This window comes from Propioniciclava sp. MC1683, assembly GCF_014164675.1.
Taxonomy (GTDB): domain Bacteria; phylum Actinomycetota; class Actinomycetes; order Propionibacteriales; family Propionibacteriaceae; genus Propioniciclava.
The window spans coordinates 225,267-338,745 of record NZ_JACJFX010000001.1 but is presented as its reverse complement, the minus strand read 5'-3'; the positions used below and the strand labels follow the sequence as shown (position 1 = coordinate 338,745).

The following is a 113,479-nucleotide window of genomic DNA, read 5'->3' as shown; positions in this document are numbered from 1 at the left end:
CACCCGACCCGGACGGGGCGCGACCACCACGGTCGCGCCCCGTTCGTCGTCTCCGGGATCTCGTCCCCGCCGGCCGCTCACAATCGGGCGCACGCGCGGGCCTTCTGGGTAGCAGTTCCCCCCAGGAGGCCCCATGTCCCGTCCCGTCACCCCGGTCGACCCGTCGCTGTGGGTCGACGCCGCACCCTTCGCCGCCCACCTGCTCCACCTGTCCGCGTCGAGCGGCGTGCCCTGGGCGATGGTCGCCGCGCACGCCCACGTGCCGCTGCGCGCGGCCGAGCGCCTGGTGGGCGTGCCCGGCACGCGGCGCCTGCGCAAGCTGCCGCGGGCGCTGGCCCAGCGCCTGCTGGCGATCGACCCCGTCGAGCTGTCCCGGCTCCGCAGCGTGTGGGTGGCCGCGGGCCCGGCCAGCAACCGCGTGGCCGAACTCGTGGCCCGCGGGGTTCCCGTCACCCGGGTCGCGCGGGTGCTGGCCTGCTCGCCCGACCTGGTCGCCCGGCTGGCCGACGGCACGCCCGCGAGCGTGCCCGCCGACATCGCCCTGCGCGCCCGCGTCGCCGCCGAGACCGCCGACCGGGCGTTCCTGCGGCGAGCGACGCGCGCCGCCTAGGCTGGCCCGGTGCTCTGGCCCACCCCCGCCACGGCGCTCGCCGGCGCCCTGCTCACGGTCGTCCTGACCGTCCCGGTCCTGCGCGCCCTGCCCGAGCCGCGGGCCGAGGACGCGGACGGCAAGCCCCCGTACGCCGACCTGGCGACCCCCGCCTTCGTCCTCACGGTGGGGGCGGTGGCGCTGGCCGCCGGCCTGCTGGCGACGGCGGTCCTGCCGTGGCCGCACTGGCTCGCCTGGGCGTCCCTGTGCACCGTGGGAGTGGTCGCCGTCGGGATCGACGCCCGCACCACCTGGCTGCCCCTGCCGCTCGCCCGCGCGGGCTGGGCCGTGGCGGCGATGGGCGCCGGGGTGGTGGCCGTCTCCGCCGACGCGTGGACGCCCCTGCTCGCCTCGGCTGTCGGCGCCGCCTGCCTGGGCGGGCTGTTCCACCTGCTGTGGAGGTTGACCGGCGCGTTCGGCTACGGGGACGTCCGGCTGGCCGCGAACATCGGCGCGGTGACGGCCCTCCACTCGGTGGAGCTGGTGGTCACCTCGCTCGTGCTCGGCACCGCCGCGAGCGCGCTGGTCGGCGTCGTGCACCGTCTGGCGGGCGGCCGCGGGGCCTTCCCCTACGGGCCGGGCCTGCTGGCCGGACCGTTCCTGGCCCTGGCCCTCCGCGCCGTCGCCGGGTGACCCCGGCGGGGTCAGGCGGCCAGGTCGCGGGTCAGGGCGACCCAGCGCTCGAGCACCGCGGTCGCGGCACCGCTGTCCACAGCGGCGGCGGCCCGCTCCAGGGGCCCGACCAGCTGGCCGGCGAGGTCGGCGTCCGGGTCGGGGCCCTCGAAGGCGAGGATCGCGGCGGCGGCGTTGAGCAGCACGATGTCGCGGACAGGGCCGGGCTGCCCGGCGAAGGTGTCGCGGACGACCTGCGCGTTGTGGGGCGGCCCCCCGCCGACGAGCGAGTCCTTGGTGGTGCGCGGGATGCCGAGGTCGAGCGGGTCGAGCGTGGTCCTGACCACGCGACCACCGCCGACCACCCACACGTCGCTCGTGGTGGTGGTCGTCAGCTCGTCCAGCCCGTCGCCGCCGTGGAACACCAGCCCGCGGTTGCCGCGGTCGGCGAGCACCGAGGCGACGAGCTCGGCCATCTGCAGGTCGGCGACCCCGATGGCCTGGGCCAGGGGGCGGGCCGGGTTGGCCAGCGGGCCGAGGAAGTTGAAGGTCGTCCGGATCCCCAGCTCGCGCCGGGGGACGGCGGCGTGCCGCAGGGACGGGTGGTAGTGGGAGGCGAAGAGGAACACGATGCCGGCCTCGTCGAACACGCGCCCCTGGACCGCGGGGTCGAGGTCGAGGACGACGCCCAGTTCCTCGAGGCAGTCGGCGGTGCCGCAGGCCGACGAGGCGGCGCGGTTGCCGTGCTTGACGACCTTCGCCCCGGCGGCGGTGGCGACCAGCGCGGCCATGGTCGAGACGTTGACGGTGTTGGCGCGGTCGCCGCCGGTGCCGACGATGTCGACGGCCTCACGGCTCGGGAGGCTGATCGGCCGGGCGTTGGCGAGCATGGCCGACACCAGTCCGTTGAGTTCGTCGGGGGTCGCGCCCTTCGCCTGGAGGGCGACCATGAACCCGGCGACCTGCACCGGCGTCGCGGCACCGGACAGGATCTCGCCCATGGCCCACGACGTGCCGTCGCGATCGAGGTCCTGACCGGTGACGAGGGAGGTGAGCAGGTCGGGCCAGGTCCGGGTCACCGGGCGTTCGCCTCGCTGGCCAGACGGGTGCGCAGGACGTCGGCGACCGAGGTGGGCAGGCGCACGGGGTCGATCGGGTACGGGACCACGGCCTCCGCCCTCGACCATGTGGCGAGCCACGCGTCGGCGACGCGGGCGACCAGCAGCACGACGGGCGGGCAGTTGGCGACCTCGTCCTTCACCTGGCGGCACAGGCCGATGCCGCCGGCCGGGACGGCCTCGCCGTCCATGATGACCAGGTCGATGCCACCGGCGGCCAGCGTCCGGCTGACGGCCTGGTGGGTCGCGCACTCGACGACCTCGATCTCGGGCAGGTCGGCCGCGACACGGCGGCCCAACGCCACGCGCACCTGGCCGCGCGTGCTCCTGTCGTCGGAGTAGACCAGGATGGTCGCCTTGCCGGCGGGTGCGACTTCGCTCATCGGGTCCTCACTTGTAGAAGGTCGGTCCCGTCATCGTAGCCCCGGTGCGGGACACGCGCACGGCAGCCCATCCCGACGCGAAACGGTCACGGGCAGGTAACGAACGGACACCTTTTGTGCACCGGGGCTCGGGCCGACGTGACCCGGAGAAGGTTCCCCGGTAATAATGACGCCCGTGGCGAATACATCGAAGTCGAGCGCGGTCCCGGTCATCCCTCACGGTGCCATCCACCCGATTGCCCCTGCACGCCTCCACGGCGTCAAGGGCAAGCCGGACATGCTGGCCGTCGGCACGGTGATCTGGCTTGCCAGCGAACTCATGTTCTTCGCAGCGTTGTTCGCGGCGTACTTCAACCTCCGCAACCACACCACCGCCATGGCGGTGGCCGGTGAGCCGACGATGTGGGAGTGGGGCACGTCCCACTTCATGCAGGACTGGTTCGGCATCAACCTGCCGTGGTTCTCGCTGATCAACACGACGATCCTGGTGCTGAGCTCCATCACCTGCCAGATCGGCGTGTTCCGTGCGGAGAAGGGCTACGTCTCCCGCACCGGCAGCATCCTCAACCCGGCGTCGTGGGGCATGCGCGAGTGGTACATCCTCACCTTCATCATGGGAGCCTTCTTCATCGGCGGCCAGGCCTACGAGTACTTCCTCCTGACCTCCGAGGGCTTCGTGCTCCAGACCAACGCCTACACCTCGGCGTTCTACCTCGCCACCGGCTTCCACGGCCTGCACGTGCTCGGTGGCCTCATCGCCTTCCTGCTCATGATCGGGCGCACCTACCTGGCACGCACGTTCACCCATGAGCAGCGGGTCCACGCGATCGTGACGTCGTACTACTGGCACTTCGTCGACATCGTGTGGATCATCCTCTTCGCGGTGATCTACCTCATCCGCTGACCTGTCCCCGACTTCGAAAGGCGCATCGATGCGACTCGGATCCTCCAGAAGGCGGCACAGGGCGGCACGTCCCCTCTCGCTGGTGCTCGCGCTCTTCCTCATGGGAGCGCTGTACGCCGCCCTCTCCCCCGCCACCCAAGTGGCCGCCGACACGGGCATGTCCGCCCAGGTCGCCGAGGGCAAGGCACTGTTCCAGGTGACGTGCTCCTCGTGCCACGGCCTCAACGGTGAAGGCACCACCCAGGGTCCGTCCCTGGTCGGCGTCGGCGCCGCCGCGGTCGAGTTCCAAATGGCGACGAACCGCATGCCGATGGCGAAGCCCGGTGCGCAGGCTCCCCGCAAGGTGGTGCAGTACACCGCCGAGGAGATCAACAACATCGCCCGCTACGTGCACACCCTCGGCCCCGGCCCCGACATCCCCAACAGCTCGGCGTACGACTACAGCGCGCTGACCGATGAGGACATCGCCAGGGGCGGCGAGCTCTTCCGCACCAACTGCTCGGCCTGCCACCAAGCCGCGGCCAACGGCGGCGCCCTGCCCAACGGCAAGTACGCCCCCGCACTGCACGGCGTCGAGCCGCTTCACATCTACGAGGCCATGCGCACCGGCCCCCAGCAGATGCCGGTCTTCTCCGCCGGGGCCATCCCCGACGAGGACGTCGCCGCCATCATCGGCTACCTCAAGGGCATCGAGGAGCAGCCGTCCTCCGGCTTCTCGCTCGGCGGCCTCGGCCCGGTGACCGAGGGCTTCGCCGGCTGGGTCATCGGCATCGGCGGCCTCTGCCTGATCGCCACCTGGATCGCTTCGACGGGAGCACGCGCGAAATGACGCCTGAACACTCCACTTCCCTCGCCACGACCGAGGACGACGCCCTGCTGCACCCGATCCCCAACCCGGGCATCGAGCACCACGCCGAGCGTTACACCGACGTCGACGCGAAGGCCGCCGACCGCGCCTACAAGCAGGTCGTGGGCATCTTCGGGCTGGTCCCGCTGCTGGCGATCGCCTTCGTGGTGATCTACTTCGCGGTCCCGCGCCACGCGACGGCCAACCTCCTGGGCGTCAACTGGCACGTGCACACCTTGCTGCTCGGCCTCACGGGCGGCCTCGCCGTCCTGCTCATCGGTGTCGGCGCCATCCACTGGTCGCGCCAGTTGATGAACGACACCGAGATCGCGGAGGAACGGCACGCCGCCGCGTCCACCGACGAAGAGAAGGACGCGTTCGTCGAGAAGCTCAACGCGGGCATCGCCGACGCGGGCGTCCATCGCCGTGGCCTGCTGGTCACCTCGCTCGGCGGCGCGCTCGGCATCCTCGCCGTGCCGGCGCTGGTGACGCTGGCCGACCTCGGTCCCTGGCCGACCGCGGCCGTCCGCCGCGAGACCATCGAGAAGACCGTCTGGGCCGACGGCGTCCGCGTCGTCAACGACGCCAACCGCCTGCCCCTGAAGGCCTCCGACATCGAGATCGGCCAGCTGGTCAACGCCGAGCCCGAGAACCTCTGGGACCTGCACGGCAAGGACTACATGAACATGAAGTCCAAGACGCCGCTGGTCGTGGTCCGCATGGACCCGAACACGATCAAGATCCCCGAGTCCCGCAAGGACTGGCACGTCGGCGGCATCCTGGCCTACAGCAAGATCTGCACCCACGTCGGTTGCCCGATCTCGCTGTGGGAGCAGCAGACGCACCACCTGCTGTGCCCCTGCCACCAGTCGACGTTCGACCTGGGCAACTCCGGCGTCGTGGTCTTCGGCCCCGCCGCCCGCGCGTTGCCCCAGCTGCCGCTGAAGGTGGACGCCGAGGGTTACCTCGTCGCCCAGAGCGACTTCACGGTGCCGGTCGGCCCCAGCTACTTCGAGCGCGACTCGCGCAACGACTACAAGGACGGTGACGAGTGATGGCCAAGCCCACTGGCATCGCAGCGGAGGGCGAGGTCCTCCAGACCCGTACCCCCGACCAGGGTGGCGCCCTCAAGACCATGCCCGCCCCGGCCACGTGGCTCGACGAGCGCATCGGCCTGGCCAAGCTCGGCAAGGCCGCGCTGCGCAAGGTCTTCCCCGACCACTGGTCGTTCCTGCTGGGCGAGATCGCCCTGTACAGCTTCATCGTCCTGCTGCTCACGGGCATCTTCCTGACGATCTGGTTCCGTCCGTCGATGGCCGAGATCGAGTACCAGGGCAGCTACGAGCTCATGCGCGGCCTGCACATGAGCCAGGCGTTCGAGTCGACGCTGCAGATCAGCTTCGACGTCCGCGGTGGCATGCTGGTCCGCCAGATCCACCACTGGGGCGCCATCCTCTTCATGGCCGCCATGACCGCGCACATGCTCCGCGTGTTCTTCACCGGTGCGTTCCGCAAGCCGCGTGAGCTCAACTGGCTCATCGGTGTCGTCCTGCTCAGCCTCGGCATGATCGCCGGCATGACCGGTTACTCCCTGCCCGACGACCTGCTGTCCGGCACCGGCCTCCGGTTCACCGACGGCGCGATCCGCTCCATCCCGCTGGTGGGCACCTGGATCGAGTTCTTCGTCTTCGGTGGCGAGTACCCCGGCGACATGATCATCGCCCGCTTCTACATGGCGCACATCCTGCTGCTGCCGGCGATCCTCCTCGGCCTGATCTCGGCGCACATGGCGCTGGTCGTGTACCACAAGCACACCCAGTTCCCCGGCCCCGGCCGCACCGAGAACAACGTGGTCGGCTACCCGCTGTTCCCCGTCTACATGGCCAAGGCCGGCGGCTTCTTCTTCATCGTGTTCGGCGTGCTGGTCCTCATGGGCGCCACGATGTCGATCAACCAGGTCTGGCTCTACGGCCCGTACAACCCCGCCCAGGTCACCGCCGGCTCGCAGCCCGACTGGTACATGGGCTGGGTCGAGGGCGCGGTCCGCATCATGCCGGGCTGGGAGTCGCACTGGGGGGGCACCACGTGGTCCTGGAACATCTTCCTGCCGTTCGCCGTCCTGATGGGCATCTTCTACACCGCCCTCGCGGTGTGGCCCTTCGTCGAGGCGTGGCTGACCGGCGACAAGCGCCCGCACCACATCCTCGACCGCCCGCGCAACGCGCCCACGCGCACCGCGCTCGGCGTGGCCGGCATGACCTTCTACGGCCTCATGTGGGCTGGCGGTGGCAACGACATCATCGCGACGCAGTTCAACGTCTCGCTGAATGCCGTGACCTACTTCCTCCGCGTTGCGGTCTTCGTCGGCCCCGTGATCGCGTTCATCATCACCAAGCGCCTGTGCCTGTCGCTGCAGCGCGCCGACCGTGAGCGCGTCCTCCACGGGTCCGAGTCCGGCATCATCGTCCGGAGCCCGGCCGGCGGCTACTCCGAGCCGCACGTGCCGATCTCCGACGACGAGGCGTTCACGCTCACCCAGCACCGGCAGTACCCGCCGCTGGAGGAGACCCCGTCCCACGACGAGCACGGCGTCAAGACCAGCGACCCGAACAAGGTCAGCGGCCTCCGCGCCCGCCTGTCCGCCTGGTACACCGGTGACGACATCGTCAAGCCCACGCGTGACGAGATCGCCGCCTCCCACCACCACGAGGACGAGCCCAAGCAGATCCACTGAGTGGCCTGACCACGAAGGGCCCCCTCCCACGGGAGGGGGCCCTTCGCCGTTCCGGGCCCACTAGCCTGACCCCCGTGGGACAGGACGCCGCCACCCTCTTGGGTGCCTACGACGAGCACCTGCGCGGGCCGGTCGAGCTCGCCGGGGCAACGGACGTCGCCACCGACGGCCCCCTCTACCGCGGGCGCTTCAGCGACACCGGCTTCGTCACCCATCGGCCCCTGGCGCCAGGGGCCGACCTGCCTGCCCTGGTGGCCCGCACGATCGCCCACTTCGCGGCCACCGACGTGGTCGAGTTCGAGTGGAAGACCAGGGGCCACGACCTGCCCGGGCTCGCTCCCCTGCTGCGCGCGCACGGCCTGGTGCCCGGCCCGGAGGAGACCCTCATGGTCGGGCCCGTCGACCTCGCCCTCGGCGAGTCCGCGGGGCCGGTCACGGTCCGGCGCGCGGGTGCCGACGGGGACACCACGCTGTGGCTGGCCGAGGCCGACGGCGTCCTCGTCGGGACCGGACGGCTGGAGGTCGTGCCCGGGACCCCCTTCGCCGGGCTCTGGGGAGGGGCCGTGGACCCCGCGTGGCGGCATCGGGGCGTCTACCGGGCACTCACGGCCGCCCGCGCGCGGTATGCCCGGGCCCACGGCGTCCGGCTGCTGCACAGCGACTGCCTGCCGACCTCCCGGCCGATCCTGGAGCGGGCGGGCCTCGTCGCGGTGGGCACCACCACGCCGTGGGTGTGGCGTCGGTAGCATGGCGCGGTGCGTTTCACCACTGGCAAGCCCGAGTTCGACCTGACCTACGACGACGTCTTCATGTCGCCGACGCGTTCGTCGGTCCGCTCCCGCATGGACGTCGACCTCACCTCCACCGACGGCCTGTCCCTGCCCACCCCGCTGGTGGTGGCGAACATGACCGCGATCTCCGGCCGCCGCATGGCCGAGACGGTCGCGCGCCGCGGGGCGATCGCGATCATCCCCCAGGACCTGTCCCGCGCCGCGGCCTCCACGGCCATCGCGCGCGTGAAGGGCGGCCACCCGGTCTTCGACACCCCGATCACGATCACACCCGACACGATCGTGGCCGACGCGCTGCCCCTCGTGGCCAAGCGCGCCCACGGCGTCGCGGTGGTGCTCGAGGGTCGGCGTCCGGTCGGCCTGGTGTCGGTCTCGGAGGCGTCGGGCGTCGACCGGTTCGTGCCGGTGCACGAGGTGATGACGACCGACCTCACGCTGGTGCCGGCGACGGCCACCCCGGGCGAGGTGTTCGACACGCTCACCGAGACCCGCCGCAAGATCGCCATCGCCGTCGACGAGGCGGGCGACCTGGTCGGCGTGCTCACCACCAAGGGCGCCATGCGGTCGGCGATCTACTCCCCCGCCACCGACGCCCAGGGCCGGCTCGCCATCGGCGCGGCGGTCGGCATCTCCCGCGAGGCGGCGGACCGGGCGCGGCTCCTGCTCGAGCAGGGCGCCGACGTGCTGGTCATGGACACCGCGCACGGCCACCAGGACCGCATGCTCGAGACCATCGTGGCGGTCCGGGAGATCCGGGACGCGCACCAGGCGGCCACCGGCGTCCGGGTGCCGCTGGTCGGCGGCAACGTCGTCACGGGCGAGGGGACGCTGGACCTGATCGAGGCCGGCGCCGACATCGTGAAGGTCGGGGTCGGGCCCGGCGCCATGTGCACCACCCGCATGCAGACCGGCGTGGGGCGTCCGCAGTTCTCGGCCGTCATGGACTGTGCCGAGGCGGCCGCCGACGTGGGCAAGGCCATCTGGGCCGACGGCGGCGTCCGCCACCCCCGCGACGTCGCGCTCGCCCTCGCGGCCGGGGCCGGGGCGGTCATGATCGGCTCCTGGTTCGCCGGCACGCACGAGTCCACCGGCCCCCTGCTGCACGACCCCAACGGCCGGGCCTACAAGGAGTCGTTCGGCATGGCGTCCGCGCGCGCCGTGCGCGCCCGCACGCAGCAGCAGTCGTTCTTCGAGCGCGCCCGCGCGGGCCTGTTCGAGGAGGGCATCTCCAGCTCGCGCATGTACCTCGACCCGGCCCGCCCCGGCGTGGAGGACCTGATCGACTTCATCACCTCGGGCGTGCGCTCCTCGTGCACCTACGCCGGGGCCCGCACGCTGCCGGACTTCCACGCCCGGGCCACGATCGGCGTCCAGAGCCGCTCTGGCTACGAGGAGGGGCGCCCGCTGCACAGCAGTTGGTGACCCCCGCCCGACCCGACCCGTCTCGACACTCACCCTCCTGACACGCCAGAGGCCAGATTCGGCCCCTCAGGCGTCGGGAGGGTGAGTGTCGACCTTCCGGCCCGGTTCCACACAGAAACGCCTCAGGCGGCCCCTGAGGGCCGCCTGAGGCGTCTTGCGAGCCGGGTGGCTCAGTGCTTGTAGTCGCCGACGTAGAACTCGTACGCCCAGCCGCAGACGACCCAGATGCCGATGCCGATGCCCAGCAGGGTCAGCCACCAGCCGAACACCGGGCCCAGCAGGATGACCATGATGGCCACGGTCGACCAGAAGGGGACGATCGAGGTGGGCGGGAAGAAGCCCAGCGCACCGGCGCCCTCGATGATCTCGCTGTCGGCGCGGTCCTCGGGGCGGGGCCCCGTGGAGCGGCCGGTCAGGAAGAGCAGGCCCCAGACCATCGCCGAGAACAGGAGCGTCAGGATCAGGACCGTCGTGCCGATCGGCTCGGGGTGACCGGCCACCGAGTCCCACGTCATGAAGGCGTACACCGGTGCCACGATCGCGAAGAAGATGACCAGGAACAGGAAGAGCTTCGCTTCGGTCTTCATCGGGCGTTCTCCTCGTTGGCCTCGGACTCCTCGGCGACGATGGCCTCCTGCAGCGGGTTGACCGGGTGCGGGCCCATGCCGGAGATCTCAGGGTGGTGCAGGTCGAAGGCGGGAGCCTCGCTGCGGATGCGCGGCAGCTTGGTGAAGTTGTGCCGCGGCGGCGGGCAGGAGGTCGCCCACTCCAGCGAGCGTCCCCAGCCCCACGGGTCGTCCACCGTCACGCGCGGGGCGTTCTTGTGGCTCTTGTAGACGTTCCACAGGAACGGCAGCATCGAGATGCCCAGCAGGAACGAACCGACGGTCGAGACCTGGTTGAGGAAGGTGAAGTCCTCACCCGGGAGGTAGTCGGCGATACGACGCTGCATGCCCTCGATGCCCAGCCAGTGCTGCACGAGGAAGGTCAGGTGGAAGCCGGCGAACACGAGCCAGAAGTGCAGCTTGGCGAGCTTCTCGTCCAGCATGTAGCCGTACCACTTCGGCCACCAGAAGTAGAAGCCGGCGAACATCGAGAACACGACGGTGCCGAACAGCACGTAGTGGAAGTGCGCGACCACGAAGTAGGTGTCGGACACCTGGAAGTCCAGCGGCGGGGAGGCGAGGATGACGCCCGTCAGGCCACCGAAGAGGAACGTGGTCAGGAAGCCGACGGCCCACAGCATCGGGCTGTCGAGCCTGACCGAGCCGTTCCACATCGTGCCGATCCAGTTGAAGAACTTCACGCCCGTCGGGACGGCGATCATGAAGGTCATGAACGAGAAGAACGGCAGGTTGACCGCGCCGGTCACGTACATGTGGTGCGCCCACACCGAGATGGACAGGGCACCGATGGCCAGCGTGGCGCCGACCAGGCCGATGTAGCCGAAGATCGGCTTGCGGCTGAACACGGGGATGATCTCGGTGATGATGCCGAAGAACGGCAGCGCGAGGACGTAGACCTCGGGGTGGCCGAAGAACCAGAACAGGTGCTGCCACAGCATGGCGCCACCGGTGGCGGCGTCGAGGATGTGGGTGCCGAGCACGCGGTCGGACAGCAGCACCAGCAGGCCGGCGGCCAGCACCGGGAAGACGACCAGGATCAGGATGGACGTGACGAGGATGTTCCAGGTGAACATCGACATGCGGAACATCGTCATGCCGGGGGCGCGCATCGTCACGATGGTCGTGATGAAGTTCACGGCACCCAGGATCGAGGACAGGCCCAGCAGGTAGAGGCCGACCAGCCACAGGTCGCCACCGACACCCGGGGAGTGCACGGCGTCCGACAGCGGGACGTACGCGAACCACCCGAAGGAGGCGGCGCCGTCGGGGCTGAGGAAGCCGGCGCAGGCGAGCACCGAGCCGCCGACGTACAGCCAGTAGCTGAACATGTTCAGGCGCGGGAACGACACGTCGGGGGCGCCGATGTGCAGCGGCATGAGTGCGTTGGCGAACGCGGCGAACATCGGCGTCGCGAACATCAGCAGCATGATCGTGCCGTGCATGGTGAAGAACTGGTTGAAGGTCTCGTAGTACAGGTACTGCAGACCCGGGAACGCCAGCTCGGCACGGATGGCCAGCGCGAGCAGGCCACCGAAGGCGAAGAAGAACAGCGCCGTCCAGATGTACAGCTTGGCGATGACCTTGTGGTCGGTCGTGGTCATCCACGACCAGAAGATCGCGCCCAGGTTCTCCTTGCGGGCCGGGCGGACGGCGGTCGCGTCAACGCGTGCAGTGGTGGTCATGGGATCAGCCCTCCGTCTTCGGCCCGGTCTGGGGGAACTGCGGAATGATCGGCGCGGTGTCCTGACCGGTCTCGGCCAGCTCCTTGATCCGCGCGTTGTACTCCTCGACGGGCACGACCTCGACGTAGAACACCATGGCCGCGTGGTAGGTGCCGCAGAGCTCGGCGCACTTGCCGAGGAACGTGCCCTCCTTGGTCGCGGTGACGTCGAACGAGTTGGTGCGACCCGGGATCACGTCGAGCTTGAAGTAGAAGTCGGGGATCCAGAACGAGTGGATGACGTCAGCGGAGTCGAGCTTGAAGCGCACCGGCTCGTTGAGCGGCATGACCAGCGTCGGGATCTCCTCCAGGGTGCCGACGGTGTGCGCGTCGACGCCGACGGCGGGGTTGTCCGCCTCCTTGTAGCTGAAGCTCCACGACCACTTCTGGCCGATGACGTCGACCTTGTGGACCGCGTCGTCGCTCTCCTTGGCCAGGACGCCGTTCTGGGCCTGGACGGTGAAGAAGAACAGCACGCCGATGATCAGGAACGGCACCAGCGTGTACATGATCTCCATCGGGAGGTTGTACTTGATCTGGCGGGGCACCTCGTCATCGCTGCGGCGGCGGTAGCGGAAGACCGCCCACCCGATGAGGGCCCACACGATGACGCCGATCACCATCGAGGCGATCCACGCACCGTTCCAGAGGTTCCCGATGAAGGGGGCGCGGTCACTGGCCGCCTCTGGCAGGCCCCACCTGCCCCACTGCTCCATGGTTGCCTGGGTACAACCACTGAGTGCCACGGCGCCCACGATGGCGGCGGTGGCACCAGCGATGCGTCGTGCGGCCCTGGACGTTCGGTACGAAGCCACGTCACACCCTTCCGATGCTTGTCCGACCGGGCGCCACGTGAGGGCAGCACCCGGTCGAGCTGTCGATGCTCGGCGTCAGACTAACCCAAACAAGCATCCCGTCGCCTCTTGCGAAGCGACGGGATGTCGAAGCGTGGGACGAACGTGTCCCAACCGTGACCTGAGGGTCACGGCACCGATCAGTGGAAGCTGTCCCCACAGGCGCAGGAGCCACCGGCGTTCGGGTTGTCGATGGTGAAGCCCTGCTGCTGGATGGTGTCCACGAAGTCGATCGTGGCGCCGGCCAGGTAGGGGGCGCTCATGCGGTCGGTGACGACCTTGACGCCGTACCACTCCTTCTCGACGTCGCCGTCGAGCTCGCGGTCGTCGAGGGCCAGCTGGTAGCGCAGGCCCGAGCAGCCGCCGGGGGCCACGGAGATGCGCAGGGCCAGGCCCTCCTCGCCCTCGCTGGCCGCGAGGTCGGAGACCTTCTTGGCCGCGCCCTCGGTCAGGATGATGCCGTCGGCCAGGGCCTCGGTCTGGGTGTCAACGCTCATGGGAGTTCCTCCGGGTGAAGTCTTGTGTGCCGGTTCAACGCCCGGCGGGGCGCCCCGTATTCCGGCGGCGGACCCGACCAGTCTAGGTCACGTGGCAAGCTCACCAGGTCCAGCTCGCGGCGACCCCGGCCACGCGCCGCGTGAGCTCGGGCCCATCGAGGTCCTCGGGGCCACCCACGGGGTAGGCCACCTCCACGCCGAAGGTGCGCAGTTCGCGCCCCGAGATGTCGACCTCGCGGGCGACCACCACCACGGGGCGCATGGTCCGCTCCCCCAGCGCCGCGACCTCGGGCACGACGTCCCCGCCACGCGAGGCGAAGTCCACGTGGTCGGCCCCGGTGACCAGCACGTCGGCGAGGGACGCCGTGCGCTCCAGCCCGGCGACCGCCGAGCAGAGCGACGGACCGGACATCACGGTGGCGCCGAGCGCCGTCAGGGCGAGGACGGCACCACCGGCGGCGCCCAGGCCCGGGGCGTCCGGTTGGCCGAGCGCGCCCGCGAGGGTGCCGAGGGCGGCGTCGGTGGCCAGCATGAGGGCCGGGTCCGTCCCGGCGGCGCGACCGCGGCGGGAGGTGAGCCCGCGCAGGCCGAGCAGCATGTCCTGCAGCTCGGACGGGTCGACGACCGCGACGAGCTCCGTCCCTCCCACGCGCGCGCGGGCGGGCGCGAGGTCGAGGGTGGTGAGGCCGCCCAAGGCACCCGCCCCGGCGTCCAGCGGCACGTCGGCCGCCGCGCCCAGCGCGGCGAGGATGCCGGCCCCGCCGTCGTGGGTGACCAGCCCGGTCAGGTCGACCACCACCCGCTCCGGCCCGGACGCCAGCGCCTCGGCCAGCGCGCGCCCCACCCCCACCGAGGTGGAGTGCGGGTCGACGCCGGTCGGCTCCTCGTCGCCGTGGACGTGGTCGTGGTGGACGTGGCCGTGGGCGGCGCCGGGGTCGCGCACGACGGGCGACGCGTCGCCCAGCGCGGCCAGCGCGAGCGCCAGGTCGGGCCCGCCGGACGCGATCGGCACGACGGCCACCTGCGTGCCCGGACGGGCGGCGACGAAGGCACGACCGAGCGCGGCCCCCGCGTCGGCTGACGCGAGGGCCCCGATGCGGTCGGTGCAGACGACGACCCTCACTCCGGGATCAGCCCCGAGTGCTCGTCGCTGCGGCCGATCCACTCCCGCACCTGCTCCACGCCGGCGTCGGCGTCGGGCAGGATCAGGTCGGAGTCGATCAGGAGGTCGTCGTCGAGGACGACGCCCTGGCTGCGGACCTCGGCCAGCAGGCGCTCGAGGGCCCGCTTGAGCCACTCCTCGTCGCCGGCGACCGCCGCGGCCTCGACGTCGTCGTCCAGCGCGTTGAGGATGTCGAGCTCGGCGTCCTCGAGCCGGTACTGGCCCTCACCGAGGATGCGGACGATCACGTCACACCCCCTGGGCCGGCTTGCCCTGCTCGGGCGCGTGGCCCTCGGGGGCCTCCGCGGTGGGTGCGACCTCGTCGACCTCCGCGTCCACCGGCTCGGCCGGGGCCGACGGCAGCTGCGGGGTGGCCTGCGGGGCGGCACCGGTGGTCAGCTGGCCCATGGACGCCTTCAGCGCGGCCAGCTCGTTCTCGACCTGGGAGGAGGACGCCAGCGAGTCGAGCTCACGGGTGATGTCGTCCTTGAAGCTGCCGCTGGGGTCCTCCAGCGCGCCGGAGGCGAGCAGCTCGTCGATGGCACCGGCGCGGGCCTGCATCTGGGCCGTCTTGTCCTCGGCCCGCTGGATCGCCAGGCCGACGTCGCCCATCTCCTCGGAGATGCCGGTGAAGGCCTCGTTGATGCGGGTCTGTGCCTCGGCGGCGGAGTAGGTGGCCTTGATGGTCTCCTTGCGGGTGCGGAACGCGTCGACCTTGGCCTGCAGGCGGGTGGACGCCCGGACGAGCTTCTCCTCCTCGCCCTGCAGGGTCGCGTGCTGGGCCATCAGGTCGTCGAGCTGGCCCTGGAGGCCGGACTTGCGGGTGAGCGCCTCGCGGGCCAGGTCCTCGCGGTTGACCTCGAGGGCGCGGGACGCCGACAGCGTCAGCTTCTTCATCTCGGCGTCCAGCTGGTTGGCCTGGAGCTCCACCCGCTTGCGGCTGGTGGCCACGTCGGCGACGCCGCGACGCACCTTCTGCAGCAGCTCGAGCTGGCGCTGGTAGGAGTAGTCGAGGGTCTCGCGGGGATCCTCCAACTTGTCCAGCGCCTTGTCGGCCTTGGCGTTGAAGACAAGCTTGAGGCGTTCGAACAAACCGGCCATGGTGGTCGTGGGTCCTTCCGTGGGAACGGGGGTAACGCCCATCAGCCTAGCCGCGCTCCCCGGCACGCGGCAGGGCGCAGCCGCGGGTGGTGACCCGGAACGAACCCTGAGCCGTGGAATAGACTGGTCGGCGATCCGCACCCGTTGAGTCGAAGCAGAGGAACCGTGTCCCTGTTCAAGAAGTCCGCCGAGCCCGAGCCGACGCCCGAGCCCGAGGCGTCCGTGCACGCCCCCGGCGGCAAGAAGTCGGCGCCCACGCCCACCCGTCGCGAGGCCGAGGCGGCCCGCCGGGCGCGACTCAACCCCCAGCTCTCCCCCAAGGAGGCCCGCCGCCGCGAGCGCCAGGCCCAGTACGCGGTGCGCGACAAGCAGTTCGCCGCCGTCGAGGCCTCCCCGGCCCGCACGCTGATGCGCGACCACGTCGACGCCCGCTTCAACCCGGCCGAGTTCGCGATGCCGATCCTGCTCGGCATCATGGCGGCCACCCTGATCCCGGCGCTGCTCCCCCACATCCAGTGGTTCCTGTACGCCTCCTGGGCCTACATCGCGGTGATGGTCGCCGACGTGGTGCTGATGTGGCGCAGCTACAAGCGGCTGCTCGCCGAGCGCCACCCCGGCACGCCGCTGCGCGGCCTGCTGATGTACGGCTTCAACCGCCAGATGACGTTCCGCCGCTGGCGCCGTCCCGCGCCGCGGATCAAGCGGGGGGAGGCGTACTGATGCCGTTCACCTGGGCCGCCGACAACGCCCCCGACGCCGCGGCCGCCACCGAGGCGGGCCTCGGCCGGGAGTTCGCCACGCAGGCCGACGCCGAGGCGTGGCTGACCGAGTCCTTCGAGGACCTCGTGGACGCCGGCGTCGACGCCGTCACCCTCCTGGAGGAGGGCCGGGTCGTCTACGGCCCGATGAGCCTGCACGCCTGATTCAGGCGGTGCGCCTCCGGTCGGCGACCGCGAGCGCGGCGCCGAAGCCGGCCACGACCACCCCCGTGCCGACCATGACCGGCGTGGACAGCCGCAGCGCGTCCAGCCGGTCGTCGTAGGTCTGCACCTTCGTGCCCTCGGCGTTGTGGCACACGTCGCCGGGGCCCATCCGGACGCCCCGGCACTCGATCGTCGGGTTGAACCAGGTCAGGAGCGCCCACACGACCACGGCCACGCCGACCACGGCGAGGGCGACGTGGGCCCAGAAGCGGTGGCTCAAGCGGATCGCACCTGCGTCTGCACGAACGGGGGCTTCACGACCTCGAACTGCTCGACGTTGCGGCGCACCTGGACGCCGACCTGCGTCCCAGGCGTGTACTCGGGCGCCAGCAGCGCCAGGCCGATGCCGACCTGCAGCGTCGGGGAGAAGGTCCCGGACGTGACCGTCCCGACGACGTTGCCGTCGGCGTCCACGCACTCCATGCCGGGGCGCGGGATCGCGCGTCCGGACGATTTGATGGCGCGCGAGCGGCGGGCCGGGCCGGTCTCCTTGGCCGCGCGGAGGGCGTCCGCACCCCAGAAGGTGGGCTTGGACCACCCGACGGCCCAGCCGGCGCCGGCCTCGACCGGGTTGATCTCGAGCGACAGCTCGTGGCCGTGCAGCGGGTAGCCCATCTCGGTGCGCAGGGTGTCGCGGGCGCCGAGGCCGCACGGCAGCATGCCGAACTCCTCGCCGGCGGCGACCACGGCGTCCCAGACGGTCAGGGCGTCCTCGGTGCGGCAGACCAGCTCGTAGCCGCGCTCGCCGGTGTAGCCGGTGCGGCACACGGTCAGCGGGACGCCGTCGAAGGTGGCCTCGCGGAACTGCATGTAGTCGAAGTCGGCCACGACGCCGAGCTTCTCGAGCAGCTCGTCGGAGTGCGGGCCCTGGACGGCGATGATCGCGTAGTCGTCGTGCTCATTGGTGACGGTGATGCCCTCGGGGGCGGCCTCTTCGAGGCGGCGGACGACCTCGGTGGTGTTCGCCGCGTTCGGGATCAGGATGACCTCGTCGTCGGAGACCAGGTACTGGATGAGGTCGTCGACCACGCCGCCGTCCTCGGCGCAGCACAGCGTGTACTGGGCCTGCCCCGGGCCGATCTTGCCCAGGTCGTTGGTGAAGCAGGCGTTGACGAAGTCACGGGCGCCGGGGCCGGTGACCCGCGCGTTGCCCAGGTGGCTCACGTCGAAGATGCCCACGGCGTCGCGCACGGCCTTGTGCTCGGCGACGATCGAGGAGTACTGCAGCGGCATCGACCAGCCGCCGAACTCGGCGAACTTGGCCCCGAGCGCGACGTGGCGCTCGTGCAGGGGTGACGTCTTCAGATCAGCCATGATCGAGAACCTACCGCAGGTGGGTAGGGTGAGTGACCGGACCCCACTCGACGTACCCGCTGAAGGAGAAGGACCCCGTGCCCAACGCCGCGCTCCCCTCGATCACCGCTGCCGCGTCCCTGCCGAAGGAGGCCGACCTCCTCGTCGTCGGCCTGGCGGACGCCTCGGACGGCCCCGTCCTCGTCGGGGTTCCCGACGAGCTCGACAAGGCGTGGGCCAAGCGCCACGGGACGTCTCTGCTGGAGTCGGCGCAGTCGATGGGCGCCGCGGCCAAGCCCGGCACCACCGTGGTCCTCCCCGGCCAGCCCGGCCTGGTCGTCACGGGCATCGGCGGGGTCGACGTCACCCCCGAGCAGGTCCGCCGGGCCGCGGGCAACGCGGTGCGCGCCGCAGCCAAGGTGGCCGGCGACCGCACGCTGGCCGTCGCGCTCAGCTTCGAGGCCATCGAGCCCGAGGTGCTGCGCGGCGTCGCCGAGGGCGCGCTGCTCGGCGCGTACGGCTACGCCAAGGAGACCCGCCAGGAGGCCAAGCGGCCCCTCGGCTCGCTCGTGGTCGTCTCCCCCGCCAAGGACGCCAAGGCCCACGTCGACGAGGCGACCGTCGTCGCCACCGCCGTGTGCCGCGCCCGCGACTGGGTGAACACCCCGCCGAACGCCCTCTACCCCGAGACCTTCGCCGACGCCGCCCGTGCGCTGGCGCGCGACGCGCGCCTCGACGTCGAGGTGCTCGACGAGAAGGCGCTGGCCCGCGGCGGCTACGGCGGCATCCTCGGCGTCGGCGGCGGCTCGTCCCGCCCGCCGCGCCTGGTCCGCATCGAGTACAACCCCCGCGGCGCGAAGACCCACCTTGCCCTCGTCGGCAAGGGCATCACCTTCGACACCGGGGGCCTCAACCTCAAGCCCGCCGACGGCATGATCACCATGAAGTGCGACATGGCCGGCGCCGCCGCGGTGATCGCCGCCGTGCGCGCGATCGCCGACCTCAAGCTCAAGGTGCGCGTCACCGCCTACGCGGCCATGGCCGAGAACATGCCCTCGGGTACGGCCTACCGCCCCTCCGACGTGCTGACCATGTACGGCGGCAAGACGGTCGAGAACGCGAACTCGGACGCCGAGGGTCGCCTCGTCATGGCTGACGCGCTGGTCCGTGCCGGGGAGGACAACCCCGACCTGGTCGTCGACGTCGCCACCCTCACGGGCGCCTGCGTGGTCGCCCTGGGCGAGCGCGTGGCCGGGCTGATGGCGTCCGACGACGAGACCGCCGACGACCTGCTGGACGCCGCCGAGGCCTCCGGCGAGGCGTTCTGGCAGTTGCCGATCCCGGAGGAGATCCGCGACAACCTCAAGTCGGAGGTGGCCGACCTGGCCAGCTCGGGCAAGTCCCGCTACGGCGGTGCCCTCACGGCGGCGGCGTTCCTGCAGTCGTTCGTGCCCGAGGGGAACCGTTGGGCGCACCTCGACATCGCCGGCCCCGCGTGGAACGGCGGCGGCCCCTACGACTACGTGCCCACCGGTGGCACGGGGTCCGGGGTCCGCACCCTCATCTCCCTCGCCCGGCAGCTCGCCGGGTGAAATCCACCGTCCGCCAACCGGCGGATCCGGTGTGTGCAGTCCCCCGGCAGGGGGCTAGTCTGGGTCAGGAAACGGCCAGTCATCGAAGAAGGAGCCTGTGAGCATGCCGACCAATGTCCCCCTTCCCGCACTGGGTGAAAGCGTCACGGAAGGCACCATCTCCCGCTGGCTGAAGCAGGTCGGCGACACCGTCGAGGTCGACGAGGCGCTGGTGGAGGTGTCGACCGACAAGGTCGACACCGAGATCCCGTCGCCGGCGGCCGGCACGGTGCTCGAGATCCTCTTCCAGGAGGACGACACCGCCGAGGTCGGCGCCGTCCTGGCCGTGATCGGCGAGCCCGGCGAGGCCTCCGGCGGCGGCGACGCCCCCGCGGCCGCCCCGGCCGAGGAGGTCCAGGAGGTGGCCGACACCCCCGCCGAGGAGCAGGCCGCCCCGGTCGACCCGAGCGCGGCCGAGCAGCAGGCCGCCGCGGCCCCCTCCGGTGGTGCCGCGCAGGGCACCGAGGTGACCCTGCCCGCGCTGGGTGAGTCCGTCACCGAGGGCACCATCTCCCGCTGGCTCAAGGCCGTCGGCGACACCGTCGAGGCCGACGAGGCCCTGGTCGAGGTCTCCACCGACAAGGTCGACACCGAGATCCCCTCCCCCGCCGCCGGCACCCTCCTCGAGATCCGCGTCCAGGAGGACGAGACCGCCGAGGTCGGCGCCGTCCTGGCCATCATCGGCGACCCCACCGCCGCCGGCTCCGCCCCCGCCGAGGCCCCCGCGGCCCCCGCCCAGGAGGAGCCCAAGCAGCAGGAGGCCCCGAAGGAGGAGCCGAAGCAGGAGGCTCCCCAGGAGCCCAAGCAGGAGGCCCCGAAGCAGGAGGCTCCCAAGGAGGAGGCCGCGCCGCGCCGGGCCGCCGAGGCGCCCGACACCAGCTACGTGACCCCGCTGGTCCGCAAGCTCGCCGCCCAGCACGGCATCGACCTGAACTCGGTGCAGGGCTCCGGCGTCGGTGGCCGCATCCGCAAGCAGGACGTCCTGGCCGCCGCCGAGGCCGCCAAGGCCCCGAAGCAGGAGGCCCCCGCCGCCGCTCCGGCTGCTGCTCCCGCCGCCGCTGCACCGGCCGCCCCGGCCGCACCCGCGGCGTCCGCCCCGCAGGGTGACCCGGCCGCCGAGGCCAAGCGCGGCACGACCGAGAAGATGTCGCGCCTGCGCAAGATCATCGCCTCGCGCATGGTCGAGTCCCTGCAGGTCTCGGCGCAGCTCACGGCGACGGTCGAGGTCGACCTGACCAACATCAGCAAGATCCGCGCGAAGGCCAAGGACGCCTTCAAGGCCCGCGAGGGTGCCTCGCTGTCGTACCTGCCGTTCATCACGAAGGCGGCGGTCGAGGGCCTGAAGAACTTCCCGAAGCTCAACGCGCAGATCGACACCGAGGCCGGCGAGATCCACTACCGCGACTCCGAGCACGTCGGCATCGCCGTGGACACCGAGCGTGGCCTGCTGGTCCCGGTCGTCAAGGACGCGGGTGACCTCAACGTCACCGGCCTGGCCAAGAAGATCGCCGACATCGCGGCGCGGACCCGCACCAACAAGGTGGGCCCCGACGAGCTGTCCGGCGGCACCTTCACCATCACGAACTACGGGTCGGCGGGCACGCTGTTCGACACCCCGATCGTGAACCAGCCCGAGGTCGCCATCCTCGGCACCGGCGCGCTCGTGAAGCGCCCGGTCGTCGTGAACGACCCCGAGCTGGGTGAGGTCATCGCGATCCGCGACATGATGTACCTGTCGCTGTCCTACGACCACCGCCTGGTCGACGGTGCCGACGCCGCGCGCTTCCTCTCCTTCGTGAAGGCGCGCCTGGAGGAGGGCGACTTCGGGGCCGAGTTCGGCGCCTGATGCACACCGCAGCACACCGACGGGCCCGCTCCCAGCATGGGGGCGGCCCGTCGGCGTCCCGGGATGCGCGTACAGTGCCCGGCGTGCAGCATCCCTCCACCCGTGACGGGTTCACGTTCGAGTACCTGGGCTTCGACGGCACCGACCTGGCCCCCAGCGACTACCGCGCGACCTGGGACTACCAGCGCGCCGTCCACGCCCGGGTGGTCGCCGGAGAGGTCGGCCCGCAGGTGCTCTACGTGCAGCACCCGCCCGTCTACACCGCCGGACGCCGCACCCTCGACACCGAGCGCCCCTTCGACGGCACCCCGGTGATCGACGTCGACCGCGGCGGCAAGATCACCTACCACGGCCCCGGCCAGCTGGTCGGCTACCCGATCGTGACGCTGTCGCGCCAGATCGGACCCCTCGAGTACGTGCGCCGCCTCGAGCAGGCGGTGATCGACGTGCTGGCCCCGCTCGGCATCCGTGGTGGGCGGGTCGACGGGCGCACCGGCGTCTGGCTGCCCGCCGACGACGGACGCCCCGAGCGCAAGATCTGCGCCATCGGCATCCGGGTGTCACGGATGACGACCATGCACGGGTTCGCCCTCAACGTGTCCGCCGACTCGGTCGGCCCGTTCGGCAACATCGTGCCGTGCGGCATCGACGACGCCGGCGTGACCAGCATCGCCGACGAGGTCGGCTCGGCCGCCGCGCTGGTCGACGTCGCCCGGGACCTGGAGCCCCTGCTGGCCCGTGAGCTCGCCTTCGCCCTCGAGACAGGTGCGGCCGGTCGCGCCGCGCGACTCCCCGTGGAGGCCGCGGGGGCCTAGGGTTGGGTCCATGGCAGTGCGCATCGGTGTCCTGACCTCGGGCGGGGACGCCCCCGGCATGAACGCGGCCGTGCGGGCCGTGGTCCGCGCCGGCATCGGCGCCGGCGCCGAGGTCTACGGGATCCTCGAGGGTTGGAAGGGCGCCGTCGACGGGGGCGACCAGATCCGCCCGCTGTCGTGGGACGACGTGTCCGGCATCACCGCCGACGGCGGCACCGTGATCGGCACCGCCCGGTGCGCCGAGTTCCGCACCGAGGAGGGCCGGCGCCGGGCCGCGGCGAACCTCATCGGCCACGGCATCGACCGCATCATCGTGATCGGCGGCGACGGCTCCCTCACCGGCACCGACATGCTGCGCGCCGAGTGGCCCGACCACGTGGCCGCCCTGCGGGACGCCGGCGAGATCACCCCCGAGCAGGCCGAGCGCCACGGGCACCTGGTCATCGCCGGCCTCGTCGGGACGATCGACAACGACATGGTCGGCACCGACATGACGATCGGCACCGACTCCGCCCTCCACCGCATCACCGAGGCGATCGACGCCATCGCCAGCACCGCGGCGTCCCACCAGCGCATCTTCGTCGTCGAGGTGATGGGCCGCCACTGCGGCTACCTCGCCCTGATGAGCGCGATCGCGGGCGGTGCCGACTACGCGCTGGTGCCCGAGTTCCCGCCCGAGGCGGGCTGGCAGTCGCACCTGGCGTCGGTGCTGAAGCGATCCCGCGACGCAGGGCGGCGCAGCTCGATCGTCGTGGTGGCCGAGGGCGCCGCCGACCGGCAGGGGCGTCCCATCACGGCCGACGACGTGCGCAGCGCGCTGGCCGACGAGATGGGCGAGGACCCCCGCGTCACGATCCTGGGCCACGTCCAGCGCGGTGGCATCCCCTCGGCCTACGACCGGTGGATGGCGTCCCTGGTCGGGCACGCGGCCGTCGACGAGGTGCTGCGGGGCGATCGCGAGCCGCAGGTCATCGGCGTCCGGGCCAACCGCCCGCACCCCATGCCGCTGGCGGACGCCGTGGCCGCCACCCGCGCCGTGGCCACGTTCGTCGAGGAGGGGCGCTACGAGGAGGCCATGGCCGCCCGCGGCAGCTCCTTCGTCCAGATGCACAAGACCTTCCGCCGGCTGTCGGAGGCCCGCACCCGCGGTCCCGAGCACGCCACCGGCAAGCGCATCGCCGTCATGCACGCGGGCGGGCTCGCGCCGGGCATGAACCCCGCCGCGAAGGCCCTGGTCCGGCTGGGCGTCGACCGCGGGCACACGATGGTGGGGGTCGAGGGCGGCTTCCCGGGCCTGATCGCGGGCGACCTGCACGAGCTCGGGTGGGCCGACGTCGAGGGCTGGTCGTCGGCGGGCGGGGCCAACCTGGGCACCCAACGGTGGATCCCCGGCGAGGAGGACCTCTACGCCCTTGCGCGCTCGATCGAGACCCAGGCCCTGGACGGCATCGTCGTCATCGGCGGGTTCCAGGCCTACCGGGCGCTCACCCTGTTCCACGCCGAGCGCAAGCGGTTCCCCGCCCTGGGGATCCCGATGGTGGTCGTGCCGGCGTCCATCGACAACAACCTTCCCAGCCTGCAGATGGCCATCGGTGCCGACACCGCCCTCAACGTGGCGGTCGAGTCGGTGGACCGGATCAAGCGGTCCGCGTCGGCCACGCAGCGGGCGTTCGTGGTCGAGGTGATGGGACGCCGGTGCGGCTTCCTCGCCCTGACCACCGGTGTCGCCGCCGGCGCCGAGCGCGTCTACCTGCAGGAGGACGGGCTCACCATCGCCGACCTCAAGGAGGACGTGGACGCGATGATCGAGGCCTTCGCGTCCGGGCAGGACCGGTGGCTGGCGATCCGCAACGAGGAGGCGTCCGCGTTCTACACCACCGACCTGCTGACCCGGATGTTCGAGGCCGAGGGTCGGGGCGCGTTCAGCGTCCGCGGCGTGGTGCTCGGCCACGTCCAGCAGGGCGGCATCCCGACCCCCTTCGACCGCATCAACGGCGTCCGGCTGGCCGCGCAGGTGACCGACTGGATGACCGAGGCGCTGGCGTCCGGCGAGGCCGTGCACGGGTTCACCACACCGGAGGGCGTCCGGTCGGTGCGCGACCTGGACGACCTCGTGGACTGGGACGTGCGGCGTCCGAAGGAGCAGTGGTGGATGGTGCTGAAGCCGGTGCTGTCCGCCCTCGGGAGCCGCCCGACGGCATGACCCGTACCCGAGCCTAGGATGGTCGGGTGACCGACACCCAGCCACGTCGACTGCTGCGCATCGAGGCGCGCAACGCAGAGACCCCGATCGAACGCAAGCCGGCCTGGATCAAGACCAAGGCGGTGATGGGCCCGGAGTACCGGGACATGCAGTCACGGGTGAAGGGCGGCGGCCTGCACACGGTGTGCCAGGAGGCCGGGTGCCCCAACATCTTCGAGTGCTGGGAGGACCGCGAGGCCACCTTCCTCATCGGCGGCGACCAGTGCACGCGCCGCTGCGACTTCTGCCAGATCGCGACGGGGCGTCCGTCGGGCTACGACAAGGACGAGCCGCGCCGCGTCGCCGAGTCGGTGCGCGAGATGGGCCTGCGCTACGCGACCGTGACCGGCGTGGCCCGCGACGACCTGCCCGACGGCGCGTCGTGGCTGTACGCCGAGACCTGCCGCCAGATCAAGGAGCTCAACCCCGGTTGCGGCGTCGAGCTGCTGGTCGACGACTTCAAGGGCTCGCGCTCTGCGCTGGAGACGGTGTTCGAGGCGGCCCCCGAGGTGTTCGCGCACAACGTCGAGACCGTGCCACGGATCTTCAGGCGCATCCGTCCGGCGTTCGACTACGACCGCTCGCTGTCGGTGCTGGCCCAGGCCCGCGAGGCGGGGCTGGTGACCAAGTCGAACCTGATCCTGGGCATGGGCGAGACGCGCGAGGAGATCACTCAGGCCCTGGTCGACCTGCGCTCGGCGGGCACCGAGCTGGTCACGATCACGCAGTACCTGCGCCCGTCAGCCAAGCACCACCCGATCGACCGCTGGGTGACGCCCGAGGAGTTCGGTGAGCTTGAGACCGAGGCGAAGGCCCTAGGATATGCAGGAGTGCTCTCGGGGCCGCTCGTCCGCTCGTCCTACCGTGCGGGCCGGCTCTACCGCCAGGCGATCGATGCCCGGCGCAAGGCACCCGTGACGACCAGCGTGGAGTGAGAATGGCCAGCGAAAAGGCGAAGGAACTCGCCGCCAAGCAGAAGGCCGCCATCAAGGCGGAGAAGCTGCGGCGCAAGAACAGCGACGACCCGCGGGACTGGGGTCGTTGGCGCCAGTTCGTCGAGGCGTACAAGCGCACCGCCGAGGTCGACCCGTCGGTGACGTGGTGGATGCTCGGCGTCGGCCTGGGCCTCGTCGCCCTGATCGCCGTGCTGGGCATCGTGTCGAACATGGCCTGGTGGGCTTGGCTGCCCCTGGCGCTGGTCTCGGGCGTGCTCGGCGCCATGATCATGCTCACCCGGCGGGTGAAGTACGCGATGGTGAAGCGCTACGAGGGCCAGCCCGGTTCGGCCGAGGTCGCCCTGCAGCTGCTGAACAACAAGAAGTACACCTACGACATGGGCATCGCCGCGACCCGCCAGCTCGACCTGGTGCACCGCGTCGTCGGCCCCAGCGGCATCGTGCTCATCGGCGAGGGCACCGTGGGCCGCGTGCGTCCGCTGATCCAGGGCGAGGCCCGCAAGCACGAGCAGGTCTCGTACGGGACGCCCGTGACCCAGGTCCTGCTCGGCAAGGGCGACGGCCAGGTCAAGCTGGGCGACCTCGAGAAGCACATCAAGGCCCTGCCCAAGGCGCTGCAGCCCCACCAGGTGACCGAGGTGCGCCAGCGCCTGCGCGCCCTGGACGCCGTGCGCCCCAAGGCGCCGATGCCCAAGGGCCCAATGCCGACGCCCAAGGGCATCAACCGGGCGATGCGCGGGCGCTGAGCCTGGTTCGGGCCGCGGTCTGGTGCATGCGGCCCCTTGACTCGAACCCAACAGTGGATCGGGGTCGGACTACCGGCCCCGATCCACTGTTGTGTCAGGGTCAGTACAGCGAGCTCAGCCTTCGAGGGCTTCCGAGAGTTCCAGCCACTGGAGCTCGAGCTCCTCGACCTCGGACTCCATCGCGCCGATGGCGGCCATCTTCGTGGCGAGCCCTGCGTAGTCGGTGTGGTCGTGTTCGGCGAGGGCGACCTTGGCGGCGTCCACCTGGGCGGTGAGCTTGGCGATACGCCGCTCGACGGCGGCGACCTCCTTCTGGGCGGCGCGCAGTTCGGCGCCACTCAGCCCATTCCCGGACGCCGCAGGCGCAACTCCCCGCGCGGGGGCGGCAGCCCGCCCCGACCCGGACGCCGCAGGCGCAGCCTGGGCGCGCCGCAGGCGGAGGTACTCGTCGACGCCGCCGGGGAGGTGGCGCAGGTGCCCACCCATCACGGCGTACTGCTGGTCGGTGACGCGCTCGAGGAAGTACCGGTCGTGGGACACCACGATCAGGGTGCCCGGCCACGAGTCGAGGAGGTCCTCGACGGCGGCGAGCATGTCGGTGTCGAGGTCGTTGGTGGGCTCGTCGAGGATCAGCACGTTCGGCTGGGCGAGCAGGATCAGCAGCAGCTGCAGGCGACGCTGCTGGCCACCGGAGAGGTCCTTGATCGGGGTGCTCAGCTGGGCGTTGGTGAACCCGAGGCGCTCGAGCAGCTGGCTGGGCGTCATCTCCTGCGCCTTGGAACCCGACCCGAAGGTGTAGCTGGTGCGCAGGCGTCCGATCATCACCCGCACGGGCTCGTCGAGGTGCTCCTCCAGCCCGCCCAACTGCTGGCTGAGGGTGGCCACCTGCACGGTCTTGCCGCGCTTCACCCGGCCCGAAGACGGCTTAAGCGAGCCGTCGATGAGCTTCAGCAGCGTCGACTTGCCGGCGCCGTTGACGCCGAGGATGCCGGTGCGCTCGCCGGGAGCGAGGCGCCACTCGATGCCGCGCAGCACCTCGTTGTCGCCGTAGGAGACGCCGGCGTCGTGCAGGTCGATGACGTCCTTGCCGAGGCGGGCGACGGCCAGCGACTGCAGGCCGACGGTGTCGCGCAGCGGCGGCACGTCGGCGATGAGCGCGTTGGCGGCGTCGATACGGAACTTCGGCTTGGACGTACGCGCGGGCGCGCCGCGGCGGAGCCACGCGAGCTCCTTGCGGGCGAGGTTCTGGCGGCGCTGCTCGATGGCCGCGGCCTGCCGGTCGCGCTCGACGCGCTGGAGGATGTAGGCGGCGTACCCGCCCTCGAAGGGCTCGACGATGCGGTCGTGCACCTCCCAGGTCGCGGTGCACACCTCGTCGAGGAACCACCGGTCGTGGGTGACGACCATCAGCCCGCCGGCGTTGGCCGCCCAGCGCTGCTTGAGGTGGCCGGCGAGCCACGTGATCCCCTCGACGTCGAGGTGGTTGGTGGGCTCGTCCAGGGCGAGGACGTCCCACTCCCCCGCCAGCAGCGCAGCCAGCGACACGCGGCGGCGCTGGCCGCCCGAGAGGTCACCGACGACGCCGTTCCACGGCACGTCGGCGAGCAGCCCGGCGATGACGTCGCGCACCTTCGGGTCGCCGGCCCACTCGTGCTCGGGGGCGTCCCCGACGACGGCCTCCGCCACCGTCAGCGACTCGTCCAGCGTGTCGGCCTGGTCGAGCACGCCGATGCGCAGGTCGCGCCGGGTCGTGACCTTGCCGGCCATCGGCTCGAGGCGTCCGGCCAGCATGGCCAACAGCGACGACTTGCCGTCGCCGTTGCGCCCGACGATGCCGATGCGGTCGCCCTCGTTGACCCCGAGCGTGACGGAGTCGAAGACGACCTTGGTGGGGAATTCGAGGTGGAGCCCTTCGGCCCCGAGCAGGTGTGCCATGTCGGGGGCCAGACTAGCTGGACGAGGAGGGGCCGGTCCCGCCGGGACTGCGCTGAAACGGGCCCGAACATGGGTCAAGCCCGACACCACCGCTTTGTGGTGTCAGGCTTGGATTGTCGTTTCGCATCCCCTGGGCCGGGGAGCGGGGGGTTCAGGAACCCCGGGGTGTCCTCAGAGCTGGTGGGCCTGGGCCATCTCCTCGGAGACCTCGTTCCACATCTCGACGATGTCGCTGAGCTTCATGCTGCACCTCCTCGCTTTCCTTCTTCACGTCCTCCCCTCGAGGACACCTCCAATTTATAGTCACTCCGACTAATAGGCAAGCGAGGGGCCTCGCGGGGCGTGCAAACGATGACAACAGGCCATCCACAAGCCCGGATGCACCGGGCGAACCGGGGCGCGGACACAGACGCACCCCCAAAGTGAATCCGCACCCACTGGAGCAGGTGCGGATTCACTCGGGAGGTGCGTCTGCCGGGGCCGGCCAAGGCCCCCGGCGGTCAGCTGGGCTTCGGGGCGCCCGGGCGGGCGTAACGCCACCAGGTGAGCGCGACGCACAGGACGGCCCACACGACGCCGATCCAGTAGAACGGGACGACGCCGAGCGTGGTGAGGCCGATGCCGAACAGGAACGGGCCGAAGGCCGCGATGGCGGCGGTCCAACCGATGACGCCACCGGCCTGGCGCGGCTCGAAGATCATCGGCATCTGCTTGAACGTCGACGCGTTGCCGATCCCCGCGAACAGGAAGATCAGCAGCATGCCCCACAGGAAGCGGTTGAAGCCGGCCGAGAGCGTGGCCGCCGACGTCAGGTCGGGGGTCAGGCCGCCGATGGTCCACCAGATCGAACCGACGAGGCCGATGCCGGAGACCAGCGTCCAGATCGCGCCACCCATCTTGTCGGTGAGTGGGGCGAACAGCACGCGCGCACCGGCGCCGACGAGCGGGCCGAGGAAGACGTACTTGGCGGGGTCGGGCACGGTGTAGCCCTCGACCAGGATCTGCGCCGCGGCGCCGGTCCCCTCCACGATCGCGGCGTTGCCCGAGCCGTACAGCTGGTTCATCAGCAGGCCGAACTGGGCCGACAGGCCCGAGAACGTGCCGAACGTCATGATGTAGAGGATCGTCATCCACCAGGTGTCCTGGTTGGAGAAGATGTCGAACTGCTGGCGGATGTTGGCCTTGATCGGCACGGACTTCAAGTACTGCCAGGCCAGGTACGCACCGATGAGGATGAAGGGCAACCAGACGTAGGAGGCGGCCTGGTACCAGACCGTCTGGTCGGGCTTGCCGGGCAGCTTCATCTCCTGGCTGATGCCCATCCACCAGAACATGCCGAAGCCGATGATCCACGGGGTGAGCAGCTGCACCAGCGAGACACCGAAGTTGCCGATGCCGGCCTGCAGGCCCAGCGCGGTGCCCTGCATGCGCTTGGGGAAGAAGTAGGACGTCGAGGGCATGAAGCCCGAGAACGCGCCGCCGCCGATGCCAGCGAGGAACGCCAGTACGAGCAGTTCCCAGTAGGGCGCCGTGCCCGGCAGCATGGTGCGCACGCCCCAGCCGAGCACCGGGAAGAACAGCAGCAGCGTGGTCAGCGCCACCATCTTGCGGGTGCCCATGATCGGGGGCAGCACCATCCAGACCAGGCGCAGGAGGCCGGCCGACAGGCCCGGGGTCGCCGCGAGCCAGTACAGCTGGCCGGGCGTGAAGTTGTAGCCGATCGCGTTGAGCTTCGGGATGATCGCGCTGGGCAGGAACCAGGCGACGAAGCACATCGTGAGCGTGAAGGTCGTGATCCACAGGGTGCGCCAGGCAAGAGCCTTGTCCCAGGTGGCCTCGTCCTCGGGATTCCAGGCGGTCAACCATTCCTTGCCGGAACGGGCTTCTGTACTCATCGCAGTTCCTCCTCGGTGAGGGCGGTGGTGGAGCGGGCGGGGACGTACTCACGGGGGCTGGCCGGCGAGGACGGGACCTCGATGGCGTCGCCCAGGTGCGGGGACTCGGCGTGGAGCATGCGGTGGATGGTCCAGTGCATCCAGACCAGGGAGATGGCGGTGACGGCGAAGAGGATCGCGAACGTCGAGTTGGCCATGCCGGTGAACTGCTTGGTGTAGGCGAACATCGGCGGGAGGAAGAAGCCGCCCAGGCCGCCGAGCATCCCGACCAGGCCACCCACGGACCCGACGTTGTCGGGGAAGTACGTGGGGATGTGCTTGTAGACCGCGGCCTTGCCGACGCCCATCGCACAGCCGATCACGAAGACCAGGGCGACGAACAGCCAGAGGTTGATCGCGTAGTGCATGACCTCGTTGCGCCCACCGTCGGGCTGGTACAGCACGATGTGGCCGTTGGGCATCATCAGGACGCCGGAGGCGGCGAGCATCACGAAGAAGGTGCCGTACATGGCCCTGCGGGCGCCCCAGCGGTCGCTGAACCAGCCACCGACCGGCCGCAGCAGGGAGGCCGGGAAGATGAAGGTCGCCGTGAGCAGGCCAGCGGTCGTGAGGTCGACCCCGAAGTTGTCGACGTAGTAGGCCGGCAGGGTCGCCGACAGCGCGACGTACGCGCCGAACACGACGACGTAGTACAGCGAGAACCGCCACACCCGGATGTCCTTGAGGGGCTCCAGCATCGCCGCGACGCTCTTGGTCGCGCCGGGCATCCGGTCGGCGTGCGGGGTGACGAAGAACAGGGTGACGGCGATGGCCAGCAGCAGCACGCCGTAGATGACCGGGATGAGTCGCCAGCCGCCCACGACACCGAGGCCGTACGTGGCCCCCGCGGTGGCCGCGATGATCGCAGGGCCGATGAACTTGGTGACCGAGGCACCCACGTTGCCGGCGCCGAACAGGCCCAGGGCGAAGCCCTTGCGGCGGTCGGTGAACCACGCGTTGTTCCACGCGACACCGACGCTGAAGCTGTTGCCGACGAAGCCGACCAGGAAGGCCAGCACGAGCAGCATGGGGTAGCTGTTGGCGAACGAGACCGCGAACGACGCCACCGCCCCGGACACCAGCAGGAACAGCATGACCTTCTTGCCACCGATGCGGTCGGCCAGCATGCCGGCCGGCAGGCGCCACATCGAGCCGTTGAGGACGGCCACCGCGCTGATCCAGCTGAGCTCGACGTCGGTCAGCCCGAACTCCGCCTGGATGGGCTTGCCGAGGATGCCGAACATCAGCCACACCGCGAACATCATCGTGAACGCGATGGTGGACATCGTCAGCACCCGGCCAGAACCGGGCGCCTCGTGTCGCTGGACTTCTCCGACCATGCGGGGGCTCCTTGATATGTCGGCCGATATCCTTTTTATGAGGACCAACCGGATGAAACCACACGCCTGACAACACCGTCAACTACACGGCGTAGGTTTGCAAACACGGCCGTGAAATCAAGTTTTCAAGCGCAATCTACCGGAGTTTGCACGCCGCCGCAGGGATCTGGTTAGACTCAGGACCACCTTCCTCCAAACCCGTGCGAGGGAGCCCGCGAAACAGACGGGGGCGACGATGACCGAGGCGCAGGTCCAGCCGTTGGACGTGCTCTCGTCACCCGTGCGCCGCGAGATCATGGACGCCCTCGCCAACCTCCCCCACCTCACCAGCGCGGGCCAGCCCAACCGAAGCACCGGCCTGACCGCCGCCGACCTCGCCGAACGCCTCCACCTCCACGTGACCACGGTCCGGTTCCACCTCGACCGCCTCGAGCAGGCCGGCCTGGTGGCCTCCCACGACGAGCGCGCGCGCGTCGGACGCCCCCGCCGCCGGTTCACCGTCCAGCCCGGCCAGCTCACCGAGGTCACGGCCCCCGACGCCTACCGCCTGCTGGCGGAGGTGCTCGCCGCGTCGATGGCCTCGGGCGAGTCCCACGACGCCGCCGAGGCGGGTCGCCGCTGGGCCCTCGAGCACGCGGCCGAGCTCGTCGGCATCGACGTCGCCGAGAACAGCACCCCGGCCAGCACGCCCGGCGCCTGGCTGGCGAAGGTCGGCGCCGTCCTCGACGTCCTCGACCGCTGGGGCTACCAGCCCACCGTCTCCACCGCCGACGCCGGCCGCACCGCCCAGCTGGGCCTGCACCACTGCCCCCTGCGACAGCTGGCGGTGGACAACCCGGCCGTCGCCTGCGGCGTCCACCGCGGCGTGATCCAGGGCACCCTCGAGGCCCTCGGCGAGACCGACGCGACGGTCAGCCTCATCCCCTTCGTCCAGCCCGAGCTCTGCGTCGCCCGGCTGAGCACCGCGACCCCGTTCCCCGAACGTTCCGTCCCCGTCCTCCCGACCGAAAGGCCAGCACGATGACAGCCACGCAGCCCCGGCCCGCCTCCTCCGCCGGACTCGACGGCCCCCTCGCCGACGCCCTGATCGGCGCCGGGAAGTTCTTCAGCAAGGCCCCCGTCACCGCCGACAACCGGGCCGTGTTCAAGGAGGGTGGCCGCGGCGACTGGTTCTACCGCGACCGCTGGGCCTACGACAAGGTCGTCCGCTCGACCCACGGCGTGAACTGCACCGGGTCGTGCTCGTGGAAGGTGTACGTCAAGGACGGCATCATCACATGGGAGGCGCAGCAGACCGACTACCCCAGCGCCGGCCCCGACAAGCCCGAGTACGAGCCCCGCGGCTGCCCGCGCGGCGCCGCGTTCTCCTGGTACACCTACTCCCCCACCCGGGTGCGCTACCCCTACATCCGCGGCGTCCTGATGGACATGTACCGCCAGGCCAAGGCCGAGCACGGCGACCCGGTCGTCGCGTGGGCGTCCATCGTCCAGGACCCCGAGAAGGCCAAGCGCTACAAGAGCGCCCGCGGCAAGGGCGGCCTGGTCCGCGCCACGTGGGACGAGGCGATCGAGATGGTCGCCGCCGCGCAGGTCTACACGATCAAGCGCTGGGGCCCCGACCGCATCGCCGGCTTCTCCCCCATCCCGGCCATGTCGATGGTCTCCCACGCCTCCGGCGCCCGCTACACCAGCCTCATCGGCGGGTCGATGCTGAGCTTCTACGACTGGTACGCCGACCTCCCGGTCGCCTCCCCGCAGGTCTTCGGCGACCAGACCGACGTCCCCGAGTCCGGCGACTGGTGGGACGCGGGCTACCTGATCATGTGGGGCTCGAACGTCCCGCTCACCCGCACCCCCGACGCCCACTGGATGACCGAGGCCCGCTACCGCGGCCAGAAGGTCGTCGTCATGGCGCCCGACTACGCCGAGAACGTGAAGTTCGCCGACGAGTGGCTGCCCGTCGCGCCCGGCACCGACGCCGCGCTCGGCATGGCCATGGGCCACGTCGTGCTCAAGGAGTTCTTCGTCGACCGGCAGGTGCCCTACTTCGAGGAGTACACCCGCGCCTACACCGACCTGCCCTTCCTCGTCACGCTCGACGCGGTGGGCTCGGACGCCGCGGGCCAGGTCGTCTTCCGGCCCGGCAAGAACCTGGTCGCCGGCGACTTCGACAACCCCGAGGCCGACAGCGAGAACGCGATGTTCAAGCCGGCCCTGTGGGACGCCGCGACCAACGCGCCGGCGATCCCCAACGGCACCCTGGGCCACCGCTTCGGCGACGAGGGCCTGGGCAAGTGGAACCTCGACCTCGGCGACCTCCGCCCCGAGCTCACCCTGCTCGGGGAGGAGTCCGTCGAGGTCGAGCTCCCGCTGTTCGACTCCCCCGACGGCACGCCGACGACGGTGCGACGCGGCGTCCCGGTGCGCCGGGTGGGCGACAAGCTGGTCACCACGGTGTTCGACCTGATGCTGGCCCAGTACGGCGTCGGACGCCCCGGCCTCCCGGGCACGTGGCCCACCGGCTACGGCGACGAGACGGGCGCCTACACCCCGGCGTGGCAGGAGATGATCACCAACGTCCCGGCCGCCCAGGTGGAGCGCGTGGCGCGCGAGTTCGCGCAGAACGCCGAGGACACCAACGGCCGCTCCATGATCCTGATGGGCGCCGGCACCAACCACTGGTACCACTCCGACCTGATCTACCGCACGATGCTGATGCTGACGACCATCACCGGTTGCCAGGGCCGCAACGGTGGCGGGTGGGCGCACTACGTGGGCCAGGAGAAGGCCCGCCCGATCACCGGCTGGGCGCAGATGGCGTTCGGTCTGGACTGGAGCCGTCCGCCGCGGCAGATGATCCAGACCGGCTACTGGTACATCAACACCGACCAGTGGCGCTACGACACCTTCACCGCCGACGAGCTGGGTGCCGGCGACGCCGGCAACGGCCAGTTCAAGGGCAAGGTCACCGCCGACCTGTACGCGCAGTCGGCCCGCTCGGGCTGGATGCCGTCCTACCCGACGTTCGACCGCAACCCGCTCGTGCTGGGCGACGCCGTCAAGGCGTCCGGCCAGGAGGTCGGCCGCTACGTGGCCGACGCGCTGAAGTCGGGCGAGCTGAAGTTCGCCGTCGAGGACCCGGACGCCGAGGAGAACTGGCCGCGCGTGCTGATGCTGTGGCGCGCCAACCTCTTCGGCAACTCCGCCAAGGGCGACGAGTACTTCCTCAAGCATCTGCTCGGCACCGACCACGCGGTCAGCGCGGCCGAGAGCCCCGAGCACCTGCGCCCCAAGGACATCGTGTGGCGGCCCGAGGCGCCGCAGGGCAAGCTCGACCTGGTCCTCACGCTGGACTTCCGCATGACGAGCTCGACGCTGATGTCCGACGTGATCCTCCCCGCGGCCACGTGGTACGAGAAGCACGACATCAACACCACCGACATGCACCCGTTCGTGCACCCGTTCACCCCGGCGATCAACCCGCCGTGGCAGTCCAAGACCGACTGGGACAGCTTCCGGCTGCTGGCCAACCAGTTCTCCGAGCTGGCCCGCCGCCACCTGGGCACCCGCACCGACGTCGTGGCCGTGCCGCTCCTGCACGACTCCCCCGACGCGATGGCGACCCCGCACGGCATCGTGGCGGACTGGAAGACCGGCGAGGTCGAGCCCGTGCCGGGCGTGACGATGCCCAAGCTGGTGCTGGTCGAGCGCGACTACACGCAGATCGGCGAGAAGTACGGCGCGATCGGCCCGCTGATGGACAAGCTGGGCACGACCACCAAGGCCGTCACGGTCGACGTGAACTCGGCGATCACCTACCTCAAGGGCAAGAACGGCGTCCGCACCGGTGAGGGGGTCGACGCGGGGCGTCCGAAGCTCGACCACGGCATCCACGTCGCCGAGACGATCATGGCGCTGGCCGGCACGACCAACGGCCACCTCGCGGTGCAGGGGTTCAAGACCCTGGAGAAGCGCACCGGGCAGAAGATGCACGACCTGGCGGCCGAGCACGAGGGCAAGATCATCACCTTCAACGAGATCGTGGGCCAGCCCACCCCGGTGATCACCTCGCCCGAGTGGTCGGGTTCCGAGTCCGGCGGTCGCCGGTACTCCCCGTTCACCATCAACGTCGAGCGGCTGAAGCCCTGGCACACCCTCACCGGGCGCCAGCACTTCTACCTCGACCACGACTGGATGAACGCGCTCGGCGAGATGCTGCCGACCTACCGCGGCCCGCTCAACATGACCCAGCTGTTCGGTGAGACCCCGCTGGGCGAGACCAACGAGCTGGGCGTGTCCGTGCGCTACCTGACCCCGCACTTCAAGTGGGCGATCCACAGCCAGTACCAGGACAACTGGTTCATGCAGAACCTCTCCCGCGGCGGGCAGCAGGTGTGGATGAGCGTGCAGGACGCCGAGAAGGTGGGCATCGCCGACAACGACTGGATCGAGCTGGTCAACCGCAACGGCGTCGTCGCCGCCCGCGCGATCGTGTCGCACCGCATGCCCGAGGGCACGGTGTACATGTACCACTCCCAGGACCGCCTCATCGACGTGCCGCTGACCGAGACCAACAACCGGCGCGGCGGCATCCACAACTCGATGACCCGCATCCTGATCAAGCCGAGCCACATCATCGGCGGCTACGCGCAGCTGGCGTTCGCCTTCAACTACCTCGGCCCGACCGGCAACAACCGCGACGAGGTGACGATGCTCCGCAAGCGCACCGCCCCGCTGGCCTACTGACCCACCACCCACGAGCCAAGGAGACGAAGAACATGCGCATCATGGCCCAGATGGCGATGGTGATGAACCTCGACAAGTGCATCGGGTGCCACACGTGCTCGGTGACCTGCAAGCAGGCGTGGACCAACCGCACCGGCCTGGAGTACGTCTGGTTCAACAACGTCGAGACCCGACCCGGCCTGGGGTACCCGCGCCGGTACGAGGACCAGGAGACCTGGAAGGGCGGCTGGGAGCTCGGCCGCAACGGGCGCCTGAAGCTGAAGGGCGGCGGCCGACTGGCCAAGCTCGCCACGATCTTCAACAACCCCAAGCTGCCCGAGATCGAGGACTACTACGAGCCCTGGACCTACGACTACGAGAACCTGCTCAACGCGCCGGCCCAGAAGACGTTCCCGGTCGCCCGCCCGCACTCGCTGCTGGACGGCCGCCCGATGAACCCGCAGTGGGGCGCCAACTGGGACGACGACCTGGGCGGCACGTACAAGACCGGTCACGACGACCCGATGCTGAAGGGCATCGAGGAGAAGGTGACCTTCGAGTTCGACAAGTCGTTCATGTTCTACCTGCCGCGCATCTGTGAGCACTGCCTCAACCCGACCTGCGCGGCGTCCTGCCCCTCGGGCGCGATCTACAAGCGCGAGGAGGACGGGATCGTCCTGGTCGACCAGAACCGCTGCCGCGGCTGGCGCATGTGCATCTCGGGCTGCCCGTACAAGAAGATTTACTTCAACCACTCCACCGGCAAGGCCGAGAAGTGCACCTTCTGCTACCCGCGCGTCGAGGTGGGCATCCCGACGGTGTGTTCGGAGACCTGCGTGGGTCGCCTGCGCTACATCGGACTCATGCTGTACGACGCCGAGGCCGTCACGGCCGCGGCCTCGGTGAAGGACGACCGTGACCTTTACGAGGCGCAGCGGGGCGTCTTCCTCGACCCGCGCGACCCGGCGGTGGCCCGCGAGGCCGAGCGCCAGGGCATCCCACTGGACTGGATCGAGGCGGCGAAGAAGTCTCCGGTGCTGCGGCTGATCAACGACTACAAGGTCGCCCTGCCGCTGCACCCCGAGTACCGCACGATGCCGATGGTCTGGTACATCCCGCCGCTGTCCCCGATCGTGGACGCCGTGCGCGAAACCGGGCACGACGCCGAGGAGGCCGGCAACCTGTTCGGCGCCATCGACGCCCTGCGGATCCCGCTGGAGTACCTGGCCAACCTGTTCACCGCCGGTGACGTCGAACCGGTCCGCCAGGTGCTCGACAAGCTGGCCGCGATGCGCTCCTACATGCGCGACATCAACCTCGAGCGGGAACCGCGCGAGGAGATCGCCCAGGCCGTCGGAATGACCGGCGCCGAGGTGAAGGAGATGTTCCGCCTGCTGGCCATCGCCAAGTACGACGAGCGCTACGTCATCCCCACCGCGCACGCCGAGCAGGCGCACGCGCTGGAGGAGCTCGCCACCGACTGCCCGGTCGGCGAGGGCGGCCCGGGCGCGTTCGGCGGCGGCTCCGGCGGGCCGGTGCCCGTCGCGATCCAGACGCTGCGCGAGACCAAGGAGCGCATGCAGGCCGACGACATGAGCCAGGTCCCCGGCTCGGTCAGCTACCTGCAGTGGGACGGCCGCGGCGTGCCGGGCAAGGACTCCCCCGAGGAGGTCGAGCACCGCCACGGCATCCCCGGCGCGGGCCCCGACCTGCCGGCCGACCCGCGCGCCGAGGCGCCGCTGAAGGGCATGAGGGCGCAGGAGGACCCGCAGTGAGCCGACGACCCGCCGAGTGGCTCGGCCGCCTCGTGGGGGGCGGCCGGCCGCAGCCCGCGGCGTCCGAGATGCCGGTGCGGCGCAGGCACCCGGCCCCCACCCTGCCCGAGCCCCAGCTGCGCACCGCCTGGCAGTTGGCCTCGCTGCTGCTCAGCTACCCCGACGAGCGGGTGCTGGGCCTGCTGCCGGCCATCCGTGAGGCGGCCGGCACGCTGCCGGACGCCGTGGGCCAGCCCCTGCTGCGCCTGGCCGACCACCTGGCCGACGCCGACGCCCAAGCCGTGTGCACGGCCTACGTGGACACCTTCGACACCACCCGCAAGTGCGCCCTGCACCTGACCTATTACGCCCACGGCGACACCCGGAAGCGGGGCATCGCGCTGGTGCAGTTCAAGCAGGCGTTCCGGCGGGCGGGCCTCGAGGTGAACGACGACGAGCTGCCCGACCACCTGTCGGTGGTGCTGGAGTTCGGCGCCACGGGCTCGGTCGACGTGGCGTGGAAGCTGCTGAACGACCACCGGTCCGGGATCGAGCTGCTGCAGCTCGGCCTGGACGCCAAGGACTCGCCGTGGGCGGACGCCGTGACCGCCCTGCGCGCGACGCTCCCGCCGCTGGACGGCACGCAGGCCGAGGCCGTGGCCCGCCTGCTCGCCGAGGGTCCGCCCAACGAGGAGGTCGGCCTCGACGGCTACGCCCTCGACCCGCGGCTGAACCCCCACCCCGCCGACGACGACCTCGACCTCTCGCTCGACCTGACAGGAGCCCAACGATGAGCACCTTCCTGTTCGCTGTCTTCCCCTACCTGGCGATGGCGGTGTTCGTCGTCGGGATGATCTGGCGCTACAAGTACGACAAGTTCGGCTGGACCACGCGCAGCTCGCAGCTGTACGAGAGCAAGCTGCTGCGCATCGGCTCGCCGCTGTTCCACTACGGCATCCTGATGGCCGTCGTGGGCCACGCGATGGGCCTGGTGATCCCCAAGGGCTGGACCGACGCGATGGGCATCGACCAGCACACCTACCACCTGGTCGCGGTCATCGGCGGCGTCACCGCCGGCCTGATGGTGACGATCGGCTTCATCATCCTGGTGTTCCGCCGGCGCACGGTGAAGACGGTCTTCAACGCGACCACGGTCAACGACAAGGTGATGTACCTGGTCCTGGGCCTGAACATCTTCTTCGGCATGTGGAACACGATCAGCACCGCGCTGGGCGACGAGCACTTCTACAACTACCGCGAGGGCGTCTCGGTCTGGTTCCGGTCGATCTTCATGGCCCAGCCGAACGTCGAGGCGATCGCCATGGCCGGCACGCCGATCCAGTTCCAGGTGCACGCCGTCCTGTCGTTCCTGCTGATCATGATCTGGCCCTTCACCCGCCTGGTGCACGTGTTCTCGGCGCCGGTCCAGTACCTGGCCCGCCCGTACATCGTCTACCGCAGCAAGGGCGACACCGGCCAGCGGCCGACCCCGTCGCGCGCACCGCAGGGCACGTGGAAGAGCCCCACGGCGTCCAAGCGATAACCTAGGGCCGTGACCGACACGTTCGCTGCGGAGACGACGGCGTCCCCGGGCTTCCGCTCCGACGCCGCCCCCGACCGCTTCATGCGCCGCCTGTTCGGCGTCCGGGCGCCGGGTGGCGACACCGGCGAGGGCGCCCACCGGGCGTTCCGGGTCTCGGTGGTCGTCTCGGCGGTCCGGTGCATCGTCACCTACGTGCTGGTGCCGGTCCTGGTGCCGCTGCTGGCCCTTTCGGGCTGGGTGGCGGCCCCGATCGGCATCGCCCTGTGCGTGTTCGCCGTCGTGAACGGCGTCGTCAGCCTGAAGCGCTTCTGGGGGTCGGACCACCCCAAGCGCTGGATGTACACCTGGTTCATGGCGGCCGTCTTCGTCGTGCTGGCGTTCGCCCTCGTCTCCGACCTCAGTCGCCTGGGAGGCCTCTCATGACCACCGACAACGACCGCGCCCTCGACACCGCGGCCCCCGATGCCGACGAGGAGGCCGGCGGCCGCATGGGCACCCTGATCAACATCGGGCTGTTCGCGTTCATGATCGTGTTCGCGATCGGCTGTGGCCTGCTGGGCTGGTTCGGCTGAGGCCGGTCCCATGAGCCGTCCCCCCATCGACCAGGCGCGCTGGCAGGCGTGGATCGACCACGTCTGCGCCGCCGTGGGTGTGGACCCGGCGCTGGTCGACGCGCGGGCCGTCCACGACCTGACCGGCACCGTCGCCACCACCTACGAGCGGCCGATGGCCCCGGTGTCGGCCCACCTCTGGGGCCTGGCGATCGCCGCCGGGACGCCCCCGGCCGAGGCTGTCGACCACCTCGTCGACGCGGCCCGGGAGGCCGCCGCGTCGTGACCCCCCTGCCCCCGCTGGTCGAGCCGGGTCCCCCGCTCACCCGCGCGGAGACCCACCGCTACGCCCGCCACCTGCTTGTCCCCGCGATCGGCGAGGACGGCCAGCGCCGCCTGCGCAACGCCCACGTCGCGGTGATGGGCGCCGGCGGCCTCGGCTCCCCCGCGCTGCTGTACCTGGCCGCGGCCGGCGTCGGGAGGCTCACGATCATCGACGACGACGTGGTCGACGTCACCAACCTGCACCGGCAGGTCATCCACCCCGACGCGGCCGTGGGGACGCCCAAGGTCGACTCCGCCGCCGCCGCGGTCCGCGCGCTGAACCCGACGGTCGAGGTGGTGACCCGCGGCGTCCGGCTGGTGCCGGGGAACGCGGCCGAGCTGTTCGCCGGGGCCGACCTCGTGCTCGACGGCACCGACAACTTCGAGACCCGGTACGCGGTCAACGACGCCTGCGCCGAACTCGGCCTGCCGTACGTGTGGGCCTCGGTCTACCGCACCCAGGCGCAGGTGTCGGTGTTCTGGGCCGCCCCGCCGGCGGGGTTCGTCGGCACCGACCTGCGCGACCTGTTCCCCCACCCGCCGGCCCCCGGCACCGTCCCGAGCTGCGGGGACGCCGGCGTCCTGGGCGCGCTCACCGGCCAGGTCGGGTCGATGATGGCCGCCGAGGCGGTCAAGCTGATCTGCGGCGTCGGCGAGCCCCTGCTCGGCAGGGTCGCGTTCGTCGACCTGCTCGCCGCGACCGTGCAGCACATCCCGCTGGTCCCGGGCGACCGAACCGCCGCACCGCCTGCCCCTTCCCCCGCCGAGGAGACGACCGTGACCGAGACCCTGTCCCCCACCGAGCTGGCCGCCGAGCTGGCCGGCGACGCCCCGCCCGTGGTGCTGGACGTGCGCGAGCCCGCCGAGGTCGCGATCGCCGCCATCGACGGGTCGGTGCGCGTGCCGCTGGCCGAGGTGCTGTCTGACCCCACCGCCACGGGCATCGACCCCGACGCCGACGTGGTCGTGCACTGCAAGGTGCAGCCCCGCGCCGAGGCCGCCGCCCGCGCGCTGGAGGCCGCCGGGTACGCGCGGGTGCGCGTGCTCGAGGGCGGGATCCTGGCCTGGGTGGCCGACGTCGACCCGAGCCAGGCGTCGTACTGATGGCTTCGACGCAGCGCGTCCTGCTCTCGGTCGAGGAGTACCTCGCCGAGGTGCTGGCCCTCGTCCGCCCGCTCGCCGACACCGAGCGGGTGCCGCTGGCCGAGGCCGCCGGGCGCACGCTCGCCGAGCCGGTGCTGGCCCGCGCCGACGTGCCCACCTTCGCCAACTCGGCCATGGATGGCTACGCCGTGCGGGCCGCCGACCTCGTGCCGGGCGTGACGCTGCACGTGGCCGGCGAGGTGCTGGCCGGCTCGGCCGAGGACCCGGTGTTCGGCCGCTGCGCCTGCGTGCGGATCATGACCGGCGCCCCCCTGCCCTCGCGCGCCGACGCGGTCGTGCCGGTCGAGCAGACGACGCCCGTGGAGGGCGGGGTCCGCATCGACGAGGTCGTCGACGTCAGGCGCCACGTGCGCCGGGCGGGCGAGGACGTGCGCGCGGGCGACGTGGTCCTGGAGGCCGGCGTGCGGCTGGGGCCACGCGAGCTGTCCGCTGCCGCGGCGGCCGGGGCGGCGCGGCTGGTGTGCGTGCGGCGTCCGGTGGTCGGCGTGGTCGCGACCGGCGACGAGCTGGTGGCACCGGGCACCGAGCTGGGCCGGGGCCAGATCTACGAGTCCAACGGTACCTTCCTGTCCGCGGCGGTGGCCCGCGACGGGGGCGTCCCGGTCGTGGCGTCCGCCGTGCGCGACACCGCCGAGGCCTTCACCGCGGCGCTCGACGAGCTGGCGGGCCGGTGTGACGTCATCGTCGTCTCGGGCGGGGTGAGCGTCGGCGACGCAGACGTGACCCGGATCGTGCTCGAGGCGGGCGGGGCCAGCTTCCGGCACGTCCGGATGCAGCCCGGCAAGCCGCAGGGCTGGGCCCGCTGGGGTGACGCGGGCGTGCCCGTGGTCGCCGTGCCCGGCAACCCGCTGTCGGCCGCCGTGAGCTACGAGGTGTTCGTCGTGCCGCTGCTCGACCGGCTGCACGACCGGCCCACGCCGGGCTGGTCGGTGGCGACCGTCGTGCAGGGCTGGTCGGGGCCGGCGGGGCGCCGCCAGGTCATCCCGGTGTTCCTCGACGTCGACGAGGCCGGGCGGCAGGTCGTCCGGCCGGCGCACCGGCGCGGGTCGGCGTCCCACATGGTCACGTCGCTGGCCGCCGCCAACGCGCTGGCGGCCGTGGGCGAGGACCTGACCGCCGTCGAACCCGGCGACCTGGTCGCCGTGAGGAGGCTCCCGTGACCGACAACCCGTTCACCCACCTCGACGCCGCCGGCAGCGCGCGCATGGTGGACGTCACCGCCAAGCAGCCCACCGTGCGCGCGGCCACCGCCGCCGCGTCGGTGCGGGTCGCGCCCGAGGTCGTGGGCCTGCTGCGTTCGGGCGAGGTGCCCAAGGGCGACGTGCTCGCCGTGGCCCGCATCGCCGGCATCGCCGCGGCCAAGAAGACCCCGGAGCTGCTGCCCCTCGCCCACGTCATCGGCGTGCACGGCTGCACCGTCGACCTCGAGGTGGTCGACGACGGCGTGGAGATCCGCACCACCGTGCGCACCGCCGACCGCACCGGCGTCGAGATGGAGGCCCTCACCGCCGCGAGCGTGGCCGCGCTGGCCGTCATCGACATGGTCAAGGGGCTGGACCGTTCGGCCCACATCGAGAACGTCGTGCTGCTGGCCAAGGAGGGCGGCCGCTCGGGATCATGGACGCGGGAGGGATGATGCAGCAGTTCGACGCGGTCGTCGTGGCCGGCGGGCAGGGCTCGCGGATGGGCTACGTCTCGAAGGCCGACCTGGACGTGTCCGGCGAGCGCCTGCTCGACATCGTGCTCCGCGCGACGGCGGGCGCCGCGACCACCGTGGTGGTGGGCGACGTGGCCGTCCCGCTCGGCGTCGTCGTGACCCGCGAGGACCCGCCCGGCACCGGCCCGGCCGCCGGGCTGCTGGCCGGGCTGGACGCCGTCGCCTCCCCCGCGCCGTGGACGCTCGTGCTGGCCTGTGACCTGCCGGACGCGCCCGCCGCGGTCGGCGTCCTGCGCTCGGCCCTCGACACCGCCCCCGACGACGCGGACGGCCTGTGCCTGCGCGACGCCGGCGGCGAGCTGCAGCACCTCGCGGCCCTCTACCGGACGCCGGCACTGCGGCGCGCGTTCGCCGCTTGGGGCGATCCCGCGAACCGCTCCGTGCGCGGGGTGATGGCCTCGCTGTCGCTGCTGCCGGTCGACCCGGGCGACGCCTCGGTCGAGGACCTCGACACCCCCGAGCAGCTCGCGCGCTGGGTCGCCTCCAACCCCGCGGCCCCCGCCAACGCCGCCGAGGACGACAAGGAGGGCTGGCGCGCGTTCGTCGAGGACGCCTGCGCCCGCCTCGGCCTCGACGCCGCCCGCGTCGACGAGCACGCACTGCTGCGCCTGTCCCGCCGGGTGGCCCACGAGGGGGCCCGGCCGATGGCGCCGGTCTCCACCTTCATCCTCGGCCTGGCGCTGGGCGCCGACCCCGAGGCCGACCCCGTCGCGGTCGCGACCGCGCTGCAGGACGCCATCGCCACCGCCCCGCTCCCCGAGGAGGACTGATGCCCACCGTCCGCTTCTTCGCCGCCGCCGCCGAGGCCGCGGGCACCAACACGGTCGTGGTCGACGCCGCGACCCTGGGCGAACTGCGCGACGCCCTCGTGGAGGAACACGGCGAGGGCTTCTCGCGCGTGCTCGACCGGTGCTCGATCCTCGTCGAGGGCCACCGCACCGACGACCGCGAGACGCCGCTGTCACCCACGATGGTCGTCGACGTCCTGCCGCCCTTCGCCGGGGGCTGACGTCGATCGTCTCCCCTTGTCAGGGAGGAGTAGGCTCGCGTTCGTGGGCACCATCGGGCCGAAGGCACTCCTCGACACCATCGGGGGGACACCGCTGGTCGGCCTGACCCGGTTGCTGCCCGACTGCCCCGCGCGGCTGTTCGCCAAGCTCGAGTCCTTCAACCCCGGCGGCTCGGCCAAGGACCGCTCCGCCCAGGCGATCGTGGCCGAGGCGCTGGCGTCCGGTCGGATCGGGCGCGGGTCGACGCTGGTCGAGTCGAGCTCGGGCAACTTCGCGGTCGCGCTCGCCCGGCTGGCCCTCCTGCACGACATGAAGGCCGTGTGCGTCGTCGACCCGCGCACCAACCCGGCGACGCTGGCGATCGTGCGCGCGCTCGGCGCCGAGGTCGTCCCCGTCACCGAACCCGACCCCGACACCGGCGACTGGCTCGTGGCCCGCCTCACCCGGGTGCGCGAGCTGGTCGACGACCGGCCCGACGCGGTGTGGCTCGACCAGTACTCCAACCGCGCCGCCGTCCGGGCGCACGCCGACGGCACCATGCGCGAGGTCGACCTCGCGCTCGGCGGGGACGTCGACTGGGTGTTCGTCGCCACCTCGACCACCGGCACGATCGCCGGCTGCCTGGCCCACGTGGAGCGTGCCGGGCTGGGCACCAGGGTCGTGGCCGTGGACGCCGCGGGCTCGGTCCTGTTCGGGGGCGAGCGCGGCACCCGCCTGCTCGCCGGCTACGGGGCCGGGATCGTGCCCGCGCTGGCCGAGGGGCTGACCCCGCACGCGGTCGCGCGCATCCCCGACGACGAGGCCGTGGTCGGCACCCGCGCGCTGGCCCTGCGCGAGGGCGTCCTCGCCGGCGCCTCGGCCGGGGCCGTCGCGGCTGCGGTCGCGCGGTTGGCACCCCAGCTGTCGGGCAACGTCGTGCTGATCCTGCACGACGGCGGCCAGCCGTACGCGTCGACGGTGTTCGACGACGCGTGGGTCGAGGCCGAGGTCGGCGTGTCGCCCGACACGTTGGCCGCCCGCGTCGCCGCCTTCGGGGAGGGCGCGTGAGGGTCGCGGTGGTCGGCGCGGGGCCGAAGGGGCTCTACGCCGTCGAGGAACTGCTCGCCCGGGCACCCCGGGCGGTGGTCGACGTCTGGGACTCCCGCCCGCCCGGCACCGGCGCCGCCTACGCCACCGACCAGCCGGTCTGGCTGCGCCTCAACGTGACCTCGGCGATAATCGACGGCTTCGATGCGTGGCGCCTTGCCCGTGGTGAGGCCGCTCCCCTCGACCCGTTCCCCCCGCGCGCGCTGCTGGGGGCGTACCTGGCCGAGCGCTGGGCGTCCCTCTTCGAGCGGCACGCGGGGCTCAGCCATGTCGCGCGCGCAGCCGGCACCGTCGAGGCGTCGGGAGCTGCGTGGGCGGTCGACGGGGCGGCCTACGACGAGGTCCTGCTCGCGACCGGGCACGCGACGGACTCCCCTGACGGACTGGCGGTCGGCTGGTCCGGACCGCAAGCGCTCGTGCCGTCGGTCTACCCCGTCAGCGGTCTGGACGCCGTGCCGGCCGGAGCGGTCGTGGCCAGCCGCGGGGCCGCCCTGACCTTCATCGACCTGGCCCTCGCCCTCACCGAGGGGCGCGGCGGGCGCTTCACCGGCGAGCCGTGGGCGCCCGGGTACATGGCGAGCGGGGACGAACCCGGGTCGCTGCGCCCGGTGGCCCGGCGGGGCCGGTTCATGGCCGTCAAGCCGCAGCCGGGGTCGGCGATCGCCTCCGCGGTCCCGGGGGCGGTGCGCGAGCGGGGGCTTGCGGCGATCCGGGCGGCGGGTGACGCCTCTGTCGCCTTGGCCGTCGTGCCCGCCACGGCGCGCAACCTGCTCGCCGGGCTCGGTCAGGACCCGGCGGGGGTCGAGGACGTCTTCGAGGGTGCCCCCACCCACGCCGACGCCGTGGACGCCCTCCGCGCGTCGCTCGCCGTCGCCACCGACCGGGCCCGCCCCGACGCCGGCTGGGCGGTCGGCGCCGCCTGGCGCGAGCTGTACCCCGCGCTGGTGGAGCGCTTCTCGCTCGGGGGCGGGCTCGCCTTCGAGCCCTTCGCCGAGGCGGCATCCCGGCTGGAGGGGGTGGCCTTCGGCCCGCCGCCGGTCAACGCCGCCAAGCTGCTCGCGCTCGTCGAGGCGGGGGTCGTCGACGCCTCATCGCTGGCCACCGACACGATCGACGGTTCCGGGCACCACGGGCCGGTCGCCGTCGACGTCGTCGTGGACGCCGTGCTGCCCGGCCCCGGCGTGGTCACCGGCGCCGTGACGCTGCCCGGCCGCCTCGTCGAGGCGGGGTTGCTCGTACAGGCCCCCGGACGCCGGGGCGTCGCGCACACCGCCGACGCCACCTGCCTGTCCCCCGACGGGCACCCCCTGCCCGGGCTCGCCGTCGTCGGACGCCCCACCGAGGACGCGACGGTGGGCAACGACACCCTGTCCCGCAGCCTGCACCCAGCCCGGGACGCCTGGGCCCTCCGGGTCGCCGCCCGCTTCGAGGAGGAACGATGAACCACCACCCCGCCCGGGACCGGCTGCGCGCCGGCGTCCACGGCCGACCGCCGCTACCCGCCCGGCTCGAGCACTGGATGTTCGCCCTGCTCTCCGACCCCGACGCGTGCGAGGCCCTGCTGGCCGAGCACGGGTCGCCGGTCAACGTCATCGAACCCGGAAAGCTCCCCCGCAATGCCGCCGAACTCGTGGACGCCGGCGCCCGCCACGGCGTCGAGGTCGGCGTCTTCTTCGCGCGCAAGGCCAACAAGGCGCTCGCGCTGGTGCGCGCGGCGTCCGACGCGGGGCACGGGGTGGACGTGGCCAGCGAGTCCGAGCTGCGGCAGGTGCTGGACGCCGGCGTGCCCGGCGAGCGGGTCATCCTGAGCGCGGCCATCAAGCCCGACGCGCTGCTCGAGCTCGCGGTGCGCTCCGGCACGACGGTGTCGGTCGACGGCCCGGCCGAGCTGGAGCGGGTGGCCGCGGTCGCCAGCTCGGCGGAGGCTGTCGCCCGGGTGGCGCCGCGGGTCGCGCCCAGCCCGGCGACCGGGCTGCCGCCGACGCGCTTCGGGGTCCTCACGTCTGCGTGGGCGCAGGTCGACTGGGCCCGGGTGCCGGCGGTGCAGGTCGTGGGCGTCCACGCCCACCTGCACGGGTACGCGGCCGCCGACCGGGTGGCCGTGCTCGGCGAGTGCCTCCCGCTCGTGGACGCCCTCCGCGCGGCCGGGCACCCGGTCGGGTTCGTGGACCTGGGCGGCGGCGTCCCGATGAGCTACCTCGACGACCGCGCAGTCTGGCACGGCTTCTGGGCCGCGATGACGTCCGGGAACCGCGACGAGGCGATCACGTGGAAGGATCACCCGCTCGGCACCGTCTACCCGTACTGGCAGGAGCCGGTCCGGGGCGGCTGGCTGGACGGGCTGCTCGCGCTGCCCTTGGCGGACGGGTCGGGCACGGCGGCGTCCGGGCTGGCCTCCCGGGGCTTGCGGCTGCACCTCGAACCGGGCCGCTCGCTGCTCGATGGCTGCGGGCTGACCCTCGCGCGCGTGGCGTTCACCAAGGAGCGCAGCGACGGGGTCGGGCTGGTCGGCCTGGAGATGAACCGGACGCAGTGCCGCTCGACCTCCGACGACTTCCTCGTCGACCCGGTGCTGGTGCGCCGGGGCGCGGCCGGTGACGCCTACGACGGGTTCCTCGTCGGCGCCTACTGCATCGAGGACGAGCTGATCCTGCACCGGCGGATGTGGTTCCCCGAGGGGGTCGCTGCCGGCGACATCATCGCCCTGCCCAACACCGGCGGCTACCTGATGCACATCCTCGAGAGCGCCTCCCACCAGATCCCCTTGGCGCGCAACGTCGTCCCGGGCCCCGACGGCTGGGAGCTGGACGCCATCGACCGCCCGGCCTGAGCCTCAGCCGCCGATCGCGCTCATCGGGCGCCGGGGCTGCAGGAAGTCGGGGTCGTTGATCCCGTGCCCGGGCAGCTTGGCGGCGAGGTTCTCGTGGATCAGCGCGGTCAACTCCTCGGCCGAGGCCCCGGAGCGCAGGGGCGTGCGCAGGTCGGTCTCGCCGGTGGCGAACAGGCAGTTGCGCAGCTGGCCGTCGGCGGTCAGGCGCAGGCGGTCGCAGTTGCCGCAGAAGGGACGCGTGACCGAGGCGATGATCCCGACGGTGCCCAGCGGCTCCGCGTCGGGAGACCCCACGGGCCGCACCTCGAACCGTTCGGCGGGCGCGGCACCGCGTCCGGGCAGCGCCCTCAGGTCGAAGGCCGACGCGAGCAGCGACTGGGTCTCGTCGGCGGTGACCATGCCCTCGCGGGTCCAGGTGTGGCCGGCGTCCAGGGGCATCTGCTCGATGAAGCGCAGCTCGGCGCCGATCCCGAGGGCGTGACGCAGCAGATCCACCGCCTCGTCGGTGTTGATCCCGCGCATGAGCACGGTGTTCAGCTTCAAGGGGCCCAGCCCGGCGGCCAGCGACGCCTCGATGCCCGCCAGGGTGTCCGCGAGCCGGTCCCGGCGCGCGAGCTGGACGAACCGGTCCGGCCGCAACGTGTCCAAGGAGACATTGACCCGCGCCAGACCCGCCTCGGCCAGCGCACCGGCCAGCTTGGCCAGCCCGATGCCGTTGGTGGTCATCGAGACCTCGGGACGCCCCGCGGGGCCCGACAGCGCGGCCAGGCCCGCCACGATCTCGACGATGTCGCGGCGCAGCAGCGGCTCACCGCCGGTGAGCCGGATCTCGGAGATCCCCGCCCCCACCGCCACCTCGGCGATGGCGAGCAGCTCGGGCAGGGTCAGCAGGGTGGCCTTCGGCAGCCACGGCACGCCCTGCTCGGGCATGCAGTAGGTGCAGCGCAGGTTGCAGTGGTCGGTGAGGGAGATCCGCAGGTCGCGGTGCTCGCGCCCGTGGGAGTCGACCAGCAGCGGCAGCCGCCTCACGAACGCTCCCCCTCCGCGGACCCGGCGTCGAGCCCCAGCTGCGACCAGACCCTGCGCCCGGACGCCTCGGTCTGGTGCTTCCAGATCGGCAGTTCGGCCTTGATCACCTCGACCACCTCGGCGCAGAGGGCGAAGGCCTCCGCGCGGTGCGGCGTGGCGACGCAGCACACCAGCGCCAGGTCACCCACCCCGAGGTGACCCACCCGGTGCGACACGGCGACCGCCGCCACCCCGGAGGGGTCGCGCTCGGCCAGCAGCCGCTCCACCATCCGCGCCAACAGCGCGTCGGCGTCGGGGTGGTGGCTGTAGTCGATGCCGGTGACCTCGCCCTCGGCCTCGGGGTCGTGGTCGCGGATCATGCCGGTGAACGTCACCAGCGCCCCGGCCCGCGCGCCCGACACCAGCGCGACGTGCGCGTCGGCGTCCAGCGGCCGGTCGGTCACCGCCGAGTGGAGCAACGGCATCAGTGGTCCCCTCCATCCAGTTGGTCGAGCACGTGGTCCACCAGCGGCAGCAGCACCTCGATGCCCTCGGTGACCGCGCGCGGCGACCCGGGCAGGTTCACGACCAGCGCCCGGCCGGCCACGCCGGCCACCCCGCGCGACAGGTAGGCGTGCGGCTTCCCGGACGCCCCGCGCAGCAGTTCGGCGATGCCCGGCACCTCGCGGTCCAGGACGCGGCGCGTGCCCTCGGGCGTGCGGTCTCGGGGCCCCACCCCGGTGCCGCCCGACGTCACCACGAAGCGCGCCCCTGCGGCCACGGCCGCGCGCACGGCGTCGGCCACCGAGGCCTCGCCGTCGGGCACCAGACTGCTGGTCACCGCCCAGCCGGACGCCTCGAGCGCGGCCCGGGCGGCGGGCCCGGACGCGTCCTCGCGCAGGCCGGACGCGCACCGGTCGGAGACCGTCACGACGTGCGCTTCCCTGTCCGCAGGCATGTCGGCCAGCGTACCCCGGCTCACACCGTCAGGCGCTCGGCCGCGCTCTCCTCCGCGTAGTGGCACGCCGACTCGTGGCCGCCGTTGCCGTCGGGGCGCTCGACCAGCGCCGGCTCCTCGCGGGAGCACAGCTCGGTCGCCTTCCAGCAGCGGGTGTGGAACCGGCAGCCCGAGGGCGGGTTGGCCGGGCTGGGCACGTCGCCGGTGAGCACGATCTGCTGGCGCACCTCGCGCGCCCGCGGATCGGGCACGGGCACCGCCGAGAGCAGCGCCCGGGTGTACGGGTGCGTGGGCGTCTCGTAGATCTCGTGCTCGGTGCCGACCTCCACGATCTTGCCCAGGTACATGACCGCGACCCGGTCGGAGATATGGCGCACCACCGACAGGTCGTGGGCGATGAACACGTAGGCGAGACCGAGCTCGTCCTGCAGCTTCTCGAGCAGGTTCACGACCTGCGCCTGCACCGACACGTCCAGCGCCGAGACGGGCTCGTCGCAGATCAGCACCTTGGGGTTGAGCGCGATGCCGCGGGCGATGCCGATGCGCTGGCGCTGGCCCCCCGAGAACTGGTGCGGGTACCGGTTGATGTGCTCGGGGTTGAGGCCCACGAGGTCGAGCAGCTCCTGCACCCGGCGGCGACGGCCGCCCTTGGGCACGACGTCGGGGTGGATGTCGAAGGGCTCGGCCACGATGTCGCCGACCGTCTTGCGGGGGTTCAGCGATGTGTACGGGTCCTGGAACACGATCTGGATGTCACGGCGCATCTTGCGCATCGCGGCACCGCTCGTGGCGTGCATGTCGACGCCGTCGAGGAACACGCGACCGGCGGTCGGCTCCTCCAGGCGCATCAGCAGCCGGCCGAGGGTGGACTTCCCACAGCCGGACTCCCCCACCACGCCGAGGGTCTCCCCGCGGCGCAACTCGAGGGACACCCCGTCGACGGCGCGCACGTGGCCTGTGGTGCGCCGGATGACGCCGGTCTTGATCGGGTAGTGCTTGACGAGCTCCTCGGCCCGCAGCACGACGTCAGGCTCGGCCATCGGCGAGCACCTCCTTCGTGTGGTGGCAGGCCGCGAGCCGCCTGGGAAGCACCTCGACCAGCGCGGGCGGCTCCCCGGTCCGGCAGACGTCGGTGGCGTACACGCAGCGCGGGTTAAAGGGGCACCCCGGCGGGATGCGCATCAGGTTGGGCGGCAGGCCGCCGATCGCGTACAGGGTCTGGCCGCGCTGGTCCAGGCGCGGGATCGAGTCCAGCAGCCCCTTGGTGTACGCATGGGCCGGGCGGCTGTACAGGTCGTGGACGCCGGCGCTCTCGACGATGCGCCCCGCGTACATGACCGAGATCCGGTCGGCGACGTCGGCGACCACGCCGAGGTCGTGGGTGATCAGGATCAGGCCCATGCCCGACTCGGCCTGCAGCTCCTTGAGCAGCTGCATGATCTGCGCCTGCACGGTGACGTCCAGGGCGGTCGTCGGCTCGTCGGCGATGAGCACGGCCGGGTCGAGGGCGATCGCCATCGCGATCATGATGCGCTGGCGCATGCCGCCCGAGAACTGGTGCGGGTACGCCTTGACGCGCTCCTTGGCCGCGGGGATCTTGACCCGCTCCATCAGCCGCACGGCCTCCGCCTGCGCGTCGGAGCGGTTCATGCCCTTGTGGATGCGGAACATCTCGGCGATCTGCCAGCCCACCGGGAACACCGGGTTGAGCGAGCTCAGGGCGTCCTGGAAGATCATCGAGATCTGCGGGCCGCGGACGGCCTGGCGCCGCTTCTCGGGGAGCTTGATGAGGTCCTGCCCGCGCAGGAACACCTCGCCCCCGGTGACGTAGCCGGGCGGGGTGTCGAGGATGCCCATGATCGCCTGCGCGGTCACCGACTTGCCCGACCCCGACTCGCCAAGAATCGCGAGGGTCTCGCGCTCGTCGAGGTGGAAGGACACGCCGTTGATGGCCTTGGCCACCCCGTCGCGGGTGCGGAACTCGACGTGCAGGTCGCGGACGTCGAGGAGGTGCTCGGAAGTCATACCAGCCTCTCAGCGCAGCTTCGGGTCGAGGGCGTCGCGGACGACCTCGCCGAGCATGATGAACGACAGCACGGTCAGGGACAGGAACAGCGACGGGAACAGCAGCATGTGCGGCGTGTTCACGATGTAGCCCAGGCCCGAGGCCTGCGAGATCGCCTGGCCCCACGAGAAGGCCGGCGGCCGCAGCCCGATGCCGAGGAACGACAGCGTCGCCTCGAGCGCGATGTACTGGCCCAGGTTGATCGTGGCGACCACGATGATCGGGGCCAGCGCGTTCGGCAGGATGTGGCTCGTGATCACGCGCAGCGGGGACGCCCCGAGCGCGCGGGCCGCCTGCACGTACTCGTTCGGCTTCACCTGGAGCACCGAGGAGCGCATGATGCGGGCGAGGCTGGGCCAGCCCAGCACGGCGATGGCCATCACGACCTTGGCCACCTGGAGCAGCAACGGCTGCTTGTCGGGCATCGGCAGCGAGTACAGGATCACGATGCCGCCGAGCAGGATCGGGATGGCGAAGAAGATCTCGCCGATGCGGCTCAGCAGGGTGTCGACCCAGCCCCCGGCGTACGCCGAGATCGTGCCGATGATGATGCCCAGGGTCGTGGTCGCCAGGGTGGCGAGCAGGCCGACGAGGATCGAGGCCCGCGCGCCGTGGATGGTGCGCGCGTAGACGTCACAGCCCTGGATGTCGGTGCCGAACAGGTGCGCTGAGCTCGGCGCCTGCCGCGCGTTGGTCAGGATGCAGTACTCCGGGTCGGCCCGCGTGAACAGGGTCGGGAACGCGGCCATGACCAGGAAGACCGCGATCAGGCCCACGCAGATCCAGAACAGCGGGTTGCGGCGCATGTCGCGCCAGGCGTCGGACCACAGCGAGGCGTGGCGCTCGTCGGTCTGGACGCCCACGGCGTCCGGCTGGCCGGCGCTGGCGACCTGAGTCGTCGGTTCGTTCGCGGCGTCAGTCATGGCTGATCCTCGGGTCCAGGACGCCGTACAGCACGTCGACGATCAGGTTCATCAGCAGGTACACCATCACCAGGATCGTCACGGCCCCGACGACGTTGGCGCCGTCGCGGGCGGTGATGCTCTGGAAGATGAAGCCGCCGATCCCGTTGATGTTGAAGATGCGCTCGGTCACGATCGCGCCGCCCATCAGCGACCCGAAGTCGAAGCCCAGGTAGGTGACGACGGGGATCAGGGAGTTGCGCAGCGCGTGGATGCCGATGGTGCGCTGGCGGGTGAGGCCCTTGGCCTTGGCGGTGCGCACGTAGTCGGCGCGCAGGTTCTCGACCAGCGTCGTGCGCGTCAACCGCGCGATGTAGGCCACCGACAGCGACCCCAGCACGATGCCGGGCAGGATCAGCTGCTGCAGGGTGCCCGCGCTGGCGGTGACGGCGATGATGTCGGTCAAGCCGGTCTTGAGGATCGCGAACTGGCTCATCGCGCCGATCACGAACACGGGGATCGAGATGACCACCAGCGTGGAGACCGTGATCAGGTGGTCGATGAAGCGGCCCTTGCGCAGGGCGGCGATGATGCCGGCGGTGATGCCGATGACCGCGGTCCACGCGAGGGCGATGAGCGCCAGCTTCAGCGTGGTCGGGTAGCGGGCGATCAACTCGTCGATGACGTAGTTGCCCCGGAAGTTGCGCCCCAGGTCGCCCTGCAGGAGGCGTCCCATGTAGAGCGCGTAGCGCACGAGCAGCGGCTCGTTGAGGTTGTACTCCCGCTTGAACGCCTCGACGTAGGCGGGCGGGCACTCCCGGTCACCACACCGGCCTGCCCAGGGGTCACCGGGCAGCGCGTAGACCAGGAAGTAGAGGATGAACGTCGCCCCCAGGAACACGGGGATCATCTGGAGCAGGCGACGGATGATGTACTTGATCAAGTTTCGGGCCCTCGGTCATGACTGGGCCGGTGGGGTCACCCGCGGGTGACCCCACCGGCCGCAGCAGCGTCGGTTACTTGACGGTGATGCCGGCGACGTCAATGGCGCCGAAGGCGTTCAGCTTGACGTTGTCGACCTTGGTGGAGTAGCCGTACGGGGTGGCGGAGTACCACAGCGGCAGCGTCGGGTACGTCTCGTCGAGCATCGCCTCCGCCTCCTGGTACTTCGCGTTGGCCGCAGCAGCGTCCGTGGCCGCCGCAGCGTCCGTGAGGGCCTGCTGGAAGGCGGGGTTGTCGTACTTGCTGTCGTTGGAGGCAGCGCCCTTGCCGTAGATCGGGGTCAGGAAGTTCTCGATCGACGGGTAGTCCATCTGCCAACCACCGCGGACGATGCCCTTGAGCTCGCCGGCCTTGATCTGCGTGCGCAGGGTGGCGAAGTCGGGGGTCACGTTGACGGCGCAGTCGACACCGAGGGTGTTCTTCCAGCCGTTGCAGACCGCCTGGGCCCACAGCTCGTGGCCCGCGTCGGGGTTCACGGAGATGGTGAGCTGGCCCTGGTAGCCGCCGGACTCCTCGTAGAGGGTCTTGGCCTTGGCCTCGTCGAAGGTGCAGCCGTCGGTGCACTGGCCTTCCTTGTAGCCGTCGACGACCGGGGACACCCAACCGGTGGCCGGGGTGCGGCTGCCGTTGAAGATCTCCTTGGTGATGGTCTCGCGGTCGATGGCGGCACCGAGGGCGGCGCGCAGCTTGGCGTTGTCCTTGAACTGCTCGTCGGTCGGCATGAAGGTGATCCACTGGATGATGCCGGTCTCGGCCACCTGGGCGCGGTCGCCGAGGGCGGCCTTCCAGGCGTCACCCGCGAGCTGGTCGGGCGGGATGACGTCGACGACGTCGACGTTGTTCGCCAGCAGGTCGGCGTAGGAGGCCGAGGGGTCGGTGTACATGCGGAACGTCACCTTGTCGACGTTGCCCGCGTACTGACCGGAGTAGTCGGCGTTCTTCTCGAGGACGATCTCGGTGGCCGAGTTCGAGGCGACCTTGTAGGGGCCGGAACCGATCGGCTGCTTGCCGAAGGCGTCGGCCTCCGGGTCGGCGAAGAAGGCGTCGGGCTGCGGAGCGAAGGCCGAGTAGCCCAGACGGACCGGCAGGTTGGAGACGGCCTCGGTGGTCTCGATGGTGAAGGTGCGGTCGTCCACGACCTTCAGGCCGGACAGCGTCTCGGCCTTGGGGGCACCGTCGCCCTCACAGGGGTCGAGGTCGTTGCCCGCGGCGTCCTCGGACTCACCGGTGCACTGCAGGTCGGCGAAGCCGGCGATGGGCTCGTAGAAGTAGCCACCCTGCTGGCCGTTGGGGCCGAAGGCGGTGTAGTTCCAGGCGTCGACGAAGTTCTTGGCCAGGACGTCGGTGCCGTCGGAGAACTTGTAGCCCTCCTTGAGCTTGACCGTGAACAGCTTGTTGTCGGTCGTCTCGATGGACTCGGCGATGTCCATCTCGGGCGCCGCGGTGTCCACGTTGTAGTGGACGAGCTTGGAGGTCACGGCATCCAGGATGTTGCCGCCACACACCTCGGAGGTGTTGCCCGCGATGAGCGGGTTCTCCGGGGTGCAGCCACGGATGACGATCTCGCCGCCGGAACCGGCGGGGGCCGGGGCGGCGGTGCCGGACGGGGCGGCGGTGCCGCCGGCCGAGGTGGTCGGTGCAGGGCTCGTGCCGCAGGCCGTCGCCAGCAGCGCGAGCGTAGCGACGCCGGCGAGCCCGGCTGCACGCTTCGTGATGCGCATCTAAGAATCCTCCTGAGTGGGGAACGACGGGCGTCCTCGCCAGCCGCACGCGCGGGAGTTTATCCTCAATCGGCATGCCCATTGACGATTGGCACCGTAACGAAAGAGTGAAGGTTTCGGGGTCGGGAATGTGATAAGTGAAATCAACCAGGAAATGACGGATGGGCCGGTTCCCGAAGGAACCGGCCCACCCGGTGTGATCAGTCAACCAGTCAGGACTGGAAGCCCACGTTCACCCAGTTGGCCGAACCGAGGCCGAACGCGCCGTAGTTGGCGAGCTTGCCGTTGGTCGCGACCAGCTCAGGACGCTGGTACAGCGGCAGGGTGTGGACCGACTCCCAGATGAGCTTGGCAGCCTGCTGGCCCATCTCGTTGCGCTTGGCCACGTCGGGCTCGACCGCGATCTGCGGGATGAGCTCGTTCAGCTCCGGGTTGGAGAGGCGGGCGAAGTTCGAGCCCCAGTTGTCGGGCGAGCCACCGTAGATCTGGTCGATGCCACGCAGCGGGTACGGGGTACCGATCCAGGAGAACGCGGTGATGTCGAAGTTGCCGGGCTCGAGCAGGTTGCCACCGGTGAAGTCGGCGACCGGGGTGGCGACGATCTCGAGGTTGACGCCGATCTCCTTCAGCATGTTCTGCGCCTGGAGGGCCTCGTTCTCGGACGCCTTGACGCCGGTCAGGGCGGCGAACTTGACGTTGAGCTTGGCGCCGTCCTTCTCGCGGATGCCGTCAGCACCCTCGGTCCAGCCGGCCTCGTCGAGCAGCTTCTTGGCGCCCTCGACGTTGTAGTCGATGCCGGTCTCCTTGCCCAGGTCCACGTACTCGGGCTGGCTGGGCAGGAAGATGTTGTTGTTCAGCGGCTTCGGCTCCCAGTCGACACCGGCGAGGTCGGACTTCGCGATGACCTCACGGTCGAGGCCCATGACGATCGCCTGGCGGACCTTGACGTCCTTCAGGTTCTCGGCCTCGCTGTTGAAGGTGAAGTGGCGGAAGTTCGGGCCGGCGGCCTTGCGCATGACCGTGTTCGGCGTGGCCGAGGCGCGGGCGTAGCCGTCCGGGTCCGGGCCGACGTCGAGGAAGTCGATCTCCTGGTTCGCGAACGCCGAGGCAACGGCGTCGGCGGCGATGGCCTTGAAGGTCACCTTGTCGAGCAGCGGGGCCTCGCCCCACCACTTGTCGTTCGGGACCAGCGTGAGCAGGTCGGCGGTGAGCGACTCGACCTTGTAGGGGCCGGAGAGCCACTCGTTCTTCAGGGTGGTCCAGCCGGTGTTGAACGTGTTGGCGTCGGCCACGGCCTCGGCGCGCATCGGGCCGCCGGAGATGATGGCGGTCCAGTCGGGGTACGTCTTGGTGAACGTGAACTTCACCTCGTAGTCGTTGGCGCCCTTCTCGACCGACTTGAGGTCCTTCCAACCCTCGGTGGAGGCGGCCTCGAAGGCCGGGTCCTTGCCGTTGAGGGCGTTGACGGTGGCGATCCAGTCGTCGGCGGTGATCGGCTCACCGTCGCCCCAGACGGCCTTCTCGTTCATCTTGATCGTGATGACCTGGGATTCGCCCTCCATCTCGTCGGTGAAGTCGACGAGGAAGTTCTCGTTCTTGACCGGCTTGCCGCCCGAGTCGAAGGTGAAGTAGGTCGGGGACAGCGGCGCCTGCATGTCCGTGTTGTCCTTCTGGTTACCGTTGACGTGGGCGCCGTTCCAGTTCGTCATCATCTCGGTGACAGACAGGCGAAGCGTGCCGCCCTGGGCGAGCGACTCACGCGGCTGCTCGTTGATGTCCCAGCCCGAGCTGGTGGCGGCCGGGGTCTCGGCCGGGGTGCTGGCACCGCCGGTGGGGGCAGCGCTGCTGCCACCGGGGGCGGCGGAACCGCTCGGCGTGGCAGCGGGGCCACCGCAGGCGCTCAGGACGAGCGCCGCAGCTCCCAGCATGGCCGGAGCGAAGATCTTGATGGGCTTCACGTGTCCTCCGATCGTGAATGGTGGGGAAATTCCCCGAGGCTGTTGCCGGTACGCCCGTCCGGATGGACCCGTCGCGCGCACGTTGGGGAACAGAGTACGAAGCCAGATGGGTGTTTTCCAGCTTCGTACCCAACTCGTTACCGTCTGCGACCGTAAGCGTCATCCACATAACGATGAGTGGAAACTTAAGGGTTCCCGACGGCGTGGGACGTCACATGACCGAGACGACCTCGCTGTAGTGACACGCGTCCGCGTGGTCCTCGCCGGGCACCTTGCCGATCAGCTCCGGCGGCTCCTCGACGCACTTGCGCTGCTCGCCCTCCGACAGGAGCGGGAACTTCTGGCACCGCGTGCGGAACTTGCAGCCCGAGGGCGGGTCGGCCGGGCTGGGCAGGTCCCCGGTGAGGAGGATCCGCTTGCGCGACCGCTCGGTCTGGGGGTCGGGGATCGGGATCGCCGACAGCAGCGCCTGGGTGTACGGGTGCCGGGGGCGCTCGTACACCTCGTCCACGTCGCCGATCTCGACGATCTTGCCGAGGTACATGACCGCGACCCGGTCGGCGATGTGGCGGATGACCGCGAGGTCGTGGGCCACGAAGACGTACGAGAGGCCGAGCTGGCCCTGCAGGTCCTCGAGCAGGTTGATGACGCCGGCCTGGATCGAGACGTCGAGCGCCGAGACGGGCTCGTCGAGCACGATCAGGCGGGGCGACAGCGCGAGCGCCCGGGCGATGCCGATGCGCTGGCGCTGGCCACCGGAGAAGTGCTGCGGGTACCGGTCGGCGTGGCCCTCCTCGAGCCCGACCAGCTTGAGCAGCTCCATGACCCGCTTCTCGATCTCGTCCTTGGTGAACCCGTGGACGCCCAATGGCTCGGCGATGATGTCGAAGATCGGCATGCGGGGGTCGAGGGAGGCCATCGGGTCCTGGAACACGACCTGCAGGTCGCGCCGCATCGTGAACTTCTCCTTGCGGCCCAGCTTCGAGGTGTCCTTGCCGAACACCTCGATCGAGCCGCCGCTCGGCGCGGCGAGGTTCAGCACCTCGAGCAGCGTTGTGGACTTGCCACACCCGGACTCCCCCACCAGGCCCAGGGTCTCGCCCTCGCGGACGTCCAGGTCGATCCCGTCGACCGCGAACACCGTGCCCACGCGGCGCCGGTAGATCGCGCCCTTCATGAGCGGGTAGTGCTTCTTCATGTCGTTGAGCTCGAGGACCGTCTCACGCTCCTCGCGCGGCACCTCCGCCAGCTGCGACCGGGTGAGGTCGGGCACCGGGAAGATGTCGGCGTACGTCATGCCCTGCGAGACGACCTCGTCGACCCGCACGCACGCGGCCGCGTGGCCGCTGTCGACGCGCTCGAGGTCGGGCTCGGCGGTGCGGCAGGCCTCGATGGCCAGCGGGCAGCGCGGCGCGAACGGGCAGCCGGGCGGCAGGTTGACCACCGAGGGCGGGTTGCCCTCGAGGGTGGCCAGCGCCTCCTGGTTGCCCTGGTCGAGGCGGGGCACCGACCCCAGCAGGCCGATCGTGTACGGCATGGCCGGGCGGTAGAAGATGTCGTCCACGGTGCCCTGCTCGACCGGGCGCCCGGCGTACATGACCGTGACCCGGTCGCTCATCCCCGCCACGACGCCGAGGTCGTGGGTGATCATGATGATCGCGGCGCCGGTCTCCTGCTGCGCCTTCTTGAGCACCTCGAGCACCTGCGCCTGGATCGTCACGTCCAGAGCGGTGGTGGGCTCGTCGGCGATGATGACGTCGGGGTCGTTGGCGATCGCCATCGCGATCATCGCGCGCTGGCGCATGCCGCCCGAGAACTCGAACGGGAACGACTTGACCCGCTGCTCGGGGTTCGGGATGCCCACCAGGTCGAGCAGCTCGATGGCGCGCTGCCAGGCGGCCTCCTTCGAGGTGCCCTTGTTGTGGATCTGGATCGCCTCGACGATCTGGTCACCGATCGTGTAGACCGGCGTGAGCGCCGACAGCGGGTCCTGGAAGACCATCGACAGGGCCTGGCCACGGGTGCGGGACATCTCCTCGTCGGAGCGGCCCAGCAGCTCGTCGCCGTGCAGCTTGATGGATCCCTCGACCCGGGCGCCCTTGGCGAGCAGGCCCATGATGGCCAGCGAGGTGACCGACTTGCCGGAACCCGACTCGCCGACGATGGCCATGGTCTCGCCCGCACGCAGGTCGAAGCTGAGCCCGCGGACGGCCCGGACGGGACCCGCCTCGCTGGGGAACGTGACATGCAGGTCCTTGACCTCGAGGACGACGTCACCGGCGGCGGTGCGCCGCTTGCGCGCCGGCGCAGCGGTGGTCGCGGGGTTGGTCGAAGCGGTGCTCATGCGCGGCCTCCCGAGCCGGACGTGGGGTCGAGGGCGTCGCGCAGGCCGTCGCCGACCGCGTTGACGCTCATGACCAGGATGACGAGGACGGTGGCCGGGCCCATGAAGACCCACGGATAGGTGGTCGCCATGCGGGCGCCCTCACCGATCAGCGTGCCCAGCGAGGTGTCGGGCGCCTGGACGCCGAAGCCGAAGTACGACAGGCCGGTCTCGGCCAGGATCGCGTAGCCGACGCCCAGCGTGGCGTCGATGATCAGCAGCGAGCTGACGTTGGGGATGATGTGCCGGATGATGATCTTCCACGCCGGCAGGCCCATGAACTTCGCGGCCTGGATGTACTCGCGCTCCTTCACCGAGAGGGTGAGCGAGCGGACGACGCGGGAGCTCAGCGGCCAGCCGAAGATGGCCAGCAGCACCACGAGCAGCAGCCACGCGTTCGGGCCCTGCGGGCCGCCGGTGGTGATGACGGCGATCAGCAGGAACGACGGGATGACCAGCATGAGGTCGACGATCCAGAGGATGGCCTTCTCGGTGAAGCCGCCGACGTAGGCCGCGGTCGCACCGACCAGGGCCGCGATCGAGGTGGCGATGAGCGCGACCATGAAGCCGATGATGAGCGACTTGCTCATGCCGCGCAGCGTGAGGGCGAGCACGTCGCGCCCGGCCTGCGTGGTGCCCAGGATGTGGTTGCTGTCGGGGCCCTTGAGGAAGGCGTCGTAGTCGATGTCGTCGAACTTCCAGTAGAAGAGCTCGGGACCGATCGCGGCGATGATCGCCAGGGTGATGATCACGATGGCACCGACGACGGCGGTCTTGTTGCGCAGGAAGCGGCGGAACGTGAGCTGGCCCCGGCTGAGGCGCTTGCGCGCACCGGGCGTGGTCGGCTGCTCGACCTCGGCGGGGGCCGGTGGGGTCTCGGCCGGGCCGACGCCCTGGGGGCCTGCAGAGTGCTGGGTCATGGAAAGGTTCTCCCTCAGCTCAGCCGCACGCGCGGGTCGAGGATGGCGACGAAGATGTCGGACAGCACCGCACCCACGAGCACGCAGACGCCGGCGAACGCCGTCACGGCGACCACGCCGTTGATGTCCTGGCCCTGGATGGTGTCGATGCCGTAGGCACCCATGCCGCGGAAGCCGAAGATCTTCTCGGTGTAGGTCGCGCCCACGAACATGGTCGCGACCGTGAACGCCACGTAGGTGGCGGTCGGGATCAGGGCGGTGCGCAGGGCGTGCTTCATGACCGCCTTGTTCTCGCGCAGGCCCTTGGCCCGGGCCGTGCGGACGAAGTCAGAGCCGAGGGCGTCCAGCATCAGGTTGCGCTGGATGCGGCTCATCGACGCCAGTCCGAGCAACATCAGCACCACCGTGGGTAGCAGGAGGTGTTGCAGCCGGTCCGCCAGAACGGGCCACCACCCCTCCCCATGGATGGCACCGGTCTCCCCGATGAATTCGAAGAACTGGTAGCCCAGGCGGCGGTTGGCCTCCGTGGCCAGGATCTGCGAGACGTGGCCGATGACGAAGGCCGGGGTCGAGACGACCAGCAGGGTCAGCACCGTGATCACCCGGTCGGAGATCTTGTATTGGCGGGTGGCCGCCCACGCCCCGATGGCGACGCCCAGCACCAGGCCGAGCATGGTGCCGATGAGCAGGAGTCGGAGGCTGACCCAGATGCGGGCGCCGATCTCGTCGTTCACCACGGCGCCCATGGGAGACTGGCCCCAGTCCCACTTGGTGAGGACATTGGTCAGCCACGTCCAGTAGCGCTCCCACAGCGGGACGTTCTCGCTGAGGTTGCGGGACAGCAGCATCGACTCGATCGAGCGCGGGTCCAACGGCGGGTTGCGCATCAGGAACAGCGAGCGCGGGTTCAACTGGGTCGCGGCCAGGACATAGGTCAACGACACCGCCACGAACAGCAGGACGATGTAGTTGGCGAGTCGCCGCAGGACGTAGCCGATCATTCAGTTCCCTCGGGTCAGATTTCGGCCCACTATAGGGGCACGGTTTCCGGCGACCCACCGTACACGGGTGACGCGCCGCCGACGAGGCCTTTCATTCACACTTGTCAGGCGAACATTGAAAAAGTGATCAGCGCCGGTTGACCACGACAGTGCCCAGGAGCAGGTCGTTGATGCCACGGCGGTCCGGACCGATCACGACGGCGGGCAGCACGAGGCACACCAGGGCCGAGCGGACGATCGAGCGCCACACGTCGATGGGGGTCCCGTCCACACGGGTCACCCCGATCTTCGAGATGAGCTGCCCGAAGCTGCCGCCGACCAACGCGGTCAGCACGGCCTTCTGCACGAAGTAGACCGCGAGCACCATCCAGGCCTTCCAGCCGCTCTCGGTGAGGACGCCCCCACCGAAGGCACCCAGCGCCACGACCATGCTGGCCCCCCAGTCCAGCACCAGCGCACCCAGGCGGCTGCCCCAGCCGGCCAGCGACCCGGGCCCCTTCTTGGGCAGGCCCAGGGACTCGCCGGGGTACGGAACGGTCTCGGTCGTCACGCGGTCACCCTAACGCCCAACGTGTAACACCCCCGAAACACGGACGACACCACCCAGTGATGCGCGCGGCCTACGGTTCACTCCGTCAGACCACCAAGTGTTTCGGAGGACCCATGTTCCAAGACGCCGACGAACTCCTCGCCTTCATCGAGGAGAACGACGTCGAGACCGTCGACGTCCGCTTCTGCGACCTGCCCGGCGTGATGCAGCACTTCACCATCCCGGCGAAGTTCCTCACCCACGACGTCATCGAGGACGGCCTGTCCTTCGACGGCAGCTCGATCCGCGGCTTCCAGAAGATCCACGAGTCGGACATGGCCCTGCTCCCCGACGTGACCTCGGCCTACCTCGACCCGTTCCGCAAGAGCAAGACGTTGAACATGAACTGGTTCGTCCACGACCCGATCACCAAGGAGGCCTACAGCCGCGACCCGCGCAACATCGCGCGCAAGGCCGAGGAGTACCTGCGCTCCACCGGCATCGGCGACACCGCCTTCATGGGCCCCGAGGCCGAGTTCTACGTGTTCGACTCGGTCCGCTTCGAGACCAAGGCCAACGCGGGCTACTACTTCATCGAGTCCGAGGCCGGGGCCTGGTCGTCCGGCTCCGAGACCGATGCGAGCGGCGCCCTCAACCGCGGCTACAAGGTCAAGTACAAGGGCGGGTACTTCCCGGTGGCCCCCGTCGACCACTTCGGTGACCTGCGCGACGACATGGTCCGCCACCTGCAGTCGGTCGGCCTTACCATCGAGCGCGCCCACCACGAGGTCGGCACCGCCGGCCAGGGCGAGATCGCGACGAAGTTCGACACGCTGCTGCGCGCGGCCGACAACATCATGAAGTACAAGTACGTCATCAAGAACACGGCCTGGGAGGCGGGCAAGACCGCCACCTTCATGCCCAAGCCGATCTTCGGTGACAACGGTTCGGGCATGCACGTCCACCAGTCGGTCTGGAAGGACGGCCAGCCGCTGTTCGCCGACGAGGCCGGCTACGCGGGCCTGTCCGACCTGGCCCGCTGGTACATCGGCGGCATCCTGCACCACGCCCCGTCGCTGCTGGCGTTCACCAACCCGACCGCCAACAGCTACCACCGTCTGGTGCCGGGCTTCGAGGCGCCGGTCAACCTGGTCTACAGCCAGCGCAACCGCTCCGCCTGCATCCGTATCCCGCTGACCGGCCCCTCCCCCAAGGCCAAGCGCATGGAGTTCCGCTGCCCCGACCCCTCGGCCAACCCGTACCTCGCGTTCGCCGCGATGCTGCTGGCCGGCCTGGACGGGATCCAGAACAAGATCGAGCCGCCGGAGCCGATCGACAAGGACCTCTACGAGCTGCCCCCGGACGAGCACGCCGAGATCGCGCAGGTCCCCGGTTCGCTCGGCGAGGCGCTGGACGCCCTCGAGGCCGACCACGACTACCTCCTCGCGGGTGACGTGTTCACCTCCGACCTCATCGAGACCTGGATCGAGATGAAGCGCGAGGACATCGACGCGATCCGCCTCCGCCCGCACCCGCACGAGTTCGAGCTCTACTTCGACCTCTGACCCACCTGCCGCAGCAGCGGTGACAATCGACGCCCCCGGGACACCTCCCGGGGGCGTCGAGTGTCAGCGCTGCCGGCTCTGGACGCCCCCAGCCGACCCCTGACGGCCCGTAGTAGGTTCCCCCGTGAGTTTCACGACGAGGAGAAACCATGGACGAGCAGGTCTGGCAGATCATCTCGATGACGGTCTACCTGGTGGCGATGGTCGCGATCGGGTTCCACGCCAACAAGCGCACCCAGAACCTCGACGACTACATGCTCGGCGGCCGGGGACTCTCACCGTTCGTGTCGGCCCTGTCGGCCGGGGCGTCCGACATGTCGGGTTGGCTCCTGATGGGCCTGCCCGGCGCGCTGTACGTGAGCGGCTTGGTCGAGTCCTGGATCGCCATCGGCCTGACCGTGGGCGCCTGGCTCAACTGGAAGTTCGTCGCGCCCCGCCTGCGCGCCTACACCGAGATCTCGCAGAACGCGATCACGATCCCGTCGTTCTTCGGCAACCGGCTCAAGGACGACTCCAACATCCTGCGCATCGTGTCGGGCGCGATCATCCTGGTCTTCTTCACCCTGTACGTCAGCTCGGGCATGGTCGCCGGCGGCACCTTCTTCGAGGCCAGCTTCGGCGTCAACTACTACGTCGGCATGCTCGGCATCGCCGCGGTCACCGTGCTCTACACGCTGGTCGGCGGGTTCCTGGCCGTCTCCTGGACCGATGTGGTCCAGGGCCTGATGATGGTCGTGGCGCTGGTGCTGCTGCCCGTCGTCGGCATCATCGCGCTGGGTGGGCCGGGCGAGCTCTTCGCCCAGATCCGCGAGGTCGACCCGCTGCTGCTCACCTGGTTCGAGGGCGGGACGCCCATCGGCGTCATCTCCGCCCTCGCCTGGGGCCTGGGCTATGTCGGCATGCCGCACATCCTCGTCCGGTTCATGGCCCTGACGTCCGCCCACGAGGCCACGACCGCGCGGCGGATCGGCATCGGCTGGATGATCGTCTCGGCCCTGGGCGCGACCTTCACCGCGTTCGTGGGCATCGCGATGTTCAAGCAGGACGAGACGGCCCTGGCCAACCCCGAGGGCGTCTTCATCGCGCTGGGCCAACTGCTGTTCCACCCGCTCATCGCGGGGTTCATGCTCGCTGCGATCCTCGCCGCGATCATGTCGACGGTGTCCTCCCAGCTGCTCGTCACGAGCTCGGCGCTGGTCGAGGACATCTACCACGCGATCACGCCGCTGAAGCTGGCCGCCCGGCGCGGCGTCCTGTTCGGTCGCCTCGCCGTGCTGGTCGTCGCGGTCATCGCGGCGGCACTCGCCTGGCAGCGCAACGACACGATCCTCGGCCTGGTCGCCTTCGCCTGGGCCGGCTTCGGCGCGGGCTTCGGGCCGACCGTCCTGCTCGCCCTCTACTGGCGCAAGCTCACCACCGCGGGCGCGGCGGCGGGCATGATCGTCGGCGCGGTGACCGTGTTCGTGTGGAAGCTCGTGCTCAACCCGCTGGGAGGCATCTTCGAGCTGTACGAGATCCTGCCGGCGTTCCTGCTCAACCTGGTCGTCGCCGTCGCCGTCTCGCTGGCCACCTACCGGCCCAACCCCGTGATCGAGGAGGAGTTCGACGCGGCGGTCGCCGGCGTCAGCGTCAGCCGCTGATCCGGCCGGTGGGATCGATGGAGGGCTTGCTGCCCGGCTGCGGCCCGGTCTCGGCGGGGCGTTCGGTGTTCGACCACTGCGACCACGAGCCCGGGTAGAGGCGGCCCCGCCCCAGCCCGGCGTGCTCCATGGCGATGAGGTCGTGGCACGCCGTGACCCCCGAGCCGCAGGAGACGACCACTCCCGCGGCGTCCGTGATGCCGTGCTCGGCGTAGCGCTCGCGCAATTCCCCGGGCGATCGGAAGAAGCCGTCGGCCAGGTTCCCCGAGAACGGGATGTTGATCGCCCCGGGGATGTGCCCGGCGCGCGGGTCGAGCGGCTCCACCTCCCCGCGGTAGCGCTCGGGGGCGCGCGCGTCGGCGACCACGGGCGCGGTGGCCGCGTCGTCGATGGTGGCCAGCGCCTCCGGCGGCCAGGGGCGCGGGCTGAAGTGGGCCGCCTCGCGCGTGACCAGGCCCTCCTCGAGCGCCGATCCGCCATGAGCGAGCCCGCCGTCGAGCAGCGCGGCGTCCACGCCGAGCATGCGCAGCAGCCAGACCAAGCGTCCGGCGAAGGCCCCGCCCGCGTCGTCGTAGGCGACGACGACCGAGGCGTCCCCGATCCCGAGCGCCGACATGCCGTCGGCGAAGGCCTGCGGTTCGGGCAGCGGGTGCCGCCCGGTCTCGGGGGAGGACGGCCCGGCCAGCACGGCGTCCATGTCGACGAAGACGGCGCCGGGCAGGTGCCCGGCGGAGTACCCCTCGACGTCGGGGCCACCGGTCGGGGTGTACCGCACGTCGACCAGGACGGCGCCGGGGTGTTCGGACAGGAAAGTGGCGGGCACGACCGGTGGGATCATGCCCGCCACTGTAGCGACGGTGGGGTGCTGGATCAGCCGCGTCGCGGCAGTCCGGCGAGCCCGTCGATGCCGTGCAGCGTGGACACCGCCGGCTCGTTCTGCAGGGTCGGGTCGACGGCCAGGTAGGCCTTCGTCTCGCGGGCGATGAGACCCGAGCAGATCAGCAGGCCGATCAGGTTCGGGATGGCCATCAGGCCGTTGGCGATGTCGGAGAACGTCCACACGAGCTCGAGCTCGCTCACGCAGCCGAGGAAGACAACCGCGCTGAACAGCAGGCGGTAGGGCACGACGCCCTTGATGCCGACCAGGCGCTCCACGTTGCGCTCGCCGTAGTAGGCCCAGCCGAGGATCGTGGAGTAGGCGAAGAACACGACCGAGATGGCGACGATCACGCCGCCGCTCGTGCCGGGGAGGCCGATGGAGAAGCCCTCGGCAGTCAGCGAAGCGCCCTTCTTGTCGCTCATCCACGCCCCGGTGGAAACGATGACCAGGGCGGTCATGGAGACCACGATGATGGTGTCGATGAAGGTCTGGGTCATCGAGACCAGGCCTTGGCGGACGGGGTGCTTGGTCTTGGCCGCCGCGGCGACGATGGCCGCCGAGCCCATGCCGGACTCGTTGGAGAAGATGCCGCGCGCGATGCCGTACTGGATGGCTTGGGCCACGACCGAGCCCAGGAAGCCGCCCGCGGCGGCCGTGCCGGTGAACGCGTCGGAGAAGATCAGGGCGAACGCGCCGGGCAGGGCCTGCCAGTTGAGGCCGAGGACCACCAGCGCGCCGACGACGTAGATGATGATCATGACGGGCACGAAGCCGGCGGTGACGCGACCGATGACCCTGATGCCACCCAGCAGCACCGCCGCGGTGAGCACCGAGACGAAGATCGCGGTGACGATCGGGTCGACCGCGAACGTCTCCTGCAGCGTGTGCGCCACGGTGTTGGCCTGGGTCATGTTGCCGATGCCGAACGAGGCGATGACGGCGGCGACGGCGAAGAACAGGGCCAGGAACTTGCCGAACCCGCCGCCGATCGCCTTCTCCAAGTAGTACTGCGGGCCGCCGGAGACCTCCCCCTTGGCGTCGAGCGTGCGGAAGCGCACCCCCATGAACGCCTCGGAGTACTTGGCGGCCATGCCGAAGATGGCCGAGACCCACATCCAGAACACCGCACCGGGGCCACCGAGGGTGATGGCCGTGGCCACACCCGCGATGTTGCCGACACCGACGGTGGCGGCCAGCGCCGTGGTCAGAGCCTGGTAGTGGCTGACGTCACCGTCCTCCTCCAGTCCGTCGTGGCGGTTGATGAAGGCCAGGCGCAGGGCCGGCACGAGCTTGGTGAACTGCAGGCCGCCGAGGCGGACCGTCAGCCAGATGCCGGTTCCGAGCAGCAGGGGCAGGAGCACGAACGGCCCCCAGACGATGTTGGCGATGTCGCCGAGCACTTGCTCCAGCACGATGTTCCTCACGACGGTTGGACGGGCGCTACATGAGACCATCCCGAAAACCGTCGTGGCAAGCACCCCGGCCGACCATTCCACGCCTTGGTCGCTCCAACCGATGACGGGCAGGCCGCGTCCAGGGTGTGTATGGGCGGCCCGCCCCAGGTCTATCGCTCAGATGGGCAGGCGCCTGAAGATCGGGGCCGGGATGTGCCGCAGGACGAACATGACGGCCTCGAACGCCGGGGGCGTCCACACCACGCGCCGGCCCTTGCGGGCGGCCGTGACCACCAGCGAGGCGACCTCGTCCGGGTTGACCGTGAGCGGGACCTCCTTGACGTGCGCCGACATGCGGGTGCGCACCTGGCCCGGGCGGACGACGAGCACGTTCACCCCCGACCGCGCGAGCGCGTCGCCGAGGTTGGTGTAGAAGCCGTCCAGGCCGGCCTTGGTCGAGCCGTAGACGAAGTTCGAGCGGCGCACCTTGAGGCCGGCGGCCGAGCTCATGGCGATGACCTGGCCGAAGCCCTGGGCCTTCATCCTCTGTCCGAGCAGGACGCCGACGCTCAGCGCCCCGGTGTAGTTCACCTGCGCGGCGAGGACCGCCTTGCGCTGGTCGGTCCACAGCTCTTCGTTGTCGCCGAGGACGCCGAACGCCACGATCGCCACGTCGACATCGCCGCCGGCCCATGCGGCCTCCATGAACGCCGGGTGCGCGTCGAAGTCGGTGGCGTCGAAGTCGAGCACCTCGACCTCGCGCGCGCCAGCGTTGGTGAGGGCGGACACGGTGGCGTCCGTGCGGTCGTCCCCGGGCCGGACGCCGAGCACCACGCGGGCGGGTGCGTGGGCGAGGTACTCCCCCACGATCGCCAGGCCGATCTCGGACGTGCCGCCCAGCAGCAGGATGGTCTGGGGGTTGCCGGTGGCGTCGATCACATCAGCTCCAGTCGTCGGGCCATGTCGGAGGCGAACACGCCGGTCGGGTCGATGGCCCGCCGGGTGGCGATCCAGCCGTCGATGCCGGGGTACATGGCGTGGAAGGTCGCGGCGTCGGTGCGGGAGTCCTTGGAGGTGTACAGCCGGCCGCCGAACTCGAGGACGCGGGCGTCCAGCCCGCGCAGGAACTCCGACAGCCCGGCCCTGATCGGGAGGTCCACGCAGACGTTCCAGCCGGCCATCGGGTACGACAGCGGCGCGCGGTTGCCCTCACCGAACAGCTTGAACACGTTCAGGAACGAGTAGTGCCCCGACGCCTGGATGCTGGCGATGATCTTCTTGAACTCCCCCACCGCGGCCGGCGGCACCACGAACTGGTACTGCAGGAAGCCGTCGGATCCGTAGGCGCGGTTCCACTCCCCGAACATGTCGAGCGGGTGGTAGAAGCCGGTGAGGCTCTGGATCCTGTTCGTGTACTCCCCCGACTTGGCGTACCAGGCCTGCCCGAGCAGCCCGAAGGTCAGCTTGTTGGCCAGCCCGTTGGGGAACACGTCGGGCAGCGTCACGAACGTCTTCCCGCTGAACTCCAGCGGCCGGTCGGCGAGCTTGGGGGCGTACGCGCACAGTTGGTCCAGGGTGGCGAGGTTGCCGCGGCTGATCGCGGCCCGGCCCAGCTTCGGCGGCGCGGAGATGGCGTCGAACCAGGCGCTGGAGTAGGCGTACCGCGACTCCGACCCGTCGGAGTGCACGGCGATGGTCTCCTCCAGCGACCCGGTGACCACGCCGTCGGCGAGGAACCAGGCCGTCTCGACGCGTTCCATCGCCACGGTGGCGCGCAGCACGATGCCGGTCAGGCCGATCCCGCCCACCGTCGCCCAGAACAGCGACGCGTCGGGGTCGTCGGGGCTGCCGTCGGGCGTGAGCGTGAGCACGCGGCCGTCGGCGACGAGCAGGTCGAGGGAGCGCACGTGGTCGCCGAAGCTGCCCGCGGAGTGGTGGTTCTTGCCGTGGATGTCGTTGCCGATCGCCCCGCCGACGGTCACCTGCCGCGTCCCGGGCAGGACCGGCACCCACAGCCCGTGGGGCAGGGCCGCGCGCATCAGCGCGTCCAGGCTCACCCCGGCCTCGACGGTGACGGTCGCGGCGGCGTCGTCGATGGCGAGGATGCGGTCGAGGGCGGTCATGTCGACCACCAGCCCGCCACCGTTCTGGGCCACGTCGCCGTAGCTGCGGCCCAGCCCGCGGGCGAGCACGCCCCGGCCCTGCCCGGACGCCCTCCGCTCGGCCTCGCGCGCCACGGCGGCGACCACCACCTCGGCGTCGGGGGTCCGGAGTACCTGCGCGGTGCTGGGCGCCGTGCGCCCCCACCCCGTCAGCTTCTGGGCGGTCGTCTGGCTCACCCCACCAATCTAGTCCCGGCGTGGCTCAGGCGCCGGGGGTCAATCCCCAGAAGACCCGGTCCATGACCTCGCGGGCGAGCCGGGCGCGACGCGACCAGTCGTCGATGAACACGCCCACCTCGGCGCGGGCGTAGCCGAGCATCTGGGCCACGGCCGCCCGCTCGCGCGCGTCGGTCGGGATCGTGTCGGACGCGCGCCCCCGCAGGAGCATCGTCGCGTTGCGGATGCGGGTCGCCATCAGCCAGGCCTCGCGCAGGGCGACCGCGTCCGCCTGGGCCAGGTAGCCGCCGGCCTCCTCCGCCTCCAGCGCGGCCAAGGTACGGGGCGTCCGCAGCGAGGGCGCCTCGTGGCTGTACTCCAGCTGCAGCAGCTGCACGCACCACTCCACGTCGGACAGCCCGCCCGAGCCGAGCTTCACGTGCCGGCGCGGGTCGGTGCCGCGCGGCATGCGCTCGTTCTCCATCCGGGCCTTGAGCTTGCGGATCTCGGTGACCTGCCGGGGCGCGATGCCGCCTTCGGGGTGGCGCACCCGGTCCACCACGGCGAGCAGGGACGCCGACAGCTCGCGGTCGCCGGCGCCGTGACCGGCGCGGACCAGCGCCTGCGCCTCCCAGGTCGAGGACCACTTCTCGTAGTAGGCGGTGTAGGAGGCCAGCGTGCGCACGATGGGGCCGCCCTTGCCCTCGGGTCGCAGGTCGAGGTCGAGCTCCACGGCGGGGTCCGCGCCCGGACGCCGGAGCAGCTCCCGCAGCCGGGTCACGAGCTTGATCCCCCGGGCGACCGCCTCGGGGTCGTCGGAGTCGCCGATGACGACCATGCCGTCGGCGTCGGAGGAGTAGGACAGCTCGCGCCCGCCCCACCGGCCGAGCGCGATCACGGCGAGCGCCGGGGCGTCGGGGTGCTCCCGGCGCGCGACCTCGAGGGCGGCGTCGATCGAGGCCGACATGACGTCGCTGAGCCCGTCGCCCACCGCGACCACGTCCATCCGGCCGAGCAGGTCGGCGATGGCGATCCGCAGCAGCTCCTTGCGCCGGACCCCCCGGATCGCCTCGACCGCCGCGTTGGGGTCGTCGTGGCGCTTGGCGGAGGTGGTCATCTCGTGCAGGATCTCCTCCTGCGTGCGGGTCAGGTGGTCGGCGTCGGCCAGCAGCTGGGCGGTCTGGGGCGCGCGCAGCAGCAGGTCGACGGCGTAGCGGCTCGACGACAGCACCACCGCGAGGTTCTCGGCCATCGCGCCCTCGTCGCGCAGGGCCCGCAGGTACCAGGAGGTCGACCCCAACGCCTCCGACACCTGCCGGAAGGCCAGCAACCCGTGGTCGGGGTTCGGGCCCTCGGCGAACCAGCCGAGCATCGCCGGCAGCAACTGGCGCTGGATCTCGGCCTGCCGGGTGACCCCGGTCGTGAGGGCCTCGATGTGCCTCAGCGCGGCCCGGGTGTCGTTGAAGCCGAGCGCGCGCAGCCGGGTCTCGGCGGCGTCCGAGGTCAGGCGCACCGCCTCGGACGGGATGCGGGCCACCGCCTCGAGCAGCGGCGAGTAGAAGATGCGCTGGTGCAGCCGCAGGACCCGCCGGGTGGACGACCGCCAGGCCGAGGACAGCTCGTCGCTGGACGCGAAGCCCATCCCGCGGGCCAGCCGGCGCAGGCTCGGCTCGTCGGTCGGCATCAGGTGGGTGCGACGCAGCTGGTGGAGCTGGATCCGGTGCTCCAGCACCCGCTGCAGCCGGTACGCCTTCTCGAGCTGCTGCCCGTCGGCGCGGCCCACGTAGCCGGCCGAGACCAGCGCGTGCAGCGCGTCGAAGGTGCCCCGCAGGCGGAGCCGCTCGTCCCCGCGACCGTGCACGAGCTGCAGGAGCTGCACGCTGAACTCGGTGTCCCGCAGGCCGCCGGCGCCCAGCTTGATCTCCTGGGCGGCCTCCTTGGCCGGCAGCAGCGAGATCACGCGCTTGCGCATCGCCTGGGTCTCGCTGACGAACTGCGGGTCGTCGGCCACCGACCACACCCGGGGCGCCACGAGGTCGACGAACGCCTGCCCGAGCGCGCGGTCGCCGGCCATCGGGCGCGCCTTGAGCAGCGCCTGGAACTCCCAGTTCTTGGCCCACTTGCCGTAGTAGGTGCCCATCGAGGCCAGCGACCGGACGAGCTGGCCGGCCTTCCCCTCGGGGCGCAGGTTGGCGTCCACCTGCCAGATCGTCCCGGCTGCGGTCCGTGCCGAACAGGTCCGGGCCACGGACGCCGCGAGCTTGGTCGCGATCGCCACGGCCTCGGTCGCGTCGACGACCGGCTCCCCCGCCTCGTCGAGGGCGGGTTCCGCGACGTGGATGACGTCGACGTCGGAGACGTAGTTGAGCTCGCGGGCGCCGCACTTGCCCATGGCCAAGATGGCCAGCCGGACCCGCTCGTGCCCGGGTACCTCGGCGCGGGCCAGGGCGAGGGCCGCCTCGACCACGCCGTCGGCCAGGTCGGCGAGCTCGCGCCCGATGTCGGCGACGGTGGCCAGGGGGTCGGAGGCGGTCAGGTCGCGCGCGGCGACGCGCAGCAGTGCCTCCCGGTAGGCGAGCCGGAGGGCGTCGCCCGACCCGGTCTGGGCGACCGGTGCCTCCGCATCGGGGTCGGCCCCCACCGCGCGCAGGAGGTCGGCGCGCAGGGAGGCGGCGTCGCGGGGCCACGGTTCCTCGTCGAGCACGGCCAGCGCCTCGGGGTGCACGCCCAGGTGCTGGTTGAGGGCGACGGACGCCCCCATCACCCGGGCGACCCGGCGCGCGCGCTCGGGGTCGGCGATCACGTGGCGGAAGGCGTCCGTCTGCTCGGCGGCCATGCGCGCGAACCCGCCCATGGCGAGGTCGGGATCCGCGCTGGCGAGGAGTTCGTCCACCAGCCGGCGCACGGCGGGCTCGTCGTGGAAGACCGCGAACCAGGTCTCGATCACCGCCACCGCGTGGTGGGGGTCGGCGAAGCCCCGGCGGGCCAGTCGTCCGGCGGGGGTCGACATGCGGTCCATGGACCGGATGCTAGTCGGACCGGGTCGGGCCCGTGGCGGGCGCCGACTACTCTGGAGGGTGCCGTCCCCTGCTCGAGGAGTCCCGATGAACAAGCCCCGCGCGCGCACGCCGTGGTCGCGCCGCCGCTGGGTGCTCGTGATCGGGGCCGTCCTCCTGGCCATCGCCCTCGTCGCCGGCGTGGTCCTCTGGAACGCCTCCCGCACGCCCGCGGGCCCGACGACCGACGTGGTCCGGGCCACCCGCACCGACGAGACGACCACCGTCTCCCTGGCCGGCGTGCTCGCCCCCCAGCAGCAGGCCAACGTGTCCTTCGCCGTCCCCGGCACCGTCCGCACGATCGACGTGAAGGTCGGCGACACGGTGACGGTCGACCAGCAGCTCGCCACGGTCGGTGACCGCGACCTGCGCAACGCCCTCAGCCTCGCCGAGGCGCAGGCCACCGCGGCCCGCGCCCAGCTGCAGACCGCCCGCGACGCCGACCGCGCCACCTCGGCGCAGGTCGCGGCCGCCCGGGCGGCCGTCGAGTCGGCCGACGCCGCCGTGGCGCAGGCCCGCGACCGGCTGGCCGACGCGATCCTGACCTCCCCCCTGGCGGGCGTGGTCGCCGCGGTCAACGTCGAGGTGGGCGACCAGGTCTCCGGCGCCGGGGGCTCCGTCGGCGGGGCCTCGCTGCCCGGTCTGGGCGGCATGTCCGGCCTCTCGGGCATCCCCGGCCTGTCCGGCATGACCGGCGGCTCGACGAGCGGCAACGGCGCGACGGCGACGGGGGCCAACATCGTGGTCGTCGTGCCCGACGCCTGGAAGCTCGAGGCCGAGGTCGGCACGGCCGACCTGCCCCAGCTCCAGGCCGGCCAGGAGGCCATCGTCACCCCCACCGGCACCTCTCAGCACGTGAGCGCCGTGGTCGACACCGTCGGCATCGTCGCCAACGCAGCCTCGGGGCAGGCCGCCACCTTCCCGGTGACCCTCCGCATCACCGACCCCTCCGCCACCCTCTTCTCCGGCTCCAACGCCGACGCCGTCGTGACCACCGGCACGGTCCGCGGCGTGCTGACCCTCCCCGGCGAGGCGATCTGGATCACCAACGGCCAGCCCGCCGTGCGGCGCCAGGTCGGCGGCACGGTGACCTCGGTCGAGGTGACCACCGGGCGCCGCTTCGGCGACCGCATCGAGATCACCGCCGGCCTGGACGAGGGCGACGAGGTGCTCGCCCGCCGCAGCGTCGTGGTCACCCCGCCCCCGCGTCCGCAATTCGGCCCCGGCGGCTCGATCGTCTCCCCCGACCCGACCGCCACGCCCGAGCGATGAGCGCCCTGCTGCGGATGACCGGCGTCCGCAAGACCTACGACACCGGGGTGGTCGCCGTCGAGGCGCTGCGCGGGGTCGACCTCGAGGTCGCCGAGGGCGACTTCGTGGCGATCATGGGCCCCTCGGGCTCGGGCAAGTCGACGCTGATGCACATCCTCGGCTGCCTCGACGTGCCCTCCGCCGGCACCTACGAGCTCAGCGGCGTCGACGTGAGCCGCATGACCGAGGCCGAGCTCGCCGACGTCCGCAACCGGCGGATCGGCTTCGTCTTCCAGCAGTTCAACCTGCTCCCCTCCATGACCGCCCTGCGCAACGTCGAGCTGCCGCTGGTGTACGCCGGGGTGCCCCGCGCCGAGCGCCGCGAGCGGGCCCTGGACGCCCTCGGTCGCGTCGGCCTCGCCGAGCGCGTAGACCACCGCCCCGGGGAGCTCTCTGGCGGCCAGCAGCAGCGCGTCTCCGTCGCCCGGGCCCTCGTCACGGACCCGGCGCTGATCCTCGCCGACGAGCCGACGGGCAACCTCGACTCGGTCTCCACCCGCGACGTGCTCGGCCTGTTCCACGAGCTGCACGCCGCCGGCCGCACGATCGTGCTCATCACCCACGAGGCCGACGTGGCGCAGGAGGCCCGCCGGGTCGTCCGCATCACCGACGGCCTGTTGTCGGAGGGTGCCGGGGTGGGCGCATGAGCTGGTCCGAGACGTTCCGCACCGCGGTCGAGGCGCTGCTCGGCCGCCGGATGCGCTCGCTGCTGACCATGCTCGGCATCCTCATCGGCATCGCCGCGGTCATGCTGACCGTCGGGCTCGGCGAGGGCGCCCGCCACCAGATCACCGCCGAGATCAACAAGCTCGGCTCCAACCTGCTCATCGTGATGCCCGGATCGGCATCGGCGTCCGGCCAGCGCACGGCCGGCATCCAGTCGCTGACGCTCGAGGACGCCGAGACCATCGCCGACCCGGCCGTCGCCCCCGACGTGGCCGGCGTGGCCCCGATGATGGGCACGCGCGCCAGCGTCCAGTACGGCACCAAGGACTGGTCCTCCCAGGTCACCGGCACCACGGTCGACTGGCCGGTCGTACGGGCGCGCGGGCTCATGGACGGCCGGTTCTTCACGCAGGTGGAGCAGGCCTCGGCCGCGCAGGTGGTCGTGCTCGGCCCAACCACCGCGGGCAACCTGTTCGCCGACAGCCCCGCAGTCGGCCAGGAGGTCGTGATCAGCGGGCAGACGTTCCTGGTCGTCGGGGTCCTGGAGTCGGTCGGGGCCAGCTCGATGACCAACGACGACGACACCGTCGTCATGCCCATGACCACCGTCGCCCAGCGCCTGGTGCCGCCGGCATCGGCGCGCTCGCTGCAGGCGATCTACGTCGCCGCGCGCGACGACGCCTCAATCTCGTCGGCCCACCAGCAGATCACCCGTGCCCTGACGGTCAACCACGCCACGACCTCGGCCGACCAGGACTTCTCGATCATGACGTTCCAGGCCCTCCTGACGGCTATGAACTCCATGACCGCGGTCCTGACCACCCTGCTCGCCGGCCTGGCAGCGATCTCCCTCGTGGTCGGCGGCATCGGCGTCATGAACATCATGCTGGTGTCGGTCTCCGAGCGCGTCCGCGAGATCGGCCTGCGCAAGGCCCTCGGCGCCACCCCGGCCCTGATCCGCCGGCAGTTCCTCGTCGAGGCCGGCATCCTCGGCCTCCTCGGCGGCGCCCTCGGCGTCGCGCTCGGGGTCGCCGGTGCCGCCATCCTGACCCCGCTGCTGGACCTCCAGGTCACCGTGTCCCTGCCCGCCACCCTGCTGGCGCTGGCCGTCTCGCTCGGCATCGGGCTCATCGCGGGCACCTACCCCGCGGCCCGGGCGGCGAACCTGCCCCCGATCGACGCCCTGAGGAGCGAGTGATGAAGCGCGCCGGATGGATCGTCGCGGCCGTCGGGGCCGTCGTGCTCGGCCTGGTCGTCTGGGCCCTGCAGCCCCGCGCCGCCGAGGCCGCCTACGTGACCGCCCCCGCCGCGCGCGGGGCGATCACCCAGACCATTTCCCTTGTGGGCCCCGTCGAGCGCGACGGCCAGGCCACCCTGGAGTACCGCAGCGACGGCATGGTCACCGCCGTGCACGTGAAGGTCGGTGACCAGGTCACCGCCGGCCAGCAGATCGTGAGCATCGACCCCGCCCCGCTCCGGCTGTCCGTCCTGCAGGCGCGCGCCCAGCTCGCCCAGGCCGAGGCGCAGCTGGACGCCGACCTCGCGGCCCAGCGCTCCGGCGGTTCGAGCCTGCCCGCCGGCCTCGGCGGAGCGCTAGGCGGGCTGCCGTCGATGCCGGGTGGTTCGGGTGGCTTCGGCGGCACGGGCGGCCTGCCCACCGGCGGCTTCCCGGGTGGCCTCCCCGGCGGCGGCGCCCCCGGCGGCGGAATGCCCGGTGGCGGCCAGGCACCCGCGTACCTGACCGAGCTCAACGCCTCGCTCGCCGACCTCCAGACGGCCGTCGAGCGCCAGCAGACCCAGTGCACGCCGGTCTTCTCGGCCCTGCAGCGCCTGCGGGACCTCCGCGAGTCCCTGCCCAGCCCCCTCCCGACCGCGCTGCCCACGGCACTGCCGACCACCTCGCCCACCGCCACCCCGACGGGCTCCGCCACCCCAACGCCGAGCCCCATTCCGGAGCCGTCCGCCAGCCCCGAGCCCACAGTCGGCCCCGAGCCGAGCGCCACCCCGAGCGCGACGCCCTCCCCCGAGCCCCCGGGCTCGCCCGACCCGAACCCCGGCTCGCCGCAGCCCACGGCGTCCGACGAGCCGACGCCGCGCCCGAGCGCGACCCCGAGCCCCAGCGTGCCGGGCCTGCCGCGGCTGCCCGACGTGGACCTCGACGAGCGGCTGGACAAGCTGGTCGGGATGGCCGACCAGGTGCAGGCGTGCTCCGACGCGATGGTCGGGCTCGCGCAGGCCGAGGGCCGCGCCGGCATGGCGATCGGCGCCGCGGCCCAGGGCCTGGCCGCGCAGACGCAGGCCGCGACCGCGGCGATGGCCAAGGCGCAGGCCCAGCTGCAGGAGGCCATGGCTGCCGCCCAGCAGCAGGTCGAGGCCGCGGCCCGCGCCGCCGCCGAGGACGCGATCCGCAAGGCACAGGCCGACCTCGAGGCCCAGATGGCGGCCTCGTTCGGCGGCATGGTCACCGACGCGACGATCGCCAACGACCGGGCCCGCCTGCTGCAGGCCCGCCAGCAGCTCGAGTCCGCCGAGGCAGACCTGGCCGCGGCGACCCTGACCAGCCCGACCTCCGGGGTCGTCGGCGCGCTCGACTTCGCCGTGGGCGAGAGCTCGCGCGGTCGGTCGGCCACCGTCGTCGGCGAGGGCGCGGCCCGCGTGACCGTCGAGGTCCCCCTCGCCGTGCGCGCGCTCGTCGCCCCGGGAGTCACCGCGCGGGTCGGCCAGCTCGCCAGCCCCGCCACCCTGGACGGCCAGGTCACCAGCGTCAGCGTGCTGCCGGGTGCGAGCGGGTCGCCTCGCTACGAGACCACCGTCATCACCGACGACCCCGACCAGACCCTGCGCCCCGGCTCGTGGGCCGACGTGACGCTCACGCTGGCGCAGGCCGCCGACGTGCTCACGATCCCCTCCTCGGCGGTCACCAAGGTCACCGACACCACCGGCACCGTCGAGGTCGTCGGCGCCGCGATGGACCAGACCGCCGACACCGTCACCGTGGTGACCGGTCGCACCGGCCAGGGCAAGGTCGAGGTCATCAGCGGCCTGGCCGACGGCCAGTTGGTCGTGCTCGCCGACCGGCGCCTGCCGGTGCCCGGCGGCATCGGCCAGTACGCCCCGCCGTCGCAGGCCTCCCCCGAGCCGACCGCGCGCCGATGAGGCGCCCCGACCGGGCGGCCCTCGCGGCCGCCTCCGCGACCGCGGCCGCCGTGGCCGCCGGCGCCCAGGTCGGGCGCAGCGAGCTGGCCGCGGCCGTGCGGGCCACCCTGGGCCAGCTGGAGGTGCTCTTCCCGGGCAAGCTCGTCGAGGTGCGCGTGCCCCCGTTCGCCGCCGTGCAGGTCGGCGTCCCGGGCCAGGCCAGCGCGCACACGCGCGGCACCCCGCCCAACGTCGTCGAGACCGACCCCGCCACGTGGCTGGCGCTCGCGAGCGGGCGCCTCACCTGGCCGGACGCCGTGGCGGCCCACCGGGTCAGCGCCAGCGGGGCGCACGCCGACATCGGCGGGCACCTGGGTGCGTTGGTGGCGGACCTGGCCGGGTGAGGCTCAGCGGCGGCTGGCAAGGTCGATGACCTCGGCGTCCGGTCGTGCGTCGACGCGGCAGAGGATCCCGTCGCCGCGTCCGAACACCACCCCGGGGAGGGTGAAGTCGTCGGTCAGCTCGCGGAAGCCCAGCTCGGCGTGCAGGGCGCGGGAGGCCCGGTTGGAGCCGCTGACGGCGTAGAACGCCGGTTCCCCGCGCTCGAGGACCCACTCCACGCGCGCCTGGGTGAGTCGGCGTCCGACGCCGCGTCGGCGGAACGCCGGGGCCACGACCACGCCGGAGAGGTACCAGCCGTCGGGGGCGTTGCGGCCGCCGTCGGCGACCGGGGTCAGCCACGCCAGCCAGGCGTAGCCGATCACCTCGTCCTCGTGCTCGGCGACCAGCAGCACGCGCTTGTCGTCCTCGAACTGGCGGCCGTGGATCGCCGTCCACTCGGCCACGCCCGCGCCCTCGCGCTGGGCGGCCAGACCGGCGGTGAACGGCAGGTCGTCCCGGCAGGCCGTCCGGATGACGACGTCGGTCAGCGGGACGCCGTGGGCGTCGGGCTGGAAGGGGGCGAAGAGCGTGTTCACGATTGACACACACTGACACACCGCGGGGGCGTCCTCCGCGGCGTCCCAAACCGCGGCGTCAGAGCGACGGCAGCAGCTTGCTGAACTCCAGGGGCGTGACCTGCCGGCTGTACTCGGCCCACTCGGCCCGCTTGTTGCGCAGGACGAAGTCGAACACGTGCTCGCCGAGCGTCTCGGCCACCAGCTCGCTGGTCTCCATGGCGCGCACCGCCGCGTCGAGGCTGTTGGGCAGCGGCCTGATGCCGAGGGCGTCCCGCTGCTTGGAGGTGAGCGACCAGACATCGTCCTCGGCCGGGTCGGGCAGCTCCATCTCCTTCTCGATCCCCGACAGGCCGGCGGCCAGGATCAGGGCGTACGCGAGGTAGGGGTTGACCGAGCTGTCCAGCGAGCGGATCTCGACGCGCGCCGAGCTGGCCTTCGACGGCTTGAACATCGGGATGCGGACCATCGCCGACCGGTTGTTCTGGCCCCACGTGATGTGGGCGGGGGCCTCGCCGCCGGCGGCCAGGCGCTTGTAGGAGTTCACCCACGGGTTCAGCACGGCGCTCAGCTCGGAGGCGTGGTGGAGCAGGCCCGCGACGAACTGCCGGCCCGTCTTGCTGAGGTGGTACTCCCCCGACGCGTCGTAGAACGCGTTGGTGTCGCCCTCGAACAGGGACACGTGGCTGTGCATGCCCGAACCCGGGTGCTCGGCCAGCGGCTTGGGCATGAAGGAGGCGAACAGGTTCTGCATGACCGCCACCTCCTTCACCACCACACGGAACGTCATGATGTTGTCGGCCATCGTGAGCGCGTCGGCGTAGCGCAGGTCGATCTCCTGCTGGCCGGGGCCGCCCTCGTGGTGGCTGAACTCCACCGAGATGCCCATCTGCTCGAGCATGTCGATCGTCATCCGGCGGAAGTCGGTGCCGGCGGTGTCGGTGGTGTGGTCGAAGTAGCCGCTGGTGTCGACCGGGGTCGGCTCGACGCCGGGCACCAGGGGCCGCTTGAACAGGTAGAACTCGATCTCGGGGTGCACGTAGAAGGTGAAGCCGAGGTCGGCGGCCTTCTTCATCGCGCGCTTCAGCACGCCGCGCGGGTCGGCGTAGGAGCGCGAGCCGTCGGGCAGGCCGATGTCGCAGAACAGGCGGGCGGTGCCGCCGGCGGCGCCGCGCCAGGGCAGCATCTGGAACGTCGAGGGGTCGGGGTGCGCGACCATGTCGGACTCGTAGACGCGCGCGAAGCCCTGGATCGACGACCCGTCGAAGCCGATGCCCTCGCTGAGCGCGCCCTCGAGCTCGGCCGGGGCGATCGCCACGGACTTCAGGAACCCGAGCACGTCGGTGAACCAGAGACGCACGAACCGGACGTCCCGCTCCTCCATCGTGCGCAGGACGAAATCAGTCTGCTTGTCCATGGGGCCATCCTGCCCCACGGGGTGTTACGTGCGGGTTACGGGTCCTCAGGGCTTGAAGGTGTCGAACGCCGAGGTGCCCCAGTCGTCCTCACCGTCGCCGTCGGCGTCCTCGTCGTCCTCGTCGGCGTAGCGCGGGTCGTTCTCCCACGCCTCGTTGCGCTCCTCCGCGCGGGCGAGGGCCTGCTCGGCCTCCTGCCGCGTGGCGTAGGGACCGAGGCGGTCGACGGCCTTGCCGCCCTCGTACTGCTCCACCTGGCCGGTGACCAGGTTGTAGTACCACTCGGTGTCGTGGGTCATCGTTGCCGCCTCCCGATCTGCGCCGTGCAGCCCCACACTATGATCGGCGCGTGACTCCCATCAAGCCTCATGCCGTCTCCGCGCGCCGTCCGGTGCCGGCCTCGATCATCCGTCCCCACTACGTCGATCGACCCGCCCCGGACCGCTACACCGGGTCGCACGTGCAGACGCCGGAGACGATCGAGCTGATGCGCGAGGCGTCCCGGATCGCGTCGGGGGCCATGTACACCGCCGCCGCGGCGATCGCGCCGGGCGTCACCACCGACGAGCTGGACGCCGTGGCCCACGAGTACATGCTCGACCACGGCGCCTACCCGAGCGCGCTCGGCTACCGGGGCTTCCCCAAGGCGATCTGCACCTCGGTCAACGAGGTGATCTGCCACGGCATCCCCGACGCCCGCCCGCTCGAGGACGGCGACCTGGTCAAGATCGACGTCACCGCCTTCAAGAACGGCGTGCACGGCGACAACTGCGGCACCTTCTACTGCGGCGACGTGGACGAGGAGTCCCGCCTGCTGAGCGAGCGCACCCATGAGGCGATGATGCGCGGCATCCGCGCCGTGAAGCCCGGGCGCGAGACCAACGTGATCGGCCGCGTGATCGAGATGTACGCCAAGCGCTTCGGCTACGGCGTCGTGCGTGAGTACACCGGCCACGGCGTGCACAGCGCGTTCCACTCGGGGCTGGTGATCCTGCACTACGACAACGAGGTCTACCGCGACGTGATGGAGCCGGGCATGACCTTCACCATCGAGCCGATGCTCGCCCTGGGCGACCCCAGCTCGCACGTGTGGGACGACGACTGGACGGTCGTGACCAACGACCTCTCCCGCGTCGCCCAGTGGGAGCACACCGTCGCCGTGACCGAGGACGGCGTCGAGATCCTCACCCTCCCCCCGGAGGAGTTCGCGGCATGACCCAGCTCGTGGCGGTGCTCGGCGTCGGGGTCGTGGCCCCGGACACCGCCGTGGTCGGCGCCGACGACCTCGGCATCAACCGCGGCGACGGGGTCTTCGACGCCGCGCGCGTGGTCGTCGACGCCACAGGCGCCCGCGTCGAGTTCCTCGACGAGCACCTCGCCCGCTTCGAGCGCTCGCACGCGCTCATGGGCATGGCCGCCCCCGACCTGGCCGCCTGGCGCGGCCTCATCGCGGACGCCGTGGCGGCCTGGGACGCCCCGGGCGAGGCCGGGGTCAAGCTCATCGCCACCCGCGGGCAGGAGCACGCCCCCGCCGAGCCGGGTGCGTCGTTCCTGACGATCACAGCGTCCGACACGACGCCCTGCCCGCCGCTGCGGCTGGTCACCCTCACGACCGGACGCCGTGCCGACGCCTTCGCCGACGCCCCGTGGCTGCTGGGCGGGGTGAAGTCGCTGTCCTACGCCGTGAACGTGGCCGTGGCCCGCGAGGCCCGCCGCCGCGGGGTCGACGACGTGCTGTTCACCTCGGCCGACGGCTACTGCCTCGAGGGGCCGCGCTCGGGCCTGCTCGCCCTCGTCGACGGCGTCTACGCCACCACCCCGGTGGAGGGCACCGGCATCCTCGACTCGGTGACCATAGCCGCCGTCCGCGCCGCGCTCGCCGCCCGCGGCACCACCGTGGTCGACCGCCTGCTCACCCCCGCCGACCTCGTCGGCGCCGAGGCGGCCTGGCTGCTGTCCGCCGGACGCGGCGTGTGCGACATCGTCGCCCTCGACGGCACGCCGCTGCGCACCGACGCCGAGGCGTCCGCGCTGCTGCGGGGGCTCGCCGGGTTCTGACGCCCGGAGGGATGAGGGACGAGCCGGCCTGTAAGCCGGATTCTGTCGCCCGAAGGCGGGTGATCATCCATCTGTGACCCCCGTCGCCGGGGGCCTCCGACGCCGGCTTGCGCCGACGCCGTGCAACCTACCCGGACGCCTCGCGCGGGCAGCGCTCGAACGGCATCCGCGGGCCGAAGCCCTTCTTGGTCTTGCTCCGGGTGGGGTTTGCCGTGCCGTCGATGTCACCACCGACGCGGTGGGCTCTTACCCCACCCTTTCACCCTTACCCCCGAGGGGGCGGTTTGCTTTCTGTGGCACTGTCCCGCGGGTCACCCCGGGTGGGCGTTACCCACCACCCTGCCCTGTGGAGTCCGGACTTTCCTCAACGGTTTCCCGCAGCGATCACCCGGCCGACTCGTCCAGCCAGCCATTCTACGCCACGGCGTGGCGGCTCAGCGCACCCGGAACTCGACCCGACCGGTGACGACGTCGGCGGTCACCAGTTCGGCCTCCACCTCGGAGCCGAGCTCGGCCTTGCGCCCGGTGAGCCGCGCGGCGACAGCCGGCTCGGCCAGCTGAATCTCGCCGCGGTCGTCCTCGGCCTCCCAATCGGTGACGACGCCCTGGAAGGACTCCCCCACGTGCGGGGCCAGCACCAGCGCCTCGACCAGGTCGAGCAGCCCGCGCTCGTAGGCGTTCGAGCGCTGGGTGGCCTGCTGCATGGTCTTGGGCGGCTCGTCGAGCTCGGCGCGGATCCACTCCGGCACCGGGTCGCCCGCGCACAGCGCCTCGCACAGCGCGCCGACGTAGCGGTCCACGAGGCGGCGCAGCGGCGCGGTCGCGTGGGCGTAGGCCGCGTTCATCGCGCCGTGCAGCGGCTGCTCGGCCGCCTCCCCGTCGAAGGAGACGTAGCCGGCCCCGCGGAACAGGGTCGTGCAGGCGTACAGCATGGCCAGGTGCCTGGGCGTACAGCACGCGGTAGCCGTCGCCGTCACGCTCGATGTACAGCGCCTGGTCGAGGTCGGTCGAGCCGGGCGGGTCGATGGTGACGAACGGCACGTCGGTCAGGTCGCGCTCGGGCAGCACGACCCCGGACGCCGCGGCCTAGGCCTCGGCGACCACGTCGGCCGAGAACCCGTCGGGCACCTCCAGCCGCTCGTGCAGGGCGTCGAGTCCGGCGCGGATGGGCTCGGGGACGCCGCGGGCGCTGAGGTGGACCGAGGGCATCGCGTCAGAGCCCCGACTCGGACGTCCGCACGAGGATGCGGTTGCACTCCTCGCAGCGCAGCACCTCGTCGTCGTCGGCGGCCCGGTAGCGGTTCAGGTCGGCCGAGGTCGCCTCGAGTTGGCAACCGCCGCAGCGGCCCTGGCGCAGCAGGGCGGCGCCCACGCCGCCGGACTTCTCGGCCACGCGGGTGTAGAGCGCCAGCAGGTCGGCGGGGACGGCCGCGGCGATGGCGTCGCGCTCGATCTCGCGCTGGCCGCGCTCGGAGGCGATCTCGCCGAGCTTGCCCTCGCGCACCTTCAGCACCGCGCGCATGCGCTCCTCGATGGCGCCCTTGGCGTCCACGGCGTGCTCGGCGACCGCGCGCGCCTCCTCGAGGCGCTCCATCGCCTCGAGCTGCGCGTCCTCCAGGTCGACGATGCGCTTCTTGAGGTGCTCGATCTCGTCGAGCAGGCCCTGCAGGGCCTTGGGGTCGGCGACCGACCCGTCGTTGACGCGGCGCTCGTCGCGGGCCAGGCGCTCGCGCACCGGCACCAGGTCGGACTCGGCCTTGGCCTGCTCGGCCTCGAGGTCGGAGACGACCGTCTCGGCCGCGATCACGTGCTCGGCCGCCCGGGCGCGCTCGGCCTGCAGGCTGCGGGCCTCGGTGGTCTCGGGGAGGGTGTTGCGCTTGTGGTCCAGCTGCGCGATGGCGGTGTCGCTGGCCTGTAGGTCGAGCAACCGGCGCTGCGCCTCAGCGGCAGCCTTCATGGGATTCCTCCTGGCTTGAGCGTGCATTGCACCCTATCGCAGCGGCCCCCGGACCCCGGGTGTCAGGATGGTGCCATGACGATCCTGTACCTCGTCCGGCACGGGGAGACCGAGTGGAGCCGGTCCGGCCAGCACACGTCCTACACCGACCTCGACCTCACCGAGGCCGGCGTCGACCAGGCCCGCGCCCTGCGCGCCAAGATCGACCCGGCCGAGTTCGGGCTCGTGCTGACCAGCCCCCGGCTGCGGGCGCGCAAGACCGCCGCGCTCGCGGGCTTCCCCGACGCCGAGGTCTGCGACGACCTGGCCGAGTGGAACTACGGCGAGTACGAGGGGCTCACCAGCCAGCAGATCCGCACCAACCACCACCCCGGCTGGCGGCTGTGGTTCAACGGCGTCCCCGGCGGCGAGACCCACGACGAGGTGCGCGAACGGCTCAGCCGGGTCGTCCGGCGGGTGCGGGACTCGGGCGTGGAGAAGGCGATCTGCTTCGGGCACGGCCACGCCTCGCGTGTGCTGGCGCTGTGCTGGCTCGACTTCCCGCTCATCTTCGGGCAGGCGTTCCCCGTCGAGACGGCGTCGGTGTCGATCCTCGGCCGCGAGAAGGAGTCGTGGGCCGTCCTTCGCTGGAACAGCTGAGGGCCGGCGGGCGCGTACAGTGGGTGGGGTCTGTGCGCGCTACCCGAAGGGGACCCCATGAAGCAGAAGGAAACCAAGCTGCCCAACCGGCAGGTGCCGTTCTCCGACGCGTTCGTCGCGTTCATCCCCGAGGAGTGGGCGCCCTACTCCACCGAGCTGCCGGCCCGCCTGGCCGCGGCCGAGCACACCCAGCCGCGCCGCGACGCCGTGAGCGCCGCCTACCCCGGTGAGCGCCTGGTCGTCCCCGCCGGCGGGCTGAAGGTGCGCAGCAACGACACCGACCACCCGTTCCGCCCGCACTCGGCCTTCGCCCACCTCACCGGCCTGGGCGCCGACCGCGAGCCGGACGCCGTGCTGGTCTTCGAGCCGGTCTTCACCGAGGGCGACGGTGACGAGGTCGAGGACGCCGGCCACGTCGCCACCCTGTACTTCAAGCCGCGCGCCCCCCGCACCGACCCCGAGTTCTACGCCGACGCCCGCTACGGCGAGATGTGGGTGGGCCAGCGCGAGTCGCTGGAGGAGATGCAGGCCATGACCGGCCTGCCGTGCGAGGCGATCAGCGAGCTGCCGGCAGCGCTGTCGACCAACACCGACCGCATCCCCACCCGCGTGGTGCGCGGCGTGGACGACCGGATCACCCAGCTGCTGGACGAGCTGCGGCGCACCAACGAGGTCGACTTCGACCCGTGCACCGACGAGGAGTTCGCGGTCATGCTCTCGGAGCTGCGCCTGATCAAGGACGACTTCGAGCTCGAGCAGATGCAGCTCGCCGTGGACGCCACCAAGGTCGGCTTCGACGCGGTCATCACCGACTTCCCCACCGCCGTGGCCAAGGGCCGGGGCGAGCGGTGGTGCGAGGGGGTCTTCGCGCTGCACGCCCGCCACCTCGGCAACGACGTGGGCTACGGCAGCATCTGCGCGTCCGGCGACCACGCCAACACCCTGCACTGGATCCGCAACGACGGCGACCTGCGCGACGGCGACCTCATCCTGCTCGACATGGGCGTCGAGGTCGACACGCTGTACACCGCCGACGTCACCCGAACCCTGCCGATCGACGGCACGTTCACGCCGGCCCAGCGCAAGGTCTACGAGGCCGTGCTGGCCGCCCAGCAGGCGGGCATCGACGCGGCCCGCGCGGGGGCGACCTTCCACGAGGTGCACGACGCCTCGATCCGGGTCATCGCCGAGCACCTGCACGCCTGGGGCATCCTGCCCGTCTCGGTCGAGGAGTCCCTCGACCCCGTCACCGGCGGCCAGCACCGCCGGTGGATGGTGCACGGCACCTCCCACCACCTGGGCATCGACGTCCACGACTGCGCGCAGGCCCGCAAGGAGTTCTACCGCGATGGCACCCTCAAGCCCGGCATGTGCATCACCGTGGAGCCCGGCCTGTACTTCAAGTCGACCGACCTCCTCGTGCCCGAGGAGCTGCGCGGCATCGGCGTCCGGATCGAGGACGACATCGTGATCACCGACGGGGAGGCCAGGGTCCTGTCCTCGGCGTTCCCGCGCGAGGCGGACGCCGTCGAGGAGTGGATGGCCGGCCTGCTGGGCCGATGACCGTCCACGACTGGGAGGACATGCGGCAGCGCCTGGCCCTGCCGCGCGAGGACCCGGCGCGCCCCCGCGTCGGGTGGCACTGGTACGTCGACGGCCGGGAGCGCGAGGAGGTCGACCTCAACATCGCCGCCGAGCGCGCCCGGACCGGGCAGGGCTTCGTCTGGTGCGGGCTGAAGGACCCCGACGACGTCACGATGGCCACCTTCCAGCAGCTGTTCGGCCTGCACGAGCTCGCCGCCGAGGACGCCGTCGAGGGGCACACCCGCTCCAAGCTGGAGGTCTTCGACGACGCCCTGTTCATGGTGATCTCGACCGTCGACTACGTCGCGCACGCCTCGGTCGACGACACCTCCGAGATCGTGTCCACGGGCCAAGTCATGGCCTACGTCGGGCCGTGGTTCGTGCTGACCGCCCGCCGCGGGGGGCGTCCGTTCATGAACGCGATCCGGCGCGACCTCGAGGCGCAGCCGGAGGTGCTTGCCGAGGGCCCGTGGCGGGTGCTGTACCGGATCCTCGACCACGTGGTCGACGACTTCACCGAGACCGTCACCGAGATCGAGCAGGACGTCGAGCTCGTCGAGGAGGCCGTGTTCGCGCCCGGGGTGCGGCCCGACGTCGACGGCGTCTACCACCTCAAGCGCGAGCTGATCGAGTTCAAGCGCTGCCTGACCCCGCTGGCGGCGCCGCTGCAGCGCCTGGCCCAACCCGAGCCGAGGCTGCCCAACGTGCCCGAGCAGGCCCGCGCCTACTTCCGCGAGGTCTCCGACCACCTGACCGCGGCCCGCGAGTCGACCACCGCCCTGGACGAGGTGCTCGGCGCCATCATCCAGGCCGCGCTGACCCGGGTCTCGCTGGCCGACAACCAGGACATGCGCCGCATCTCCGCCGCCGTGGCCATGTTCGCGGTGCCGACGACCATCGGCGCGATCTACGGCATGAACTTCGACAACATGCCCGAGCTGCACAGCACCTACGGCTACTACATCGTGCTCGCCGTGATGGCGGTCTCGATCATCGGGCTGGCGGTGTTCTTCCGGCGGCGCGGCTGGCTCTGAGGGCACCCGGCGTGACGCGCCGCGAGACACCCGCCGCGGCGTCCGGGCGCCCCCTAGAGTTCCGCCATGGCTGAACCCACGAAGGTGTTCCTCGACGAGGACGACATCCCGACGCACTGGTACAACATCGTCGCCGACTTCCCGACGCCCCCGCCGCCGCCGCTGCACCCGGGCACGAAGGAGCCGCTGGTCCCCGACGATCTGGCCGCGCTGTTCCCGATGGGGCTCATCGCGCAGGAGGCGTCGACCGAGCGGTGGATCGAGATCCCCGAGAAGGTGCGCGAGATCTACCGCCTGTGGCGTCCCAGCCCGCTGCACCGCGCGCGTCGCCTCGAGGCCGCGCTCGGCACCACCGCGCGGATCTACTACAAGTACGAGGGCGAGAGCCCCGTGGGCTCGCACAAGACCAACTCGGCGGTGCCGCAGGCGTACTACAACGCCCAGGAGGGCCGGATGCGGCTCACCACCGAGACCGGGGCCGGCCAGTGGGGGTCGGCGCTCGCGTTCGCCACGCAGATCTTCGGCCAGACCTGCGACGTGTGGCAGGTCCGCAACACCTACGAGGGCAAGCCGTACCGCCGCATCCTCATGGAGACCTTCGGCGCCACCGTCACGCCGAGCCCGTCCGACAAGACCGAGGTGGGCCGGGCGCTGCGCGAGCGGTTCCCCGACACCACCGGCTCTCTCGGCATGGCGATCTCGGAAGCCATCGAGGAAGCCGCGAAGGACCCGGGCGCCTCCTACTCGCTGGGGTCGGTGCTCAACCACGTCACCCTCCACCAGAGCATCATCGGCCTGGAGGCCATCAAGCAGCTGGAGAAGTTCGGCGAGCAGGCCCCCGACATGCTGTTTGCGTGCGCGGGCGGCGGGTCGAACCTGGCCGGCATCGCGTTCCCGTTCCTGCGCGAGAACATCGAGGGCCGGATGAACGTCGAGATCACCGCCTGCGAGCCGGCCGCCGCGCCGTCGCTCACCCAGGGCGAGTACCGCTACGACTTCGGCGACTCCTCCGGCATGACGCCGCTGCTGAAGATGTACACGCTCGGCAACGAGTTCGTGCCCGACCCCGTCCACGCGGGCGGCCTGCGCTACCACGGCATGGCGCCGCTGGTCTCGCACGCCTACCACGAGGGCCTGATGAAGGCGATCGCGGTCAAGCAGCGCGACGCCTTCGCCGCCGGCGTGGAGTTCGCGCGCGCCGAGGGCATCGTCCCGGCGTCCGAGTCCAACCACGCGATCGCCGGCGCCCTCGCGGCCGCCCGCAAGGCGACCGAGGACGGCACCTCGCCGGTCATCCTGATCGGCGTCTCCGGCTCGGGCCAGCTCGACCTGCCGGCCTACGCGGAGTTCCTCGCGGGCAACATGCTCGACGCCTGAGGCATACACAGCCAGAGGCGGCGTCCCCGGTCGGGGACGCCGCCTCTGTCATGTGCGGGAGGGGCCGGCTCAGCGCTCCGGCGGGGTGGTCGGCGCGCTCGGCGGGCGCCACGGTCCGTCAGGGTCGGACGCCCCGGGCTGCGGCTGGTCCTGCGGCGGCTGGGGCGCGGGCGGCGCCCAGCCCTGCTCGGGCTGCCACGAGTGCGGCTGCTGGGGGGCGGACGGGTCGGCCGGCGGCGTCCCGTGGCCCGGGTAGGGCTGCTGGCCCCACTGCTGCGGCGGCGCCGGCGGCGGGTACTGCGGCCCGCCCCACGGCTGCTGGGGCTGCGGGGTCTGCCGGCCGGGCTGGCCCCAGCCCTGCTGCTGCCACGCCTGCGGGCCGGGCTGGTTGAACTGCGAGGCGCGGGCGCCGGGCGCCTTGGCCAGCAGCTCGCGGGCCTGGGCGACGACCTTGTGCTCGCACAGCAGCTCGTACTTGGTGGCGACGGTCTGGGTCACCGAGGTGAAGTCGCGCTGGCCGCGGCTGAGCGCATAGCCGAGGATCGCGAACAGCAGCCCGATGGCCACACCGATCACGAGCGCGGTCAGCAGCTGGCCGAGGAAGTCGGGGGTCGGGAACAGGATCATCATGAAGATCGCCACGATGAAACCGGTCGACAGGCCGCTCATCACGCCCTGGCCCAGCACCGTGCCCCACGTGCGGCGGCCGGTGACGCGCTCGACGAGGCGCAGGTCGGTGCCGACGATCGCGAGGTTGCCGACGGGGAAGTTCTGGTCGGCGAGGACGTCGACGGCCTTCTGGGCGTCGGCGTAGGTGTCGTACACCCCCAGCGACTGCGGGTACTCCAGCTTGAACAGTGCCTGGTTGCCCGCGATCGGGTTCTGCGACGTCATGATTCCCTTCCTGCCCCCATGCCGGCGGCCTGACCGCGCGCCAGGATGGCGGCGGCGAGCTTCACCCCGGCCTCGTCGACCATCTCGTCGTCGACCACGATCGCGCCGCGGGCACCGCCCGAGAGCGACGTGGCCTCGGCGTAGGCGTCCATGATGCGCCGGGCTCGCTCGTAGTCCTCAACGCGGGGCGAGTAGGCGGCATTCCCCGCCTCGACCTGCGCGGGGTGCAGCACCCACTTGCCGTCGTAGCCCAGGGCGGCCGACAGCGCCGCGGACGCCTCGAACCCGGCCACGTCGCGGATCGCCACGAACGGCCCGTCGATCGCCTGCAGCCCGTGGGCGCGGGCGGCGACCAGGATCGACACCAGCACGTGGTGGAACGCGTCGGCCGGGTACCCCGCGGGCTGGGCGCCGACGTTGAGCCCGCCCATCCCGAGGCTGGCCATGAAGTCGCCGGGTCCGAACACGAGGCTCTCCAGCCGATCGGACGCCCCGGCGATCGCGTTGACGTGGACCAGGCCCACGGCGTCCTCGATCTGGACCTCCAGTCCGATGCCGCCGACGGGCAGGCCGGCCTCCTGTTCGACCTGGCCGAGCAGCAGGTCGAGGGCGACCACCTGCGCGGCGGAGGTGACCTTCGGCAGGACGAGGCAGTCGATGTGCGCACCGGCGCCGAGCACGACCTCGGTGACGTCGCGGAACGTCCACGGGCTCGACCAGTCGTTGACGCGCACGGTCACGGTGGGCGCGGCGAAGCCCTCCCCCGAGGTGAGCGCCCCGACGATGCGCCGGCGCGACTCCTCCTTGACGGCGGGGGCGACGGCGTCCTCGAGGTCGAGGAACAGCGCGTCCACCCTCAGGTCGCGCGCCTTGGCGATGAACCGGTCGGAGCTGCCCGGCACGGCGAGCACCGTGCGGCGGACGCGGGCGGGTCGGGTCTGACGGGGCATGGCCCGCAGCCTAGTGGGCGCGCGGTGGCAAGGGCACGACGACGTTCGCGCCGTAGGCGTCCAGGCCCAGCCGGGCGGCCACGGCGCGGGAGGCGGCGTTCGCGCGGGCGGCCCGGAACGCCGCGAACCCCGACAGCCCGACGCCGGCCGCCAGCGCGGCCGCGGCGACCGTGACGCCCAGGCCACGCCCCCGCGCCTGCGGCGCGACGAGGACGCCGACGTCCACCGGCCAGCCCCACAGTGCGGTGAGCACGGACGCCGCGACGAGTTCGCCGCCCTCGACGATGCCGAAGCAGGCGTGGGGCTCGCGGTCGAAGCCCGCCTCGCGCCACTCGGCGTCGCTGACGGCCGGGCGCAGGAGCTCGAGGTCGGCGGGGTCGATGGTGGGGGCGTCGACGCTGAGGTCGGTGCCGTGGTCGGCCCAGAAGTGGTCGGCCGGACCCGGGACGGGGCCGGTGGCGACCGGGGCCCAGGTGGCGGGGTCGAGCAGCTCGGCCGGGCCGTGGGTGAGCGCGAGCGGGGTGACGGCGTCCAGTGCGGCCAGGGGCGTGTCGACGTAGGCGTGGTCGCCGAGGAGCACCACGAGCGCGGCGTCGTCGTACCGGCCGCTGCCCGCCACCGTCACGGGCTGCAGGCCGGGCACGGGCACGCCGAAGCGCCGGGACCAGTGCCCGTCGATCCTGCTCCGCGTGGCGGCCTGCACACCGGCAGCGTAGCCGCGCCGCACCCGGCAGGATGGGCGCCATGACAGCCACACCCGGAATCACCGTCACCCTGACCCGCCGCGACCTGATGGCCTACACGGCCACCAACGGGCGCGGCGCCTCGATCGAGGTCGGCGGGCAGGGCAACTTCTCCCCCGTCGAGCTGCTGCTGGCCGCGATCGGCGGGTGCACGGCCGTCGACGTGGACGTGATGACCTCGCGCCGCGCGACCCCCGAGGTGTTCGAGGTCGTCGCGTCGGGCCGCAAGGTGACCGAGGGCGGCAACCACATGGAGGACCTGCAGGTCACCTTCCGGCTGCGCTTCCCCGAGGGGGCCGACGGCGACAAGGCCCGCGACCGGGTGGCACCGGCGGTCAAGGTCTCACACGAGAAGGACTGCACGGTCTCGCGCACCGTCGAGCTGGGCACGCCGATCGCGTTCGTGATCGACGAGGGCTGAGCCGCTCGAGGCTCAGTTCACCAGCAGGTTCAGCTTGCGGCCCGCCAGGCCGCGCTTGCGGGCGGCCAGGCGCTCGGCCAGGCCGGTGAGGGCCTGCGCGGCCGGGCGCGAGGCGTCCGACCCCACCAGCGGGACGCCGGAGTCACCCGCGGCGCTCATCGCCTGGTCGATCGGCACCTCGGCCAGGAGCGGCACGTCGTAGCCCAGGCGCAGGGTGAGCGCCTCGGCGACGCGCGCGCCGCCGCCGGAGCCGAACAGGTCGACCCGGTGGCTCTCGGAGCAGTGCGGGCACACGGTTTCGAGGTAGGCCATGTTCTCGACCACGCCGAGCACCTTCTGCTCGACCATGGACGCCATGGTCCCGGCCCGCTCGGCCACCTCGGCGGCGGCCTGCTGCGGCGTGGTCACCACGAGCACCTCGGCGTTGGGCAGCTTGGTGCCCAGGCTCATGGCGACGTCGCCGGTGCCGGGGGGCAGGTCGACGAGCAGGAAGTCGAGGTCGCCCCAGTACACGTCGGCGAGGAACTGCTGGATCGCCCGGTCGAGGATCGGCCCCCGCCACGCGATCACCTGGTCGCGCGACTGCTTGAGCATGCCGATCGAGATGACCTGCAGCCCGCCGACGGTGACGGGGAGGATCATGTCGTCGATGCCGGTCACGTCGGCGTCGGCGATGCCGAGCATCGGCGGGATGGAGTGGCCGTAGATGTCGGCGTCCAGCACGCCGACCTTCTTGCCGCGGTTGGCCAGCGCCTGGGCGAGGTTGACCGTCACCGACGACTTGCCGACGCCGCCCTTGCCGGACGCGACCAGGATCACCTGGGTCAGGTTGTCGGCCTGCGCGAACGGGATCGACCGCTCCTGGACGCCGCCGCGCAGCTGGGTCTTCAGCGCGTCGCGCTGCTCGTCGGTCATGACGCCGAAGTCGAGTTCGAGCGAGGTGATGCCCTCGACCTGGCGGAGTGCCTCGTGCACGTCGTGCTCGATGGTGTTGCGCATCGGGCAGCCGGAGATCGTCAGGAGCACCTTCACCGACGCGTGCCCGTCCTCGGTCACCTCCACCGACTCGACCATGCCGAGCTCGGTGATGGGCTTGTGGATCTCGGGGTCGTTGACGCGGGACAGCACGTCCCAGACAGCGGCGTTCAGGCTTTCGACAGACATGCGCCCCACCTTACCGGCGGGTGACAACGGCCTCGGGGCGGAGGTCCAGCCTGCGGAGCAGCTGGGCGTTCAGCGCCACCACGATCGTGGACAGCGACATCAGCACGGCCCCCACCGACATCGGCAGCACGAACCCGATCGGGGCCAGCACCCCGGCCGCGAACGGGACGGCGAGCAGGTTGTAACCGGCCGCCCACCACAGGTTCTGCTTCATCTTGGCGTAGCTCGCCCGCGACAGCTCGATGACCGACACGACCGAGCGGGGGTCGTCGCTGGCCAGGATGACCCCCGCCGACGCGATGGCCACGTCGGTGCCCGCCCCGATCGCGATGCCGACGTCGGCCTGCGCGAGGGCGGGCGCGTCGTTGACGCCGTCGCCCACCATCGCGACCGTGTGGCCCTCGTCCTGCAGCCCGGCGACCGTGGACGCCTTGTCCTCGGGCCGCACGCCCGCGAACCAGCGCTCGATGCCCAGCTTGCCCGCCACATCGGCGGCGACGGCCTCGGCGTCTCCGGTGATCATCACGACCCGGACGCCCCGGGCGTGGAGCGCGTCGACCGCCTCCTTCGACTCGGGCCGGATCTCGTCGGCCAGCCGCAGCGCACCCGCCACCGCTCCGTCGACGAGCACGTGCAGGATGATCGCCCCCTCGTCGCGCCACCCATCGGCCACGGGCAGTTCCTCCGCACCCTCCTGCTGCAGCAGGTTGGGCCCGCCCACCTGAACGCGGCGTCCCACCACCACGGCCGAGACGCCGATGGCCGGCGAGGAGGAGAAGTCCTCGGCCGGCGGCACCGCCAGCTCGCGGCGCTCCGCCTCGGCGACGATTGCGCGGGCCAGCGGGTGCTCGGAGTCGGCCTCGGCCGCCGCGGCCAGCCGCACCAGCGCGTCCTCGGCCAGGTCGCCGTCGGGGGCGACCTCGGTGACGGCGGGGCGTCCCTGCGTCAGGGTGCCGGTCTTGTCGAACAGGACGACGTCGACGGTGCGCATGGACTCCAGCGCGAGGCGGTCCTTGACCAGGACGCCGGCGCGGGCGGCCCGCTCGGTCGCGATCGAGACCACCAGCGGGATCGCCAGCCCCAGGGCGTGGGGGCAGGCGATGACGAGCACCGTGATCGCGCGCATGACGGCCTGGTCGGGCAGGCCGAGCGCTCCCCAGACGATCGCGGTGAGGACGGCGGCACCCAGGGCGAACCAGAACAGCCAGCCGGCGGCGGTGTCGGCCAGCCGCTGGGCGCGCGACGAGCTGGCCTGGGCGTCGGCGACCAGGCGTCGGATGCCGGCCAGCGCCGTGTCCTCCCCCACCGCGGTCACCTCGACGCGCAGCCCCGAGTCCGTGGCGACGGTGCCGGCGACCACCGGGTCGCCCTCCTCGCGGCGGACGGCCTTCGACTCACCGGTGATCATCGACTCGTCCATGCTGGCCGAGCCGGACACGATCCGACCATCGGCCGGCACCCGCCCGCCCGGGCGCACGACGACCACGTCACCGCGTTCGAGGTCGGCCGGGGCGACCGTCTCGACCGAATCACCGACGACCCGCTCCGCCTCGTCGGGCAGCAGGGCGGCCAAGGAGTCGAGCGCCGACGTCGTCTGCGCCAGCGACCGCATCTCGAGCCAGTGGCCCAGCAACATGATCACGACCAGCAGCGCGAGCTCCCACCAGAAGTCGAGCTCGTGGTGCAGCAAGCCGAGGGTCGCCCCCCACGACGCCAGGAACGCGACCGTGATCGCCATGCCGATCAGCAGCATCATCCCGGGCTTGCGGGCACGGATCTCGTCGACGGCCCCGGTCAGGAAGGGCCGCCCGCCCCACGCGTAGACCACGGTGCCGAGCACGGGCGGGATCCAGGCCAGCCACCCGACGTCCGGGAGCTCGTAGCCGACGAGCCCGGCGAACATCGGCGACAGCGCCACCACCGGGATCGCGAGCACCAACATGACCCAGAACAGCCGCCGGTACTGCGCCACGTGGTCGGAGTGGTCGTGGCCACCGTGGCCCGCATGCCCGCCGTGGCCCGCGTGTTCGTCGTGGCCCGCGTGTTCGTCGTGCGCCGCGTGCTGGTCGTGGCCCCCGTGCCCCTCGCGTTCCTCCACGGCGTGGGCGTGGTGCTGGTGGCGGTCGTGCTCGTCAGCCATGCGCTCCACCATACCCCCAGGGGGTATCTCATGAAAGCTGGGCAGGGACGCGTCAGCGGCGTCCGGCCTTGTCGTTGCCCTCGTCGTCGGCATCGCCGCGGTTCAGCTCCTCGAGCAGGTCGCGCAGCTCACTGCGGATGAAGTCGCGGGTGGGCATGTCGTTGATGCGCATGCGCAGCGAGGCGATCTCGCGGGCGAGGAAGTCCATGTCGGCGCGGGACTGGGCGGCCACCCGGCGGTCGTTCTCGGCGGTCACGCGGTCGCGGGCCTCCTGGCGGTTCTGCGCCAGCAGGATCAGCGGTGCGGCGTACGAGGCCTGGATCGACAGGATCAACGTGAGCAGCATGAACGGGAAGCCGTCGTTGAGCACGTGGGGGAAGAACGTGTTCATGATGATCCAGCCGGCGACGAAGATCGACATCCAGATCAGGAAGCGGGCGGTGCCCATGAAACGGGCGAACGCCTCGGCGAACGCGCCGAACGCGTCCTCGGAGAACTTCACCTTGGGCAGCCAGGTGCGCTGGCGTCCGGGCGTGTTGAGCCGTTCGGGCTGCTCAGCCATCGCTCACGCCCTGCGCGAGCTGGATGCGGCGCCAGTCGGCCGGGAGGATGTGGTCGAGCACATCGTCGACCGTGACCGCACCCACGAGCATCCCCTTGTCGTTGACGACGGGGGCGCACACGAGGTCGTAGGTCGCGAAGTAGCGGCTGACGTGCGCGACGTCGGCGCTCGGCGCCAGCGGCGTGATCGAGCTGTCGACCAGGCCGGCGGCCAGCATGGACGGCGGCTCGCGCAACAAGCGCTGGATGTGCACGGCGCCCAGGTAGCGGCCGGTCGGGGTGTCCAGCGGCGGGCGGCAGAGGAACGCCAACGCCGCCAACGCGGGCGTCACCTCCTCGTTGCGCAGCAGCGCGAGGCAGTCGGCGACCGTGGCGTCGGGGCCCAGCACCACCGGCTCGGGGGTCATCAGGCCACCGGCGGTGGCGCGGTCGTAGTTCAGCAGCAGGCGGACGTCCTCGGCGTCCTCGGGCTCCATCCGCTGCAGCAGCGCCTCGGCGAGCTCGGGGTTCAGCTCGGCGATCAGGTCGGCCGCGTCGTCGGGGTCCATCTCCTCGAGGATGTCGGCGGCGCGCTCGGTGTCCAGGGTCTGGATGACGCGCACCTGCTCGGACTCGGGCAGCTCCTCCAGCGCCTCGGCGAGGACCTCGTCCTCCAGCGCCTCGACGACCTCGGCGCGGCGCTCGGGGCTCATCTCGTGCAGCTCACGGGCGACGTCGGCGGGCTTCATCTCGGCCAGCTGGGCCAGCACCTGCTCGGTCCCCTGCCCGGACTCGACGAAGAAGTCGGGCACCTCGTCCCAGTCGACGACCACGACGTGCCCGCGCGAGAACACCGACCGGCTGGTGACCTCCTTCAGGGCCACCTCGTCCACCTCCCACGCACGGGTGCGGGTCTGCACGATCGACAGGTCGAAGATGGACGCCGGCCGCTCCCCGGGTCTGTCGATCTTCTTGTCGAACAGGTCCTCGTAGACGAGCGCCTCGGCCTCGCGGCGCTGGAAGGCGACGGTGTTGACCACGCCCTGGATGATCACCTGCTGGGCGTCGATCGCGTGCACGCGCTCCATCGGCAGGAACACCTTGCGCAGGCGCAGCAGCTCCACCACCAGGCCCTTGACCCGGGGCGACCTGGCGTTGGTCCTGTTCTGTACGACGACGTCACGCACCTTGCCGACCTGGTCGCCGCTGGCGTCCAGCACGGGAAGGCCCTTGATCCGCGAGACGAAGATCGAGGAAGGGGATCCGCTCACGAACGAAGGTTAGCGCAACGGTCAGGTCGCCTCGGGGTCGTACGGCACGGTCGCCAGGGCCTGGTCGACGGGCTCGGACGCCGCGGGCCCGGCCGGGTCCACCCCCGGGTCGCCGAGCGTGGCGTCCGCCGCCTCGGAGGGGTCCTCCTCGGGCTTGCGCTCCTTGCCCCGGGCCTCGTCCATCGTGTCGCGGACGATCTGGCCGCTGGCGAGGGCCTCCTCGCGGATCTGGCGCAGGTCCTCGACCTCGTCGCCCGACAGCAGGTGCTTGGCGACGAAGGTCCTGGGGTTGAGGTCGGCCAGGGAGATGTCGGCGAACTCGTCGCCCAGCTCCTTGCGCAGCTGCCCGCGCGCATCGTTGCCGATGCGGCGCAGGTAGTTCAGGACGCGGGCGGCCTTGCGGGCGAGCTCGGGCAGCTTCTCAGGACCGAACACGATGATCGCGAGGACCACCAGTGCGGTGATCTCCCACAAGTTGAAGTCCATGCTGGCCTGCCCTTCGCCCGGACGGCCGACCCTACAGGCCGGCCGCTTCCAGGAGCTGGACGAAGGTGCGCGCCTGCGACGGGCTGGCGGGCTTGAGCGGGCGGCGCAGCACGGCGGCGTTGAACCCGCGCGCGGCGAGGCCGGCCTTGACCAGCATGCAGCCCTGGGTCGCGAAGACCCCCGTGTAGACCGGGAGCAGGCGGCGGTAGACCTCCAGCGCGCTCTCGTGGTCGCCGTCGGCCAACAGGTCCATCCACTCCTTGGTGAGCGCCCCGCTGAAGTGCGTCGACGTGCCCACGACGCCGACGCCGCCCACCGACATGAGCGGCAGGGTCATGGCGTCGTCGCCGGAGTAGTAGGCCAGGTCGGTGACCGACATCACCTTGGCCGAGCTGACGAGGTCGCCCTTGGCGTCCTTCACCGCGACGATGCGCGGGTGGCGGGCCAGCTCGATGATCGTCTCCTCCGGGATCGGGATGCCCGAGCGGGAGGGGATGTCGTAGAGCATGACCGGCAGCTGGGTCGCGTCGGCGACCAGCACGAAGTGCTCCAGGAGCGCGTCGGCCGGGGGCTTGCTGTAGTAGGGCGTCACGACGAGCAGGCCGTCGCACTCGGCCTCGGCCGCGTCGCGGCACCGCTTGATCGTGGCGGCCGTCTCGTTCGTGCCGACGCCGGCGATCACCTTGGCGCGGTCACCGACCTCGCTCACGACGGCCTTGAGCAGCTCGAGCTTCTCGTCGTCGTTCGTGGTCGGGGACTCGCCGGTCGTGCCGTTGATGACCAGCGCGTCGTTGCCCATCTCGTCGACCAGGTGCGCGGCGAGCCTGCGCGCCTCGTCGAGGTCCAGGGAACCGTCGTCGGTGAAGGGCGTCACCATGGCCGTGATGAGGCGCCCGAATGGAGGATTGGCCATGCGCGACAGTGTAGGACACCGCCCGAGGGTGCCTGCGGCTAGGCTGGCCCCGTGAACGCCGCCGCGAAGACACCCGCCGCCCGCCCGTCCGCCTCCACCGTCTGGGCCGAGGCCTTCGTCCCCGAGGCCGAGGGTGCCGGAGCGGCCCGCGCCGCCGCCGAGCGCATGGGCGTCGTGCCGGTGTCGCGGGGTGCGGCGTCCGTGCTGACCTTCCTCACCTCCGTGCTGCAGGCGCGCGCCGTGGCCGAGGTGGGCACGGGCACGGGCGTGTCCGGCCTGGCCCTGCTGCGCGGCATGGCCCCCGAGGGCATCCTCACCTCGATCGACACCGAGCCCGAGCACCAGGCCGCGGCCCGCGAGGCCTTCAACGCCGCCGGCTACCCGACCCGCCGCGCCCGCCTGATCGCCGGCGCGGCCCTGCAGGTGCTGCCCAAGCTGAGCGACGGCGCCTACGACCTCGTGCTCGTCGACGGCGACCCGCTGGAGTACGTCGAGTACGTCGAGCAGGGCCTGCGCCTCCTGCGCCCCGGCGGCCTGCTGGTGCTCAACCACGCGCTGGCCGACGGCCGCGTCGCCGACGAGCGCAACGAGGACGACGAGGTCGTCATCATCCGGGAGGCCCTGACCGCGGTGTCCGACTCCGACGAGCTCGCCCCCGTCCTGCTGCCGGTCGGCGACGGCCTGCTGGTGGCCCGCCGCGCCTGAGCGGCACCTGGCCCACGACGCCGGACGGCCCCGCGGGAGTGATCCCGCGGGGCCGTCCGCCGTGCTGGTCAGGCGAGGACGCTGCCGCCCTTGCTGACGACCGTGATGCCGGAGTCGGACACATGGAAGCCACGCGCCAGGTCGGCGTCCCGGTTGACGCCGATCTCGGCGCCGTCCTCCACGTGCACGCCCTTGTCGAGGATCGCGCGGCGGACGACGGCGTTGCGACCGACGCGGGCACCGGAGAAGACCACCGACTCCTCCACCTTCGCCCACTTGTCGACGACGACGTTCGGGCTGAGGACGGAGCGGTCGACGTCGCCGCCGGAGATGATGCAGCCGGCCGAGACGATCGAGTCCTCGGCGGTACCGCGGAGGGTGAACTTCGCGCCCGGGGCCTGGTACTGCTGCGTGAAGATCGGCCAGTGCCGGTTGTAGAGGTTGAACTCGGGGTCGACGCTGACGAGGTCCATGTGGGCCGCGTGGTAGGCGTCGATGGTGCCGACGTCCCGCCAGTAGTTGCGGTCCTTGTCGGTCGAGCCGGGGACGTCGTTCTTGGTGAAGTCGTACACCTGGGCCTGGCCCTTGTTCACGAAGAACGGGACGACGTTGCCGCCCATGTCGTGCTTGGAGTCCGGGTCCTCGGCGTCCGCCTTGAGCATCTCCACGAACGCCTTGCGGGTGAAGATGTAGTTGCCCATGGACGCGAACGACTCGTCCGGGCTGTCCGGCAGCCCCGGCGGGTCGGCCGGCTTCTCGAGGAACTGGAGGATCTTGGCGTCGTCCGCGGCGTCGATGATGCCGAAGGCGGACGCCTCGGAGCGCGGCACGCGGATGCCGGCCACAGTGCACTCCAGGCCGGAGTCGATGTGCGCCTCCAGCATGGCGTTGACGTCCATGCGGTAGATGTTGTCGGCTCCGAAGACCACGATGTAGTCCGGATCCTCGTCCGTGATGAGGTTCAGGGACTGGTAGATGGCATCGGCACTGCCCATGTACCACTGCTTGCCCGTGCGCTGCTGCGCGGGCACCGAGGCCACGAAGCTGCCCAGCAACGTCGACATGCGCCACGTCTGGGCGATGTGCCGGTCGAGGGAGTGGGACTTGTACTGGGTGAGGACGGCCATCTTCGTCAGGCCGGAATTCGCCAGGTTGGACAGGACGAAGTCGATGAGGCGGTACGTGCCGCCAAAGGGAACCGCCGGCTTGGCCCGGTCGGCGGTGAGGGGCATCAGCCTCTTGCCCTCGCCACCGGCCAGGACAATCGACAGGACATTCGGTCGATTGCGCATGAACCCAACCTAGGCCACCCCGAGGGCCAACGGCGCTGAAATCGGAGAATGATCACCCCATCGTCACCCGGCGCTCGCCCCCGCGTGCCGTCTCGCCCGTTTCCCCTCGCCGGGGTGCACGGTGTGACACGATCGGGCCATGCGCGTTTCGATCCTCACACGTGAGTACCCCCCGTTCATCTATGGCGGCGCCGGCGTCCACGTCGGGCAGCTCGTCCCCCAGTTGGAGAAGTTCACCGACCTGGTCGACGTCCAGTGCATGGGCGAGCCCCGCGAAGGCGCGACCGCTCACGCCGAGGACTACCCCGCCGGGGCGAACGGCGCCATCCGCACGCTCGGCGCCGACGTGGCGATGGCCGCCGCGATCCCCGAGGTCGACGTCGTGCACGCCCACACCTGGTACGCCCAGTTCGCTGGCATCATCGCGTCCGAGTTCCAGGACATCCCGCTGGTCGTGACCGCGCACAGCCTCGAGCCCGACCGCCCCTGGAAGGTGGAGCAGCTCGGCGGCGGCTACCGCGTCTCCAGCTGGATCGAGAAGACCGCCTACGAGAACGCGGACGCCGTCATCGCCGTGTCGGCGGCCATGATCAAGAACATCCAGGACGCCTACCCCTTCGTCGAGCGTGAGCGCATCCACGTCGTGAAGAACGGCATCGACCCCGAGGAGTTCAAGCCCGACCCCGCCACCGACGTGATCGAGGGCCTCGGCGTGGACCTGTCCAAGCCGATCGTGACCTTCGTCGGCCGCATCACCCGCCAGAAGGGCCTCATCCACCTGGTCCGCGCGGCCCGGGCGTTCGACTCCGACACGCAGGTGCTGCTGCTGGCGGGCGCGCCCGACACCCCCGAGATCGCCGCCGAGTTCAACGGCGCCTTCGCCGAGCTCGACGAGCTGCGCGGCAGCGGGGTGAAGTGGGTGCAGGAGATGCTCCCGCGCGCGGCCGTCCGTCAGGTGCTCACCCACTCGACGGTCTTCGCGTGCCCGTCCATCTACGAGCCGCTGGGCATCGTGAACCTCGAGGCCATGGCCTGCGAGATCCCGGTCGTGGCCTCGGCCGTGGGCGGCATCCCCGAGGTCGTCGTCGACGGAGAGACGGGCCTGCTGGTCCCCTACGACCCGCAGCAGGCCGGTGACGCCGACTACATCGCCACGTTCGAGGCCACCTTCGCGGCCAAGGTCAACGAGTTGACCCGCGACCGCGAGCGCGCCCGCGCCATGGGGCTGGCCGGCCGCCAGCGCTGCATCGACGAGTTCAGCTGGGAGAAGATCGCCCAGGAGACCGTCGAGGTCTACAAGGCCGCGATCGCGCACCGCGCGGCGAAGGCCTGAGCCGAGCACGAACGAGCGCGTCCCCCGGGTGGTTCACCCGGGGGACGCGCTCGTTCGTGCGTGGGACCGCCGCTCAGCCGACGACGCTCTTGAGGGCCTCGAGCAGCTCGGCTGCCTCAGTCGCGTTCATCTCGATCACGAGGCGGCCACCGCCATCGGCCGGGATCCGCATCGCGATGACGCGGGACTCCTTCGCGACCTCGATGGGGCCCTCACCCGTGCGGGGCTTCATTGCTGCCATGTTCTCCCTCTCTGCCAGACTGCGAGAACTCACTGGGTTCCATTATCGCAGACGTGCCCAAAGGAGCGTGCGGCGCCTCCCCGACGGCCTCCGGCGGCGGGCCGTCGAGCTGGCGCGACAGGCGGGCCAGCAGGTCGTCGACCTGCGCCATCGAGTAGCCACGGGGCACCACGGCGAACTGGACGCCCCGCAGGTCGGTTCCCGTGAGGTCGCCGTCGGGCAGCTCGATCACCGGGCTGTCGTGGACGGGCGGCGGCATCGACCCGAAGCGTCCGCTCCCGGCGACGGCGGCCAGCCCCAGCACGACGACGACCAGGCCGCCCACGAACCACTCCACCGCGCTCAGCCCTCCACGGGCGGCTCGGGCAGCGCGCCGTTCTCGCGGTAGCTGGTGACGATCGCAACGGCCTCGTCGATGTCGTCGGTGAGGTGCAGCATGTCGAGGTCGCCGGGGCTGATGTAGGCCGAGCCCTCGACCTCCTGCCGCAGCCAGTCGACCAGGCCCGCCCAGTAGCTCGTGCCGAACAGCACGATCGGGAACCGGGTGATCTTGCGGGTCTGCACCAGGGTGAGTGCCTCGAACAGCTCGTCGAACGTGCCGAACCCGCCCGGCATCACGATGAACCCCTCGGAGTACTTCAGGAACATCACCTTGCGCACGAAGAAGTAGCGGAAGTTGATGCCGAGGGAGACGTACTGGTTGAGCTGGTCCTCGAAGGGGAGCTCGATGCCGAGGCCGACCGAGACGCCCCCGGCCTCGAGGGCGCCCTTGTTGGAGGCCTCCATGGTGCCGGGGCCGCCGCCGGTGATGGTGGCGTAGCCGGCCTGGGCCAGCCGCGCGCCGAGCTCGACGGCCGCGGCGTACATCGGGTGGTCCTTCGGCGTGCGCGCCGAGCCGAACACGCTGATCCCCGGGCCGACCTTGGCCAGGGTGCCGAAGCCCTCGACGAACTCGGACTGGATCCGCATCACGCGCCAGGGGTCGGAGTGCACCCAGTCGGTGTCGCCGCGGCTCTGGAGCAGCCGCTGGTCGGTGGTGGTCGCCTCCACCTGGTCGTCCCGGCGGATCACCGGCCCCTGGTGGCGCGTGCCGCGCCGCTTGCCCTTGTTCTTGGCCACGCCGGCAGCCTAGCCGTCAGGCCAGCCAGCGCAGCAGGGCCTCGTGGCAGGTGTGGAGGTCGGCGACCGGGCAGAACTCGTCGTCGGTGTGCGCCTTGCCCGGGTCGGCGGGGCCGAAGTTGACCGCGGGGACGCCCAGGGCCGAGAAGCGCGCCACGTCGGTCCACCCGTACTTGGCCCGAGGCTCACCGCCGACCGCCGCCAGGAACTCGGCGGCCGCCGGGCGATCGAGCCCCGGCCGCGCGGCGGGCGACTCGTCGGTGAAGACCAGTTCGTGGCCCGCGAAGACCTCGACGCAGTGGGCCTTGGCGTCCTCGATGCTGCGGTCGGGCGCGAACCGGAAGTTGACCGTGATCGCGCACCGGTCGGGGATGACGTTGCCCGCGATCCCCCCGGTGATCCCCACGGCGTTCAGCCCCTCGCGATACTCCAGCCCCTCGACCTCCACCGTGCGCGGCGTGTAGTCGGACAGCGTGCGCAGCAGGGCGCCCGCGTCGTGGATGGCGTTGTGCCCCAGCCAGCTCCGCGCCGAGTGCGCGGCGGTTCCGGTGGTGGTCACCTCGAAGCGCAGCGTCCCCTGGCAGCCCCCCTCGATGCGGGCGCCGGTGGGCTCCATCAGCACGCCGAAGTCGCCGGCCAACAGGTCGGGGCGGGTCCGGGCCAGGCGTCCGAGGCCGTTCTTGACCGCCTCGACCTCCTCGTTGTCGTAGAAGATCCAGGTCACGTCGTGGCGCGGCGCGGACAGTTCGGCGGCGGCCGCGAGCATCACCGCGACGCCCCCCTTCATGTCGCACGTGCCCCGGCCGTAGATGAGGTCGCCCTCGCGCCGCGAGGGCAGGTTGGCCGCCACGGGCACGGTGTCCAGGTGGCCGGCCACCACGACCCGCGTCCCGCGGCCGAGGTCGGTGCGGGCGACGACCGCGTCACCGTCGCGCTCCACGACCAGGTGCGGGTGGGCGGACAGGGCTGTGGCCACGGCGTCCGCGAGCGGCCCCTCGTTGCCGCTGACCGACTCGATGTCGGTGATCGCCATGAGCAGGTCGGGCAGGTCCGCGGTGAGGTCGAGGCGCATGGGCGCAGCCTAGCCGCGGGGGCGTGGCAAGATGTTCGGTGGTCCCCGACCTCACGAGGAGTCAGCAATGAACCACCCCGACGAGCCCACCCAGGCCCTGCCGACCCCGTTCGCGGACGAGCCGTCGGACGAGACCACCGCCGTCCTGGCGGTGGAGCAGCCCGGCCCCGGCCCCAGCCCGCTGGTGTGGATCGCCTCGGCCGTGCTGGTCCTGGCCCTGATGGCCGGCGTCGCCTGGTTCGCGGTCACCACCAGTCGGCAGAACCGCGAGAACGCCATGCGGGGGGCCGCGGTCGGCTACCTGCAGGCCGTCGCCGACGGGGACGCCGCGGGCGCGCTCGCGCAGCTGGCCGAGCAGCCGGCGTCCACGACTCTGCTGACCGACGAGGTGCTGGCCGCCGCCCACGAGGCGACCCCGATCACCGACGTCCAGGCCGGCGAGCTGGGCGGCACCGAGACCACGCCCACGGTGGGCGTCAGCTACCTGCTCGGTGGCGAGCCGGTCAGCACGACCATCACCCTCACCGAGCAGGGCGGGTCCTGGAAGGTGGCCGACGGCACCGCCGACCTCACCGTCCCCGAGCGCCGGGCGCTCACCGTCAACGGCGTGGCGCTGACCGAAGAGGTCAACCCCGTGTTCCCGGGCACCTACACCGCCGCCCCGGTCTCCGACCTGGTGGCCCTGACCGGCGAGCCGACCGCCGTCGTGTCCACCCCCGACCAGCTCGAGTCGGTCCTCGACCTGACCGTGGGACTGTCCCAGCTGGGCACCGACACCGTGTTCGGCGCGGTCAAGGGCCGCTTCGACGAGTGCCTCGCCGCCACCGAGTCGCGCCCCGCGAACTGCCCGTTCGGCGTCGACACCACCGGCGTCGAGGTGGCCGAGGGGTCGGTGAAGTTCGCGCAGGTGAACGACCCGTGGGCCGGCTTCGCCCCGACCCTGGACCCCGAGACCATGCTCGCCACCGGCACGTTCCCCTTCGAGGTGAACGCGACCGCGACCGTCAGCCGCGACGGCCTCACCACCGAGGCGACCGCCCCCATGAAGGGCGAGCGCAGCTACACCGTGGACCTGACCAAGCAGCCGGCCACGGTGACCTGGTCCTGACCCCGGTCGGTAGGCTGGTCGTCATGACGACTTCCGTGCGCCCCGCCTGGGGCTGGGGCCTGGCCACGACGACGACCTCCGGTGACGTGCTCGACGTCTGGTATCCCTCGCCCGCGCTGGGTGCCGCGACCGGCGAGGACGCCCCGGCCACCCTGAAGGCCGCGGAGGGCACCGACGAGACCCGAGGCGTCCGGCTCGAGGTCGTGCGCACCGAGGTCGACCTGGACGCCGCACCGGCGTCGGTCGCGGACGCCTACCTCCGCCTGCACCTGCTCTCGGCCCGCCTGTGCGCGCCGCGCTCCATCAACCTGGACGGCATCTTCGGCGTCCTGCCAAACGTCGTGTGGACGTCGGCCGGCCCCTGCGCGGTCGAGGGCTTCGAGGAGAAGCGCGCCGCCCTGCGCACCACGCGCGGCCACCTGACCGTGTTCGGCGTGGACAAGTTCCCGCGCATGGTCGATTACGTCGTGCCGTCGGGCGTGCGGGTGGCCGACGCCGACCGCGTCCGGCTCGGGGCCCACCTGGCCGAGGGCACCACGGTCATGCACGAGGGCTTCGTGAACTTCAACGCCGGCACGCTCGGCGCCTCGATGGTCGAGGGCCGCATCTCGGCCGGCGTCGTGGTCGGTGACGGCTCCGACGTGGGCGGCGGCGCCTCGATCATGGGCACGCTGTCCGGCGGCGGCAAGGAGCAGGTCTCGGTCGGCGAGCGGTGCCTGCTCGGCGCCAACGCCGGCATCGGCATCTCGCTGGGCGACGACTGCGTCGTCGAGGCCGGCCTGTACGTGACGGCGGGCACCAAGGTCACCCTCCCCGACGGCGCGGTGGCCAAGGCCGCCGAACTGTCCGGGGCGAACGGGCTGCTCTTCTACCGCGACTCCGTCACCGGCGCCGTGGCCGTCAAGCCGCGCCAGGGGCAGGTCGTGGAGCTCAACGCCGCCCTGCACGCGAACTGAGGCGCGCGTTGGGGGCCATCCGGCGCGTGGTCGTCGCCCTGCTGGTGACGGCGCTGTTCGCGGTGGCGGTCGTGGCGGGGCTGGCGGTGCTGTACGCCTACCAGAAGAAGCCGCTGCCGCTGGCCGACCAGTGCACGGCGCACGTCGCCGACCTCACCGTGCCGATCTCGCCCGAGCAGGCGCACTACGCCTCGATCATCGTGGGCGTCGCGACGCAGCGCGGGCTGGCGCCGAGGGCGTCCACGATCGCGCTGGCGACCGTGTACCAGGAGTCGGGGATGCTCAACATCGACTACGGCGACCGCGACTCCCTGGGGCTGTTCCAGCAGCGGCCGTCGCAGGGCTGGGGCACCGAGGAGCAGGTGCAGGAGCCCTACTACGCCTCGGGCAAGTTCTACGACGCCCTGGTCAAGGTGCCGAACTGGCGCAGCGGCGACGTCAACGACGTCGCGCAGGCGGTCCAGCGGTCGGGGCACCCGAAGGGCTACGTCCGCCACGTCGAGAACGCGCGCCGGCTGGCGTCGGCGCTGACGGGCGAGACGCCCGCGTCGTTCACCTGCCTGGTGAAGGCTCCCCCGCCCGGCGACCCGGCGGGGCTCGCGGAGTTCCTGGAGAGGACGCTGCCCGAGTCGAGCACGGTGTCGCGCACCGGCACCACGGTGACGGTCAAGGCCGCCGACTCCGAGCTCGCGTGGTCGGCCGCCCACCTCGCCGTCGCCAACCACGCCCGTTACGGGCTGGGGCGGGTCGAGGTCGGGGGGCGCCACTGGACGGCGAGCACCACCTCGTTCGCGCCCTGGCTCGGCGAGACCACCGACGCCACCACCGTCACCATCACCTTCGACAACGCGCCGACCCCCACGGCGAAACGCTGAAGAACCCAAGCCCTGGTCGTGCCTCCCGCTTCGCCGCGGCGGTCAGGCCAAGCGGGCTGCCGCTGCCGCGATCCGCTCGTCGGACGCCGTGAGCGCGATCCGCACGTGTTGCCGCCCGGCCTCGCCGTAGAAGTCGCCCGGCGCCGCGAGGATGCCCCGCTCGGCCAGCCAGTCCACGGTGGCGCGGCAGTCCTCGCCCCGGGTCGCCCACAGGTACAGCGACCCCTCGGAGTGGTCGATCCTGAACCCGGCCGCCTCGAGCGCCGGCCTCAGCACCGCGCGCCGGTCGAGGTAGCGGCGGCGCTGCTCCTCGACGTGGTCGTGGTCGCCCAGCAGGGTCATCATGGCGTCCTGCACCGGGCCGGGGACCATCAGGCCGGAGTGCTTGCGCACCTCGAGCAGCTCGCCCAGCAGGCCCGCGCACCCGGCGAGGAAGCCCGCCCGGTAGCCGGCCATGTTGCTGCGCTTGCTGAGCGAGTGGGCGGCGATCAGGCCCTGCGGCGTCCCGCCGCACACGTCAGGGTGCAGCACGCTGACGGGCTCGGCGTCCCAGCCGAACTCGCCGTAGCACTCGTCGGAGGCCAGGGGGGCGCCGACCGAGCGGGCGGCGTCCACCCAGCGCCTGAGCTCGGCCGCGCCGAGGGTGGCGCCGTGCGGGTTGGCCGGGGAGTTGATCCAGATGAGCGCCGGGCGTGCGGCCGCGGCCTCGTCAGGGTCGTCGGTGGCCAGCACCTCGGCGCCGGCGATGCGGGCGCCGACCTCGTAGGTCGGGTAGGCGGTCGTCGGGATCACGACGGTGTCGCCGGGGCCCACGCCGAGCTGGAGGGGCAGGTGGGCGACGAGCTCCTTGGTGCCGATCACCGGCAGGACGTTCTCGTCCCGCAGCGGCACCGAGGACCAGCGGCGCTCCATGTACCCCCGGATCGCCTGCCGCAGGGCGGGCGTCCCCCACACCGTGGGGTAGCCGGCCCAGCCGGCCGCAGCGTCGGACAGGGCGCGGATCGCGGCCCCGGGCACCGGGTCGACGGGCGTGCCGACCGACAGGTCGCAGATGCCGTCGGGGTGCGCCCGGGCGGTGGCCCGGGCGGCCGCGATGGTGTCCCAGGGGAAGTCGGGCAGGCGGCCCGACAGCCCGGCGCTCACTCGCCCTGGGGCGGGAGCGCCTCGACGATCGGGTGGTCGGCGTCGATCTTGCCCATCTTGGCGGCGCCGCCGGGGCTGCCGATCGTGTCGAAGAACTTCACGTTGGCGTCGTAGAACTGGGCCTGGTCGGCGGGGACGTCGTCCTCGTAGTAGATGGCCTCGACCGGGCAGACCGGCTCGCAGGCGCCGCAGTCGACGCACTCGTCGGGGTGGATGTAGAGCATGCGATTGCCCTCGTAGATGCAGTCGACCGGGCACTCCTCGACGCACGCGAGGTCCTTCAGGTCGACGCACGGCTGGGTGATCACATAGGTCATTGCAGCTGTCTCCTTGCTTGTCCCCGACAATGGGATGCGCCCACTGTACAACCGCTCGCAGGAGGTTCGATGCAGCAGTCCGACGATGTCGTCGCCGCCCTCTCCCCTACCCTCGCGGTGGGTGAACGGGTGAGCCTCCTGGTGGCCGGCGAGCAGGGTCCGGCCGAGGTGTTGGGCTTCGTGACGGCGCTGGACGCCCACGCCGTCGGGGTAGTCGACCGCCGCGGTCTCGAGCACCTCGTGCCGAGGGAACGCGTGCGGGCGATCCGCCGCGTGGCGGTGGCGCTGGGGCGCCGCCCGGAGTCCGCGCCCCGCGACCTGCTGGACGGCCTCGCCGACCGGGCCGGGGCGTCCGGTGACTGCTGGGTGGGGCGGATCTCGACCCTCCTCGAGGGCCGGACGCCGCCGGTTTCGGTTCCACCGTGGGGCGAGTGGGCCACCTTCGGGGACGCCCGGGCGCGCTTCGAGGGCGAGTGGGTGACGCTGCCGTCGGCACCGGAGGACGTCGTCGTCGCCGCGGCCTGGTGGGCCACCCGCATGGGGGCGCGCTCGGTCCAGGTGCGCGGCGACTCCGCGCCGGAGGGGTTCACGCGGGTGTGACCCGCGCCCGCGTCAGCGCTCGATGCGGTCGCGCTTGGCGTTCGGGTTGGTGCACTCCACCGGGGTGAGCGTGTTGTACGTCCACTTGAAGGGCTCGGTGCGGACCAGCTTGCCGTTCTGGAAGAACTGGCGGTTGTAGGTCACGGTGAAGCCCCGCATGGCGCTCTGGGGGCTGCAGATCGCGGAGTCGTCCTTGATGGCGGGGCCCGGGTCCTTGAAGTTGCTCTGGACCGGGTTCGTCGCCTTGACGTCGTACTTCTTGGTCGACCACACGCGCACGGTGATCGAACCCTGCGCACCCTGCTTGGGGTTGTTGGTGAAGGCCTGCATCAGGACGCCGTACTCGGTGTCGTTCCTGAACTTCATGTCGACCGAGTTGTAGTCGAGCGTCGCCTCACGCCCCATCGGGTAGCGGCTGAAGTACAGCGAGTGGGGCTTGTGGTAGATGTCCTCCAGCCCGGCGAAGAACATGGCGTTGAAGGTCGTCGTGGTGGTCTGCGAGATGCCGCCGCCCATGCGCTCGACGACGCGGCCGCCGTCGATGGCACCGCCGGCCGCCCAGCCGCGCGCGAGCGTGCGGGGGCCGAGCACCTTGTTCATGTCGAAGACCTCACCGGGCTTGAGGAACACCCCGTTGATCAGGCGCGCCGACTTGCCGATGTTGGTGATGCGGTAGGCGGTGGCGGGGTAGTAGGTGGTGAACTCGCCGGTGATCTCCTTGACGCCGAGCTTCTCGGCCATCTCGGTGGTGAACTTCGCCTTCTGCTGGGCGACGGTCACCGTGGCGGTGCGCTCGGACGGCTTGACCATCGCCTCCTGGACGACCTTCGCGAACTCCTCCTTGTCGACGCCCATGCCGTCGACGGACGGGATGATCTTGGGCTTGCCGCCCTCGAAGGTGAAGCTCGCGTCCTTCGGCTCGTCGAGGCCCAGGCCGGCGATCGACTTGGTCGCCTGCTCCAGCAGCACGTCCTGGTCGACGTTGACCTTGATCGAGCCGTCGGCCGGCTCGAAGGTGAGCGCCGGGGCGATCATCTCGGGCGTGACCTCGAAGGTCTTGTCACCCGCCGCGACGGTGATGGGGGCCGACAGGGCCGGGGTGGCGACGGTGTCGAGCGTCTCCTGCGCCTCGGCGGTGGTGATGTCGGGCTCGTTCTCCTCCACGACCGCGGTGACGTCGGTCTGGTGGAGGTAGGCCTCGGCCAGCGCTTCCTGCGTCGCCGCCGCGTCGAGCGTGCGCCCGTTGGCGCCCTCGGTGAGCGTGGGGGTGCCCTCGACCATCGCGAGCTCGGCGTTGACCGGCTCGGCGTTGACCAGCTGCGCCAGCTCGGACGCCGCGGCCGCCAGCTTCTCGTCGTCACGCGCCACCACGGCCGGGTGGTCGGTGCCGCCGGTGAGGTTGTCCCAGATCACGCGCGGGTCGAACGACTTCCCGGTGGCCGCCTGACGGACCGAGCCCGCGGCGTCCACCCCCAGCCCGAGGTCGGCGGGGGCCTTGCTGATCGTGTGCTCGCCCGAGGTGAGCGTCATGGGGGCGTCGGCCCTGGCCGCCAGCTCCTGCGTCAGCTTCGCCTCGGCGTCGGCCGGGGCGAGCCCGCCCACGGGGACGCCCTCGATGACGGTCTTCGGCGGCAGCGTCTCGCCCGCCATCGCGTAGCCGGCACCGTAGGCGCCGCCGGCCAGCAGCACGACCCCGCCGGCGATGATCGCGGCTAGGCGCCCGCCGCCCCGCCGGCGCGGTTCGACGGTGGGCAAGGGCTGGGTGGGGTGGTCGGTCATGCGGCTCCTGGTGCTGGCTTCCTCCGCGACATCGTAATTCAGCGGGCTGACAGTTCCGAATCGGTCGGGTCACAGGTTGGCAACGCCGCCACGCGCGAGGGGCGCCACCCCAGCGGGTGGCGCCCCTCGTGCAGTCGGTCGACGATCAGCCGATCAGGGCCTTCGCCTTCTCCACCGCCGCGTCGGCGGTGATGCCGAACTCCTTGAACAGCGTCTTGGCGTCGGCCGAGGCGCCGTAGTGGTCGATGCCCACGGCCTCGGTGTTAGCGCCCAGCAGGTCCTTCCAGCCGACCGGGGAGCCGGCCTCGATGACGACCTTCGGCACGTCGGTGGGCAGCACCTCGGCCTGGTAGTCCTCGTCCTGCTCCTTGAACCACTCGACGCACGGCAGCGAGACGACGCGGGCGGGGACGCCCTCGCCCTCGAGCTTCTCGGCCGCGGCGACGGCGAGCTCCAGCTCCGAGCCCGTGCCGACGAGGATGACCTTGGGCTCGGCCGAGGCCTCCTTCAGGACGTAGCCACCCTTGGCCACGCCGGACGCCGCGGCGAAGCCGGAGCCCTCGGAGCGGTCGAAGGTGGTCATGTTCTGACGGGAGAGGATCAGCGCAGACGGGTGGTCCTTGGTGCGCAGGATCTGCGCCCACGCGTGCGCAGTCTCATTGGCGTCGCCCGGGCGGACGACATTGAGGCCCGGCATGAGCCGCAGGCTCATCACGTGCTCGACCGGCTGGTGGGTCGGGCCGTCCTCGCCGACGCCGACGGAGTCGTGCGTCCACACGTACACCGGGTTGACGTGGCTGAGCGCGGCCAGGCGCGGGGGCGTCCGCATGTAGTCGGAGAACACCAGGAACGTGGCACCGTAGGGGCGGGTGAGCCCGTCCATCGCCATCGCGTTGATGATGTTGCCCATCGCGTGCTCGCGGATGCCGAAGTGCAGCGTGCGGCCGCCGGGGCGTCCGGTGAAGTCGTGGCTGCTGCGCTCCTCGGGGATGAAGGAGTCGACGCCCTTCATCGTGGTGTTGTTCGAGCCGGCGAGGTCGGCCGAGCCGCCCCACAGCTCGGGCACCGCGGACGCCAGCGCGTTGAGCACCTGTCCGGACGCCGCGCGCGTGGCCAGCGAGCCGGGCTCGAAGACCGGGAGCGCCTCGTCGAGGCCCTCGGGGGCCTCTTTGGCCAGGATGCGGTCGAGCAGCTTGGCGCCGCCGGGGTTGGCCTCGCGCCACGCCTGGTAGCGGGGCTCCCACTCTGCCTTGGCCTCGGCGGCCCGGTCGGCGGCGTTCTGGCGGGTGTAGGCCACGACGGCGTCGTCGATGGCGAACGGGGTGTTCTCGAAGCCGAGGAGCTCCTTCATCGCGCCGATCTCGTCGCCGCCCAGCTTGGAGCCGTGGACGCTGTGGTCGCCGGCCTTGTTGGGCAGCGGCCAGCCGATGATCGTGGTGACCTTGATGAAGTGCGGCTTGTCGGTGACCTGGCGGGCCTTCTCGATGACGTCGTAGAGCTCGGCGACCTTCTCCTCATAGGTGGTGAAGCCGTTGGTGAAGTCGACGTGGTGGGTGTCCCAGCCGTAGGCGGCGTAGCGGGCCTGGACGTCCTCGGAGAAGGCGATCTTGGTGTCGCCCTCGATCGAGATCCGGTTGTCGTCGTAGAACAGGAACAGGTTGCCCAGGTTCTGGGTGGCGGCCAGCGAGGACGCCTCGGACGCCACGCCCTCCTGCATGCAGCCGTCACCGGCGATGCAGTAGACGTCGTGATCGAAGACCGACTCGCCCGGGACGGCGCTCGGGTCGAGCATCTCGCGGACGCGGCGGGCGCTCATCGCGAAGCCGACCGCGTTGGCGACGCCGGCGCCCAAGGGGCCGGTGGTGCACTCGACGCCCTTGGTCCAGCCGAACTCGGGGTGGCCGGGGGTCTTGGAGTTCCACGTGCGCAGCGCCTGCAGGTCGGCCATCTCGAGGCCGTAGCCGGCCAGGAACAGCTGGGAGTACTGCGTGATCGAGCTGTGGCCCGCGGACAGGACGAAGCGGTCGCGGCCGAGCCAGCGGTCGTCGGCGGGGTCACCCTTCATGACCTTCTGGTAGAGCAGGTAGGCCAGCGGGGCCAGAGAGATCGCAGTACCGGGGTGGCCGTTGCCGACCTTCTC

At 71.5% G+C, this 113,479-nt stretch carries 106 protein-coding genes, 1 other RNA gene and 2 pseudogenes (1 of these 109 running past the window's edge); 52 read left to right on the top strand and 57 right to left on the bottom strand.

Annotated features, from left to right (window positions below):
- Positions 1–133: 133 nt before the first annotated feature.
- Complete coding sequence (locus tag H5397_RS01655; protein ID WP_182814553.1) at positions 134–610, top strand: hypothetical protein; 477 nt, start codon at positions 134–136, stop codon at positions 608–610.
- A 9-nt stretch (positions 611–619) separates the two neighbouring features.
- Complete coding sequence (locus H5397_RS01650) at positions 620–1,282, top strand: prepilin peptidase (RefSeq protein ID WP_182814552.1); 663 nt, start codon at positions 620–622, stop codon at positions 1,280–1,282.
- 11 nt (positions 1,283–1,293) lie between these two features.
- Here the strand turns inward: H5397_RS01650 and trpD are convergent, their stop codons facing one another.
- Both trpD and H5397_RS01640 read right to left on the bottom strand, forming a co-directional pair.
- Positions 1,294–2,340 (bottom strand): anthranilate phosphoribosyltransferase, encoded by a 1,047-nt coding sequence (trpD, locus tag H5397_RS01645; RefSeq protein ID WP_309224247.1) that lies wholly within the window; start codon positions 2,338–2,340, stop codon positions 1,294–1,296.
- A complete protein-coding gene (locus H5397_RS01640) occupies positions 2,337–2,762 on the bottom strand; it encodes a response regulator transcription factor (protein ID WP_182814550.1) in 426 nt (141 codons plus the stop codon). The genes trpD and H5397_RS01640 overlap by 4 nt, the downstream gene beginning before the upstream one ends.
- A gap of 277 nt (positions 2,763–3,039) precedes the next feature.
- On the opposite strand from H5397_RS01640, the gene H5397_RS01635 reads away from it, so the two are divergent.
- The 6 genes from H5397_RS01635 (at position 3,040) to H5397_RS01610 (ending at position 9,460) form a co-directional block, all read left to right on the top strand.
- On the top strand, positions 3,040–3,666 hold the full coding sequence (locus H5397_RS01635) for a heme-copper oxidase subunit III (protein WP_220491910.1): 627 nt from the start codon (positions 3,040–3,042) through the stop codon (positions 3,664–3,666).
- A gap of 28 nt (positions 3,667–3,694) precedes the next feature.
- Positions 3,695–4,495 (top strand): c-type cytochrome, encoded by an 801-nt coding sequence (locus tag H5397_RS01630; protein WP_182814548.1) that lies wholly within the window; start codon positions 3,695–3,697, stop codon positions 4,493–4,495.
- On the top strand, positions 4,492–5,568 hold the full coding sequence (locus tag H5397_RS01625) for a Rieske 2Fe-2S domain-containing protein (RefSeq protein WP_375539330.1): 1,077 nt from the start codon (positions 4,492–4,494) through the stop codon (positions 5,566–5,568). Before H5397_RS01630 ends, H5397_RS01625 begins: the two co-directional genes overlap by 4 nt.
- Complete coding sequence (locus tag H5397_RS01620; RefSeq protein WP_182814547.1) at positions 5,568–7,247, top strand: ubiquinol-cytochrome c reductase cytochrome b subunit; 1,680 nt, start codon at positions 5,568–5,570, stop codon at positions 7,245–7,247. The genes H5397_RS01625 and H5397_RS01620 overlap by 1 nt, the downstream gene beginning before the upstream one ends.
- A 74-nt stretch (positions 7,248–7,321) precedes the next feature.
- Complete coding sequence (locus H5397_RS01615; RefSeq protein WP_309224246.1) at positions 7,322–7,993, top strand: GNAT family N-acetyltransferase; 672 nt, start codon at positions 7,322–7,324, stop codon at positions 7,991–7,993.
- Positions 7,994–8,002: 9 nt separating this feature from the next.
- The gene (locus tag H5397_RS01610) at positions 8,003–9,460 is read left to right on the top strand and encodes a GuaB1 family IMP dehydrogenase-related protein (RefSeq protein ID WP_182814546.1); all 1,458 of its coding nucleotides are present in this window, start codon (positions 8,003–8,005) and stop codon (positions 9,458–9,460) included.
- Between the two features lie 170 nt (positions 9,461–9,630).
- On the opposite strand, the gene H5397_RS01605 is transcribed toward H5397_RS01610, so the two are convergent.
- The 7 genes from H5397_RS01605 to H5397_RS01575 form a co-directional block, all read right to left on the bottom strand.
- On the bottom strand, positions 9,631–10,047 hold the full coding sequence (locus tag H5397_RS01605) for a cytochrome c oxidase subunit 4 (RefSeq protein ID WP_182814545.1): 417 nt from the start codon (positions 10,045–10,047) through the stop codon (positions 9,631–9,633).
- Complete coding sequence (ctaD, locus tag H5397_RS01600; protein WP_182814544.1) at positions 10,044–11,768, bottom strand: cytochrome c oxidase subunit I; 1,725 nt, start codon at positions 11,766–11,768, stop codon at positions 10,044–10,046. Before ctaD ends, H5397_RS01605 begins: the two co-directional genes overlap by 4 nt.
- Before the next feature lie 4 nt (positions 11,769–11,772).
- Positions 11,773–12,522, bottom strand: a complete 750-nt coding sequence (coxB, locus tag H5397_RS01595) for a cytochrome c oxidase subunit II (RefSeq protein WP_182814543.1) — start codon at positions 12,520–12,522, stop codon at positions 11,773–11,775.
- Between the two features lie 278 nt (positions 12,523–12,800).
- Positions 12,801–13,157 carry an iron-sulfur cluster assembly accessory protein gene (locus tag H5397_RS01590; protein WP_182814542.1) on the bottom strand — a complete coding sequence of 119 codons (357 nt, stop codon included), beginning with the start codon at positions 13,155–13,157 and terminating at the stop codon, positions 12,801–12,803.
- Between the two features lie 100 nt (positions 13,158–13,257).
- The gene (locus tag H5397_RS01585) at positions 13,258–14,280 is read right to left on the bottom strand and encodes a glycerate kinase (RefSeq protein WP_182814541.1); all 1,023 of its coding nucleotides are present in this window, start codon (positions 14,278–14,280) and stop codon (positions 13,258–13,260) included.
- Positions 14,277–14,567: a hypothetical protein gene (locus tag H5397_RS01580; protein ID WP_182814540.1), complete on the bottom strand. Its 291-nt coding sequence runs from the start codon at positions 14,565–14,567 to the stop codon at positions 14,277–14,279. The genes H5397_RS01585 and H5397_RS01580 overlap by 4 nt, the downstream gene beginning before the upstream one ends.
- A 1-nt stretch (position 14,568) precedes the next feature.
- Positions 14,569–15,420 (bottom strand): PspA/IM30 family protein, encoded by an 852-nt coding sequence (locus H5397_RS01575; RefSeq protein WP_182814539.1) that lies wholly within the window; start codon positions 15,418–15,420, stop codon positions 14,569–14,571.
- 165 nt (positions 15,421–15,585) lie between these two features.
- On the opposite strand from H5397_RS01575, the gene H5397_RS01570 reads away from it, so the two are divergent.
- Complete coding sequence (locus tag H5397_RS01570; protein ID WP_182814538.1) at positions 15,586–16,140, top strand: DUF3043 domain-containing protein; 555 nt, start codon at positions 15,586–15,588, stop codon at positions 16,138–16,140.
- The gene (locus H5397_RS01565; protein WP_182814537.1) at positions 16,140–16,343 is read left to right on the top strand and encodes a hypothetical protein; all 204 of its coding nucleotides are present in this window, start codon (positions 16,140–16,142) and stop codon (positions 16,341–16,343) included. Before H5397_RS01570 ends, H5397_RS01565 begins: the two co-directional genes overlap by 1 nt.
- Position 16,344: 1 nt before the next feature.
- Here the strand turns inward: H5397_RS01565 and H5397_RS01560 are convergent, their stop codons facing one another.
- Both H5397_RS01560 and gcvT read right to left on the bottom strand, forming a co-directional pair.
- Positions 16,345–16,623 carry a hypothetical protein gene (locus tag H5397_RS01560; RefSeq protein ID WP_182814536.1) on the bottom strand — a complete coding sequence of 93 codons (279 nt, stop codon included), beginning with the start codon at positions 16,621–16,623 and terminating at the stop codon, positions 16,345–16,347.
- Positions 16,620–17,717, bottom strand: a complete 1,098-nt coding sequence (gene gcvT / locus H5397_RS01555; protein WP_182814535.1) for a glycine cleavage system aminomethyltransferase GcvT — start codon at positions 17,715–17,717, stop codon at positions 16,620–16,622. The genes H5397_RS01560 and gcvT overlap by 4 nt, the downstream gene beginning before the upstream one ends.
- Before the next feature lie 32 nt (positions 17,718–17,749).
- Here gcvT and H5397_RS01550 point away from each other — a divergent pair, with 32 nt between their 5' ends.
- The 6 genes from H5397_RS01550 to H5397_RS01525 all read left to right on the top strand — a co-directional run bounded on the left by H5397_RS01550 (position 17,750) and on the right by H5397_RS01525 (position 25,932).
- Positions 17,750–19,288: a leucyl aminopeptidase gene (locus tag H5397_RS01550; protein ID WP_243760879.1), complete on the top strand. Its 1,539-nt coding sequence runs from the start codon at positions 17,750–17,752 to the stop codon at positions 19,286–19,288.
- 103 nt (positions 19,289–19,391) lie between these two features.
- Positions 19,392–21,173: a 2-oxoglutarate dehydrogenase, E2 component, dihydrolipoamide succinyltransferase gene (gene sucB, locus H5397_RS01545; protein WP_182814534.1), complete on the top strand. Its 1,782-nt coding sequence runs from the start codon at positions 19,392–19,394 to the stop codon at positions 21,171–21,173.
- Between the two features lie 83 nt (positions 21,174–21,256).
- Positions 21,257–21,988, top strand: coding sequence for a lipoyl(octanoyl) transferase LipB (gene lipB / locus H5397_RS01540; protein WP_243760878.1), 732 nt, complete (start codon positions 21,257–21,259; stop codon positions 21,986–21,988).
- A 10-nt stretch (positions 21,989–21,998) separates the two neighbouring features.
- The gene (locus H5397_RS01535; RefSeq protein WP_182814532.1) at positions 21,999–24,191 is read left to right on the top strand and encodes a 6-phosphofructokinase; all 2,193 of its coding nucleotides are present in this window, start codon (positions 21,999–22,001) and stop codon (positions 24,189–24,191) included.
- A 26-nt stretch (positions 24,192–24,217) separates the two neighbouring features.
- Positions 24,218–25,165 carry a lipoyl synthase gene (gene lipA / locus H5397_RS01530; RefSeq protein ID WP_182814531.1) on the top strand — a complete coding sequence of 316 codons (948 nt, stop codon included), beginning with the start codon at positions 24,218–24,220 and terminating at the stop codon, positions 25,163–25,165.
- A 2-nt stretch (positions 25,166–25,167) separates the two neighbouring features.
- Positions 25,168–25,932 (top strand): DUF4191 domain-containing protein, encoded by a 765-nt coding sequence (locus H5397_RS01525; protein ID WP_182814530.1) that lies wholly within the window; start codon positions 25,168–25,170, stop codon positions 25,930–25,932.
- Positions 25,933–26,046: 114 nt separating this feature from the next.
- On the opposite strand, the gene H5397_RS01520 is transcribed toward H5397_RS01525, so the two are convergent.
- The 3 genes from H5397_RS01520 to H5397_RS01510 all read right to left on the bottom strand — a co-directional run bounded on the left by H5397_RS01520 (position 26,047) and on the right by H5397_RS01510 (position 31,141).
- Entirely contained in the window at positions 26,047–27,867 is a 1,821-nt protein-coding gene (locus H5397_RS01520; RefSeq protein WP_182814529.1) for an ABC-F family ATP-binding cassette domain-containing protein, read from the bottom strand.
- Positions 27,868–28,367: 500 nt separating this feature from the next.
- Positions 28,368–29,762, bottom strand: coding sequence for an MFS transporter (locus tag H5397_RS01515; protein WP_182814528.1), 1,395 nt, complete (start codon positions 29,760–29,762; stop codon positions 28,368–28,370).
- Entirely contained in the window at positions 29,759–31,141 is a 1,383-nt protein-coding gene (locus tag H5397_RS01510; protein ID WP_182814527.1) for a nitrate/nitrite transporter, read from the bottom strand. Before H5397_RS01510 ends, H5397_RS01515 begins: the two co-directional genes overlap by 4 nt.
- 235 nt (positions 31,142–31,376) lie before the next feature.
- Here H5397_RS01510 and H5397_RS01505 point away from each other — a divergent pair, with 235 nt between their 5' ends.
- The 16 genes from H5397_RS01505 to H5397_RS01430 are packed head-to-tail and all read left to right on the top strand — an operon-like array spanning position 31,377 to position 47,845.
- Positions 31,377–32,165, top strand: a complete 789-nt coding sequence (locus H5397_RS01505; RefSeq protein ID WP_182814526.1) for a metalloregulator ArsR/SmtB family transcription factor — start codon at positions 31,377–31,379, stop codon at positions 32,163–32,165.
- On the top strand, positions 32,162–35,887 hold the full coding sequence (locus H5397_RS01500; protein WP_182814525.1) for a nitrate reductase subunit alpha: 3,726 nt from the start codon (positions 32,162–32,164) through the stop codon (positions 35,885–35,887). Before H5397_RS01505 ends, H5397_RS01500 begins: the two co-directional genes overlap by 4 nt.
- A 32-nt stretch (positions 35,888–35,919) precedes the next feature.
- Positions 35,920–37,641 carry a nitrate reductase subunit beta gene (gene narH / locus H5397_RS01495; RefSeq protein ID WP_182814524.1) on the top strand — a complete coding sequence of 574 codons (1,722 nt, stop codon included), beginning with the start codon at positions 35,920–35,922 and terminating at the stop codon, positions 37,639–37,641.
- Entirely contained in the window at positions 37,638–38,414 is a 777-nt protein-coding gene (narJ, locus tag H5397_RS01490; protein WP_309224245.1) for a nitrate reductase molybdenum cofactor assembly chaperone, read from the top strand. Before narH ends, narJ begins: the two co-directional genes overlap by 4 nt.
- Positions 38,411–39,163, top strand: coding sequence for a respiratory nitrate reductase subunit gamma (gene narI / locus H5397_RS01485; RefSeq protein ID WP_182814523.1), 753 nt, complete (start codon positions 38,411–38,413; stop codon positions 39,161–39,163). Before narJ ends, narI begins: the two co-directional genes overlap by 4 nt.
- A gap of 9 nt (positions 39,164–39,172) precedes the next feature.
- Positions 39,173–39,586 carry a hypothetical protein gene (locus H5397_RS01480; protein ID WP_182814522.1) on the top strand — a complete coding sequence of 138 codons (414 nt, stop codon included), beginning with the start codon at positions 39,173–39,175 and terminating at the stop codon, positions 39,584–39,586.
- Positions 39,583–39,735 (top strand): hypothetical protein, encoded by a 153-nt coding sequence (locus tag H5397_RS01475; RefSeq protein WP_182814521.1) that lies wholly within the window; start codon positions 39,583–39,585, stop codon positions 39,733–39,735. Before H5397_RS01480 ends, H5397_RS01475 begins: the two co-directional genes overlap by 4 nt.
- Positions 39,736–39,745: 10 nt before the next feature.
- Positions 39,746–40,000, top strand: a complete 255-nt coding sequence (locus H5397_RS01470) for a DUF6457 domain-containing protein (protein ID WP_182814520.1) — start codon at positions 39,746–39,748, stop codon at positions 39,998–40,000.
- A complete protein-coding gene (locus H5397_RS01465; RefSeq protein WP_182814519.1) occupies positions 39,997–41,142 on the top strand; it encodes a ThiF family adenylyltransferase in 1,146 nt (381 codons plus the stop codon). The genes H5397_RS01470 and H5397_RS01465 overlap by 4 nt, the downstream gene beginning before the upstream one ends.
- Positions 41,142–42,362, top strand: coding sequence for a gephyrin-like molybdotransferase Glp (glp, locus tag H5397_RS01460; protein ID WP_182814518.1), 1,221 nt, complete (start codon positions 41,142–41,144; stop codon positions 42,360–42,362). The genes H5397_RS01465 and glp overlap by 1 nt, the downstream gene beginning before the upstream one ends.
- The gene (moaC, locus tag H5397_RS01455; RefSeq protein ID WP_182814517.1) at positions 42,359–42,838 is read left to right on the top strand and encodes a cyclic pyranopterin monophosphate synthase MoaC; all 480 of its coding nucleotides are present in this window, start codon (positions 42,359–42,361) and stop codon (positions 42,836–42,838) included. Before glp ends, moaC begins: the two co-directional genes overlap by 4 nt.
- On the top strand, positions 42,835–43,689 hold the full coding sequence (locus H5397_RS01450) for an NTP transferase domain-containing protein (protein ID WP_182814516.1): 855 nt from the start codon (positions 42,835–42,837) through the stop codon (positions 43,687–43,689). Before moaC ends, H5397_RS01450 begins: the two co-directional genes overlap by 4 nt.
- Entirely contained in the window at positions 43,689–43,928 is a 240-nt protein-coding gene (locus H5397_RS01445; protein ID WP_182814515.1) for a MoaD/ThiS family protein, read from the top strand. Before H5397_RS01450 ends, H5397_RS01445 begins: the two co-directional genes overlap by 1 nt.
- Before the next feature lie 43 nt (positions 43,929–43,971).
- Positions 43,972–44,976, top strand: coding sequence for a pyridoxal-phosphate dependent enzyme (locus H5397_RS01440; protein WP_220491875.1), 1,005 nt, complete (start codon positions 43,972–43,974; stop codon positions 44,974–44,976).
- Complete coding sequence (locus tag H5397_RS01435) at positions 44,973–46,457, top strand: FAD/NAD(P)-binding protein (RefSeq protein WP_182814514.1); 1,485 nt, start codon at positions 44,973–44,975, stop codon at positions 46,455–46,457. The genes H5397_RS01440 and H5397_RS01435 overlap by 4 nt, the downstream gene beginning before the upstream one ends.
- Positions 46,454–47,845 (top strand): Y4yA family PLP-dependent enzyme, encoded by a 1,392-nt coding sequence (locus tag H5397_RS01430; protein WP_182814513.1) that lies wholly within the window; start codon positions 46,454–46,456, stop codon positions 47,843–47,845. Before H5397_RS01435 ends, H5397_RS01430 begins: the two co-directional genes overlap by 4 nt.
- Positions 47,846–47,848: 3 nt before the next feature.
- Here the strand turns inward: H5397_RS01430 and moaA are convergent, their stop codons facing one another.
- The 13 genes from moaA to H5397_RS01365 all read right to left on the bottom strand — a co-directional run bounded on the left by moaA (position 47,849) and on the right by H5397_RS01365 (position 62,313).
- Entirely contained in the window at positions 47,849–48,874 is a 1,026-nt protein-coding gene (gene moaA, locus H5397_RS01425) for a GTP 3',8-cyclase MoaA (RefSeq protein WP_309224244.1), read from the bottom strand.
- Entirely contained in the window at positions 48,871–49,338 is a 468-nt protein-coding gene (locus tag H5397_RS01420) for a molybdenum cofactor biosynthesis protein MoaE (protein ID WP_182814512.1), read from the bottom strand. Before H5397_RS01420 ends, moaA begins: the two co-directional genes overlap by 4 nt.
- On the bottom strand, positions 49,338–49,811 hold the full coding sequence (locus H5397_RS01415; RefSeq protein ID WP_182814511.1) for a molybdenum cofactor biosynthesis protein B: 474 nt from the start codon (positions 49,809–49,811) through the stop codon (positions 49,338–49,340). Before H5397_RS01415 ends, H5397_RS01420 begins: the two co-directional genes overlap by 1 nt.
- A gap of 20 nt (positions 49,812–49,831) precedes the next feature.
- Positions 49,832–50,851, bottom strand: a complete 1,020-nt coding sequence (locus H5397_RS01410; RefSeq protein WP_182814510.1) for an ABC transporter ATP-binding protein — start codon at positions 50,849–50,851, stop codon at positions 49,832–49,834.
- On the bottom strand, positions 50,838–51,836 hold the full coding sequence (locus H5397_RS01405) for an ABC transporter ATP-binding protein (RefSeq protein WP_182814509.1): 999 nt from the start codon (positions 51,834–51,836) through the stop codon (positions 50,838–50,840). Before H5397_RS01405 ends, H5397_RS01410 begins: the two co-directional genes overlap by 14 nt.
- Positions 51,837–51,845: 9 nt before the next feature.
- Positions 51,846–52,799: an ABC transporter permease gene (locus H5397_RS01400; RefSeq protein ID WP_182814508.1), complete on the bottom strand. Its 954-nt coding sequence runs from the start codon at positions 52,797–52,799 to the stop codon at positions 51,846–51,848.
- Complete coding sequence (locus tag H5397_RS01395) at positions 52,792–53,721, bottom strand: ABC transporter permease (protein WP_182814507.1); 930 nt, start codon at positions 53,719–53,721, stop codon at positions 52,792–52,794. The genes H5397_RS01400 and H5397_RS01395 overlap by 8 nt, the downstream gene beginning before the upstream one ends.
- A gap of 73 nt (positions 53,722–53,794) precedes the next feature.
- Positions 53,795–55,501: an ABC transporter substrate-binding protein gene (locus H5397_RS01390; protein ID WP_182814506.1), complete on the bottom strand. Its 1,707-nt coding sequence runs from the start codon at positions 55,499–55,501 to the stop codon at positions 53,795–53,797.
- A gap of 212 nt (positions 55,502–55,713) precedes the next feature.
- On the bottom strand, positions 55,714–57,459 hold the full coding sequence (locus H5397_RS01385; RefSeq protein ID WP_182814505.1) for an ABC transporter family substrate-binding protein: 1,746 nt from the start codon (positions 57,457–57,459) through the stop codon (positions 55,714–55,716).
- Positions 57,460–57,670: 211 nt separating this feature from the next.
- The gene (locus H5397_RS01380; protein WP_182814504.1) at positions 57,671–59,803 is read right to left on the bottom strand and encodes an ABC transporter ATP-binding protein; all 2,133 of its coding nucleotides are present in this window, start codon (positions 59,801–59,803) and stop codon (positions 57,671–57,673) included.
- The gene (locus H5397_RS01375; protein WP_182814503.1) at positions 59,800–60,762 is read right to left on the bottom strand and encodes an ABC transporter permease; all 963 of its coding nucleotides are present in this window, start codon (positions 60,760–60,762) and stop codon (positions 59,800–59,802) included. Before H5397_RS01375 ends, H5397_RS01380 begins: the two co-directional genes overlap by 4 nt.
- Positions 60,763–60,776: 14 nt before the next feature.
- Positions 60,777–61,763: an ABC transporter permease gene (locus tag H5397_RS01370; protein WP_182814502.1), complete on the bottom strand. Its 987-nt coding sequence runs from the start codon at positions 61,761–61,763 to the stop codon at positions 60,777–60,779.
- Positions 61,764–61,890: 127 nt separating this feature from the next.
- Positions 61,891–62,313 (bottom strand): RDD family protein, encoded by a 423-nt coding sequence (locus tag H5397_RS01365; RefSeq protein WP_182814501.1) that lies wholly within the window; start codon positions 62,311–62,313, stop codon positions 61,891–61,893.
- 113 nt (positions 62,314–62,426) lie between these two features.
- On the opposite strand from H5397_RS01365, the gene glnA reads away from it, so the two are divergent.
- Both glnA and putP read left to right on the top strand, forming a co-directional pair.
- Positions 62,427–63,857, top strand: a complete 1,431-nt coding sequence (gene glnA / locus H5397_RS01360) for a type I glutamate--ammonia ligase (RefSeq protein WP_182814500.1) — start codon at positions 62,427–62,429, stop codon at positions 63,855–63,857.
- A 149-nt stretch (positions 63,858–64,006) separates the two neighbouring features.
- The gene (putP, locus tag H5397_RS01355) at positions 64,007–65,497 is read left to right on the top strand and encodes a sodium/proline symporter PutP (RefSeq protein ID WP_182814499.1); all 1,491 of its coding nucleotides are present in this window, start codon (positions 64,007–64,009) and stop codon (positions 65,495–65,497) included.
- Here putP and H5397_RS01350 read toward each other — a convergent pair.
- The 5 genes from H5397_RS01350 to H5397_RS01330 all read right to left on the bottom strand — a co-directional run bounded on the left by H5397_RS01350 (position 65,487) and on the right by H5397_RS01330 (position 73,108).
- Entirely contained in the window at positions 65,487–66,335 is an 849-nt protein-coding gene (locus tag H5397_RS01350; RefSeq protein WP_182814498.1) for a sulfurtransferase, read from the bottom strand. The genes putP and H5397_RS01350 overlap by 11 nt on opposite strands.
- A 32-nt stretch (positions 66,336–66,367) precedes the next feature.
- On the bottom strand, positions 66,368–67,789 hold the full coding sequence (locus H5397_RS01345) for a sodium:alanine symporter family protein (RefSeq protein ID WP_220491874.1): 1,422 nt from the start codon (positions 67,787–67,789) through the stop codon (positions 66,368–66,370).
- A 159-nt stretch (positions 67,790–67,948) separates the two neighbouring features.
- Entirely contained in the window at positions 67,949–68,710 is a 762-nt protein-coding gene (locus H5397_RS01340; RefSeq protein WP_182814497.1) for a decaprenylphospho-beta-D-erythro-pentofuranosid-2-ulose 2-reductase, read from the bottom strand.
- Entirely contained in the window at positions 68,707–70,110 is a 1,404-nt protein-coding gene (locus tag H5397_RS01335; protein ID WP_182814496.1) for an FAD-binding oxidoreductase, read from the bottom strand. The genes H5397_RS01340 and H5397_RS01335 overlap by 4 nt, the downstream gene beginning before the upstream one ends.
- 25 nt (positions 70,111–70,135) lie before the next feature.
- Positions 70,136–73,108: a bifunctional [glutamine synthetase] adenylyltransferase/[glutamine synthetase]-adenylyl-L-tyrosine phosphorylase gene (locus H5397_RS01330; RefSeq protein ID WP_182814495.1), complete on the bottom strand. Its 2,973-nt coding sequence runs from the start codon at positions 73,106–73,108 to the stop codon at positions 70,136–70,138.
- Between the two features lie 85 nt (positions 73,109–73,193).
- On the opposite strand from H5397_RS01330, the gene H5397_RS01325 reads away from it, so the two are divergent.
- Genes H5397_RS01325 through H5397_RS01305 form a run of 5 tightly spaced genes read left to right on the top strand, consistent with a single transcriptional unit; the run spans position 73,194 to position 78,661 of the window.
- Complete coding sequence (locus H5397_RS01325; protein ID WP_182814494.1) at positions 73,194–74,417, top strand: efflux RND transporter periplasmic adaptor subunit; 1,224 nt, start codon at positions 73,194–73,196, stop codon at positions 74,415–74,417.
- Positions 74,414–75,103 (top strand): ABC transporter ATP-binding protein, encoded by a 690-nt coding sequence (locus tag H5397_RS01320; RefSeq protein WP_305071988.1) that lies wholly within the window; start codon positions 74,414–74,416, stop codon positions 75,101–75,103. Before H5397_RS01325 ends, H5397_RS01320 begins: the two co-directional genes overlap by 4 nt.
- Positions 75,100–76,320, top strand: a complete 1,221-nt coding sequence (locus H5397_RS01315) for an ABC transporter permease (protein WP_182814493.1) — start codon at positions 75,100–75,102, stop codon at positions 76,318–76,320. The genes H5397_RS01320 and H5397_RS01315 overlap by 4 nt, the downstream gene beginning before the upstream one ends.
- Positions 76,320–78,278, top strand: a complete 1,959-nt coding sequence (locus H5397_RS01310; protein ID WP_182814492.1) for a biotin/lipoyl-binding protein — start codon at positions 76,320–76,322, stop codon at positions 78,276–78,278. The genes H5397_RS01315 and H5397_RS01310 overlap by 1 nt, the downstream gene beginning before the upstream one ends.
- On the top strand, positions 78,275–78,661 hold the full coding sequence (locus H5397_RS01305; protein WP_182814491.1) for a sterol carrier family protein: 387 nt from the start codon (positions 78,275–78,277) through the stop codon (positions 78,659–78,661). Before H5397_RS01310 ends, H5397_RS01305 begins: the two co-directional genes overlap by 4 nt.
- Before the next feature lie 3 nt (positions 78,662–78,664).
- On the opposite strand, the gene H5397_RS01300 is transcribed toward H5397_RS01305, so the two are convergent.
- Genes H5397_RS01300 through H5397_RS01290 form a run of 3 tightly spaced genes read right to left on the bottom strand, consistent with a single transcriptional unit; the run spans position 78,665 to position 80,927 of the window.
- A complete protein-coding gene (locus H5397_RS01300; protein WP_182814490.1) occupies positions 78,665–79,234 on the bottom strand; it encodes a GNAT family N-acetyltransferase in 570 nt (189 codons plus the stop codon).
- A 58-nt stretch (positions 79,235–79,292) separates the two neighbouring features.
- Positions 79,293–80,630, bottom strand: a complete 1,338-nt coding sequence (locus H5397_RS01295; protein ID WP_182814489.1) for a glutamine synthetase family protein — start codon at positions 80,628–80,630, stop codon at positions 79,293–79,295.
- A gap of 45 nt (positions 80,631–80,675) precedes the next feature.
- Entirely contained in the window at positions 80,676–80,927 is a 252-nt protein-coding gene (locus H5397_RS01290; protein WP_182814488.1) for a hypothetical protein, read from the bottom strand.
- Positions 80,928–80,977: 50 nt separating this feature from the next.
- Here H5397_RS01290 and map point away from each other — a divergent pair, with 50 nt between their 5' ends.
- Together map and H5397_RS01280 are read left to right on the top strand one after the other, a co-directional pair.
- Entirely contained in the window at positions 80,978–81,844 is an 867-nt protein-coding gene (map, locus tag H5397_RS01285) for a type I methionyl aminopeptidase (RefSeq protein ID WP_182814487.1), read from the top strand.
- Positions 81,841–82,686 carry an aminodeoxychorismate lyase gene (locus H5397_RS01280; RefSeq protein ID WP_182814486.1) on the top strand — a complete coding sequence of 282 codons (846 nt, stop codon included), beginning with the start codon at positions 81,841–81,843 and terminating at the stop codon, positions 82,684–82,686. Before map ends, H5397_RS01280 begins: the two co-directional genes overlap by 4 nt.
- Positions 82,687–82,701: 15 nt before the next feature.
- On the opposite strand, the gene rnpB is transcribed toward H5397_RS01280, so the two are convergent.
- The 4 genes from rnpB to H5397_RS01265 all read right to left on the bottom strand — a co-directional run bounded on the left by rnpB (position 82,702) and on the right by H5397_RS01265 (position 84,643).
- Positions 82,702–83,086: RNase P RNA component class A (gene rnpB / locus H5397_RS01275), an RNA gene on the bottom strand.
- A 34-nt stretch (positions 83,087–83,120) separates the two neighbouring features.
- Positions 83,121–83,618, bottom strand: a complete 498-nt coding sequence (locus tag H5397_RS01270; protein WP_182814485.1) for a hypothetical protein — start codon at positions 83,616–83,618, stop codon at positions 83,121–83,123.
- Positions 83,619–83,772: 154 nt separating this feature from the next.
- Positions 83,773–83,895 (bottom strand): hypothetical protein, encoded by a 123-nt coding sequence (locus H5397_RS17845; RefSeq protein ID WP_255438497.1) that lies wholly within the window; start codon positions 83,893–83,895, stop codon positions 83,773–83,775.
- A gap of 4 nt (positions 83,896–83,899) precedes the next feature.
- Complete coding sequence (locus H5397_RS01265; protein WP_182814484.1) at positions 83,900–84,643, bottom strand: zinc ribbon domain-containing protein; 744 nt, start codon at positions 84,641–84,643, stop codon at positions 83,900–83,902.
- Positions 84,644–84,718: 75 nt separating this feature from the next.
- Here H5397_RS01265 and H5397_RS01260 point away from each other — a divergent pair, with 75 nt between their 5' ends.
- From H5397_RS01260 to H5397_RS01245, 4 genes are all read left to right on the top strand, one after another.
- Positions 84,719–85,282, top strand: coding sequence for a histidine phosphatase family protein (locus H5397_RS01260; RefSeq protein ID WP_182814483.1), 564 nt, complete (start codon positions 84,719–84,721; stop codon positions 85,280–85,282).
- A 57-nt stretch (positions 85,283–85,339) separates the two neighbouring features.
- Entirely contained in the window at positions 85,340–86,845 is a 1,506-nt protein-coding gene (locus H5397_RS01255) for an aminopeptidase P family protein (protein ID WP_182814482.1), read from the top strand.
- Entirely contained in the window at positions 86,842–87,900 is a 1,059-nt protein-coding gene (locus tag H5397_RS01250; protein WP_182814481.1) for a magnesium and cobalt transport protein CorA, read from the top strand. The genes H5397_RS01255 and H5397_RS01250 overlap by 4 nt, the downstream gene beginning before the upstream one ends.
- 66 nt (positions 87,901–87,966) lie before the next feature.
- Positions 87,967–89,277, top strand: coding sequence for a TrpB-like pyridoxal phosphate-dependent enzyme (locus tag H5397_RS01245; protein WP_182814480.1), 1,311 nt, complete (start codon positions 87,967–87,969; stop codon positions 89,275–89,277).
- Positions 89,278–89,667: 390 nt separating this feature from the next.
- Here H5397_RS01245 and H5397_RS01240 read toward each other — a convergent pair.
- The 3 genes and pseudogenes from H5397_RS01240 to H5397_RS18700 form a co-directional block, all read right to left on the bottom strand.
- Positions 89,668–90,171 (bottom strand): annotated as a pseudogene (locus tag H5397_RS01240) (general stress protein); the annotation flags it as partial.
- Positions 90,168–91,121, bottom strand: a complete 954-nt coding sequence (locus H5397_RS01235; RefSeq protein ID WP_182814479.1) for a CoA ester lyase — start codon at positions 91,119–91,121, stop codon at positions 90,168–90,170. The gene H5397_RS01235 and the pseudogene H5397_RS01240, both read right to left, overlap by 4 nt.
- Positions 91,122–91,131: 10 nt before the next feature.
- A complete protein-coding gene (locus H5397_RS18700; protein ID WP_182814478.1) occupies positions 91,132–91,824 on the bottom strand; it encodes a GNAT family N-acetyltransferase in 693 nt (230 codons plus the stop codon).
- Between the two features lie 41 nt (positions 91,825–91,865).
- Between H5397_RS18700 and H5397_RS01225 the strand changes: the two genes are divergently transcribed.
- Positions 91,866–92,285, top strand: coding sequence for an OsmC family protein (locus tag H5397_RS01225; RefSeq protein ID WP_182814477.1), 420 nt, complete (start codon positions 91,866–91,868; stop codon positions 92,283–92,285).
- 12 nt (positions 92,286–92,297) lie between these two features.
- Here H5397_RS01225 and H5397_RS01220 read toward each other — a convergent pair whose 3' ends face one another.
- From H5397_RS01220 to dapA, 6 genes are read right to left on the bottom strand one after another with little or no spacing between them, the layout of a single operon-like run.
- Positions 92,298–93,449 carry an Mrp/NBP35 family ATP-binding protein gene (locus H5397_RS01220; protein ID WP_182814476.1) on the bottom strand — a complete coding sequence of 384 codons (1,152 nt, stop codon included), beginning with the start codon at positions 93,447–93,449 and terminating at the stop codon, positions 92,298–92,300.
- A 10-nt stretch (positions 93,450–93,459) separates the two neighbouring features.
- Positions 93,460–95,589 carry a heavy metal translocating P-type ATPase gene (locus H5397_RS01215; RefSeq protein WP_220491873.1) on the bottom strand — a complete coding sequence of 710 codons (2,130 nt, stop codon included), beginning with the start codon at positions 95,587–95,589 and terminating at the stop codon, positions 93,460–93,462.
- A 52-nt stretch (positions 95,590–95,641) separates the two neighbouring features.
- A complete protein-coding gene (locus H5397_RS01210; RefSeq protein ID WP_182814474.1) occupies positions 95,642–96,151 on the bottom strand; it encodes a DUF1003 domain-containing protein in 510 nt (169 codons plus the stop codon).
- Entirely contained in the window at positions 96,144–97,400 is a 1,257-nt protein-coding gene (locus H5397_RS01205) for a magnesium transporter MgtE N-terminal domain-containing protein (protein WP_182814473.1), read from the bottom strand. Before H5397_RS01205 ends, H5397_RS01210 begins: the two co-directional genes overlap by 8 nt.
- Before the next feature lie 21 nt (positions 97,401–97,421).
- Complete coding sequence (locus H5397_RS17560; RefSeq protein WP_220491872.1) at positions 97,422–97,886, bottom strand: sec-independent translocase; 465 nt, start codon at positions 97,884–97,886, stop codon at positions 97,422–97,424.
- Positions 97,887–97,917: 31 nt separating this feature from the next.
- On the bottom strand, positions 97,918–98,799 hold the full coding sequence (gene dapA / locus H5397_RS01195; protein ID WP_182814472.1) for a 4-hydroxy-tetrahydrodipicolinate synthase: 882 nt from the start codon (positions 98,797–98,799) through the stop codon (positions 97,918–97,920).
- A 51-nt stretch (positions 98,800–98,850) separates the two neighbouring features.
- Between dapA and H5397_RS01190 the strand changes: the two genes are divergently transcribed.
- Positions 98,851–99,504, top strand: a complete 654-nt coding sequence (locus H5397_RS01190) for a class I SAM-dependent methyltransferase (RefSeq protein ID WP_309224243.1) — start codon at positions 98,851–98,853, stop codon at positions 99,502–99,504.
- Positions 99,505–99,572: 68 nt separating this feature from the next.
- Here the strand turns inward: H5397_RS01190 and glgC are convergent, their stop codons facing one another.
- Positions 99,573–100,796 (bottom strand): glucose-1-phosphate adenylyltransferase, encoded by a 1,224-nt coding sequence (glgC, locus tag H5397_RS01185; protein WP_182814471.1) that lies wholly within the window; start codon positions 100,794–100,796, stop codon positions 99,573–99,575.
- A 139-nt stretch (positions 100,797–100,935) separates the two neighbouring features.
- Between glgC and glgA the strand changes: the two genes are divergently transcribed.
- Positions 100,936–102,129 (top strand): glycogen synthase, encoded by a 1,194-nt coding sequence (glgA, locus tag H5397_RS01180; protein WP_182814470.1) that lies wholly within the window; start codon positions 100,936–100,938, stop codon positions 102,127–102,129.
- A gap of 73 nt (positions 102,130–102,202) precedes the next feature.
- Here the strand turns inward: glgA and H5397_RS01175 are convergent, their stop codons facing one another.
- The 4 genes and pseudogenes from H5397_RS01175 to dapE all read right to left on the bottom strand — a co-directional run bounded on the left by H5397_RS01175 (position 102,203) and on the right by dapE (position 104,561).
- A complete protein-coding gene (locus H5397_RS01175; protein ID WP_131167178.1) occupies positions 102,203–102,370 on the bottom strand; it encodes a DUF3117 domain-containing protein in 168 nt (55 codons plus the stop codon).
- A 103-nt stretch (positions 102,371–102,473) separates the two neighbouring features.
- A pseudogene (locus H5397_RS19010) lies at positions 102,474–102,707 on the bottom strand (DivIVA domain-containing protein); the annotation flags it as partial.
- A gap of 5 nt (positions 102,708–102,712) precedes the next feature.
- Positions 102,713–103,489, bottom strand: a complete 777-nt coding sequence (locus H5397_RS01165; protein ID WP_182814469.1) for a TIGR00730 family Rossman fold protein — start codon at positions 103,487–103,489, stop codon at positions 102,713–102,715.
- Between the two features lie 16 nt (positions 103,490–103,505).
- Complete coding sequence (gene dapE, locus H5397_RS01160; RefSeq protein ID WP_182814468.1) at positions 103,506–104,561, bottom strand: succinyl-diaminopimelate desuccinylase; 1,056 nt, start codon at positions 104,559–104,561, stop codon at positions 103,506–103,508.
- Between the two features lie 67 nt (positions 104,562–104,628).
- Here dapE and H5397_RS01155 point away from each other — a divergent pair, with 67 nt between their 5' ends.
- The 3 genes from H5397_RS01155 to H5397_RS01145 are packed head-to-tail and all read left to right on the top strand — an operon-like array spanning position 104,629 to position 107,500.
- Positions 104,629–105,669, top strand: a complete 1,041-nt coding sequence (locus H5397_RS01155) for a hypothetical protein (RefSeq protein ID WP_182814467.1) — start codon at positions 104,629–104,631, stop codon at positions 105,667–105,669.
- A gap of 23 nt (positions 105,670–105,692) precedes the next feature.
- Positions 105,693–106,625: a 2,3,4,5-tetrahydropyridine-2,6-dicarboxylate N-succinyltransferase gene (gene dapD / locus H5397_RS01150; RefSeq protein ID WP_182814466.1), complete on the top strand. Its 933-nt coding sequence runs from the start codon at positions 105,693–105,695 to the stop codon at positions 106,623–106,625.
- Positions 106,626–106,633: 8 nt separating this feature from the next.
- Entirely contained in the window at positions 106,634–107,500 is an 867-nt protein-coding gene (locus H5397_RS01145) for a hypothetical protein (RefSeq protein ID WP_182814465.1), read from the top strand.
- Between the two features lie 42 nt (positions 107,501–107,542).
- Here the strand turns inward: H5397_RS01145 and dapC are convergent, their stop codons facing one another.
- Positions 107,543–108,643, bottom strand: coding sequence for a succinyldiaminopimelate transaminase (gene dapC / locus H5397_RS01140; protein ID WP_182814464.1), 1,101 nt, complete (start codon positions 108,641–108,643; stop codon positions 107,543–107,545).
- Positions 108,640–108,960 carry a ferredoxin gene (gene fdxA, locus H5397_RS01135; RefSeq protein ID WP_182814463.1) on the bottom strand — a complete coding sequence of 107 codons (321 nt, stop codon included), beginning with the start codon at positions 108,958–108,960 and terminating at the stop codon, positions 108,640–108,642. The genes dapC and fdxA overlap by 4 nt, the downstream gene beginning before the upstream one ends.
- A 69-nt stretch (positions 108,961–109,029) precedes the next feature.
- On the opposite strand from fdxA, the gene H5397_RS01130 reads away from it, so the two are divergent.
- Positions 109,030–109,560, top strand: a complete 531-nt coding sequence (locus H5397_RS01130; protein WP_182814462.1) for a hypothetical protein — start codon at positions 109,030–109,032, stop codon at positions 109,558–109,560.
- Between the two features lie 12 nt (positions 109,561–109,572).
- Here the strand turns inward: H5397_RS01130 and H5397_RS01125 are convergent, their stop codons facing one another.
- Both H5397_RS01125 and tkt read right to left on the bottom strand, forming a co-directional pair.
- Positions 109,573–111,339, bottom strand: a complete 1,767-nt coding sequence (locus H5397_RS01125; protein ID WP_182814461.1) for a VanW family protein — start codon at positions 111,337–111,339, stop codon at positions 109,573–109,575.
- Between the two features lie 145 nt (positions 111,340–111,484).
- Positions 111,485–113,479, bottom strand: the 3' portion of a protein-coding gene (tkt, locus tag H5397_RS01120; protein WP_182814460.1) for a transketolase. The gene runs 75 nt beyond the window's last position; 1,995 of the gene's 2,070 nt are visible here — the last part of the coding sequence; the start codon falls outside the window, past its right edge — the gene reads right to left on this strand; the stop codon is at positions 111,485–111,487.

Bases quoted from the DNA above. Each gene is read 5' to 3' on its own strand.
- coxB (WP_182814543.1), bottom strand. From the start codon at position 12,522: ATGGAGCAGTGGGGCAGGTGGGGCCTGCCAGAGGCGGCCAGTGACCGC.
- H5397_RS01305 (WP_182814491.1), top strand. From the start codon at position 78,275: ATGAGGCGCCCCGACCGGGCGGCCCTCGCGGCCGCCTCCGCGACCGCG.
- H5397_RS01590 (WP_182814542.1), bottom strand. From the start codon at position 13,157: ATGAGCGTTGACACCCAGACCGAGGCCCTGGCCGACGGCATCATCCTG.
- H5397_RS01250 (WP_182814481.1), top strand. From the start codon at position 86,842: ATGACCGTCCACGACTGGGAGGACATGCGGCAGCGCCTGGCCCTGCCG.
- H5397_RS01280 (WP_182814486.1), top strand. From the start codon at position 81,841: ATGACCCAGCTCGTGGCGGTGCTCGGCGTCGGGGTCGTGGCCCCGGAC.
- H5397_RS01245 (WP_182814480.1), top strand. From the start codon at position 87,967: ATGGCTGAACCCACGAAGGTGTTCCTCGACGAGGACGACATCCCGACG.
- H5397_RS01430 (WP_182814513.1), top strand. From the start codon at position 46,454: ATGAACCACCACCCCGCCCGGGACCGGCTGCGCGCCGGCGTCCACGGC.
- H5397_RS01315 (WP_182814493.1), top strand. From the start codon at position 75,100: ATGAGCTGGTCCGAGACGTTCCGCACCGCGGTCGAGGCGCTGCTCGGC.
- H5397_RS01370 (WP_182814502.1), bottom strand. From the start codon at position 61,763: ATGATCGGCTACGTCCTGCGGCGACTCGCCAACTACATCGTCCTGCTG.
- H5397_RS01265 (WP_182814484.1), bottom strand. From the start codon at position 84,643: ATGAAGGCTGCCGCTGAGGCGCAGCGCCGGTTGCTCGACCTACAGGCC.
- H5397_RS01390 (WP_182814506.1), bottom strand. From the start codon at position 55,501: ATGCGCATCACGAAGCGTGCAGCCGGGCTCGCCGGCGTCGCTACGCTC.
- H5397_RS01310 (WP_182814492.1), top strand. From the start codon at position 76,320: ATGAAGCGCGCCGGATGGATCGTCGCGGCCGTCGGGGCCGTCGTGCTC.
- H5397_RS01475 (WP_182814521.1), top strand. From the start codon at position 39,583: ATGACCACCGACAACGACCGCGCCCTCGACACCGCGGCCCCCGATGCC.
- narH (WP_182814524.1), top strand. From the start codon at position 35,920: ATGCGCATCATGGCCCAGATGGCGATGGTGATGAACCTCGACAAGTGC.
- H5397_RS01510 (WP_182814527.1), bottom strand. From the start codon at position 31,141: ATGGTCGGAGAAGTCCAGCGACACGAGGCGCCCGGTTCTGGCCGGGTG.
- H5397_RS01380 (WP_182814504.1), bottom strand. From the start codon at position 59,803: ATGAGCACCGCTTCGACCAACCCCGCGACCACCGCTGCGCCGGCGCGC.
- H5397_RS01270 (WP_182814485.1), bottom strand. From the start codon at position 83,618: ATGCTGTACGCCTGCACGACCCTGTTCCGCGGGGCCGGCTACGTCTCC.
- H5397_RS01235 (WP_182814479.1), bottom strand. From the start codon at position 91,121: ATGCCCCGTCAGACCCGACCCGCCCGCGTCCGCCGCACGGTGCTCGCC.
- H5397_RS01125 (WP_182814461.1), bottom strand. From the start codon at position 111,339: ATGACCGACCACCCCACCCAGCCCTTGCCCACCGTCGAACCGCGCCGG.
- H5397_RS01215 (WP_220491873.1), bottom strand. From the start codon at position 95,589: ATGGCTGACGAGCACGACCGCCACCAGCACCACGCCCACGCCGTGGAG.
- glnA (WP_182814500.1), top strand. From the start codon at position 62,427: ATGTTCCAAGACGCCGACGAACTCCTCGCCTTCATCGAGGAGAACGAC.
- H5397_RS01640 (WP_182814550.1), bottom strand. From the start codon at position 2,762: ATGAGCGAAGTCGCACCCGCCGGCAAGGCGACCATCCTGGTCTACTCC.
- H5397_RS01330 (WP_182814495.1), bottom strand. From the start codon at position 73,108: ATGGACCGCATGTCGACCCCCGCCGGACGACTGGCCCGCCGGGGCTTC.
- H5397_RS01130 (WP_182814462.1), top strand. From the start codon at position 109,030: ATGCAGCAGTCCGACGATGTCGTCGCCGCCCTCTCCCCTACCCTCGCG.
- H5397_RS01470 (WP_182814520.1), top strand. From the start codon at position 39,746: ATGAGCCGTCCCCCCATCGACCAGGCGCGCTGGCAGGCGTGGATCGAC.
- H5397_RS17845 (WP_255438497.1), bottom strand. From the start codon at position 83,895: ATGCCCTCGGTCCACCTCAGCGCCCGCGGCGTCCCCGAGCCCATCCGC.
- dapA (WP_182814472.1), bottom strand. From the start codon at position 98,799: ATGGCCAATCCTCCATTCGGGCGCCTCATCACGGCCATGGTGACGCCC.
- H5397_RS01635 (WP_220491910.1), top strand. From the start codon at position 3,040: ATGCTGGCCGTCGGCACGGTGATCTGGCTTGCCAGCGAACTCATGTTC.
- H5397_RS01445 (WP_182814515.1), top strand. From the start codon at position 43,689: ATGCCCACCGTCCGCTTCTTCGCCGCCGCCGCCGAGGCCGCGGGCACC.
- H5397_RS01210 (WP_182814474.1), bottom strand. From the start codon at position 96,151: ATGGCTGAGCAGCCCGAACGGCTCAACACGCCCGGACGCCAGCGCACC.
- H5397_RS01255 (WP_182814482.1), top strand. From the start codon at position 85,340: ATGAAGCAGAAGGAAACCAAGCTGCCCAACCGGCAGGTGCCGTTCTCC.
- H5397_RS01295 (WP_182814489.1), bottom strand. From the start codon at position 80,630: ATGGACAAGCAGACTGATTTCGTCCTGCGCACGATGGAGGAGCGGGAC.
- H5397_RS01605 (WP_182814545.1), bottom strand. From the start codon at position 10,047: ATGAAGACCGAAGCGAAGCTCTTCCTGTTCCTGGTCATCTTCTTCGCG.
- H5397_RS01225 (WP_182814477.1), top strand. From the start codon at position 91,866: ATGACAGCCACACCCGGAATCACCGTCACCCTGACCCGCCGCGACCTG.
- H5397_RS01565 (WP_182814537.1), top strand. From the start codon at position 16,140: ATGCCGTTCACCTGGGCCGCCGACAACGCCCCCGACGCCGCGGCCGCC.
- H5397_RS01655 (WP_182814553.1), top strand. From the start codon at position 134: ATGTCCCGTCCCGTCACCCCGGTCGACCCGTCGCTGTGGGTCGACGCC.
- H5397_RS01415 (WP_182814511.1), bottom strand. From the start codon at position 49,811: ATGCCTGCGGACAGGGAAGCGCACGTCGTGACGGTCTCCGACCGGTGC.
- H5397_RS01575 (WP_182814539.1), bottom strand. From the start codon at position 15,420: ATGGCCGGTTTGTTCGAACGCCTCAAGCTTGTCTTCAACGCCAAGGCC.
- putP (WP_182814499.1), top strand. From the start codon at position 64,007: ATGGACGAGCAGGTCTGGCAGATCATCTCGATGACGGTCTACCTGGTG.
- H5397_RS01325 (WP_182814494.1), top strand. From the start codon at position 73,194: ATGAACAAGCCCCGCGCGCGCACGCCGTGGTCGCGCCGCCGCTGGGTG.
- H5397_RS01525 (WP_182814530.1), top strand. From the start codon at position 25,168: ATGGCCAGCGAAAAGGCGAAGGAACTCGCCGCCAAGCAGAAGGCCGCC.
- H5397_RS01405 (WP_182814509.1), bottom strand. From the start codon at position 51,836: ATGACTTCCGAGCACCTCCTCGACGTCCGCGACCTGCACGTCGAGTTC.
- dapE (WP_182814468.1), bottom strand. From the start codon at position 104,561: ATGCGCCTCGACCTCACCGCGGACCTGCCCGACCTGCTCATGGCGATC.
- H5397_RS01375 (WP_182814503.1), bottom strand. From the start codon at position 60,762: ATGACCCAGCACTCTGCAGGCCCCCAGGGCGTCGGCCCGGCCGAGACC.
- H5397_RS01420 (WP_182814512.1), bottom strand. From the start codon at position 49,338: ATGCCGTTGCTCCACTCGGCGGTGACCGACCGGCCGCTGGACGCCGAC.
- glgC (WP_182814471.1), bottom strand. From the start codon at position 100,796: ATGCGCAATCGACCGAATGTCCTGTCGATTGTCCTGGCCGGTGGCGAG.
- H5397_RS01535 (WP_182814532.1), top strand. From the start codon at position 21,999: ATGGCAGTGCGCATCGGTGTCCTGACCTCGGGCGGGGACGCCCCCGGC.
- H5397_RS17560 (WP_220491872.1), bottom strand. From the start codon at position 97,886: ATGGACTTCAACTTGTGGGAGATCACCGCACTGGTGGTCCTCGCGATC.
- H5397_RS01290 (WP_182814488.1), bottom strand. From the start codon at position 80,927: ATGACCCACGACACCGAGTGGTACTACAACCTGGTCACCGGCCAGGTG.
- H5397_RS01320 (WP_305071988.1), top strand. From the start codon at position 74,414: ATGAGCGCCCTGCTGCGGATGACCGGCGTCCGCAAGACCTACGACACC.
- H5397_RS01620 (WP_182814547.1), top strand. From the start codon at position 5,568: ATGGCCAAGCCCACTGGCATCGCAGCGGAGGGCGAGGTCCTCCAGACC.
- sucB (WP_182814534.1), top strand. From the start codon at position 19,392: ATGCCGACCAATGTCCCCCTTCCCGCACTGGGTGAAAGCGTCACGGAA.
- H5397_RS01625 (WP_375539330.1), top strand. From the start codon at position 4,492: ATGACGCCTGAACACTCCACTTCCCTCGCCACGACCGAGGACGACGCC.
- H5397_RS01410 (WP_182814510.1), bottom strand. From the start codon at position 50,851: ATGGCCGAGCCTGACGTCGTGCTGCGGGCCGAGGAGCTCGTCAAGCAC.
- glgA (WP_182814470.1), top strand. From the start codon at position 100,936: ATGCGCGTTTCGATCCTCACACGTGAGTACCCCCCGTTCATCTATGGC.
- narI (WP_182814523.1), top strand. From the start codon at position 38,411: ATGAGCACCTTCCTGTTCGCTGTCTTCCCCTACCTGGCGATGGCGGTG.
- H5397_RS01515 (WP_182814528.1), bottom strand. From the start codon at position 29,762: ATGAGTACAGAAGCCCGTTCCGGCAAGGAATGGTTGACCGCCTGGAAT.
- glp (WP_182814518.1), top strand. From the start codon at position 41,142: ATGGCTTCGACGCAGCGCGTCCTGCTCTCGGTCGAGGAGTACCTCGCC.
- H5397_RS01220 (WP_182814476.1), bottom strand. From the start codon at position 93,449: ATGTCTGTCGAAAGCCTGAACGCCGCTGTCTGGGACGTGCTGTCCCGC.
- H5397_RS01500 (WP_182814525.1), top strand. From the start codon at position 32,162: ATGACAGCCACGCAGCCCCGGCCCGCCTCCTCCGCCGGACTCGACGGC.
- H5397_RS01630 (WP_182814548.1), top strand. From the start codon at position 3,695: ATGCGACTCGGATCCTCCAGAAGGCGGCACAGGGCGGCACGTCCCCTC.
- dapD (WP_182814466.1), top strand. From the start codon at position 105,693: ATGACGACTTCCGTGCGCCCCGCCTGGGGCTGGGGCCTGGCCACGACG.
- H5397_RS01450 (WP_182814516.1), top strand. From the start codon at position 42,835: ATGATGCAGCAGTTCGACGCGGTCGTCGTGGCCGGCGGGCAGGGCTCG.
- gcvT (WP_182814535.1), bottom strand. From the start codon at position 17,717: ATGGCTGATCTGAAGACGTCACCCCTGCACGAGCGCCACGTCGCGCTC.
- H5397_RS01260 (WP_182814483.1), top strand. From the start codon at position 84,719: ATGACGATCCTGTACCTCGTCCGGCACGGGGAGACCGAGTGGAGCCGG.
- H5397_RS01520 (WP_182814529.1), bottom strand. From the start codon at position 27,867: ATGGCACACCTGCTCGGGGCCGAAGGGCTCCACCTCGAATTCCCCACC.
- H5397_RS01350 (WP_182814498.1), bottom strand. From the start codon at position 66,335: ATGATCCCACCGGTCGTGCCCGCCACTTTCCTGTCCGAACACCCCGGC.
- H5397_RS01175 (WP_131167178.1), bottom strand. From the start codon at position 102,370: ATGGCAGCAATGAAGCCCCGCACGGGTGAGGGCCCCATCGAGGTCGCG.
- H5397_RS01505 (WP_182814526.1), top strand. From the start codon at position 31,377: ATGACCGAGGCGCAGGTCCAGCCGTTGGACGTGCTCTCGTCACCCGTG.
- fdxA (WP_182814463.1), bottom strand. From the start codon at position 108,960: ATGACCTATGTGATCACCCAGCCGTGCGTCGACCTGAAGGACCTCGCG.
- H5397_RS01155 (WP_182814467.1), top strand. From the start codon at position 104,629: ATGAACCACCCCGACGAGCCCACCCAGGCCCTGCCGACCCCGTTCGCG.
- H5397_RS01400 (WP_182814508.1), bottom strand. From the start codon at position 52,799: ATGACTGACGCCGCGAACGAACCGACGACTCAGGTCGCCAGCGCCGGC.
- ctaD (WP_182814544.1), bottom strand. From the start codon at position 11,768: ATGACCACCACTGCACGCGTTGACGCGACCGCCGTCCGCCCGGCCCGC.